The sequence below is a fragment of the Rossellomorea sp. LjRoot5 genome, from assembly GCF_964253455.1.
Lineage (GTDB): Bacteria > Bacillota > Bacilli > Bacillales > Bacillaceae_B > Rossellomorea.
Genome location: NZ_CAXUQN020000001.1, coordinates 630,515 through 745,857 on the forward strand (window position 1 = coordinate 630,515; position 115,343 = coordinate 745,857).

The following is a 115,343-nucleotide window of genomic DNA, read 5'->3' on the forward strand; positions in this document are numbered from 1 at the left end:
CTTCTGATGGAGAAAGAGCTTGACGTATTAGGAAAAGCCCTATCCAACCCTGAACGCCCATTCACAGCCATCGTCGGTGGAGCGAAAGTCAAAGACAAAATCGGTGTCATCGACAACCTGTTAGATAAAGTGGACAACCTGATCATCGGCGGAGGACTTGCTTACACATTCGTGAAAGCTCAAGGCCATGAAGTAGGGAAATCCCTTCTTGAAGAAGATAAAATTGATTTAGCGAAGCAATTCATGAAAAAAGCAGAAGAAAAAGGCGTTAAATTCCTTATGCCTGTTGATGTAGTCGTTGCTGATGACTTCTCAAATGATGCAAATACGAAAGAAGTGGACATCGATTCGATCCCTTCAGATTGGGAAGCGCTTGATATCGGACCTAAGACGAGAGCTCTATTCCAGGATACGATCAGAGATTCTAAGCTTGTGATCTGGAACGGACCGATGGGTGTATTCGAATTAGAAACATTTGCAAACGGAACGAAAGCCGTAGCGGAGGCGTTAGCCGATGCAACAGATACATATTCTGTTATCGGTGGCGGTGACTCTGCAGCAGCCGTTGAAAAGTTTGGCTATGCTGATAAGATGAGTCATATTTCCACAGGTGGTGGAGCATCACTCGAATTCATGGAAGGAAAAGAACTTCCTGGAGTAGTGGCTCTAAACGATAAATAATCGCTTCTCAAAGACCAACAATTTTGCTGAAACGATTTGAAAACCAGAAAGGATGAGGACATTGCGTAAACCAATTATTGCAGGTAACTGGAAAATGAACAAAACGCTTGGAGAAGCTAAATCCTTTACTGAAGAAGTAAAAGGATTAGTGCCTGATCAGGAAGTAGTAGATTCTGTCATTTGTTCACCAGCCCTATTTTTAGAAACCCTAGTGAACTTGACAAAGGATTCTAAAGTGGCTGTAGGTGCTCAAAACATGCACTTTGAAGAGAACGGAGCGTTCACAGGAGAAGTAAGTCCTGTAGCACTTTCTGACTTAGGTGTACAATATGTCATCCTTGGACACTCTGAACGTCGTGAAATGTTCAACGAAACAGATGAGTCAGTGAACAAGAAGACTCTTGCTGCCTTCAAACACGGTTTAACACCGATCGTTTGTGTAGGTGAAACACTAGAACAACGCGAAAACAATGAAACAAAGGAACTTGTCGGAACTCAAGTGAAAAAAGCACTTGCAGGTCTTTCTGAAGATCAAGTGAAACAAACGGTCATTGCTTATGAGCCAATCTGGGCAATCGGTACTGGTAAATCGTCTACTGCGGAAGATGCGAACGAAGTATGTTCCCACATCCGTCAAGTGGTTGCAGGAGAATTCTCTGAAACAGCGGCAGATGCCGTGCGCATCCAATACGGCGGTAGTGTAAAGCCTGCTAACATCAAAGAATACATGGCTCAATCTGATATCGATGGTGCCCTTGTAGGTGGAGCAAGCCTTGAACCACAAAGCTTCCTTCAATTGTTAGAAGGTGCTAGTAACAATGAGTAAGTCTCCAGTAGCATTAATCATCCTGGACGGCTTTGCCTTCCGTGATGTGAAAGAAGGAAATGCGGTCGCTCAGGCAAACAAGCCGAACTTTGACCGCCTGTGGAATCAATATCCTCATAATCAACTGACTGCCTGTGGCGAAGCTGTGGGACTCCCTGAAGGTCAAATGGGGAACTCCGAAGTGGGTCACTTGAATATCGGTGCAGGACGTATCGTGTACCAAAGCTTGACGCGTGTGAACCTGGCCATCCGTGAAGGGGAATTCGAACAGAATACCACATTCCTGGATGCCATCAATCATGCAAAAGAAAAAGGCACGAATCTTCATATCTTCGGACTGCTTTCGGATGGCGGAGTGCACAGTCATATCGAGCATCTTTATGCCCTTCTTGGTTTAGCGGCCAAAGAAGGAATGAAAGATGTGTATGTCCATGCCTTCCTTGACGGTCGAGACGTCGGCCCTCAAACAGCGAAGAAGTATATTGAAGACGCTGAAGCAAAAATGAAGGAAATCGGCGTCGGACAATTCGCGACGATTTCAGGTCGTTACTATTCAATGGACCGCGATAAGCGTTGGGAACGGGTGGAGAAATCCTACCGTGCCATGGTATATGGTGAAGGCCCAAGCTATCAGGATCCAATCGAACTGGTAAATGATTCGTATGAAAATGGAATCCATGATGAGTTCGTGATTCCATCTGTTATTACAAAAGAAAACGGAGAGCCGGTTGCAACGATTAAAGACGAAGATGCCGTCATTTTCTACAACTTCCGTCCGGACCGTGCCATCCAAATTTCGAATACATTTGCGAATGCAGATTTCCGTTCATTTGAACGTGGGGATAAATCACCGAAAGATCTTCACTTTGTATGCTTAACAAAGTTTAGTGAAACGGTTAATGGATTTGTTGCCTTCAAACCAACAAACCTTGATAACACCCTTGGCGAAGTCCTTTCTCAAAACGGACTGAAGCAATTGCGCATCGCCGAAACAGAGAAATATCCACACGTTACGTTCTTTATGAGCGGTGGACGTGAAGCGGAATTCCCTGGTGAGAAACGGATTCTGATCGATTCTCCTAAAGTGGCAACGTATGACTTGAAGCCTGAAATGAGTGCGTACGAAGTAACGGACGCACTACTTGAAGAGATTCGTGAAGATCGTCAGGATGCCATCATCCTGAACTTTGCCAACCCTGATATGGTTGGTCACTCAGGCATGCTTGAGCCAACGATCAAAGCAATTGAAACAGTGGATGAATGTCTAGGGAAGATCATCGACCTCATCACTGAAAAAGGCGGTACAGCCATCATTACAGCAGACCACGGGAATGCAGATGAAGTACTGACCGAAGAAGGCAAGCCAATGACGGCTCACACAACGAACCCTGTTCCTGTCATCGTGACAAAAGAAGGAATTGAGCTTCGTGACGGTGGAAAACTCGGCGACCTTGCCCCAACCATGTTAGATATATTGAATGTCGATCAACCAGACGAAATGACTGGAATATCATTAATTAAAAAATAAGGAGAGATTCTAAATGCCATTTATTACAGACGTATATGCACGTGAAGTATTGGATTCACGCGGTAACCCAACAATTGAAGTAGAAGTTTACACACAATCAGGTGCTTTCGGACGCGCACTTGTTCCATCTGGAGCGTCAACTGGTGAATATGAAGCAGTTGAACTTCGTGACGGAGATAAAGACCGCTACCTTGGTAAAGGGGTACAAAATGCAGTCGATAACGTAAACAACGAAATCGCTGAAGAAATCATCGGATACGACGTGACAGAACAAGTAGCGATCGACCAGGCGATGATTGCTCTTGACGGTACAGAAAACAAAGGTAAATTAGGTGCCAACGCAATCCTTGGTGTATCCATGGCGGTTGCACGCGCAGCTGCTGACTTCTTCGGAGTTGAATTATACCAATACCTTGGTGGTTTCAACGCGAAGCAGCTTCCAGTACCAATGATGAACATCGTTAATGGTGGAGAGCATGCTGATAACAACGTAGACATCCAGGAATTCATGGTAATGCCTGTAGGAGCTCCTACTTTCAAAGAAGGTCTTCGCATGGGTGCTGAAATTTTCCATAGCCTGAAATCAGTTCTTAAATCAAAAGGTTACAACACTGCAGTTGGTGACGAAGGTGGATTCGCTCCAAACCTTAAATCAAATGAAGAAGCTCTTTCAACCATCATCGAAGCAATCGAAAAAGCCGGTTACAAGCCTGGAGAAGAAGTTCTTCTTGCAATGGACGTAGCAGCTTCTGAAATCTACAACAAAGAAGACGGTAAGTATCATCTTTCTGGCGAAGGCGTCGTTCGTACGTCCGCAGAAATGGTTGATTGGTACGAAGAAATGTGCAACAAATACCCAATCATCTCCATCGAAGACGGTCTTGACGAAAACGACTGGGACGGTTTCAAACTACTGACTGACCGCATCGGTAACAAGGTTCAATTAGTGGGGGATGACCTATTCGTTACAAACACGACGAAGCTTTCTCAAGGTATCGAGCAAGGTATCGGTAACTCGATCCTGATCAAAGTGAACCAAATCGGTACACTGACTGAAACTTTCGACGCGATTGAAATGGCGAAACGCGCTGGTTACACAGCCGTCATCTCTCACCGTTCTGGTGAAACAGAAGACAGCACAATCGCTGACATCGCTGTAGCAACAAACGCTGGTCAAATCAAAACAGGTGCTCCATCACGTACAGACCGCGTAGCAAAATACAACCAACTACTTCGCATCGAAGATCAATTGGCTCACACAGCTCAATATCTTGGAGCGAAAACATTCTATAACGTTAATCGCTAATCGCGATTGAAGAGAGGCAGCCCCGTCTTTGGACGGGGCTGTTTTTTTTGGTTTTGGGGTGGTTTTTGAGGGGTGTCCTGTCGATTGGGGAGGGGTGCGGACGCTTTTGGATGGTATTTGATTTGGTTTTTAAGAATGATTGGAGATACATACTCTTTTCAGGGATGTCCGACTCTTCATTTGAATGGAATCCAGCCAGTTTTGATGATAATCCGGCCGTTTTTGAGTAGAATCCAGCGGTTTTAGGAGAGAATCCAGCCGAATCAATGGAGAATCCGGCCGAAAACGCAAGGAATCCAGCCGTTTAACAATTTAACCCATCACTCCGTCCGCCGATAACCACTGTTCCCGTACCAACTCTTTCCACAATTCAAATAATATTACCTTGTCCAGTCCCTCTTTCCTATGGTAAACTAGTAGTAATGTTATGTTCGTATCAGGAGGTGGGACTCATGCACACAATACTCGTCACTTTACTTATTATTGTATCCATTGCACTTATTGCTCTTGTATTACTTCAATCAGGTAAAAGTGCTGGACTTTCAGGGGCCATCTCTGGTGGTGCAGAACAACTTTTCGGGAAACAAAAAGCTCGTGGGATTGACTTAGTACTGCACAGAATCACAATCGTATTATCGGTACTATTCTTCGTACTAACCATCGCCATCGTAGCTATCTAATACGAACAAAAACCTGATCATTAAGGTCAGGTTTTTTTATTTATCAGACTGATTTTATAAGCGGAATATTGGATTGTCAGACCGATGTTTGCTAAAAATAGAGAGGAAGAGTGGACTAAACGATCGTTTAATAGAATGGAGCCTGTAACATCAAGTTTCTCAGCTACTAATCAAACGTTTGTTTAACAAAAAAATCCACAAACATCCGATTACATACGAAATCATCTAAACAACCGTTTAATAAGATGAAGCCTTTAAAATTAAGGTTTCTGGATACTAATCAAACGTTTGTTTAAATTAAGATTAAAGGAGTCATGTATGATGAAAACCGTATTACCTAAACCATTCACATTCGAAGCAGGTCCAAGAGCCGTCTTGTTGCTTCACGGATTCACGGGGAATTCAGCAGATGTCCGGATGCTTGGACGCTTCTTGGAAAAGAAGGGCTATTCCTCTCACGCACCCCACTATAAAGGACACGGCGTTCCACCGGAGGAGTTGGTCCATACAGGGCCTGAAGATTGGTGGAAGGATGTCATGGAAGGCTATGAGCATTTAAAGAGCAAGGGGTATGAAGAAATTGCGGTTGCAGGCCTTTCTCTAGGAGGGGTATTTTCTCTTAAATTAGGTTACACTGTACCTGTAAAGGGTATTGTCCCTATGTGTGCGCCAATGTATATAAAAAGTGAAGACGTGATGTATAATGGGGTTGTTGATTACGCCCGTGAATTTAAAAAGTTTGAAGGAAAACCGGAAGACCAAATTGAAAAAGAAATAGAAGAATTTAAGAAAACGCCTATGAATACATTGAAGTCCTTGCAGGAATTGATCGCAGATGTACGTGAAAACGTGGACATGATCTATTCACCGACGTTCGTCGTACAGGCAAGACATGATCATATGATCAATACGGATTCTGCGAATATCATTTACGACAACGTCGAGTCGGATGAGAAAGAGATCAAGTGGTACGAAGAGTCCGGTCATGTCATTACTTTGGATAAAGAAAAAGAACAGCTTCATGAAGACGTCTACGGTTTCTTGGAGAAATTGGATTGGACGGTTTGATGAATTCGATGATCAGGAGGGATTGTCATGGACGAAAATATTAAAGTGCATGTGGATAGGCTCCTTTCCTATATGAAGGAAGAAGCTTACAAGCCATTGACGGTACAGGAGCTAGAAGAAGCATTCGGAATTGAAGGGTCCACGAACTTCAAAGACTTTGTCAAAGCACTTGTCGTAATGGAAGAAAAAGGGCTCGTCGTACGTACAAGAAGCAATCGCTACGGCCTGCCTGAAAAAATGAATCTGGTAAGAGGGAAAGTATCCGCTCATGCAAAAGGATTTGCGTTTGTGATACCGGAAGAGTCCGGGATGGACGATATCTTCATCCCTCCTAATGAAACGAATAACGCCATGCATGGCGATATTGTATTAGTAAGAGTTTCAACCTCTTCTTCAGGTTCAAGAAGAGAGGGGACCGTCGTCCGGATCGTCGAACGCGGTGTCGATCAAATGGTTGGTACGTTCACGGAGAGCAAGCATTTCGGTTTTGTCATCCCCGATGATAAGAAGTTTGCCAGTGACGTCTTCATCCCGAAATCTGCCCAGATGGGAGCGGCAGAAGGTCATAAGGTCGTCGTAAAGTTGACGTCATATCCTGAGGGACGCAAGAGTGCTGAAGGGGAAGTCATCGAAATCCTCGGTCATAAAAATGATCCGGGAGTTGATATTCTTTCAATCATCCATAAGCACGGGATTGACGTTGAATTTCCTGAAGAGGTCATGGATCAGGCGAACAAGGTGCCAAGTGAAATCGACGAATCGGAAATTCCGAACCGGAAAGATCTTCGGGATCAGACCATCGTCACGATTGATGGTGCAGACGCCAAGGATCTGGATGATGCCGTAACGGTGACGAAATTGGACAACGGGAACTACAAGCTTGGAGTACATATTGCAGACGTCACCTACTATGTCAAAGAGAGCTCCCCGATTGATCAGGAAGCATTCGATAGGGGAACGTCGGTCTATCTCGTAGACCGGGTCATCCCGATGATTCCGCATCGTTTATCGAACGGGATTTGTTCCCTTAATCCAAAAGTTGATCGTTTAACCTTATCTTGTGACATGGAAATTTCACCTGAAGGCGATGTCGTGAAACATGAAATCTTCCAGAGTGTCATTAAAACGACCGAGCGAATGACCTATTCGGATGTAAACAAGATCCTTGTCGATAAAGACGAAGAGTTACGCACGAAATATGAGCCTTTGGTGCCGATGTTCGAGGAGATGGAGGACCTGGCTCAGGTTCTTCGTACAAAACGGATGAAGCGCGGGGCGATCGACTTTGATTTCAAAGAAGCGAAAGTGCTGGTGAATGACGAAGGGGAACCGACGGATGTCGTCCTTCGTGAACGTTCAGTGGCAGAGAAGCTGATCGAAGAATTCATGTTGGTGGCGAATGAGACGGTTGCCGAGCATTTCCACTGGATGGAAGTGCCATTCATCTACCGAATCCATGAAGATCCGAAGGAAGATAAGCTTCAACGCTTCTTCGAGTTCATCACCAATTTCGGTTTGATTGTAAAAGGAACCGCGAATTCCATCCATCCCCGTGCCCTTCAGGAAATAGTCGAAGACGTACAGGGAGAACCGGAAGAAATGGTCGTTTCGACGATGATGCTTCGTTCCATGCAACAGGCGAAATACGATCCTGAAAGCCTTGGGCACTTCGGACTCGCAACTGAGTTCTATACTCATTTCACATCACCGATCCGTCGTTATCCTGACTTGATCGTTCATCGTTTGATCAGAACGTACTTGATCGAGGGGAAAGTGGATCAGGCCACCCGTGAAAAATGGGGTGCTCAAATGGGGCATATCGCGGAACACACATCAAGCCGTGAGCGCCGTGCAGTGGACGCAGAGCGTGAAACCGATGAACTGAAAAAAGCAGAGTACATGGAAGACAAAGTGGGAGAGGAATACGACGGAATCATCAGCTCCGTTACGAATTTCGGACTGTTCGTCGAATTGCCGAACACCATTGAGGGTCTTGTCCATGTAAGCTATATGACGGACGATTACTACCGGTTTGATGAACGCCATCTTGCCATGATCGGTGAAAGGACTGCCAATGTATTCCGGATTGGTGATGAAATCACGGTTCGTGTCGTAAGCGTCAATAAAGATGAGCGTGCCATTGATTTCGAAATCGTCGGCATGAAAGGGAAGCGCAAAGAGCGCGAAGGCCGTGTCCGTTCGTTTTCGACAGATCAAGGAAAATCAAACCGAGGGAAATCGGATCGGTCTTCATCCAATAAAAAGGACGGAGAATGGTCGACCCGTAAACCAAGCAACAAGAAGAAAAAGACGAATAAGAAGCACTTTGAAAATGCACCTCGAAGCAAACGTAAAAAGAAGAAGTAACAGGTTCAGGAGCAATGGGACATCCTTTGCTCCTTTTCTTTTCAACGTGTAACGATACAATTTTTCTTGGAAATATGAGATAATAATGAGTAAACTGACGGAAATGACTAGGGGGGATTCCAATGCCAAAGGGAGAAGGCAAGCTTATTGCCCAAAATAAAAAAGCGAGGCATGACTATGCCGTAGAAGAAACTTACGAAGCGGGACTGGTGCTCCAGGGGACAGAGATCAAAGCGATCCGGGGAGGCCGTGTGAACTTGAAGGATTCCTTTGCCCGTGTTCAAAATGGAGAAATCTTCGTTCATAATATGCATATCAGTCCATATGAGCAGGGAAATCGTTTTAATCATGAGCCGCTTAGAACACGTAAGCTGCTGCTTCATAAGAGGCAAATCAACAAACTGATTGGTGATTCAAAGGAAGCCGGGTATTCAATCGTTCCACTGAAGCTATACATTAAAAACGGTGTGGCAAAGCTTCTGATCGGGCTGGCACGTGGTAAGAAGAAGTATGATAAACGCGAAGACTTGAAGCGTAAAGAAGCGAATCGTTCCATCCAAAGGGAACTGGCTCAGCGCCAAAAAGGAATGTAACACTACAGATTTCCGGAATTTGGCATTTGCAATTATCTCAGGATTTGTTATACTAGTATATGTCGCGAGGTAATCACGCGGCTGTAAGAACAATTGAATAAGTGACTTACACGCTGAACTTATTCTTTCCCGTTCTTCCCTTTCTATCATGGGGACGTTACGGATTCGACAGGGATAGTTCGAGCTTAGGTCGCGAGCCGTAGGGGTCGTCTACGTTAAAACGCCAAAGCCAATAATAACTGGCAAAACTAACAATAACCTAGCTTTAGCTGCGTAATAGCGCTTTAGCTGTTCCTCCCTCCATCGCCTATGTGGTAGGGTAAGGGACTCACTCTTAGTAGGCTACGCCGGAGTCCACCGTCTGAGGACAAAGGAAGAGACCAATCAGACTAGCTGCACGGACGCCCGTCGATAGGCAGAAGCTGTAGCGAACTTGCGAATATATCGACTACGCTCGTAGACGCTTAAGTGGCGATGTTTCTGGACGTGGGTTCGATTAGTTCATAGTCGCCTTATGTGGTAACACATAAGTGAAAATTTGGCTTTATCGGTGAAACCTAAGTCACACTCAGTGTGATAAGGCAATGCCGAGCGGTATGTGGAGTGATCCAACAGCCGTGTATCGACTTATAGGCTGCCGGATGTCGGTAGTACTAGGATGCGGAATCCTATCTCTCAGCAGATAAATTTATATTTCGCATAATACGCCAAAGGACCTGAAACTACAAGGTTCAAGATATAGTCAGTGCCATGTCGAAAGCATGGAAGTGCACGTCCCACCGTCTCCACCAAATACATATTTGGTGGTTTTTATTTTATCTAGCCATACGAGGGCCTTTGAATATTAACCTCTTAATTTTAAAAAAGTGAAACCATGTTATTGCTGTTTGGCATAAACATGGTTTTTTAGTTCAATTATTGTGGAAAAGGTTTCCTCAATAACATTTTATAATTTGAAAAACTCTTCTTCAAAAGTCACCTTTTGTTTTAAATTATCCGGATTATACTTTCCGTTTCTAACCGTAACTCGATCATAATGATCAAGAATCCAGGATGCTCTTTTCTTCTTTTTGTGAACCCTTAGGAATGGGAAAACTAATTTTAATATATTCAGAACTTGATTCTTAGCCTTGATAGAGAGTGTGTATGAATTAAGGTGACGATCTGGATGGTAGTTTTTCTTTTTAGTGATTTGACCGTTTGTTAGTATTTGAAGATATTCTAAAAGTTCATAATCAGTAGAGGCGATAGTAATGCAGGGGCGTCTATGCTCTTTGTCATGCATTCGTGTCAGTGTTATAGAACCTTCTCCATCAATAATTCCAGCTAAATAAGCTGCCTCCCAATCCTCCATGATAAACAACTCCTATAAATTAATTTATATACCTTTTGTACTATTCCTCTATTTACATAAATTCTAACCAACCTAAATTTCTTTTTTCGCCTATATCTGCACAAATAGCGGATACTTAAAATAGTTCAATCCCTTAAATTTTTTATTTACCCAATACTTTTGCAGAATTTATGCAGTTTGAACTATATCTGTCACAACCAATAAAAACATGGATTATCCGTTTAATGACATTTTAAGTGGATATAGTATAGGTGTAGAAACTAACTTATCTCAAGGAGGAAAATAACATGTCACATGAAAAGTATCAATCTGCCATCAAAGCACTACACGAGTGTATGGAAGCCTGTAACCACTGTTTCGATTCTTGTTTACAAGAAGAGGATATTAACATGATGAAAGAGTGTATCCGTTTGGATCGTGAATGTGCGGATATTTGTGCATACTTAGAACAATCCTTAGTAAGAGGGACGCCATTTGCGGCTGAACTCGCCCAAGTGTGTGCGAAGATTTGTGAAACATGCGGTGAAGAATGTAAGAAGCATGATCATGATCATTGTCAAAAATGTGCGGATGCCTGCTTCAATTGTGCAGAAGAATGTAAAAAAATCGCGTAATCAAAAAGAAGTGGAGACAATCCTATTGTCTCCACTTCTTTTTATGTAGGTTTATATTTTCCACTGGTACCCGATGCCCCAGATTGTTTTCAAATGGTTCTCGATTGGGAATCCGGCTTTTTTTAATTTATCCCTCAGATTCCTGATATGTGAATCGACGGTTCTGATGTCGGTTTTGGAATTGATATCCCATACCATCAGAAGGAGTTGTTCCCTGGTATATACGCGGTCAGTATTCTTCATCAAGGAATGCAGGATATTGTATTCCTTTAAGGTTAAGGAAAGAATTTGATTTTCATACTTTAGCGTATAGGTATGTCCATCCAATGTGAAACCGCCCCTGGTTAGTTGTTCCGAATCTTCTATTTGCTCATAACAGGTTTTTCTTCTGAAAAGGGCATTTACCCGTGCGACAAGTTCCTCTTCGTCAAAAGGCTTGGTAATGTAGTCATCCGCCCCTACATTTAACCCCTTCACGATGTCATCCTTCTCCCCCCTGGCAGTCAACATGATGATGGGAACAGTGGAAAACTTCCTTATTTTTTCACAGGTATGAAAGCCATTCAGTTCCGGCATCATAATGTCTAAAATGATTAGGTCTACGGGATGGTTTTTCATATATTGAATCGCATCATAGCCGTTATTCTTCTTTATACACGAATAATCGTGAGGAGTGAGATAAAGTTCCAATAGATTCAACATCTTTGTTTCGTCATCTATTAATAAAATGGTGTTCATAAGTTCAAACCTCCAGGCATTACATTATGATATTGATTGATGTCCCCTTATCCGGTTCACTTTCGATCGAGATGTTTCCGCCGTGAGCCTCCACGAGCTCCTTTACGATGGATAAACCGAGACCGGAACCTCCAAATTCCCTTGAGCGAGATTTTTCTACCCGGTGTAACCTGTTAAATACCTTGGGAAGCTCATCACTTGGGATCCCGATGCCTTGATCGTTGATTGTAAGGGCCAACCTGCCATTTCCATGTGGTCGGACGATGACCGTAGTCGTTGAACCCGGCTTTGAATATTTCAAGGAGTTATCCAATAGATTCATGATGATTTGTTCCAGACGGATCGGGTCCGCATGGAATGAAAAGGGGTCCTTAACAGAAAGGATTAAATCCATTTCCCGGCTTTTGAAAGCAGGAGTGATTTTTTTAATGATTTTTTGGAAGTGTGGCAATGATTGTATCTCTTCCTGGTGGATGGAAAAGTTATTCTCATCGATTTTGGCAAGTTCAAATAGGTTATCGATTAATGTGACAATGGTTTTTGATTCTTCCTGTATGATCGTTAAATACTCTTTTCTTTCAGTTTCCGGGATTTCGTCTCGAAGAGAGACATTCGTGTATCCAAGAACATAGGTCAACGGGGTTCTCAGCTCGTGAGAAATAGTGGCCAGAAATTCAGAACGGTTGTGTTGAATGGTCTCTAAATCATTGGCTAGAGTTTTGATTGATGCTGCCAGTTCCCCTAGTTCATCTTTTCCCAGATGAGGTAGCTTGACCTCGAAATTCCCTTTGCTCAATTCTTCAGTGGCTTGCTTCATTCTAATTAGTGGCCGTGTCAACATTTTGGATAGAAGAAAATGGATACCTGCTAATATGATGAGACTCATGATTCCTGCAAGAAGAAAGTGTCCATTTAGTTTACTGATTAAGTTCCGTAATGGAGATGCGCTTTTAAACATATAAACATAACCTTCGTTGCCATCCTTCTCAAAAGCTGTAACAGTGGCCAAATAATTCATATCCTTCCAATTTGCTTCAATCACCCTTCCTCCGCGGGGCAAAGATCGGGGGCTTTCATTAATGAGTTCTCTCATTCCTTTTGTTAATTTCTTCGAACTGATAATAACGTGATGATTTTTATCTGTAATCACCACTTCGGTTTCGGTTTTTGATTCCATAAGTGCAATATGATGCAAGGTAGTAGTTGAATAACGATCCTCTAATACATCCCGATGGCTGTTTCCCCGGGAAAGGATGGATTGAAATTCCTCCTCCACCCGTACATCAATAATATTGTCATGGAGGTATAACATTAATAAACCTTCCATGATGAATACGGCGATGGTAAAGTAAGCGGCTAACTTGATTGAAATCTTATTCATATCGGCAACCCCATTTATACATTTCTTTGTTTAGTTTAGGGGAAAAATATGAAAAAAGTATGCATATTATCCCTTCTACTTAAATTCGCTTAATTGAGTACTCAATACGATACCCTAAAAAAGCTGTCTTGAAAATGTTTGTTCTCCATATAATTTGCATATTTGCTGGGTAAAATTTTAAAAGAAATGACTCAAGGAGGTACTACCTATGAAACAACATAGAAGAAAATGGTTCCTATTTATCGTTACTGCTCTGTTTCTCATGTTGAGTGCTTGTTCAAATAATCAAGATGAGAATAAAGCAAATAATGATAATGAGACGGAGAAGTCCGAAGAAATGGATGGTATGGACCATGGTGATATGAATCACTCAGGTTCGGAAGAAGTACCAGAGGGATTGAAAGAAGCATCAAGCCCAAAATATGAAGTAGGAAGCAAAGCCATCATAAAGGCTGATCATATGAAAGGTATGAAGGATGCAGAAGCAACCATTACAGGGGCTTACGACACGGTTGTTTATACGGTTACCTATACACCAACCACTGGTGGAGAGAAAGTGGAGGACCATAAATGGGTCATTCATGAAGAACTGAAAGACTATGGTGATCAACCGTATAAACCTGGAGAAAAGGTGGTCTTGAATGCCGATCATATGAAGGGGATGAAAGGGGCAACGGCTACCATTGACTCTGCTGAGAAGATGACGGTTTATATGGTAGATTACACACCTACTACAGGTGGAGAAGAAGTAAAGAATCACAAATGGGTCACTGAGAGCGAATTATCACCAGTTGAATAATAGAAAAAAGAGATGACCGTATCTTTTACGAATCATCTCTTTTTTGACCAACGGCATATTTTCGTTTTAAAAAGGAAGGAGTTTATAGAATACCGCCAGTGGTACACAATATATACACAGGATAAGGACACAAGCCCATTTTTAATTAATTCCAACTTTATCTGTTGACTATAATCGATTACAGTTGTAAACTATAAATATAAATCGATTACAATTGTAAACGTAAAGGGGTGGTAAACTTGCCCAAAGAAGAAAAACCGGAAATCACGGATTCTGAGTGGGAAGTGATGAGAGTTGTCTGGACGCTCAAAGAAGTGACTAGCAAGGAAATAAGTGCCGTCCTGCAGGAAAAGAAAGAGTGGAAACCGGCAACGACGAAAACCTTTATTGGGCGCCTGGTCAAAAAAGGGATGCTGACAACCGAAAAAATCGGAAACCGGTTCATTTACAGGCCGGGAGTCAGCGAGGAAGAAAGCTTCAAAACACTGAAGTCAGGATTATTCACCCATATATGCAGCCGGGCGGTAGGGAAGACGATTGCCGATCTGATAGGAGAGGCAACGTTGAGTCATGATGATATCGCCCTTCTTGAACAAGTTTTACAAACTAAGAAAAAAGATGCTGTCGATAAGATCGCTTGCAATTGCGTACCAGGACAGTGTACCTGCAAAAAAGATCACGGCATGAACTGCCGTCATTAAAAATTAAAGGAGTGTTTTTGCAATGGAAAAAACATTATTAAACGTATCTGGAATGACATGTGGGAATTGTGTGAAAAAAGTAGAGACGGTCTTAAACGAACTGGACGGGGTAGAAAAAGCCAAAGTTGATCTCGAGAATGGTGCGGCTAAGGTGAAGTATGACGAATCGAAGCAATCACCAGACAGTTTAAGTAGAGCGGTGTCTGATGCGGGATATCAAACAGAACCTGCAAAATAAAAGGTGGCTAGCACAATGACGGAAAAAACATTGAACATCGAAGGAATGACATGTGCCTCTTGTTCACAGGCTGTTGAGAAAGCAACGAAGAAACTGGCTGGTGTTCAACAAGCAAACGTAAATCTTGCAACGGAGAAATTGAATATTACCTATGATGAACATGAGCTCTCACTTGAAGAAATCAAGCAGGCTGTGGATGACGCAGGTTATAGAGCAGTCACAGAAATGGAGAAAAAGACATTCAGCGTGACGGGCATGACGTGCGCATCCTGTGTGCAATCGGTCGAAAAGGCGACAAGAAAATTGGATGGCGTTAAGGATTCGACGGTCAATATGGCTACAGAGAAAATGGTCATTGAGTACGATCCCGCCGTGGTTACCGTGTCTGATATCAAAGGAGCGGTTTCCGACGCCGGATACGGGGCACAGGAGGAGATGGGCTCAGAGGATTCAGTAGATGAAGACAGGGATAAGAAAGAGCAGCACATCAGGACCATGTGGAAACGCTTCTGGGTTTCGGCCGTCTTCACCGTTCCCTTGCTCCTGGTTTCCATGGGGCATATGTTCGGCATGCCTCTGCCCGATGCGATCGATCCGATGGTGAACCCATCTGGATTTGCATTGATACAACTTGTGCTTACCATTCCTGTCGTAGCAATGGGGAAACCATTTTTCACCGTAGGGTTTAAGACGCTTTTCAAACGGCATCCCAATATGGATTCATTGGTGGCGCTCGGAACGGGGGCAGCGTTCTTCTATAGTTTGTTTGCAAGCATCATGATCATAGCAGGCAGTGAAAGCTATGCTCAGAATCTCTATTTTGAATCGGCAGCCGTCATCCTCACCCTCATTACATTAGGGAAGTATTTCGAGGCCCTTTCGAAAGGGAAAACATCTGAAGCGATCAAGAAACTGATGGGGCTTGCCCCTAAAACAGCCACTGCCGTAAGAGGTGGAGCAGAAGCCGAAATCTCGGTCGAAGAAGTGGAAGTCGGGGATATCATCATCGTAAAACCCGGTGAGAAGATACCGGTGGATGGAGTAGTGACAGAAGGAAAAACATCCGTCGATGAAGCAATGCTCACCGGGGAAAGTATCCCTGTTGAGAAAACGTCGGGTTCGAACGTCATCGGTGCGAGCATCAACAAAAATGGAACCATCCGATACGAGGCGACGAAAGTCGGAAAAGATACAGCATTATCCCAGATCATCAAGCTGGTGGAAGATGCTCAGGGCTCAAAGGCCCCCATTGCTAAAATGGCGGATGTGATTTCAGGTTATTTTGTGCCCATCGTCATCGTTCTTGCCATTCTATCCGGGCTCGCCTGGTATGTTTCAGGAGAGTCAGGCCTCTTTGCCTTTACGATTGCCATTTCGATTCTCGTCATCGCCTGTCCTTGTGCTCTTGGACTCGCGACACCTACAGCCATCATGGTCGGTACGGGAAAAGGCGCTGAAAATGGCGTCCTCATTAAAAGCGGTGGAGCCCTTGAAACGACCCACAAAATAGACACCATCGTGTTTGATAAGACCGGTACCATCACGGAAGGTAAGCCTGTCGTGACGGATATCGTGATGGCAGAAGGCTTTTTAGAGGAAGAACTCCTGATTCTTGCTGCTTCAGCTGAAAAGGGATCTGAGCATCCCCTTGGAGAAGCGATTGTCCGAGAAGCGGAAGAGAGAGGATTGACCCTGCGTAAGACTGACTTCTTTGACGCCATCACGGGACAGGGAATTGAAGTGACGGTCGAAGGAGACGATCTCCTCCTCGGAAACCGTAAGCTGATGGACGAAAATGATGTCGATGTCGGTAAATTGGCGGAAGTGTCGGACCGGTTGGCAGCAGAGGGGAAAACGCCGATGTACATCGCCGTCGAAGAAGAGATTGCGGGCATCATCGCCGTTGCCGATACGGTGAAAGAAACGAGTTTCAAAGCCATTGAAAAGCTTCACAGGATGGGGCTCCAAGTGGCCATGATCACGGGAGACAACAAGCGGACGGCGGAAGCGATCGCAAGAGAAGTAGGGATTGACCGCGTACTGAGTGAAGTACTGCCTGAAGACAAAGCAAATGAAGTCAAGAAGCTTCAGGAAGAAGGCAGGAAAGTGGCCATGGTCGGGGACGGGATCAATGACGCCCCGGCCCTTGCGCAGGCTGATATCGGGATCGCCATCGGCTCCGGTACGGACGTGGCCATGGAGTCGGCAGACATCGTCCTCATGAGAAGTGATCTAATGGACGTACCGACAGCCGTTGAACTGAGTAAAGCGACCATAAGGAACATCAAGCAGAATCTTTTCTGGGCATTTGGCTATAACATCCTCGGTATTCCCATTGCCATGGGGATCTTGTATCTGTTCGGCGGACCGTTACTAAACCCAATGATAGCAGGAGCGGCCATGAGCTTCAGCTCCGTATCCGTGTTGCTGAACGCCCTTCGCCTGAAAAGATTCAAACCATCAGAAACGTAGTTCTTGATGAAAGGAGCTTTAGAATACCATGAGTCATGACCTTGAATTAGAACTTTACACCAGACCCACCTGTTCCGACTGTCAAGCCGCTAAAGAATACCTGAATGCACAGAACATCAAGTATGTCCATAAGAACGTAGGAGAAGATGAAAGGTTCGAAAAGGAACTTAAGGAAATATCCGGATCCAGGATCGTTCCTTCATTTGCTTTCTATAAAAAAGGGATATTCGGTAAAAAAAGAGTCGTAAAGAATTTGATTGGGTTTGAGAATAATAAAGAAGAAATCAAGCAATTACTAAGGTTGAAATAGCTCTGACTCAGAGGGATCCTATAAACAAATCAGAAATGTCCAGTAGATGATCAGGGGCATTTCTGATTTTTTTTTTTAGTTGTTTTCTTCATTAAATTTGCACGTTTATGGGGAAGAAAGAATAAAGGAGTCTCCAAGATACTGCATGAGGTTTTTGTTATAAATAATACCATAATGGGTATAGGGGATAAAAAACAAAAAGGAGATGATTCTATGATGAATGGTGGAGGAATGGGCGGCGGATTTTTTGGAACCGGCTTTCTTTTTATCATATTGATCGTAGCGATTGTGGGGGTATTCATTTGGATGATGAGGTCGAAGACGCCGAAAGAGAACAACCCGACGGACAAGGCAAATCGTCATTCATTGAGTGTATTAAAGGACCGACTGGCAAAAGGGGAAATAACAGAAGAAGAATACGAACGACTTAAACGGAAAATCCAAGAGTAATAACCTTAGAGAAGCGATTCTACTTGAAAAATTGGTTGGTACGACAAACGGTTAGGAGAGGCAGCGATGAAAAGAAAAGTTATTGGAAGCATACTCATTACTTTATTAGTGGTAATCGGAGTGATAGTGTTTCTTCAATCACCCTGGTATAAAAGCGGAGAAATGACCTTGCCTAAGGGAGTGACGGACGGGGAGACAAGTATATTAGACGTTAGCGCACAAGAAAAAGGTGACCGCCATGTCAAAAAATTCGAATTAACGGCTCAGAATACGGAGTGGCAGATCAGTGAGGGTAAAAAAGTGGATGCTTGGACTTATAATGGGACGGTTCCTGGAAAATCCATTCGTGTTACGGAAGGAGATTTTGTACAAGTAAAGCTTAAGAACGAGCTTGATGTCCCGGTTACCATTCACTGGCACGGCGTCCTGTTGCCAAATAAAATGGATGGGATCCCAGGTTTGACTCAAGATGCTGTTCAGCCGGGGGAAAGCTTTACCTACGAATTTATTGCAAATGATGCGGGTACGTATTGGTATCATTCCCACCAACAAAGCTCCGTACAGGTCGACAAAGGATTATATGGATCGTTCATTGTGGAAGAAAAGGAAAAAGACTATAAGAAGGATGAAGTCTTCATCCTCGATGAGTGGGCAGTAGATCAAGAAAAAGAAGACATCACCAATATGGGAGGAATGATGAAGGGAGCCATGTCCGGGGACGGTGAAGCAGATACGAAACAAATGTACGATACCTTTACCGTGAACGGGAAATCAGGAAAGGCTATTGAACCCCTTGTGATGGAAGCGGGCGAAAAAGCAAGGTTGAGATTCGTGAATGCCGGATACCAGGTTCATCGGTTGGTCTTTCCGGAGGGATCGATGAAGGTGATTGCGAATGATGCAGAAAGAGTGGTCTCTGAAGATAATAAAACCAATGTTCTTGAAATTGCACCTGGTGAAAGAGTGGATGTGGAATTCACGAAGCCCGATCAAGATACGGTGTTCATTGGTCAGGAACAGAATACAGACCACGCAGAAGACATGATCCTGCCAGTTGTTTCGAATGAGGCTCATCCCGGTCAAGAAGCGTCACTTGCAAGGGAAGCAGGTACTGCGAAAGGAATTTCATATGGGAGTGAAGAACTAATTTTCGACAAAACCCCTGAGCCCGATGTTACCTATGACATGGATCTAAGCATGGGCATGTCAATGGGAGAAGGCATGTCCTTTCAAATCAACGATAAAACCTTTCCCGATACACCGCCTATCAAGGTGGAAGAAGGGGACATCGTAAAAGTCACATTAAGAAATAAAGGCAGGATGAATCATCCCATGCACCTTCATGGTCATCGTTTCCAGGTGGAATCCAAGAACGGAAAAGAATTTGAAAAGCCGATTGTCAAAGATTTGATTCATGTAAAACCAGGCGAGGAATATGTGATTTATTTTAAAGCCGATAATGTGGGAGAATGGTTATTCCATTGCCATGATAACAATCATGCTGCCAGGGGAATGGTGACGATCGTCGATTATGAAGGAGTATATTCCCCGTTTGAGTTAGGTGGGGAAGAGGAGAATCAGCCTAACTGAATTAATCATTAAGACTTACCAAAAGAGAGGAATAGAACATTCTTGAGGGCACAGATATATAAGAAATGAATGTTTTATTGGCATAATGGTAATCTGAAAAAAATTTAAAATCCGCTCACATTTTATAAGTGATGATTATTAATATTCTAAATAATCAACCTATAAACCGCTCTCAATGTTATTCTCAGATAACGTTGAGAGTTATTTTTTTGTCCATTGAGCAATTCTTTCCAACATTGTTACCGTTCTGTGAATAAATTGCGTCGAAATTTCGAAAATCTGTTTAAAAATGAAGTTATGAAGGGTACCTGATTAGAGAATTTGATAGTATAAGTCTACGAGAGTAAATTCTACATAAAGGAAGGTGATTTCTTTTGTTTAATAAATTTAAACCGTATTTAATTGTCTTAATAAGTTTAATTTCGTTATTTTTCATCATTATATTCAGTACGGATAGCGAATTGATCGTCCTGGATCCCAAAGGACCGGTTGGAGCCGTTCAAAAAGATCTGATTATGTTATCCATCTACTATATGATTGCCATTATGGTTGTTGTTCTTGGATTCTTTACAATCATATTATTCAAGTATCGAAGCAGTAAGAAGAATAGTGACTATAAACCGGATATGCACGGAAGTACATTCCTTGAGATCATTTGGACGTTGATTCCTGTTCTGATCGTCATCGCATTATCCATCCCGAATACAAAGGCCCTTTATGAATTGAGGAACGCACCGGAAGCGACCTCCCATAAAGACCCGATCGTGATCCATGCGACGGCTGTCGATTGGAAATGGATCTTCAGTTATCCTGAAGAAGGAATCGAAACTGTAAACTATGTCAATGTCCCTGAGGATCATCCGATTCTTTTCAAAGTAACCGCAGCTGATTCCATGGCTTCCTTCTGGGTACCGCAAATCGGCGGTCAGATCTATGGAATGCCTGGAATGGTCAATGACTTATATCTGCAGGCTGATGAGCCTGGGACGTATGATGGAAGAAATTCCAACTTCACTGGTGAGGGAATGACGCACCAAACATTTGATTTTGTTGCGATGAAACAAGACAAATATGAAGATTGGGTAGAAGATGCTCAAGACGAACCGAAATTGACGGAGGATACGTATGAAAAACTGATGCTTCCTGAAACGGTTGATAAGATGACCTTTTCATCTACTCACTTAGCATTCGTCAATCATGGTAAAAATTCCGAGTATGCCATGGCGATCCGCCAGAAGTACGGACTGGATACCACGGTAGGTGGAGCAGATAAAGATGCTGAATCCATTCATGGCAATATGGATATGGAAGGCCATGAAGGCATGGACCATGACGATAAGAAGAAAAAAGATGAAGATGACGACCATAAAGACGAAGGTAGTCATGAGCACTAAGAGAGGAGGACTTTAAATGTTTGATTTTATTAAGGATAATCTGATCCTTAACGATCCGTTGATTCTGGGAGCTAACATTTCAATCGTTTTCACCGTAATGGGAATCGTTGCAGTCCTCACTTATTTTAAAAAGTGGAAATGGCTGTGGAACGATTGGATCACAAGCGTTGATCATAAAAAAATCGGGATTATGTATATCCTGGCTGCACTTGTCATGCTCTTCCGCGGAGGAGTCGATGCACTCTTGATGAGGGCACAATTGACCGTGCCGAATAATTCATTTTTAACATCCGAGCACTACAATGAAATCTTTACGACTCATGGTACAATCATGATTCTGTTCATGGCGATGCCATTCTTACTTGGATTGATGAATGTGGTTGTTCCTTTGCAGATCGGTGCAAGGGACGTAGCCTTCCCATACTTGAATAACTTAAGTTTCTGGGCATTCATGTTCGGGGCAATCCTTTTCAATATGTCCTTCGTGTTCGGTGGATCACCGAATGCTGGCTGGACGAACTACGCACCACTTGCCATTGAAGGCAGTCCTGGACCGGGTATTAACTATTACCTGCTTGGCTTACAAATATCGGGAATCGGTACACTCTTGACGGGTATCAACTTTGTCGTCACCATCATCAAGATGCGTGCACCGGGCATGACGCTTCTTCGCATGCCAATGTTCACATGGACGACGTTGATCACGGCTTTCATCATCGTATTTGCTTTCCCGATTCTGACTGTCACGTTAGCATTGATGACATTTGACCGGATATTTGGTTCCCACTTCTTCACGCTGACAGATGGTGGTGACCCGATGCTGTGGGCAAACCTTTTCTGGCTATGGGGACACCCGGAAGTATATATCGTTATTTTGCCCGCTTTCGGTATTTTCTCAGAAATCATTGCTACATTTGCAAGAAAAACTTTATTTGGCTATAAGTCTATGATTATCTCACTTGTAGCGATTTCTGGCCTAAGCTTCCTTGTGTGGGTCCATCACTTCTTTACAATGGGTGGTAGCGCAGCAGTGAACAGTGTATTCTCGATTTCAACGATGGCGATTGCCATACCGACGGGAATCAAGATATTCAACTGGCTGGGTACGTTATTTAAGGGCAGGATCGAATTTACTGTCCCGATGTTATGGTCTGTTGCGTTTATTCCGACATTCCTGATCGGTGGGGTAACAGGGGTTATGCTTGGAATGGCTGCGGCCGACTTCCAATATCACAATAACTACTTCCTGGTAGCTCACTTCCATTACACACTGATCGCCGGTGTTGTATTTGCCTGCTTCGCGGGTCTCACATACTGGTATCCTAAGATGTTTGGACATAAAATGAATGAACGGATCGGCAGATGGACTTTCTGGTTCTTCTCCATCGGTTTCAATCTTTGTTTCTTGCCTCAATTCGTATTAGGTTTCGCGGGTATGCCGAGACGTGTGTACACATACGGACCTGAAGACGGCTGGACGGCATTGAATATGATCTCTTCTGTCGGAGCTTTCGGAATGGGAGTAGGATTCATGATTCTTGTGTACGGAATCTACTATAGCTTCCGTTTTGCCAAGAGAGAAACAACAGGTGACGCGTGGGATGGACGTACCCTAGAATGGGCGACCAGCTCAGCAATCCCCCCTCATTACAACTTTGCACATGTTCCTGAAGTGAAGGATCTTGATGCATTTCATAATATGAAGCAAGAAGGAAGAAAGATGGTTCCTGATAACTTTGAATACAAACCGATTCACATGCCAAGCAATGCTGGGACACCTTTCATCATGGCCGCATTATTCTTTGTCGCAGGATTTGGTTTAGTATTCGAACTGTTCTGGATGGCGATCATGGCGCTTGTCGGTATCTTCGGATGCATGGCATTCCGTTCACTGATGTCACACAAGCAGGATGAAGGTTATTATGTAAGTGTGGAAGAAATAGAAAAGACTGAAAATCCGTATAAGAGGGAGGCGTGAGCATGGCACATAGTACGAATATAGATCCAAACACGCCGCTTGAATATCAATCCGATATCGGTAAACTGAACATCTTCGGATTCTGGGTTTTCCTGGGCGCGGAAATTGCATTGTTTGCCACTATTTTTGCAACGTTCTTCGCTCTGAAAGCCGGAACGATGGGTGGCCCGCTTCCGAGTGAAGTGTTTGATATGAAGAATACGATCATCATGACGCTATTCTTATTAATCAGTAGTTTCACGTCTGGTCTATCAATCAATGAATTAAGAAAAAGAAATGTCAAATCCATGATGGTTTGGCTGATCATTACATTATTATTTGGACTTGGATTCCTTTACATGGAAATCACCGAGTTCATCCATTTGATCCATGAAGGAGCCGCCATGGGCACGAACGCGTTCTGGTCATCCTTTTACTTACTGACCGGGACGCATGGTCTCCACGTATCAGTGGGTATCCTTTGGATTCTTCTCGTCATGTTCCAAGTGAAGAAACGGGGATTGAATCCTGATACCGCTAAAAAACTATTTGTATCCAGCTTGTATTGGCACTTTCTGGACTTTGTCTGGATCTTCGTGTTCACAAGCGTGTACTTATTAGGGATGGTGGGATAATGTCACAACATACGAATCATAGTGGATTACCTTGGACTCAAATCATTGGATTTATCTTATCGATTGCGTTGACGTTCTTAGCCGTCTGGTTTGGACTGTATACGAATATGGCATATGAACTGATCGTAGCGATCGTGTTCGTCCTTGCCTTCATACAGGCTGCCATCCAGCTCTTCATGTTCATGCACGTAACGGAAGGTGAAGGCAGATGGCAGGTAGGTAAGATGATGTCTGCGGCATTCATCGCGATTGTCATCGTGGCCGGATCTGTCTGGGTATTGAGCAATATGCATTAAAATAGAAAAAGAAGCTGTTGGACATCTCAACAGCTTCTTTTTTTATATTCAAAAAACCCTACCCTGCCCACCGGGGAAAGGGGTTTTAAGAATATCATTAAGCTTTTAATTCTCTCAGGACTTTCTTCTGGTAATATATGAGATTTTAGTCCTATATAGAACAGGACCACATAGATAAAAGTCTAACAAACAAACAGAATCCGGTTCATAGATGTTATACTGAAAGAAAACGAGTTCATAACACTTAAAAAGTAAAGGGCAAGTTGAACTACGGTACGGTATGCCTTTAAATGAGCCTAATGTCATAGATCAAATGAAGGAGAGATGGAATGGAAACGAAAACTTCATTAACCGGGACGATTTTTTTAAGTAAGCTTATCACTCAATATGCTCGTATCCACCAGAAGACGGTAGGGAAAACAGCAGATGAATACATCCGTCAAATTGGACTGCGTACTGGGGAATGGATTGAAAGTCTGTATGGGAAGAAGGATGAAGAATGGACGATTGAGCGGTATGCTGAAGTCATAATTGATTTGAAGAACTCCATCGGGGGTCACTTCTATATTTCAGAAGTGCACCCGGATCATGTGGTGGTGAAGGCTAAAGGCTGTCCGTTCGGTGAAACCGTTAAAGACGCCCCCCATTTATGCAATATGACTTCAAGTGTGTTCGGCGGGATCGCGTCGCGTAAATTCGGCTATTCAAAAGTGGTTTTACGGAAAAGGATTGCTGTAGGGGATTCAGGCTGTGAGGTAGCTATATATTTCCGTGATACGCCAGCTGAAAAAGGGGATGTATATGAAGACCTCAGCTATACCCCGGATCATGGTAACCCGTTTCAATGGGAGGAAGAAACCATCCGATTGCTGAATGAGCAACTGAGACAGAGCGATGAGCTTGTAATGAAACTTGTAGGAGAGCTTGAAGAGTTAAGGGACCAGGTAAAACAGAGAAAATGAGTGGTACTTATGAATCAAGTTGAACTGGTGCGCCTCGAGAATTGATATGGGGTGTTTTTATTGCATGGAGACTTCAAACGCGGACAAATGAAAAAAATGGGTTTCTCTCAAAATCGTTGCCTACTGACCAGGGAATTGATAGAATCATCAATTGGAGAAGCTGTAAATTAAAAAATAGGGAGAAGAAAAATGATCAATGTCACTAGTGGATTTAGAATAGAGAAAGATTTTCTTGGAGAAAAAGAAGTACCCCAAGATGTGTATTATGGAATACAAACGTTACGGGCAGTGGAAAACTTTCCGATTACAGGATATAAAATTCATAAAGAGATGATCGATGCCCTGGCAGTCGTAAAGAAAGCGGCTGCACTTGCAAACATGGAAACGACACGCCTCTATGACGGAATCGGTCAAGCCATCGTGCAGGCCTCCGAAGAGATACTTGAAGGAAAGCTTCATGAATTCTTCATCGTGGATCCGATTCAAGGAGGGGCAGGCACATCCATCAATATGAATGCCAATGAGGTCATTGCCAACCGCGCACTTGAGCTCATGTCCCATCGTAAAGGGGAATATGGGAAAGTGAGCCCGAACAGCCACGTAAATATGTCACAGTCGACCAACGATGTATTTCCGACGGTCATCCATATTTCCACCCTGAAATTATTAGAGAAGCTCCTCGACACAATGGAGCATATGCTGAATGCCTTTAGACAGAAAGCCCAGGAGTTCGATCACGTCATTAAAATGGGACGTACCCATCTGCAGGATGCCGTACCGATCCGCCTTGGCCAGGAGTTTGAAGCGTACAGCAGAGTAGTGGAACGCGACATTAAACGTATCGGACGAACTCGCGATCATCTGTATGAAGTCAATATGGGGGCAACAGCAGTAGGGACCGGCTTGAACGCGGATCCTGTATATATAAATAGTGTTGTGAAGCACCTGGCTGATATCAGCGGTTTGCCACTGACAGGGGCTGAACACCTTGTCGATGCTACGCAAAATACGGATGCATACACAGAAGTGTCGGCTGCACTCAAGGTCTGCATGGTCAATATGTCCAAGATCGCCAATGACCTGCGTATGATGGCTTCTGGACCCCGTGCCGGACTTGGTGAAATTTCACTGCCAGCAAGACAGCCCGGCTCTTCCATCATGCCGGGTAAAGTGAATCCGGTCATGCCGGAACTGATCAATCAGGTAGCCTTCCAGGTGATGGGGAATGATCAGACTATTTCACTGGCCTCAGAAGCCGGCCAGCTTGAACTTAACGTAATGGAACCTGTTCTTGTATTCAATCTCCTTCAGTCCATCAGCATCATGAACAATGCGTTCAGAAGCTTTACGGACAACTGCCTCGTCGGGATCGAAGCGAATGAGACACGTATGAAGGAATATGTGGAAAACAGTGTAGGCATCATCACGGCGGTCAATCCTCACCTGGGATATGAAGTCGTTTCACGGATTGCCAGGGAAGCCATCCTAAAAGGGAAGTCTGTGAGAGAACTTTGTCTCGAATATGATGTTCTTACCGAAGAAGAGCTTGATCTGATCTTGAATCCTTTTGAAATGACGAATCCAGGAATTGCAGGGCGTGTACTTTTTGATCGGGAATAAGAGATATGAAAACGTTCCGTTAAGATAATGACGGAGCGTTTTTTTATAGCAGCTTGCGCAAGGAGAAGACCTCGCCATTGGCCAAACAAAGAAAAAGCTTGCTCCCTCATGGAAGGGAAGAAGCTTTTTACGTGTTTTCATTGGCTGACGGGTAGAATTTATTTTCTATTTTCTTATACTCCTCAAGGTTTTGAGTGAGCCGTGCCAGCTTATGGACTTCCTGCAGGAGAAAGGTCTTATCCAATTCATAAATGACTTCCCTCTCTATATGGTCAATGGTATTGCAGGCGAACTTCCAAATGGCTTCATGCTTGGCCGTTTGAATGGATTCAGCAATAAGGGCAAGTGCCCGCACAATGTCCGTGATGATCAAATGATTGTCTTTTGCATAGTGACGGATATAGCCAAATCCCCGATATAGGTAATAATCAAACGGTTCAGATTGAAGGACGACCCGGGTTCTTCCTTCCTCATCGATTAAGTAGGGGGTGAAGGATAAGTGATCCTCAATTGTCAGCATGAGGTCGGCCATCTGATCGATGGTATTAGACGCGGTTTTAGGGTCATCATTCCCGAGTGATTTGATTGCCACTTCGGCCAGCTTGTGAATCCCCATTTGCAAGTCTTGAATTTCAGTTTCTTTATGCCCCATTTCAATGAAGTCGAGGTAGAAATTTGTTGAAATATCCTTTGTGTCCGGTCCCCATATGCTCAAGATTTCATTTCCGGCCAAGACGTAGTCCCCGACTTTGTAATGAAGCTGAATGATAAGGTTCTCAGCCTTTGCCATTTGAATTATTCCTTGAAAATCGATTAATTGAATATAGCCTGAACCCCTAGCACTCACATGAAGGGTATTCTGTTTATACTGATCCATCGTATCGCCATGTTCTGTCGTACGATGGGTCTCCAAATCTTTTTTAAGCGTTTGGTTGATCATCACTTCAGAAACCTGCTTCATATTGTACGTAATATTATGGACCTGCATCCAAGTCGAGGCATGGTTGATGAAGAATATGAACGTAAGGGCTGTAAGGAACGCCAGTCCGATCGTCATGACCGGCGCAGCGACGAACATTTCGTCCTTTGAACTTCCGATAAAAAGGAAAAGGAAGAGCACGTAAACGAAACTGCCGTTGAAAATGCCGAGGGCGTGCTGCGTCTGTTTGTCCGAAATGAAATCCAACAGCATCCTGGGTGAAAACTGTCCGCTGAACATCGTCAGCACGACGAGCAGGGAATTGAGCGTAAAAGCACTGAGTGTCAGAATGCCACCTATGAGTGTGCTTACCAGTATGCGAGTGACAGATGCATCCATACTTAACATATCAAACGTATACTGTGACACTTCCAGATAGAGATCTAAATAAAGGGTAACGGCGACCATGAGAAAGGACAGGCATATGTATATAAAGGGCATATACCAAATGGTGAGCCTGATTTCATGCATGCGCTGCCGTTTTGACATGAGCAAATATTTTTGAATGGATAAAGGAAGGATCTTTTTTAACATGATCGAAACGTGTCCTTTCTAGTAAATGGATATGGGTTAGTTTTCCCTCTCTAACAGGGTTAAAACTCCCTTCAACCAAAAAGATTAATAGAAATAGGAGTATTCCAAACTAAACTTATTGGAAATGTCCCATCCGGCTTAAGTGAAAGAATTTTTAAAAAATAACAAAAATTCTATTGACGAAGGGGTGAATCCCCTATATAATCCAATTCATACTCAAATATCAAGTGAAAACATAACGTTATATCTCTTATCAAGAGCGGCGGAGGGATAGGCCCTATGAAGCCCGGCAACCTGCAGGATCAGTCTGTAAAGGTGCCAATTCCTACAGATTCCATGTGGATCTGGAAGATAAGGGGAGGAGCATGGTCAATCAGCCCTCTTCTTACAAGAAGAGGGCTTTTCTGCATACCCTCTTTCTTTCCACCACGCCTTCAGACAGGAATCGTACGTGCAGGTAAAACCGGAAAAAAGGAGGCTGAATGATGTCAGCGATAAATGTGGCGCTTCTGGGCTTTGGAACAGTTGGTCAAGGGGTCTATGAAGCCATTGATACTCATCAGGAAAGATTGAAAGAAGTACTCGGTAAAGAGGTGAAAATAAGGGCAATCCTCATTAAGGACCCCTCTAAGCAAAGGGAAATAGATCCGTCCATTTTGGTCACGACAGAATATAAAGACATTCTCGACATACCTGACCTTCATGTGATCTTTGAAGCGATAGTAGGAGAAGAACCGACTTATACGTATATTACTCAAGCCATCGAGAAGGGGATTCACGTCATAACGGCCAATAAAGCCATGTTTGCAAAATTCGGTCCCGATCTTTTGGAAAAGGCATTAAATCATGGGGTGTCCATTGGTTTCGAAGCGACCACGGCCGGAGGGATCCCGGTCATCGGCACCATCCGTCAGCTCCTGAAGGTAAATGAAATCAGAAGCATTCAAGGCATATTGAATGGGACATCCAACTTCATTCTATCCCAAATGAGGAAAAAGGGGCTTTCCTTTGAAACTGCTCTAAAGCAGGCGCAAGAGAAGGGATATGCCGAAGCGGATCCGACGAGCGACATTGAAGGATATGATGCCTTTTATAAGCTTCTGATCTTAAGTCAGACCGCCTTTGGCAAGCAGACTGACTGGAAGGATATCCGGCGGAAAGGGATCACACACTTGACGGCGGAATGGCTGCAGGCAGCCGAGTCCTTCCGTTTGCGATTCAAGCATGTTGGATCACTGGAACGTGACGGATTCAATCGCATCAAGGGAGGAGTGGAACCGACCCTTGTCCACGACACCCATCCTTTTTACGGGGTGGAGGATGTGGAAAACGCAATTTCACTGAAAGGGAGTCTGGTAGGGAGAGTCACACTACTCGGTCCCGGAGCGGGGAAATATCCGACTGGAAGTGCCATGGTGGAGGATTTCCTCTCCCTGATACAGGGGAAATACACCGTTTCTCCCGAAAAGACGGTGACGAGCGAAGATTCCCAAGAAGAAAGCATCAGCCAATGGGTCCTGCGGTTCAAGGAAAAAGAGGAATATCAAAGCTGGATTACACCGTTCACCTTAAAGGACCGCATTCAGCTTGGAGAATATCTTTACGTGTTTGTCGAAGGCAGAAAAGAAGATCTTGAATCTCTTCTTCAATCACATGACCACATTCAGGCTGTATCGATTTTACACGAAATTCCTCTTGAAAATGAAGTGAAGGAAGGAATCGGTGTTTTATGACGGCTGTAGGGAAAGCAGAAAATAGATCTGATAGAAAGTAGGGGGATCACTTGAGTATCATTGTTCAGAAATTTGGTGGAACCTCTGTAGGTTCTACGGATCGAATGAAGCGGGTGGCCGGTCAAATCGTGAAGGAAAAAGAAAAGGGGAATGACGTCGTGGTTGTCGTATCGGCGATGTCTAATACGACGGACATCCTTGTGAAACTGGCAGGGGAACTTTCTGATTATCCCGGTAAAAGAGAGATGGATATGCTCCTCGCGACAGGGGAACAGGTCACGATTTCCCTTCTGACGATGGCCCTTCAGCACAGAGGGATGAAGGCCATCTCCCTGACAGGTCGGCAGGCGGGGATTCGGACCGATGCAGTGTTCGGCAATGCAAAGATCACTTCCATTGATACGGGAAGGATAAAAGAAGAATTATCCGATGGACGAATCGTGGTGGTGGCCGGATTTCAAGGCGTCACCGAAGAGGGGGAGCTCACCACTTTAGGCAGGGGTGGATCCGATACGTCAGCTGCTGCATTGGCTTCAGCCCTGAATGCCGAGCGATGCGATATTTATACGGATGTGGACGGGGTGTATACCTCCGATCCGAGAGGGGTCGCCCGGGCTGCCAAAATCGACGGCCTATCTTATAATGACATGCTCCGGTTTGCCGTGATGGGAGCCAATGTCCTCCATCCGAGAGCGATTAAACACGCCAAGGAACATGGAGTACCTATGATCGTCCGTTCCAGTTTAAAAGAGGGGCGGGGAACCGTCATCAGCGGGAAAGTCCAAAGAAATGATGCCATCGTGGGGGTAGCCCTCCAGGAAGAAATCTCGGTCCTTACGATCCATGGATGCGATGGAGGGGAATCCTTGATCCTCTATGATCTTGATTCACACCATATTGAAACAGAAAGAATCAGGCATCCGCAAGGTCTGGCTCTGATCATTAAAGATCAGGATGTTCCCCTGGTGAAAAAAATCGTCAGGCAATATAACCAAGCCTACTCTCATTTTGACATAAGGGAAGATGTATCGAAGGTATGTGTGATTGGAAGCATCAAGTCTTCAGGGGAAGTAAAAGAAAAGGTCACGAATGTCTTCCATGATTACCACATAGGGAAGGTGTCCGTATGGGAATCGTCAGTGGGACTGAGCGCCATTGTCGATCGCACGGACGCTGAAAAGGCCGCAAGAATACTTCATATGCACTTCGGGTTGGACTATATAGAATCCAAAAGGGCGATTTTATAAAGGGAAAGAAGTGTATAGTCCGCCCTATACACTTCTTTCTTTATGGGGTGATGGATACGGGAGTCCCGATTGGTACGATGCCCGAGAGCTCTTCCACGTCTTTGTTATTCATACGTATACATCCTTTGGAGACTGCATTGCCTATGGAGGCGGGGTTATTCGTTCCGTGGATCCCATAGCTTTCTTTGGATAAACTCATCCACATCGTTCCAAAGGGCCCCCCGGGATTCGGTGCTTTATTGATGATGATGAATTCCCCGATGGGCGTTTCGAAAAGGATCCTTCCGACTGCAATGGGGTATTCTTTCACTTGAACACCATCTTTGAATAATCGGAGAGTCCGGTTGTTGACAGATACTTGAATTCTGTACGGATTCCCGGTGGTATCGGGGATTCCGGGGATGTTGATCGTCTGTCCAGGGTATAGTTGATCCGGGTCGATACCGGGATTGGCGTTCAGGATGTCAGGCAGGGGAGTCCTGAAATCCCTTGATATCTGATTAAGAGTTTCTCCTGTCTTGACGGTGTGAATCAATGGTACCAAACCTCCTATTTTCACCTTCTTATCATTCTATTCTATGTGTCAGGGGGAAAAGTGGTTCAATAGCTCATATTAAAAAAACCTGCATCCATGAAGGTGCAGGCTTTAAAGTATAGATCATTGGGGCAGGTTTTGCTGTGGGACAGTCGTATAGCTCTGCAGCATGAGGGCCATATCCTGTGCATTCAGTTGAGGAACCTGATAATACCCGTGTTTATTTTGGTAAAGGAATATTTCATAACTCATTTCAATGAAGTTCGGTACGCTGTCTGCCACAACTCGCCGCAGTACGGGATTTGTCATCTCGAGAGCCGTCATGGCAAGGAGTGTGGCCAGGGATTTCGTCTGGCCCAGCATATAAGCGGACAAGCCTTTATCCGAAAGCTCCTGGACGGAGTGATTCGGTTTTTTGGGTGCACCGGGTTTGATACCGTAAGTGGTCGTATGGTTTTGGGTCATTTGGTATTGTTGTGTCGGAATGATCGGGTCCTGTCCGGTCGAGAAACTTCCTACAATGGTATTGTACATAGTCGTCACGAAGTCTGTCTGGCGCTTGACGATATCTTTTAATTCCGGATCCTGAATGTGTTGATCATACATTTGATATTGATCCAGCATGCTGATGATCCCTGCGATGACTTCATGGGCATCAAATAGCTCATGCCCCCCATGGTCTTGACTTTGGGTGTTCATCATATTCGGTGGCATTTGAGAGCCGGGTTGTGGCATCCCATTGGGTTGACCTTGGTTATTCATATATATTCCTCCTTTATTGGCTTCGATGATTAGAATAACCCCGCAAAATAAAATTATGTATCACTCATTGTTGCCCTAATACTTCCCAGCCTGTCCGAATACAATAGGGAGAAGTCAATTTGAAGGTGGTACGGATATGAGTATATTTATTAGCTACATCGTTTTAGGGTTATCCCTGTCCGCGCCTATGGGACCGATCAATGCTGCCCAATTGGATAAGGGGATCCGCTTCGGTTTCTTCCACGCCTGGCTTGTTGGGATCGGTGGCATGGTGGCGGACGGGATCTTTATGCTCCTGATTTATTTTGGACTGGCTCAATTCATTGATACACCGATCATAAAATTATGTTTATGGATCTTTGGCTTTTTTATTTTGACCTATACGGGGATTGAAAGCATCCAGAAGTCGGGAACCCTCACATCCTCCTCATCTCAATCGAAGAATGAGTCGAAAGGGAGATCGTTTCGTACGGGTTTCTTTATGGCAATTTCGAATCCGTTAAGCATTTTATTCTGGCTTGGAATCTATGGATCGATCCTCGCCCAGACATCCAGATCATATGAATCCTCGCAGCTTTTCTTATATAGTTTGGGAATATTCCTGGGAATCACCCTTTGGGATGTGACAATGGCTTTTGTTGCGACGGGGGCAAGGAAGCTGGTGAGTCCCCTCATCCTGAGGATCATTTCCATCGTATCGGGTATCGTCCTGATGGGGTTTGGCATTTATTTCGGCGTAGAGGCCTGTCGGATATTGTTCGGTTAGACAGACACCCAATGGGCGCCCTCCTAATAGGATAGATGTGTAATCGTTAGGAGGGCTCGGCTACATGTTATATACAAAAAGTTGGATCGATCAACACTTGGAAGAACTTACTCCTTGGCAGCAATCTGCCTATCTCCACTTCTCGGAACTGATGTGTGATGAAGAGCACCCGTATCCGTGCGTACCGGGTAAGCAAGGCTTTCAAACAGATACATTGCGCTTCGGTTTTGCAGAAGATCCCAGAAAGGAGGAAGCGACGGATAAGCTGGTCTCATTATTAAAGCAATACGGAGGCATTTCAAGGGATACAGGGAAGTATGCATCTCTTGTTGTGTTTTTTCAATCAGAGGAAATCGGGGGTTCCGTTGAATCGTATCAACAGATTTTCTGGGACTTGTTAAATCGGGTACACAGGCTAGATGCTACACCTTGGCCGGATGAGATCGGAAAGGATCCCCATGATCACACGTGGGAGTTTTGCTTTGACGGGGAACCTTATTTTTCCTTCTGCGCGACTCCTGCTCACAACGTCCGAAAGAGTCGTCACTTTCCTTATTTTCTTCTCGCCTTTCAGCCCCGGTGGGTATTTGACGAAATCAATTCTTCTACGGCATTCGGTCAGAAATTAAAGAAGGTCATACGAAAGCGGCTCGTTGAATACGATGAGGTCGATCCTCATCCCAGCCTGAAATGGTACGGAAAGGAAGACAACTATGAGTGGAAGCAGTATTATCTCAGCGACGATGATTCTTCCATGAGCAAATGCCCCTTTTCCCATATGCATAAGAAGATCAAGAGTTAAGGCATCAAGCTTTAACTCTTTTTTCTTTTATGAAGGCAGCCACTGCAATCAAGAGGATGAATCCGAGACTGACAAAAAAACCGACTCGGCTCACTCCGTCAAGAAGAGTGCCGCTGATGGCAAACATAATGAGAAGCAGTGCAATGAGAGATCGAGTCAAATCCCAGGCTGTCCGGCTCATAAGTTTGTGAAAGGAAGCAAGAATGAAAAGCCACGTATAAAGAAGCATCAGCCCTGCAGCGGTTGTGATATATTCAAAGAGTTTATCCGGAAGCAGCATGGCGACGACAATGGATAGAGCAACGACGAGAGTAGTCAAGCCGAATGCGGGGAGCGGGACCTCCGTTTTTCCTTTTTTGGCGAAAATACGGGGGGCATCGCCTTCTTCGGCCAGAGCCACAAGCATCGTGGTGACGGCGTATAAAGAAGCGACCATGGTAGAAAACCCGGCAATGATCAACACGGCATTGAATAGGTGGGGGACCCACGGAATCCTGTACTGATCAAGGGCGGTCAAAAAGGGACTCTCATTAGGATTGATCCTGTTTAGCGGTACCAGCTTTAAGACGAGATAGAAGGAAAGTATATAAAGGACCGTCAAAATCAAAAGCATGATGTTCCCTGACTTCGGAGCATCTTTAGGATCCTTCAGTTCCCTGGCCATCAGACCCATCACTTCAATTCCCCCAAATCCATAGAAGGCAAAAAGAAGGGCGAGCCATAAGCCTTTCCCCTCATGAGGAAGAATTTCCTTTAAGGGGGAAGGAAGACCCTGCCCCGAAGACCCGTCCCCCAGCCAGCCAAACAAGGCGGCACCGGCAATGATAATGAACATGATGATGGCAGCGGCTTTCATCACTCCGAACACATTCTCCATTTGTTCCACTTTCCGGACTCCCATCAGAATGATGACCAACCCAAGGCAGGCAAATCCGGCTGTGAATATCCAAAGAGGAATTTGTGGGAACCAAAATTGAGCGAAGAGGGCGAGAGCGGTTAACTGGCTTCCCATGATCAACATTTCTGCGGACCAATACACCCATCCATTACTGAATCCTGCCCAGGAACCGTAAGCTTGTTTAGCATATGTCCGGAATGAACCTTTTTCCGGGTGATGTGCCGTCAGTTTAGCAAGTGCCTGGAACACCATCCAAGTTCCGATCCCGGCAACTAAATAGGCAATGAGCACAGAGGCTCCCGCTTTTTGAATCGGAATGGCAGAGCCCAGGAAATAACCGGTTCCGATGATGCAGCCCACCCCGATGAAAGAGAGCTGCCACCACGTGAGATTTGTCTGATTCGTACATTTGCTCATATCTTTTCACCTGACCTTTATCCTTCATAGTTTGACGTTGAACCTCCTGAAATATGTGAATGGGCACGGAATGATTTTTTATGAGAAAGGAGAAAGTAAGGGAGAATGAAGTGGAGGAGGCTCAGCTGATGGAAAAGATTCATCCGAATTGCTGGAACGAACATGGAGAATTGAAGACGGTGATGGTATGCTCGCCTTCATCAGTGGATGTACCAGATCAAAGGACGGCGGATTATGTCGGGTGGGAGAAGGCGGTAAACCAGGAGAAAGCGAAGGAAAACCACGAAGAGATGAAGAGAGCCATGGAGGACGCGGGTGTTAGGGTCATTGATTACTCCGATCACCTTACAGATGATGTCAGTGACTTGAATCAACAGCTCATCAACCGTGTTTATGTAAGGGATCTCGCCTGTGTGTACGGGAATACAGTGATCCCGGGGGATGCGGGCACTACCATGAGGGCTCCCGAGTATGTTCACAGTCATGAATTATTTCAAACCTGGTTTGATGAGAAGACCTTTTCCATTCAGGATAATAACCGATTGAAGGCATTGGAGAACGGTGATGTGTTTGTGTTGAACAGGGACACCGTTTTCATTAATACGGGCCTTAGATCCAGCATCGAAAGCATAGAAGCATTGAAGGGGAAGATCTTTCAGGCCGGGTTCTCGGAAATCGGGATCATTGACTTACCCCGGACGGGTGAAACGATGCATCTGGACATGAATTGCAATGTTGCCGGCGGAAATCTCCTCATTGCCAAAAGCTATATGAGGCTGTTCCCTGTCCAAATCGTCTCTGAAAAGGGTGGCCGGTACGTGATGATGGAGGAGTTTATCAAGCGTCAGGGCTTCGACGTATTATGGACGGATGACATAAAGCATACGGTCGCGGATATCAATTTTCTGAATTTGGACCCGGAAACCCTGTTGATCAGCACGAAGGCCAATAAGAGCATATTAAAGGATCATCCGTTATTAAAAGGAAAGAAATTGATTGAAGTGGATGTGAATGAGCTTGAAAAAGGCGGGGGCGGGATCAGGTGTATGACGCTGCCGTTTGAACGGCAAGAATAACTGGAAAATGGTTATCGTTTCCTCTGGGTTATTGACAGGATTCAACACCTTTTCCCAGGAAATGATGTTGAATTCTGTCGGTTATGATCATGGAATGGCTTGAACCATGTTGAAATCGCACACTTTATTCCGACCTGTACGTTTCGCCAGGTAGAGGGCTTTATCTGCTTGCTCAAAAATCTCTTCTCCCGCAAGTGAAACAGTATCCGGGAAAGTGGATACTCCGATGGAAATTGTAATGAGAATGGACTGATCTTCTGTAATCATAAAGGAGTGTCGTTCCACCGCTTCCCGAAGTCTTTCCGCAATCACCATCCCATGGCTGTGAGGACAGTCAATCAAAAGGATACTGAACTCTTCCCCTCCATTTCTGGAAACGATGTCAAAAGATCTTGAGTGGTACGTCAATACCTTTCCGAGTTCTTTTAGCACTTCATCACCTGCCGGGTGACCGAACGTATCATTCACATTTTTGAAGTGATCAATATCGATAAGGAGCAGGGACAGTTTTTCATGTCTTTCATGAGCATGCTTCAAAGCTTGATTATAACTTACGTCAAATTGTCGGACGTTGTTAAGGTTGGTGAGGAAGTCTTTCGTCGCATTCTGTTCCAGTTGGTGATATTGTTCATTTGAACGTTTGATCTGCTCGGCAATAAAATAAGCGATAAAGCCGACCAGGATAGAAGTAATCGTATGATAGGGAATGATTTTCAATGTATTCAAGAACCCTATGTTGTTTTGTAACGAAATGAAAATGATCATCAGGGCGGCCAGGTTCATAATCTGTATCTTCACTAGTCTCCGGTAAGGGAGAAAGCTTAATACGCTGCAGATGATTCCGATAACCAACATACCGATTGCAGCCACAATCGCTTCCTGCGTTACGCCGAACATGATCGTTCTGCCGACTGTGATGATGGAGGCTGAAAGAAGGGCAGGAATCCAGCCGACATAGACGGCAGCGGTCACGACCGCTAAATGTCTCAAGTCCACTATACTATTGTGATCCAAGGGTATGGCAAAATACATGAGAGCCAATCCAAGAACCCCGGAGAAAGATCCAATCAATGCATTCATTGGAATCGGTGATTTCCTTGGATTTCTCAACACAATCCCGGCAAAGTACAAAAAGGATATTAAGATACATATGTTGATGAATAAATGCTCTAACATGATCATCCCTCCTTCATAGTGGATCGACACTGTGACTTATTACCTATATTCATTATATCGGATTGCCGGGAAGGTTGGTGAAGTATTTTCGGAGATTCTTATAAAGACAAAAAAAGCCGTCCCGGTTAGGACGGCTTTTTGTCTATGACTAGATAGTGTCTTAATAAACCCCGACAGCATCCCATGCTGCTTTAACGGAATTGTAAGTGGAACTTCCACTTCCGTACAGGTCGGCTGCTGATTGAAGAAGGGCTGCACGTGCATAACTGAAATTACTTGTTGGTGTTAAGTAAACAGTCAGGGCACGATAGTAGATTTTTTCTGCTTTGGCTTTCCCGATGCTTGAGATCGTGTTGTAAGCCGCTTTATTCGGGATACCGGAGTTTGTATGAACACCACCGTTATCGGAAGAAGTGTTCACATAGTTATTCATATGTTCCGGTTGTCCGTATTTAGAAGGGTTTGAAAGACTGCGCAGAGCATCTCCTGAGATGCCAGGTGTGTAGACATCTTCACCCATTAAGTAATCGCCCGGATCTAAGAAGTATCCAAACACATCAGAGAATGATTCGTTCAGTGCTCCGGATTGGTATTGATATTGTAATCCGGCAGTACGCTCCGTCACGGCATGCGTCAGCTCATGGGCAACAACATCCAGTGCACCAGAAAGAGATGTGAAGGTCGATCCGTCTCCGTCACCATAGACCATTTGGGAACCATTCCAGAACGCATTATTGTAATTGTACCCATAATGGACAGTGGAACGGATGGACGCTCCGTTATTATCGAAACTATTGCGGTTATGTGTGTTTTTATAATAGTCATAGACTTTCCCGGCATACGCATGGGCATCGACATCAGCAGCCTGGGAATAAGCAGTCCAGGAGTTATTGCTATCAGTGGAATAGTACCCTGGAAGGCTTGATCCATTTTGAGCCGTATAGGTCTCGATGACACCGTTCATAGGTTTCGTCACATCAAATAGGTAATAAGTTCCGTTTGAAGAATAAGTATTAAGAGTTTTATAGTCATCTAAAACTCCATAACCGCTTCCGGTTGTCGCTGCATCTGTCACAGCATTGAAAGCTTCGACAATCGATCCGTCTTTGGCATCCACATAGATCTGCCAGTTCGCTCCATAAGGTTCGATGAACTGAAGTTGTACCTTATAAGCAAGAGTGAATTTTCCATCCTTCTCATGAATCACAAGATCATTTTTCTCAGTGGTGTTTTTAACTTTACTGTCTTTCTTCGCATCAATGGCGAACTCGTTTTGTGCACCTTTCAAGGTGTCGGCTTTTGATAGACCGATATGCTTCCAAGCGAGATCTGTTGCGGATTTTTGATTGATTTTTGATTTTGTCTTGGTCACTTTTTTAGAAGCTTCTTTGAAAAGCTGACCCGTCGTCGCCGTCACTTCATTGTTTTTATTTGTATGGACAATGAAGATGGCTCCTTCCACAGGAACACCGTCCACTGATTGAGTGAATCGATAGTGGGACATTCCAAGATCGTCTGTTGTTTTCTCAAGCAATGTCAGTTCAGAATGTGGATCGATGGCGAAAAGCTCTTTATTCTCTTTCATGAACTTTTTCACATCTTGATCGTTCTTTACAATACCTTTTGATAGTTTCCCAGATAAGAAGCTCGGCCCTTTTTTATCTATGTTCATGACCTTTTGATGAATGTCCATTTTAGAAGTAATTGAATCTGAAGACTGGGCGAATGCGGAAGCACCCGTAAAGGAGGCGCTGAATACAAGAGAAGTACCTAGTGCTAAACTGACTAATTTCTTTTTCGACATAATTACAATTTCCCCTTTTGATCATAGATTTTTTGGAAATAGCTATTTCTTTTGGCCCCGGCGGCTAATTAGTAGTCTAGTAAAAAAAAGGAAGATTGACAATGAAAAAAATGGTAATTATCAGTAAATTTGAAATATTTAGTGTTTGATAATGTCGATATAAAACAAATTTAAGGGGAATTTCTGCCATTATCTATACCAATCGGTGAAAAATATTTTTCTAGGAATATTCCACTATTTTTTGTGCATAGGTAGAGCAGGCAAAAAGAGGTTGAATTCGTTACAGAATTTGGTATAATTAATGTGAAATAATTCACAAACTTACACAGAGAAAAGGAGTGGATACTGTGGAAAAGAAAATCGTCATAGCAGGGGGAACAGGCTTCATCGGCCAATATCTTCAGAAGAAATTTCTCGAAAAGGGCTATAAAGTGATCATCATTTCCAGGCAGTCTCCCCACGTCCCATGGAATCGATCCGATGAAGTGATACAGGCATTGGAAGGGGCGGATATGCTCATCAATCTTGCTGGGAAGTCAGTCGACTGTCGGTACAATGAAAAGAATAAGGCGGACATTTTCAAATCCAGGACGGACACAACGAATATATTGGGGAAGGCACTTCTACAATGTCAGAATCCGCCTTCCTTATGGATCAATTCCAGTACCGCCACGATCTATCGTCATGCAGAGGACCGGCCGATGACAGAGGAAGGCGGCGATATCGGCACAGGCTTTTCCGTTGAAGTGGCCAAAGAATGGGAGAAAGCATTCTTCTCATTTTCATTACCGGGGACGCGACAGGCGGCTTTACGGATCGCCATCGTTCTGGGGCCGGATGGAGGTGTGATGACGCCGTACAAAAACCTGGTCACGTTTGGTCTCGGAGGGGTGCAGGGGCCGGGCACCCAGAAATTCAGCTGGATTCATGTAGAAGACCTGTACCGGATCATCCTTTTTTTGAATGAAAAGAAGGAGTTAAGTGGAGTGTTCAACTGTGCCTCGCCGGACCCGGTCACGAATCGTGAATTCATGGCTCACCTAAGGAACGTTATGAATAAGAAGATAGGGCTCCCGACTCCTAAATGGATGCTTGAAGCAGGTGCGATGTTCATTGGAACGGAAACCGAACTGGTCTTGAAAAGCAGATGGGTCATTCCGGAAAGGCTGGGGAACGCAGGATTCGTCTTTCAATATGATACGCTTGAGAAGGCACTGGGGCAGATCTTGGCGAAGTGACGATGAAAGGACTTGTCTGTGCGACAAGTCTTTTTCGCCTTACTGATCATTCTTCATGAAATCATACGTCGTCCAGCAGCGGTTCATCCCGATTTCTTTCTGCTCGGCATATTCATCTCCCCATTTACACATCTCAAATAGCGAGGCCTGGAGTTTCTTCCCCATCTCAGTCGTCGAATATTCGACTTTAGGCGGGACTACCTGATACACTGTCCGCTCGACCAGTCCATGTTCTTCCAGTTCCCTAAGCTGCTGGGTAAGCATCTTCTGGGTGATGTTCGGCAGGGAACGCTTCAATTCATTGAATCTCTTCACACCTTCGTTTAAATTCCACAATATCAGAACCTTCCATTTTCCTCCGATGACATCGATCACGAGGTCGATGGCGCATTGGTATTCGGGGTTGAGTTGTTTCATATGGGTACCTCCTTTGTTGTTGTTTGTGGATTTGTTGACTGTGCTGTTGTGTTCAGCAGCTGAACCGGGCCATCCCATTAACCCAGGCACCTCCCAGGTTTCCAAACGGTAACCAGGATACTAAATAGTGCCTACTTGTTTATCTCGTTTATAGTATATATTATATACCATGTAAGCAAAATAATCATAACGCTCTTTAAGGAGATGAATATAATGAAAGCTTTATTATTGAAAGATAAAGGTTTATGGAAAGACATGAGGGTGGAGGAAACCGAAACACCTTCACCGCAAAAAGGAGAACTTCTTGTGGAGGTCCATGCAGTCGGATTGAACCCTGTTGACTACAAGACAGCCACCAATGGGATGCCTGTCTGGTCCTATCCGCATATCCTCGGATTGGATGTGGCAGGAGTGGTCGCAAAAGCAGGGGAAGGGGTAACGGATTTTAAAGAAGGAGACCGTGTCGTTTACCACGGGGACTTCACGAAAAAAGGCGGTTATGCAGAATACGCAATCATCACAGCACACACGGCTTCACGCATCCCTGACAGTGTTTCCTTTGAGGATGCTGCAGCCCTTCCGACTGCGGGTTATACGGCTTACCAGGCCATTCATCGTAAACTGCCTCTCGACAACATCGATACGATTTTGATTCATGGCGGTGCCGGTGGAGTAGGCGGGTTCGGTGTACAGCTTGCGAAACTTGCAGGGAAGACTGTCATATCGACTGCGTCCCGTCACAATCACGAGTATGTAAAATCACTTGGAGCAGACTATTGCATCGACTACCGGGAAGAAGACGTCATCCGGAAGGTAATGGAAATCACGGATGGCCGTGGCGTTGACGCCGTCGTGGATGCGGTCAGCAGACAGAGTGCAACCGACTCCCTGGATGCATTGGCCTATATGGGCCACATGGTGTACATCGCCGGTGCGCCTGATTTCACGAAAATAAAATCATTCACGAAAGTCGTTTCTTATCATGAAATCGCTCTTGCAGCGGCGCATCAAACGGAAGACGTCAAAGCCCAAAAGGACTTTGCGGTTATCGGGGATGAGATGCTTGACCTGTTGGAACAAGGGAAGCTGGACGCCATGCTGAAAGAGACAGTGACACTTGAAGAAGTGCCGGAAGCCCTCAGCCGCTTATCCGAGCGCCATGTGAAAGGCAAGATTGTAGCGAAACTGAAATAATGTGAAAAAGGAGAGCCAATGTACCCGGCTCTCCTTTTTCTTATATTAAATTTGGTTATGCCGTAAGTATTCAAGACTTTTCCGAACGCTGTCGATGGGAGGGATCTTTGAGTCGTCCTGTTCGACAATCCACCAATCCACATCGCTGTGCATGCCGAATTCCAGGATGGATTCCAGGTCCACTCCACCTGATCCAAGTTCCGCGAAAAATCGTTCGCCGTCCGTTGTCATATCTTTTAAATGGACAAGGGGAGTCCGCCCCTGGTGACGCTTCAGCCACTCAACAGGATTTTCCCCTGCATAGGTCAGCCAATAGATATCAAATTCAGCTTTGACCATATGGGGATTCGTTTCAGTCATAATCGTCTCGAGAGCCGTTTTCCCGTTCGAAAGAGTCCTTAATTCGAAGTCATGGTGATGATAGCAGAGAGTGATACCCGCTTCAAAGCATTTTGCACCAATGGCGTTCAGGTCATCGATCAATCGGAAATAATCTTCCTCTGTTCGTTCATCAGGGGGCAAATATGGGCAAACGATGTAGGTACTGCCCAGCTCAAGCTGATCCTCGATCACCTGATCAACGTTGCTCCTTAGTTCGGATAAAGAAATATGACTGGATACGGCACGAAGATTCAGCTTGTCCAGTAATTCTTTCAGCTCCTTGACGGATAAGCCTCCGTAACCAGCAAGTTCTACACCTTCATAGCCTAAATCAGCCACTTTTTGAAGAGTACCGATATAATCCTTTTCTGCCTCGTTTCGCAATGTATACATCTGGAGGGCAACAGGAATATCTTTCATACGCTCACTCCTATCCTTTGGTCATGTTCGCGTTGATTTGAGAAAGAACGCTCTTATATACTTCTAATTCTTCTTCTGAAATCCCTTTAAGAATCGTATCTTCATAAAGATTTTCAATGAAAGGGGACAGCTCTTCCTTCGCTTTCATTCCTTTTTCTGTGATGGAAATAAGGAATGATCTTCTATCTTCGGAGTTCTTTTCTTTGTAAATCAGCTTTTTTCTTTCTAAAATATCCAGGATTCTTGTCAGTGTCGGCTGATCTTTTTCTGACCTCATGGCAAGCTCCTTTTGACTGATTCCATCTTGTTCTGCAAGTCTCTTCAGAACGGTCCACTGCTCAGGTGTCACATCGAATTCTTTTAGATGGAGAGTGAGGAATCGAATAATATTTTTGACTGTATGGCTTGTATATAAGCCAATGGATTCATCTCGGGACATTGTCACTGGTTTCACCTTCTACATGAGTTTCTTCTCTTTATCATACATGAAATCCGGAAGAATTTGAATTAATTGTTACAACAACTATATATACAAATATACATGTTAAAGATATAATTAGTATAACAATTAATTGTGCGAAGGAGAATGATAGTGGAGCACTCAACGAAACAAAACATCTGGACGCGGCCATTTTTTATGGCGCTACTGAATAATTTTTTTCTCTTTTTAGTTTTTTACTCATTGTTAACCATCCTGCCTCTATATGTGCTTGATGAGTTGCACGGAACAGAAGGTCAGGCAGGACTTGCTACAACGGTCTTCTTACTATCGGCGATCATTGTACGTCCCTTTTCGGGGAAAATCATTGAGCTGTTAGGGAAGAAAAAGACACTCATCCTCAGTGTGTTAATGTTCGGGATTTCCTCATTCATTTACTTTTGGGTAAATGATTTTTATTTTTTGATGGGGCTCCGTTTTTTCCATGGAATCTGGTTTAGTATCGGTTCAACGGTCATGGTGGCGATTGCCGCAGACATGATCCCCGCAAACAGGAAGGGGGAGGGACTTGGTTACTTTGCCATGTCGATGAACCTGGCAGTTGTAGTCGGACCATTTCTTTCCCTGGCCCTCCTACAGTGGATTCCGTACACGACATTGTTCATGGGGCTTGCATGGATCATTGTCATAGGCTTTCTTTGCTCATTTGGTATTCAGGTGACAGAGAACGATGTAATGGAACAGGTATTGAGCAGACGCCTGACCCTTAAGGATTTAATAGAAGTGAAAGCAATCCCGATTGCCTTGGTAGGGTTCCTGACATCATTTGCTTACTCCGGGATCATGTCGTTTATCTCCGTTTATGCGAAGTCTATCGGATTATTCGAATCCGTCAGTTTATTCTTCGTCGTATTTGCCGCTGCGATGCTTCTGTCGCGGCCATATACAGGGCGACTATTTGATCGGTCGGGACCCAACGCGGTCATCTACCCGTCCCTGGTCATCTTTGCCTTTGGACTGATTCTCTTAAGCTTCACTCATTCCGTCGTTTTCTTATTGATATCAGGAACGCTGATCGGACTCGGGTATGGTGCTTTACTTCCAAGTTTCCAGACCATGTCGATACAGGCTGCACCGAAGAGGAGAACGGGGCATGCGACGGCTACGTTCTTCATTTTTTATGACCTCGGGATTGCGGTCGGGTCGTTTGTGCTGGGGCTTGTTTCCTCGCAGTTCGGTTTTTCGGCTTTATATATCGTCTGCAGTGGGGTGGTACTGGTCACAGTCGCGGCATATAAAATCTTGACGAAACGAAGAACAATGGCTGTACATCAAGGGGAAGCGTTGGAGTTATAAAATGAACAGGGGCTTACCTTTCGGAGGTGAGTCCCTTTTTAATGATCAGGGGTCAATGTGAAGGTATGAACCTGAAACGAAACGTACACTCTAATGGTACAGGGGAGGTGTAAAACCATGGCACAAGACGTACTATGTGAAGTTAGCAACTGCAGGTACAACAGTGAAGGAAAGAAGTGTTCTGCAGACCAGATTTTTGTTGTCAGTCATAAAGGGAATAAAGCACACAACAGTGAAGAAACGGACTGCAAAACATTCGAACCGGGTATGTAAGAGGATAGAAGGCAACCATAGGCGTGGTTGTCTTCTTTTTTTATTAGTATTGATAATAATTCTCAATGTTATGCAAAAAAGCTCACAAAGAGTTGTGAGCTAACTTGCTTGTTCCGATAACGCAGTCGTTCGGAGCTGTCTGTATTTTGAATAGAAAAGTCCCGTCATCACAAGGGAGAGGCATCCGAATAATACCGTCATGATCTGCAGCCCGACAAGATCTAAGAGGAGTCCGGTTAAAAGCAGGACAACTTGGAAGATCAGGCGGTCGAGCATATTCCGGAACGAAAAGAAGCGTCCGTGAAATTCTTTCGGGATCCGTGTTTGAAAAATGGTGGCGGCTGTCGGAAAGAAGCACCCTACAGAGAAGCCGAACACGGTGAAGGCAAGCACCGACATAACGGGGCTTGTAGCAAAATAAAGAAGCATTTGCGCAATCCCGATAACAAAGCTGAAGGTGAATAGAATCTTATATGGAGATACGTTTTCACCGATTTTTTTCACTGCAAATGCACCCGTCATAAAAGCGATTCCTTCCGCTGTATAAATCCATCCTTTAATGGCGGAACTGTCCTGAAGCTCACTGATGTTGATGACCATCAAGTTGAATCCGCCGATAAATAAAAGCGGGATGAGTGTCATCACGAGGGTCATAAATACGATGGGAAGTCCTTTGATGACCGGGAATACTTCCTTGAAGCCTGCTGCTTTTGGCTTGCTGCCTTGCGTTTTGACGTGTGACTCCTCATTTTCGTCGATTGTCAGGAACCAGGTCATGACGAACAGGGCAAGATAAGCTACAAGAGAAAGAACATACAGCATCGATAACGAAATGATGACCAGCAGGATTCCCGCTAATGCCGTCCCGAGGATCCTTGAAAGGGTCGCCACATTCATATGCACCCCGTTCATCTGCAGCAGTTCACTCTCTTTCACCACCATCGGAATGGCAGCCTGAAGGGCAGGGAAATAAAAAGCGGCTGAGATTTGAATGCTGACTAAGAAGACGACCATCCATAGTACCGAGCCCGTATATATAGCGATGAGCATGAAAACGACACTGAGTGCCCGTGTGAATCCGGAGACGAGCATCACGGTTTTTTTATTTGCCTGATCCGTTATTTTGCCGGCTAGCGGACCGACAGCAAGGCCGGCCAGGAGACCAGAAGCTAACAGGACAGACTTCAGGAAGTCAGAAGGCACCTTCTCCTGCATAAACTCCAGATTTCCGATGATTCCGAGCCATAATCCAAGCCCGGCAATGAATTCCCCGATCAATAATATCCACACATTCTTATTTTTCCACATAGTAGGTCCGTCCCTCGCAGTCGATTTATTTCGTTACTCTAAATATACTATGCTGGGGGTGGGATGGGAATGGTTTTTTGTTGGGGGAGGAGTGTGTTTTATGGAGCAAATGCATTTCGCTGATAAAAGTGAGATATCGCTGATAAAACGTCAATTTCGCTGATATATCGGAAATTGCGCTGATAAAACTTATATTCCGCTGATAAAACCGGGGTTCACCAACTCAAGAAGGATTTTCTATGTTCCATGAAGAATACAAGTAGTATAAAATCGGACTGGAGTGATTAAATGATCGAAAAAGAACGAATCATCCCTCGAAATATCCTCGTTTTGCAAGCATTAATCCGCAGATTACCACTCAATCATCCAAAACTATACCTCATAACCGATGAACTCGGTAAAAGAATGGCAGGGTTCAAAGGAGAGAAGGCTTTGGATTACACATTAAGCTTATTAGACAACAAAAAATACTACATTCTCAACGATCTTAGGATCCCCTATAAAGAAGGCTTTTTTCAAATAGACACTCTGCTTATCACGACCAAAGTAATCATAAATATTGAAGTCAAATACCTTGCAGGTACTGCTTACTTCGATCCAATCTTCAATCAGCTTATTCAAATAAAAGATGGTAATGAATCAGCGTTACCAGACCCTACAATTCAAGTTAAAAGACAGGAAAGCAAGCTGCTAGATTGGCTAAAGAAGAATGGCTTCTCCAATATCCCCATATATTCCTGCGTAGTCATGAGTAACGAGCGTACAATTATAAAGACCTCTCCAGATAACAAAATCCTTAATAAAATCGTCATTCACCGCCAATCCTTATTCGATAAGGTTAAATATATTGAGGAATCTGCTAGAAACGAATCGGCATCTATGAAGGACATAAAAAAATTGATCCGCACTTTAAAAAGGCATCATTCAGAACCTGTTTCCACTGTTTTAGAACGATATGGAATTACAGAAATGGGATTGTTAAAGGGAGTCATATGTGAAGTTTGCAATCACCGGCCGTTAAAAAGGAAACATGGTAAATGGTTTTGTATGGAATGTAATAATGAAAATACTCATGCGCACATTCAAGCTCTTAAAGATTATGAACTTCTTATTAGGCCCACAATAAATAATGCTGAGTTAAGAACATTTTTAAATGTAGATTCCTCCCATGTTGCCAAACGACTCCTCCAATCCCTCAACCTACCCACCACAGGCATCAAAAAAGGAACCACATATATCCTCTCGTTCAACGAAAATCAATCAACAAATTCCCACCAAAAAACCCAGAGCCCATGACTCCGGATTTGTATGGTTATATAAATCGATTTAAATATTTTCCAAATATTTTGTTCATCACTTTGGGTGTGTTTTCTATATAAACATTGATCTGGTCAATATTTGATTCGAATGTATCAGAGTTACTTTCAACTGTTGGGAAATCAGATATTCCTTTAATAATAATACATTCAACATCATTCTTCTTACAGATATACGCAATGGCACCTGCTTCTGTATCGGCTATTGTGATTTCGTTTTCTTTAAGTTCTAAATAGTCCTTCCACATAACGACTGCTTTATCAGCGGTCCCGATTGTCCCGGTATAAAAATCATTTCCATATTTTGATAGATCGATATCGACAATAAAGGATTGCTTAATAAAAGGCTCGATTTCTTTTACTGTGCAATCATATTGAACGGCTTTGTCGGGTACAAAAATATCCAAAGGGCTGAACCTGTCATCTATTCCTGCACAGGTTCCAGCCACGATTACTTTCGGTAGATTATATTTAGAAATCATATACTGATTACCACCGACACCATTTACCTTCCTTACACCGGTACTATAAAAAATAAGTTCGGTATCATTCAGTGTTTTTATGAAATATTCGCCAAAAGGATAACCGAAACGTTCATGGTCTTTTATGCCGAAATATTCAATTGTCGCTTCATATTCCCACTTTGTTGCTATACTGATTCCTATCATCGACACATCACCCTGCTAAGATAGCTGTTTTTATGTTTCTTTACTAAACGAAACCCTTTAATAAAAGAAGAACTCTCAATCCTATTCAATCCACTCCTGGGACCACTTCTCTATATTCTTCATTAAAGGCTCTAAAGAATATCCTTTCTTTGTTAACGAATATTCAATCCGCACCGGTGTTTCGGGATAGACGGTCCGTGTAACGATTCCTTCTTGTTCAAGATCCTTTAATCGCTCGGAAAGAAGTCTGCCGCTGATGCCTATTGCGTCCTTGATGGTGCAGTTCCGTTGAGGACCGGAAAGCAGTTGATAAATGATGAGTCCCGTCCATCGCTGACTTAAGATACCAATCGCTTTTTCAAATCTTGGACATATTTCAGATTGGTTCATCCTCAATGCCTCCTTTGATCGTGGGAATTCTAATTAGTAGTATATCATATAACGGGTAATTAGGTAATTTAATTACTTGACGGAAATTAGTTATTAAATTAAAATAAGTTACATAAAGTAACTTAATGACAAACATCTAAAATAAATCGGAGGAATTATAATGACCTTTCATAAAGCACCCCATACATTTGTTGGAGAAGTGAACCTGATCGTACAAGATTTGAAGCGATCTCTATCTTTTTACAAGGAAGTGATCGGGTTTAAAGTGCTGGAGCAATCAGATAAACAGGCCACTTTAACGGTAGACGGTGTTCATAGTCTGTTATCCCTGGAAGAGCTTGAAGAAGCTTTACCTAAGGAGCCGCGGACGACCGGGTTGTATCATTTTGCTCTGTTGCTGCCAAGTAGAGAGGAGCTTGGTAAGATACTGGCCCATATGATCAAGCTGAATATACAGCTTGGTTCTTCTGATCATCTTGTCAGTGAAGCATTATATTTATCCGACCCTGATGGTAACGGAATCGAGATCTACAGGGATCGTCCAGCATCCGATTGGACATGGAATGGTGACCAAGTCGAGATGACCGTTGATCCCATCGATGCACGGGGGATATTAGCCGAGGCAGAAGGGGATGCGTGGAATGGACTCCCTGCCGCTACAGTGATGGGGCACATCCATCTCCACGTATCTGATTTGTTGTTGGCTGAAGAATTCTACGGGAATGGTCTTGGCTTTAACGTGGTGAGCCGATTCGGGAATCAGGCACTCTTCATTTCAACAGGAGGGTACCATCACCACATAGGATTGAATACGTGGAATGGTGTAGGCGCACCGGCTCCTGCCGAAAACAGTGTGGGCCTCAACTGGTTCACCCTTCACTTCCCAAATGAAGAAAAGCGCAGCGGCATCATTCATAGTCTCAAATCCATTGGGGCCACAATCAAGGAACATGACGGTAAAATCCTCACAGTGGACCCATCCGGCAACCACATCTATTTAAGCTTGTAAAGGGGAGGGACGGACCTCGGAAAATGAGGTCCGTCCCTCTAAGCAGTTTTTTATGAACCCGAAGTTTTTAGTGGGATAATGGTATGTACATACTAAAGGAAATTCGGTTAGCAGGGGGAGTGAGATGGATGAAGTTGAGTGTATTGGATCAGTCTGTGATTGTGAGGGGTGGGGACGCAGGTACTGCGTTTCGGAATACAGTCAGGCTTGCACAGTTTACAGAGGAGTTAGGGTACACACGATTCTGGGTGGCGGAGCATCATAATACGAATGGTCTTGCGGGCTCTGCTCCCCAGGTACTGATTTCACATATTGCGTCCATGACGCGTGCGATCCGGGTCGGATCTGGGGGTGTCCTCCTTCCACAATACAGCCCGTACAAAATTGCGGAGGACTTCAAAGTGTTGGAAACCCTATTTCCCAATCGCATTGATCTTGGAATCGGGCGTTCCCCCGGGGGATCATATGAAACACGGATGGCTCTTACGGATGGGTTGAATAAGAGTATGAATGAGTTCCCTGGACAGCTCGAGGCACTTCAGAATTACTTGCATCTCTCACCTGAACAATCAGTGAAGGCTTATCCTGACGCAGTGTCTCCTCCACTTCCATGGATATTGGGCATCACCCACCGTGGGGCCCGGGTGGCAGCTGAAAAAGGCACGGCTTTTACCTTTGGTCACTTCATCAATCCGGTCAATGGGAAACGGGCGTTGGATTATTATCAAACCCGATTTCAGCCTTCACCCTCATTAGCCCGACCTTTGAGCAATGTGTGTATCTTTGTCGTTTGCGCTCCAACCGAGGAGGAAGCAGAAGAAATGGCTATCACACAAGACTTGTGGTTATTAGCTGTAGAGAAGGGGATTGATACTGAAATTCCTTCCGTTGAAGAAGCAAAGGCAAGAGTACTGACACCGGAAGAAAAAGAAAAAATAAAGGAAAACAGAAAAAGAGCGATAGTAGGAACTCCTCAAAAGGTGAAAGAAGAACTTCAGATGCTAAGTGAAGTATATCAAACCGATGAATTTATGATCATCACCAACGTGTCGCAATTCGAAGAAAAAATAAGGTCGTATGAGTTGATCGCTAAGGCGGTTCTCTAATTCAAGCTGATACCATGGAACCCTCTGAAAATAAGAAAGGGAACCTATGGCGCTTTCACGACAAGGTTCCCTTTCAATATATATGAAATTAATAATATGGATATGGTGAATAACCATAATAAGGCGGCGGATAGCCATACCCGTAACCATACCCATAACCTGGACTCAATAATGCTGCTCCTAATAATCCACCGGCAAGTCCTCCCACAAACGGACTGAAGCCGAATCCAAATCCTGGTCTTCCGAATCCGCCATAGCCGAACCCTGGTCTCCCGAACCCTCCAAATCCCGGCCTTCCGAAGCCTACCCGTCCGATTGGTCGGCGGTAATCATTATAGTCTACAAACGTTTCGTTGCCTGCTTGAAAATCATTCATAGCATAAAACCTCCTCTCTATCTAGGTTATGAGTATTCGTTTTGAGTTGGATTGGTATAGGCATTTACCCAGATAGAGAGATTTTATGAAAAAGTACCCAGGGGGAAATCAGGAGAAGATTTGAATATCTAATAGGATATGGATTGGGTTCGATTGTTTGTTCATTCCCACCATTTCGAAGATGGGAATGAATCTCCCTCTACAAGAAACGTTTCCCCGATTTTAGGCGTTACAATGGGGACATTCCGTTCTTTTCCGCATTTCGTGACGCGTTCAATCGGATCGGTCCATTCATGGAAAGATAATGTGAAAGCACCCCAATGTATGGGCAGGAGCCATTTCCCTTTTACATCAAGATGGGCTTGGACCGTCTCTTCCGGAAGCATGTGGATCGGTGCCCATCTGGGGTCATACTGTCCGCATTCCATCATGGTCAAATCGAAAGGACCGTACTTTTCACCAATCTCTTTGAAATGCGGACCATACCCACTATCCCCACTAAAAAAGATGTTGGACGATATCCCCCTGATACACCACGAACCCCATAAGGAAGCGTTCCGGTCATTCAGGCTTCTACCGGAGAAGTGTCGGGCAGGAGTACAGGCTATTGTTAGACCGGCCCATTCCACTTCATCCCACCAATCAAGCTCCACTATGTGATCGGGATGGATTCCCCAACGCTCCAAATGACTACCTACCCCAAGGGGAACGAAGAATTGCGTCACTTTGTTGCGGAGCTTTCGAATCGTTCCGTAATCAAGATGATCATAGTGATCATGGGAAAAAACCACAGCATCGATGGAAGGCAGTTCATCGAGTTGAAAGGGGAGTTCCCTGCTGTACCTTTTCCCCCCTATCCATGGGAACGGGGAGGGAGCACTGCCAAACATGGGGTCAAGCAGCAGTCTCTTCCCGTCCATTTCAAGTATGGCTGCAGAATGTCCGAACCACGTAACATTTGTCACAGGATGGGGGTGGGAAAAAGATGGGAAAGCGACTCTTGGAAGATCGACATCAGGTTTACGATTAGCGTTTCGTTTTACGAGATCGCGAATCATTGAAACGGATGAAGAAAAGCTCGTGTCCATAGAAGTCGGCGTCGAGTTTTAAAAGGATCCTTGTGAGTACTGAGGAGAGGTATGAACCCGTTCACCTGCAGGTTTTTTACCAAATGCGGGGTAGTATTTTACAATCAGAAAGGCGGTCAATAGGAAAGCGAATAGTATTATGAGAATAGTGGTCATGAATATTCTCCTTTTAGCTATTACTATCGCAGATTCATACGTTCCTGTCCAAAGACAGGGTTCTCATCGTTCAAAGGAGAAAACCGATTCATCTTCGCAAGACGAAAAGACAAACGGTACAATGAAGGTAAGAGAAAAATGGTGGGGAGGAGAAACGATGAAAAAGATATTGATTGGAATCGGTCTTATATTCATAGTGGCTCTTGGGGCATTTTTCGGACCGAAACTGTATGCAAGCATTACCCAGAAATCGTTGGGGAGTGAAGCGGTGAAATCGGAGACGATCGATGAAGATCATGCACTTGCGACCTTTGCGGGTGGTTGCTTCTGGTGTATGGAACCGCCCTTTGAAAAACTGGACGGCGTATACTCTGTCATTTCGGGATATACAAGCGGTGAAGAAAAAAATCCGACCTATGATGAAGTGTCCTCCGAACAGACGGGACATGTTGAAGCGGTTCAAATTGAATACGATCCTGACGTGATCACCTATGAGCAATTATTGAAAGTCTTCTGGAGGCAAATCGATCCGACGGATGCCGGTGGTCAATTCGTCGATCGTGGACCCCAGTACGTGAGCGGGATTTTCTATCATAGTGAAGCACAGATGAAGACCGCTCAGAAATCAAAAAAGGAATTGGAAGCTTCAGGGCGTTTTGATGGAGAAGTGGTAACGGAGATCCAGCCGGCCAAAACGTTTTACAAAGCCGAAGAGTACCATCAGGATTACTATAAGAAAAATAAACTCAGCTATAAATTTTATAGAAGCAATTCAGGCAGGGATGATTTTCTGGAGAAAGCGTGGGGCGATGAACGCCATATAGAACTCCAGACCAATTCTCTTTATCCCTCTTTTACAGATGATGAATTAAAAGAAAAATTGACGGATATCCAATACAAAGTCACCCGGGAAGATGCCACGGAGGAAGCGTTCAAGAATGAATATTGGGACAACGAGGAAGAAGGCATCTATGTGGATGTCGTCTCCGGTGAACCTCTATTCAGTTCGAAGGATAAATACAAAAGTGGAACAGGGTGGCCGAGTTTCACAAAGCCCCTCGTGGAAGATAATATTGTGGAAATGGAGGACCGCACATGGTTCACCGTGCGGACGGAAGTCAGGAGTAAACACGCGGATTCCCACCTGGGTCATGTATTCGATGATGGCCCGAAACCAACAGGATTAAGATATTGCATGAATTCAGCAGCTCTTCGATTTGTGCCGAAGAATGAATTGGAGGAGCAGGGGTACGGTGAATTCTTGTCTCAATTCTAAATAGAAGTGAGGGACGGACCTTTATTGAAGGTCCGTCCCTATCATTCATCTGTCCAATTTGACGATCTTTGCATCCGGGTTGGGACGGTCGAGGATGAGGTCCCGCAGGATGTTGGCTCCTAGCATGCTGTATACGGTACCGTTTCCGCCATAACCGAGCAGATAATAAATCCTGTCTTTGTCGGGATGTTTTCCGATATAGGGAAGGTTGTCCAGGGACTCCCCGAAGCTCGCCCCCCATGCATAGTCCATCTTGATCTTCAGGTCGGGAAACAGTTTCTGAACTTCTTTTTCGATCCGCTTTCCGCGTTTTTCAATTTTCTTCTCACTTTGAGGCGCCTCTGCAGGGTCTTCGTCTAATCCGCCGGCAATAATCCGGTTATCTACCGTAGTGCGCATGTATAAATAAGGCCGCTTTGTCTCCCAGATTAGCGCTCTGTCATCCCATTGAGATAAGTCTTCAATCGGTTCTGTCGCAATGGCGTAGGATCTGTTGATATCTGAGCCGATGTTTTTATTTAAAGGTGGTGTTTCATAGCCCGTTGCATGAATCAAATGCGTTGCTTGAATAATCCCATCAGGAGTATGGATATTTACACCTGTAGAATGTTCTTCTATACTTGTTGCTTCGAGATTTTCAAAAATCGTTGTTTGCTTTCCTTCTTTTAAATAGTCAAATATCCCATTCACGAATTTGTATGGATTCACTTCTGCATCCCCATGTGTGATCAACGCGCCGGGCTTTGAAAAAGGCAAGCGGTCTTTCATCTCTTTACGAGACCAATATTCCACAGGGAAGCAGTGCTCATTCAAGGTTTTATATTCTCTCTTTAACTTTGAAACATGTCGGGATGTGCTTGCATAATAAATGCTTTTCCTGCGGATGAAATCAGGAGAAACCGGTAAATTCATCGCTACCTGCTCCAGATTCTCCACTGCTTCCAAACATAAGGAATAAAAGCGAACTGCTTTGTCCTCTCCGATCTGATCCATCAAATCATGGAGCATCACGTCATTGGAAAATTGAAGCAGCCCTGTATTCGCGGATGAACTCCCTGCAGCCAGCGTCCGCTTTTCAATGATGGCGACATTCAAGCCTTCCTGTACGAGTGAATAGGCGCATAATGCCCCGGACATACCACCTCCAACGATGACTGCATCATACTTTTTATCAAAATCTTCTTTTCTATTTTTTAATGTCGTTGGCCAATACAATTGACCGTTGTGTAATTTCATCCTGGTGCCCCCATTGAGTAATGAATTTATTTATATTCCATTCCCTTGAAGAGTGAAGATTAAAACATGAATTTTTTGGGGATGTTCTCGTTTAAAAAAAGGATGGGCATGCGCCCATCCTGATCCGTTAAAATAATTCAGTATTCAATTCTACATCGATGTTTCCATCTGTCGCTTTTGAATACGGGCAAACACCATGTGCTTTTTCCACAAGTTGTTTAGCTTCATCCAGTTCTACACCATTCACGGCGACTGAGAGGACAACGCCTAACTTAAATCCGCCATCTGTATCTTTACCGATCGAAACTTCGGCCGTTACATTAGATTGGATTTTTTTCTTTTCCTGACGGGCCACTAAGTTAAGAGCGCTGTCGAAACAAGCCGCATATCCAGCTGCAAATAGTTGTTCAGGATTTGTTTCCCCGTCTGCCCCGGAACCACCAAGAGCTTTTGGCATGCCCAACGCAACATCCAATACTCCGTCACTGCTTGTTACTTTTCCGTCACGGCCACCTTTAGCCGTTGCTTTTGCTGTGTATAATGCATTCATTTCTTTCACTCCTCTTTTTTAGTTGTGTACAATTTAACTTTGCAAGAATAACTATAAAGGATTTCATTTTAATTGTCAACGATTTAGTTGTGTGCAATTCAATTTGATAATTGATCATCTTTTTTGTATGATAATCACAATTAGTATGTTCAAGAAAGGAATCGACATGTATGAAGGATCCACTTTTATTGGAAAATCAAATCTGTTTTAAAATATATACAGCTGAGAGAGAAATCACAAAACTTTACCGAAGTTTATTGGAGGAAATCGGCGTCACCTATCCTCAATACTTGGCTTTGCTCGTGTTATGGGAAGAAGAAACGATTTCGGTAAAGGAACTCGGGAGGAAGTTATTCCTGGATTCGGGAACGTTGACCCCTATGTTGAAGAGGATGGAAGCAAACGGACTTGTCGAACGGAAACGATCGAAAGAGGATGAGCGGAGTGTCGTCATCAGTCTTACCGATAGAGGGAGAGATCTGAAGAAGAAAGCAGAATGCGTCCCGACCCGTTTATTGGAGAGGCTTGAGATGGATGGTGACGAGCTTTTGAAGTTGGACCAGACGCTGACGACGATATTGGGGAAACTGCAGGGGTAAAATAATAATTGTCATTTCTGGACAGTAATTGTTATAATTTGGATATTGGCTGGAATTTTAGCCGTTTTGGCTGGGTTTTGTCTCATAACGGCCGGATTCTCCTTGTTTCTGGCTGATTTTCTCCCATAACGGCTGGATTTCCATCACAAGCGGCTGGATTTTTCCCGTCTGGACCGAACTCTCAACAAAAAATGATGAAAATCATCCCCTGAGACCATCCCAACACCCTACTTATCTTAAAGGAGTGATCTTATTGATTGTAAAAAAGCATGAACCCCCTGGTATCATCGTAAACCTTGAGGTGTTATTACGGCGCTTACCCAAATCCTTCAGCGGAAGAAATGAGATTGAGCATCAGTTGGGAAATTTCAAGGCAGGATACCACGGGGTTATATTGATACAACCTATAACCAAATGATTCGGAACCTGAATGGTAAAATAGAGGTATTTCAGGATCCCATCCTCCAGTCTCACAGACAAAAAAAGGACCTTGAAAGGTGGCTGGTGGAAAGAAATTACCCGTCCATACCTGTCGAGAACATTGTAGTCTTTACCAACCCACATTCCCATATAAAAAATTCTTCGCAAGATCATTCCGTTTATCAAAGGGTGATAAGAAGTGCAAAACTCCTTTTCCAAATTGAAAGCTATTTCCAATCCCATCAAAATCCATCATTATCTCCTCAACAAGTAACCAAATTGACGAAAGCATTTTTGAAGCATCACATACCACAATCCTATGACCTCTTAAAACAGTTCAATATCTCACAATCGTTTATTCTTCATGGAGTTTACTGTGTTCAATGTCAGTCCGGATCTATGGAGAGAATAAGTGGTACATGGAGATGCGAGCGCTGTTTATTCGTTCAAAAGGATGCCCATACTCATGCATTGAGAGATTATGCGTTTCTGATAAATACCTTTATTACGAACAAGCAAGCGAGGGAATTCTTAAAATTGGAGTCCACTTCAACTGCGCGCAAACTCCTGCAAAAATTGGGTATTCCGTTGACGGGATCCACAAGGGACCGAGCATACAACTTGTCACCACTCATCGAGACTCCTCCTTCTCCCCCCGAAACGCCAGCACCGAAGTCTTCAAAGAAGCGTAATTCCCAATCGCCCCATAACCGTAAAACAAACCCATGAATATGCCAGTGACGAGATACCCCCTGTGGCTGATGAAAATCGAAATGAAGAGCCCGAGTATGACGGCAATATTCGGTACTAGAAAAGCCCTTGGTTTAAAGAAGACTTTTATTAGCTGGGTTAACAGGATAATGACGGGAATGGCGATGACAGCATCCCAGAAATTTGTGTGAATGGTAGGGAAATCCATATTAAAGCCTCCAATAAAGGTTTTGTTCATACTATTTCCTTATTGTGTGTGGTTTAACAAAAAAAGATGACCCCTTAAGAGGGATCATCCATTTTAAATCGTGCGTTCCAGCGCTCTGCCTTCTCCAGTGCAGCCGTGTCGTTCACGATCTCACCAGGCTTGACGCCGGCACCGATCAGATAATCTGTGAATTCCATATGGACAAATTCAAAAATGTAATTGAATTGCTGAACAAGGGGAAGTCCTTTTATGTTGGCGGAGCTTCCTCCCGTAATCACGACGTACGCCTTTTTCTTCGTAAGCTCTTCTTTCAGGTTGAAGCGCTCGTCGCGCAAATACTGACTCCAGCGGTCGAAGAAGTTCTTCATCGGGCCGCTCATACCATACCAGTAAAGGGGGGTGGCGAATAATAATATGTCATGATCTTCCATTAACCGGACGAGCTGTTCGTAATCATCCTCGACAGGGAGGAATCCACCTTCAGCGTGACGCAAGTCTTCAATCGGTTCAATATGCAGATCGGCAAGGGAAATAATGGTATGGTCGGTGCCTTCGACGATTTTTTTCGCAAGATATTCGGAGTTCCCGTTTTTTCGTGTGCTTCCTAATAGGGCCAGTACTTTCATTAATGAACACTCCTTTATACATTTCAATATATTTAGCTTTAACAGTCTTTAATGCCAACTTCATGGAATGAGGTTTTTAATGGTTATGAGTATACCATTGATGGGGAGATTAAAGTAGCAACCTGAACCAGGTGACGGATTATAATAAAGTGATTGGCGTTGCGATTTCTGGGAATAAAAGTAAAATGGCTGGTTTCTTATCGGAATCGGCTGGATTCTGGGGCATTCCGGCCGGATTTTCATCAAAAACGGCCGGATTAATCCGCTTTTCGGCTGGATGTTCTCGAAAATCGGCTGGATTCTTTCCCACTCTGGCCTCACCCGGACCGGATGCCCCTGCACCATGACCGGATCCCCCCAAAACCCACGCTGCCCGAAGACAAAAAAGGACGAATCGACACCCCGATTCGTCCTTTTCTCATTCTTCTTGCCACCCAGGATATTACCGTCTCCGGAATCCTTCTTCACGTAGATACAGCGCTGCTTCATCATACCCGCCAAAGCTGTCCTCGAGATTATCGCCGGCGTAAATATTCCAGCGGTCATCTTCTTCAATCAGCATAAGGGAATGACCCTCCGCATCTTTCCATAACTGTTCCACGGGAGGTGCCACTTCTTCTTCCGTTGCCAAGTGATCAATCGACGCACGAATGATTCCGCGCAGTTCATCCGCCGAAAAATCACGGATATTCACAAGACCTTTTGGATTCGCTTCATATCCGGGGAGATTGCCTGTATAAACAAATCCGTTCCCGTTCGGGTGCAGGTGATAGACGACAGTCGTTTTTTCATAGAGACTGTCTTCAAAGTGGAAGTTCACCCGGTTCAGTGAAACGTCCTTTCGTGTAAGCTCGGGAAACTCTTCTATGAGAGCTAATTTATTTTCAAATGTCAGCAATGTGATTCCTCATTTCATTTTACGATTTTCCCATTATAACACAGCGCCCTATTTTCTATAGAGGATTACGGGTATAATGAGTATTAAAGAGGTGACCCCATTGAATGATTTTACTTCCTTAGGAATTCAACCTAAGTACGTTAATGCTTTAAAAGAACAATCCATAACAGAACCGACGCCGATTCAAACTGAAACCATCCCTGTACTCTTAAATGGAGAAGACGTGATTGGACAGGCGCAGACAGGTACAGGAAAAACGATGGCATTTCTATTGCCTATGCTTGCGAAAATCGATCCGGAAAAAGATGAGATCCAGTCTCTTATCGTGACTCCGACGAGGGAGCTTGCGATTCAGGTAACCGCTGAATTGAATCAAATCCTTTCTTCTGTGGAAGATAACATACATGTATTAGCCGTGTACGGTGGCCAGGATGTGGAGAAACAGATTAAGCGACTGAAGAATAAGGCGATTCATATCGTGATCGGTACACCGGGACGACTCCTTGATCATGTGCGCCGGGAGACGGTCGATTTTTCGAATGTTTCGTTCCTTGTATTGGATGAAGCGGATCAGATGCTTCATATCGGCTTCTTTGATGAAGTTGAATCGATCATCCGCGAGACGCCGTTCACCCGCCAGACCGCCCTGTTTTCAGCGACGATGTCCAAGGAGATCCGTAAGATCGGGAAGCGCTATATGAATCAACCTCATAATGTGCAGATACGTGAAAAAGAAAAAATTGTGCAGGAAATCCAGCAGGAAATCGTGGAAACGACGGACCGTCAGAAGCTGGATGCCCTCAGTCAGACGATCCACGACGTCCAGCCGTTCCTCGGTATCATTTTCTGCCGGACGAAGCGGAGGGTCAGTAAGCTGCTTGGAGATCTTAAAGCGAGAGGCTTTTTAGTCGATGAACTCCATGGTGACTTGTCTCAGGCGAAACGGGAAAACGTGATGAAGAAGTTCAGGGACGCGAAGCTCCAACTTCTTATCGCAACGGATGTGGCCGCCAGGGGTCTTGATGTCGAAGGAGTGACCCATGTATTCAACTATGATATCCCTCAAGATGTGGAAAGCTACATTCATAGAATCGGGCGCACCGGCCGTGCTGGGAAAGACGGGCTTGCCATCACCTTTGTTGCCCTGAAGGATAAGCAGGACCTGGAAATGATCGAAAAAGGCATCGGACGTTTATTGCCCCGCCGAGTGGTGGAGGTCGTTGCTACTAAAGAAACTCCCAATAGCTCTAAAGAGACAAACGAAAGTGCAAAGGATCGCCGCGAAAAGAATATACAAGCGAGTAAGGAGAGAAAATCAAGGTCTCCACGGGGTGGCAGATCCAGGACCGGTGACACGAATGGTCCGTCCCGCAGCCGAAGGTCCAAGAGTGAAGACACAAATCCCCGCCGCGGTGGTGGTGAATCATCAGGTAACACCCGCGGTAAGCGAAGCGGGTCAACAGGAAGAAACAACAGTGGTAATCAACGAAATAGTGGCAGCAGATCCACTTCGAATCGAAGAGGACGCTAATTTCTTAGGCATGGTGACGAGAAAGTCATCATGCTTTTTTAGATGGTATTGATATCTGAATATTCCCATAAATAGTCCGAATCTGTTAATATAGTCCATATATGATCTATAAATAGAGGGGATGATGTACATATGCACGTGCCATTGGTGTTAACGGATTTTCTGGATCGGGCAGTGGAGTTATACGGGGATAAGGTAGCGATCATCGATGATGAAAAGCGTTTGACGTATAAGCAGCTCGGTGACCGGGTGAATCAGCTGGGAAGGGGACTGAAGGAATTCGGGATAGAAAAAGGGGATAAGGTGGCGTATCTTGCTCCAAATACAACCGAGATGCTGGAAGGATTTTATGGCGTCTACTCTGTCGGAGGAGTCATGACGCCTTTGAATACCAGATTAAAGCCTGCCGATTATCAATTTATCCTCACCCACAGTGAGAGTAAGGCCTTGTTTGTCGATGAGGAGCTCTATCCGTTAGTCAAGCCAATTCTATCAGAGGTCCCTCACTTGAAGCATGTGATCATTCACGGTAAAACGATGGACGGCCATCGGGGCTATGAAGAGTGGCGTGGCTCCTTCAGTCGCGAGACTTTCACCCGTGTAGAACTGGAAGAGTCGGATATTGCGTCCCTTCTTTATACGAGTGGGACGACGGGGGATCCGAAGGGAGTGCTCCTCACACACAGGTCCAATTATTTGCATGCCCTATCGTCCATGCACCATTTGCGGGTGACGGATCAGGATACGCTTCTTCACGTCCTGCCGATGTTCCATGTGAACGGTTGGGGGTCACCATTTTATTATACGGCCAATGGCGCGACCCAGGTGATGCTTAGAAAAGTGGATCCTGAAGTGATACTCGATAAAGTGGAGAAGCATGATGTGACCGTTATGCATATGGCACCGACCGTCCTTAACATGCTCCTCGAGTCCTATCCGGACAGGGAGCGTTCCATCGGACAAAATGTAAGGGTTGTCATTGCCGGCTCTGCCCCTCCTCCGGCATTCGTCCGGAAAGTGGAGGAAAATCTAAAGTGGGAATTCATTCAGGTCTACGGGATGACGGAAATTTCACCCCTTATCACGACTTCTATATTAAGATCTTCGGAACAGGCCCGGCCTAAGGAAGAAACATACCGCCTGAAGGCGAAAGCGGGATACAGCATGATTGGGAGTAAGGTGAAGGTGGTCAATGAACTGGGGGAAGAGGTGCCTCATGATGGAAAAACGATTGGCGAAATCGTGACGAGGACCAATACGGTGATGGAAGGATATTATAAAAATCCGGAAGCCACCAATCAAACGATCAGGGAAGGCTGGCTGCATACGGGAGATATGGCGACGGTCGATGAAGATGGCTACATCGAAATCGTCGACCGGATGAAAGACGTCATCATAAGCGGCGGAGAAAACATCTCTTCCATCGAGGTGGAGGGAGCCCTTTACGAGCATGAAGGTGTCCTCGAAGCAGCGGTCGTGGCCATTCCACATGAACGATGGGGGGAAGTTCCCCATGCAGTGGTGGTTCTAAGAGACGGTCACACATTGACAGAGCAGGACCTGATCGACTTCACGAGAGAAAAGCTTGCCCATTTCAAGGCACCAAAGAGCATTACTTTTGCGAAAGAATTACCTAAAACCGCATCAGGAAAGATCCAAAAAGTGGTGATCCGAAAAGAGTTTTGGAAGGACCATGATCGGATGGTTCATTAATGGGAAAAGGCGTGCAGCTGCACGCCTTTTCTATTTTATGTGGACAAATGCCCTTATTTCATCCATCGGTGCTGCTTGTCGTCTCTGTTAAGGCTTAGGCAGCATAAGTTATAAAAAGGACGTTTTATCTTCATAATAACAGGGAAAAGCAGTTTCTAAGAGTAGATAATTGGAGGGCGTAAAGATGAGTTTAAATTCCCCGTTGGTTCCAAAATCAAAAACGCATTGTACCAATGAGTATGGAAAGTTAAAGAAAGTAGTCGTGGTTTCACCTGAAAATATGCAAATCAATGAAATCATAAATGAGACTCAAAAGCATTTTTTGAAAGAAAATATTGATATAGATAAAGCTGTTTCCCAACATAATACATTTGTTGAAGCGTTGGAGGAAAATGGATCTGAGGTGATCCATCTTCAACCATCGCCTGAATTCAATGAACAAGTCTTCACGAGAGACATCGGTTTCACGATTCATGATCAGTTTTTCGTCGCATCGATGAATACGGATGTCAGGCGGGGGGAAGTGAAAACCCTCAAGCATTGGCTGGAAGAAAATGAGGTGCCTTATAACGAACTTCTCCATTCCATTGAAGGTGGGGATGTCCTCGTTGATGAGGAAAATATCTGGATCGGCGTGAGCGGACGGACAAATCAGCTGGCGATCCAATCCCTGAGGAATCAGCTCACACCCTATACCGTTCATGAGCTTCCATTAAGGGAAGACATCCTCCATTTGGATTGTGTGTTCACCATCATTTCCAGTGACTGGGCACTTGTGTATCCGCCGGCATTCACCAAAGAGGATCTCGAGACCATCAAGAAGCACTACAACATCATCACAGTGACTGATGAAGAACAATTTCAAATGGGACCGAATGTATTGGCAATCGGAAATCAGAAAATCATCAGTCTCACCCAAAACCAAGCCTTAAATGAGCGGATCAGAGCGGAAGGATTTGACGTGATCGAACTTGATTTGTCTGAAATCATCAAGTCAGGCGGGTCATTCCGTTGCTGTACGCTCCCCCTTATAAGAGAATGATAATGAAAAAAACAGGTGACTTTTTGCCTGTTTTTTTTCAATTTACATAAGCTTTACTCTCCTGTATTCGTTTCGTAAATGGTTCTTCATATTTACCCTTTATTCTTCTACATGTACCACGAATTATAGGAGGTAGGGAAAATGAAGAAATCAATGAAGAAGATCCTTCCGTTGGCGGTCGTATCCACATTAGCTCTTGGAAGCGTCATAGGAATGAATCAGGACGACACAGAAGCAAGCGTGAAGGAATCTAAAAACGGCAAAGCCAAGAACGTCATCTTTATGATCGGTGATGGAATGGGTGTACCTTACACTACCGGCCTTCGTTATATGAATGACAATCCTGATACGATGGAGATGGAGAAGACGGCATTTGATCCTTACCTTGTCGGACTACAAACGACGTATCCTGAAGATGAAAAAGAGAACGTAACCGACTCTGCGGCTGCCGCAACAGCGATGAGCGGTGGAGTGAAAACATATAATAACGCGATAGCAGTAGATAATGATAAATCAGATGTAAAAACGGTTCTGGAGCAGGCGAAGGAAAATAACATGTCTACAGGAATCGTCTCTACGTCAGAAATCACCCATGCAACCCCTGCATCTTACGGAGCACATGAAGAGTCACGCAAGAGTGAAGATGCGATTGCCAACGATTATTATGATGAAATGATCAATGGCAAGCATAAGATTGATGTCATGCTTGGTGGCGGTACCGATTTCTTCGAACGTGATGACCGCAATGTGGCACAACAGTTCAAAAAAGACGGTTACAGCTATGTAAAATCAGCTGATGAGCTTAAAAAAGATAAGAATGATCAAATTCTTGGTCTGTTCGCTGAATCCGGAATGGACAAGATGATCGACCGTGATGAGAAGCAGCCAAGCTTAGCTGACATGACAACATCTGCCCTGGACCGTTTGAAAGGCGATAAAGATGGTTTCTTCCTGATGGTGGAAGGCAGTCAGATCGACTGGGCCGGTCATGATAATGATGTAGTCGGTGCCATGAGCGAAATGAGAGATTTTGAACAAGCATTTGAAAAAGTAAGGGATTTTGCGAAAGAAAATGGTGAAACATTGGTCATCGTGACGGCTGACCATTCAACGGGTGGTATCTCGATTGGTTCTGACGGTGAATACAACTGGGATCCAGCTCCAATCCAGGCTGCAAAGCATACCCCTGACTATATGGCACAACAGATAGTAAATGGTGCATCGGTTGAAGAAACGTTAGCGAACAATATCGACCTTGAATTGACTCAGGAAGAAATCGATTCAGTGAAATCAGCTGCTGAAAAAGGCGATCAAACGGAAATCGATAATGCGATCGAGAAGATTTTTGATGAACGTTCAGGTACCGGTTGGACAACGGACGGACATACTGGTGACGACGTACCTGTATATGCATTCGGTCCTCAGAAGGAGAAATTTGCAGGCTTGATTGACAACACAGATCAAGCAAATATGATTTTTGAATTGTTGAAGAATAAAGGCAAAATCAAAGATAAGAAATAATTCGACTGAAAAAGACCATGTTGGGGGTCCCCGACGTGGTCTTTTCTTTTATTATACTTCTTCTAAATCTGAAATGCTGACTTCTGAACGTTCTTCCAGTGGTCCGCGAAGGTGCACAACGGCTGTTTTTCCATCTTCTTTGACAGAGTCGATCCAGACGGAAGCATCCTTGTATTTGACCTGGATGTCAGCTGAAGAAGATAAAATTTGTTTGACTCGATTCTGATCCATATTCAATCCTCCTCTCGTCTCATTTCAAGACAAATTACCTGCAGTTTATTTCTTTGTTTTATTTTTCTGATCTTTATTATGCTTATTCCCCTTGCTGTTATCACCACTTGTGATTTCATTTGCGAACTCTGTCGTGCCGCGTTTAGGCGAGTTTTGGTTTGCACTGCCCTTGTTGTTTTTCTTTGTCAAAGGAATCCCTCCAAATTAGTCTGATGATTATTAGTTTTCGATAATGACATAGGGACTATTCAATCATTTTTTTGAACATATGTCTTTCTTCCTGTATTTAACAATCATGATGAAAATTCATCCCTACTAAACGATAATGAAGAAAACGTCTATTTAAAGGGAGGCAAGGCAGATGCATGAGAAGGTTGAAGGAATCCAGAGGGAAACAGTAATACCCGGCAGATGGTTTATGGATGAAGAGGCAGTGAATACAAGTGGATATCCCATCTTATTTGTTCATGGGATCAATACTTCTTCAGATACGTGGATCCAGGATAATGATATGCTTTCGATCACCCGTGGGGCCGGTTACCAATCGGTCTTCATCGATTTACATCCGGATGAAGATATGTGGAGGAACGGTGAAATATTAGCTGGGAAACTCCTGGAGATGTATGAGTTTTTTAATGAAAAGATGGTGGTCGTCACTCATAGCAAAGGAGGGATCGATGTCCAATCCGCACTGGTCCATTATGGTGCTTCTCCGTATGTTGCAAGGGTCATCACACTTTCGACCCCCCATCATGGGTCAGAGCTTGCAGACCTTGCCTTCAGTAAATGGGCAGGATGGCTGACCGATGCGTTGAAAAGTAAGACAAATGCCGTCTTTTCATTGCAAACCGCGTATATGAAAGGATTCCGGGCTGAGACGGACGGATCTGATCTGACGCAGAAAATCCCAATCTATACATTTGGGGGCACAGGTTGGGGCGGTGCCTATTCTGAATTATTTTGGGGAGGTTTGTATTTAAGCAGGTTCGGTCAAAGTGACGGGGCTGTGCTGGTGAAAAGCTCCAGGCTCTCATATGCGAAGGAAGTGGCGGTGGGGGACTGGACTCATACAACGATTAAACGAGGCAGTGAGGTTTTCCCGTATTTGAAGGATCTTTATAAAGAAGACGTGACGGATGTGGTGTATGGAGAGCTGAGCGAATTGGCACTGGAAGGGGAAACGTCGGCCCTTCACAGGGGTGGGGAATTTGAAGGGAACGGGTTAGAACGATTCTCCGTAGAAGAAGGAGTGGAAAGCATCACGGTAGACTGGATCAGTGATCAAAAAAGTACAGTTTATAAGCTTATCGGCCCCGATGGCAAGGAATATAAGAACTGGAATGTCGCTTTAGATGCCACAGGCTATTTCCCCGGGGCGCATCATCATTCCATCCTTCTGACAAAACCCGTTCCAGGGAGTTGGGAAGTGAAGGCTGTATCCCGTCAAAAAGAACATTATATGCTGAGCATTCTATTTCATAAAAAGAGTGGGGGGGCTTCTCTCGTGAACGCACTGAATGGGGGTCCCCCTTCAGTTAAGAAGACCTATACCATCCACCATTTACCGATGAAAAGTGGAAAGAAACCTTCGACACTCATCACTTCAGAAGATCTGTCATCTTTGCCCCTGGCGGACTTTGAAGAAGGTATCCACAACATCACCACAGACCTGGAAGGGAAAACGGAGCAGGGAAGCGACTTCCAACGAACGATGGTTCAGACAGTGTATGTAGATGGAAAGGGAAATATCTATTAAACGATAACAAAGGTCCGTCCCTATGCATAAAGAGGGACGGACCTTTAACATTATAAGGTGTTCAGGAATTCTGTCACTTGTTCTGGTGATTTGGCGTTGGCGCTGTGCAGGTGGCCGATTTTTTCGCCATTTTTGTAGACGAGCAGGCTTGGGATTCCCATGACGTCGTATTTCTCGGCGATTTCCGGGAATTCGTCCTTATTGATGTCATACCATTTATATTGATTGAATTCTTCCATGATTTCATCAATGAACATATCCATACGACGGCAGTCAGGGCACCAGTCTGCATGGAATTTTACGATGACAGGTTCTGTTGATGTAATAAGATCGTCAAAGGTTTCTTTATTTTTGATTGATTGCATGATGATAACCTCCCTTTCCCACTTATTTTATACAAAACAGAGACTGATTGTAAAACGAATCATTTTTCGACTGATCTTGTACATGATAATATGAGAATACATTTTGAAAGAAAAAGGTGACATTATGCAACCCATTAAAGTCGGTTTAGCAGGATACGGTTTTTCAGGACAAAGCTTTCATCGTCCTTTACTCTCTCATTTAGAGGAATTTCATATAGAAGCGGTCATGTCTTCCAATGAAGAAAAAGTAGTAAACGATCTTGAGGGGACGATCGTCGTGCCTTCCCTTGAAGACCTGCTTCAGGAAGACATCGAATTAGTGGTCATCACCACTCCCAATCACCTTCATTACAGTATGATCAAGCAATCATTATTAGCCGGTAAGCATGTGATCGTAGAGAAGCCATTTGTAACGAATAGCCGGGACGGGAAGGAGTTATTGGCCCTGGCGAAAGAAAAAGGGCTGCACCTCTCTGTTTTCCATAACCGGCGCTGGGATGCCGACTTCTTAACGATTCAGCAATTGCTGAAAGAAGAAACACTTGGACAGATTTTTACATACGAAGCGCACTTTGACCGGTTCCGTCCGACCATCAAGGACAGGTGGAAAGAGAATAAGATCGAAGGGGGAGGCGTCCTTTATGATCTTGGGTCTCATCTGTTGGATCAGGCCCTCACCCTGTTCGGTGCACCGGAATGGGTGCAGGCTGATGTGTTCCCGCAACGAAATCCGGATAAAGCGGAAGATTACTTCCTCATCACACTTGGATACGATGTATTGAGGGTGCAACTCTATTCACGTTCGATCGTACTTGATCCGGGCCCCCGCTATCAGGTTCATGGACTGAAAGGCAGCTTTGTGAAGCATGGTATGGACCGTCAGGAGGATGATCTCAAGGCAGGAAAGAATCCTGTTTCTGAACAGTGGGGAGTCGAAGACGAAGAAAACTGGGGTGTCCTTACGACCATCTCCGGTGAAGAGGTGACATCTGAAGTCATTCCATCTGAGAAAGGGGACTACACTCAATTTTACCTGGGTGTGTACGGGGCGGTAAGAGAGAATTCGTCTCTACCCGTCGACCCTGAAGATGCTTTACAAGTCATCACCATAATCGAAGCCTGCAAAGAAAGTGCAGCAACTGGACGCGTCATCAATATGAACTGAAAAACAGGGCTCCCTGACGTACAGGGAGCCTTTTCCATATCCTATTCCACCGTCCCTGCTTCCAAAATCTGAACATTGGGTTCAATATTGAATTTCACACGCGGATATATACTGTCTTTCCATTCCTTGAAATCAAATCCCCGTACGCCGTGCTTTTGGATTTGACCGATGCCGACAGGATCAATTCCTAGGTCCTGAAATTCTTTCAGCATTCTCATTCCATTTTCTTCAATATCCTTTTTCATTTGTTTCTCCACTTCAATGACTTTATCAGGAGTCAATCTTTTACCGGTATACTCACGGATGATCCCTCGAATTTTGATGCGAATCGTCACTTCTACAGGATCGGCATCATGCTTGACGATAATTTTGTTCTTGGAGATGAGGCTGGTTACAGAGGCTTCGATGGACTTTTCCGCGTGACCGCTGCTCTTTTCTTCTCCCAACTTAATGACATGACTTCCTTCAGCATACTTATCCACCAGCAGTTTGAAGAAAAACATATCTTTAGCAGGGATTTTCGAAACCATCTTATCTTTATTAAATAAAGCTATGCCTGTAATAGCCACACTTTCATTGGAAAGCTGCTTCAAAATCGGCAGATAAGGTGTCTGGCCTTCCTGGAAATAATCATATATGAACATATGAAGGTTGGTTGCAGGCAATTCCCTCCGTGAGATATTATGTTGAATCAAATTGGATAGGTATGTCCCATTTCCTCTCAATCCATAGTTCCCTTTAATGAGCTCTCCGGCCTCCCCTTCAGTCACAGTCAGAAAGAGCCTAGCCCCGACACTCGCATCCCTTTGAAGGGAGTCACCGATATCGATGATTCCCTTTTTGGCAAGATCCTCCCCTATTAAAACAACGTCCAGGCTTCCGCGGACCAGGGGCTGCTGTGATCTTCTTTCCAATTTTTCGAGCACTTCCCTCGTAGAGGAGGCTTCTGCTGACAGCGTCCCGTTTTGAATCGATTTATCGGATAAGTAAATCGGGAAGAGGGCGGTGCCCCTGATTCTATCCTCCCCTACATAGTCGTAGGCTTTCCCTGTTTCGATATATAAATCGTCCAGGATTTCCTTTTCCACACACCCTGTCAGAAATAAGAAACAAATGAGAATAGCTGTGAGAAAATATGTACGTTTCATTGTTTACTCCTCACTTTCTTCATGATGATCACAAGCAACAGAAGAGCAGGAATGTAAAAATAGTTGATATAAAATCCAATCTGCCCTGATACTGTATTCAGGAAGTTCACTTGCTTCCGGTCAGCGAAAAAGGTGAGGGCGGATAAGCATAGCAGGCAGACGATCAATAATGTATGCCTGTGTTTCAGTGGAGTCATCCGTTTTAAGATTCTGCTGGCACACCAAATCGCAATACATACGTTTGGAAGGATGATCAAGCACCAATTGGCAATGCCGATATACTCAAATCGTTCCACAAACGGCATTTCGACGATCTTCCACATGGACAGAGTGGCCCATACGGTCTTTTCCAACTGTTTCTGACTGAAAAACGCAAAAGAAATAATGGCTAATATCGTATAAAGGGTAGTGGTCGTAAAGAGCGCCCAGTGGACATACTTTTGAGATTTCTTAGCCTCTTTCACAAAAGGATAAAGAAGTAAAATGGATTCATAGCCTAAATACGTCAGGGACATGTTCTTAGTGGAAATTAATAGATCTTTCACCGTATGATCGAAGACTGGCAGGATATTTCCAAAGTCTGCATATTTAAAGGTGAAGGCAAACGTTAATATGAGATAACTGGGAAGAAAGATTCCAAAAAAGGCCGTTCCGGTCACGGTACGTACCCCGCCGTTGACAATATAATAAACAAGCACGAGAAAGAGCAACGAAAAGAAGAACGTACTCAATCTCGGATACATCCACACCTGTAATACCTCAATATACGTACGCATAATGGTGATCACCAGCAAGCTGAAATAGATGACGAAGAAGAGACTGAATACTTTCCCGAGCCATTTTCCAAATGCCAGAGTGTGGGCAGTTACGAGATCTCCTTCCACTCTATTTAAAATTTGATACATCATAAACATGATAACGTGAGTGAAAACACCTGCAAGAATGACAGAAATCCATCCATCGTAGCCCGCATTTTTTGAAATGATACGTTGGAATCCAAGGACTCCGGCTCCTACTTGAATGGCATGAATGAGAAAGAAAACCATGAACGGCGATATTTTTCTTCTATCTGGAATCGGCTGCATTTGATCACCTCCAACCATTATTCATCAATATCAAGCTTTTTCTTCCCTTCGGACGGAGGGAACCTGAACGGTTTCTTCGTGCGTAAATATTCCGGACGGCCGCCTTGCCTGCTGAAGGGAAGGCGAATGAGTGCATCTTTCAAGTCTTTTACCCGAGGTGGGAAAATAGGTTCTAAAAACGGTCTGCCCAGAGACGTCAATTGCAGGAGATGTCCCATTAGAAGGCAGAAACAATAAACGATCCCCAACAATCCCCAAAGTTGCGCGAATAAGAGGAAGGGAAAACGAAGTAGACGGATTGTATTACTCATCCGGTAAACGGGAGTGGTAAAAGAAGCAAGGGCAGCAAGTGCAACCAATATGAGCAGAACGTTACTCGTGATCCCCGCTTCAACGGACGCCGTCCCGATAACGATACCTCCAACGATACCGATTGTCTGACCGACCTTGGTCGGAAGGCGTGCCCCTGCTTCCCGCAGCAGTTCGATCGTCAATTCAAGAAACAATGCTTCGAGAATAGGGGGCAGCGGGATTTCTTGTCTTGAAGTGATGAGTGTAGCCATTAAATCTTTCGGTATGAGCTCATAATGATAGGTTAGGGCCGCAACATAAATGGGTGTGATCAAAATGGAGAATGCCACTGCAAATACACGAACCAGGCGCAAGAAAGAAGAAATGAAGAAATTTAAGAAATAATCTTCATATGCGTTAAAAAATTCTACGAGCGTGGTCGGGCCGATCAGAGCATGCGGAGATCCATCCACCATGATGGCAATCTTGCCTTCCGCAAGTACGGACGCTACCCGGTCTGGGCGTTCCGAGTCCAATAGTTGCGGGAAGGGTGACTTACCATTATCGGCAATCAGCTGTTCAACGAATGAACTGTCCATGATTTGATCAAAATCAATATCTCGTAATCGCTGCCGGACCGTATTGACGTTTGCTTCATCTGCCAATCCATCAATATAGAGCAACACAACCCGGGTATGGGTGAGTGTTCCCAGATTGAATTCTTCCACTAACATTTCCTTGATGGGAAGTCGCTTTCTAAGCAGGTTCAGATTATCACTGAGAGACTCTACAAATGCTTCCTTTGGTCCGACGACACTGAACTCTACTTCCGGCTGAGAGACTTTCCTGCCCATTTCGTTCTTCGTCGCGATGAAGGCGAATTTTCTGTTGGAGGCATCCATTGTCAGGAGGGTATATCCGTTATACAATTTCTGTTCGATTTGGGTTTCATCTGTGGAAATTTGAATATCCAATACAGGGACCAGTGTTTTTAGATCATCGAAAGAGTGAAAATCCTTTGAAAGTAATGAAGGAAGGACATCCTCCTGCAGGATCTTTCCATCAATCAACGTCGTGACGAAGTGAAGACTGAACTTCAGCCCTGTATGTGGATTCTGGTAAAAGGCCTGTTTATAATCGGCAGATTTCTCCGCTTCCTTTTTCAGACTCTCATATGATTGTTTCTTACTGTCCTTATCACTGCTTTTCTGGTTCTTAAAGAATGAAAACATACTAATCCCTCATGTCCGATGTGTGGTCTATCCTGTAGTGTTACCGAAAAAAGGAGAATTATGAAAATGAAAGGGGGAGTGAAAAAAACGTAAAGCATTCCCTGAAAATCAGCATACAAAAAAAGCCGGAAAGGGATATGCCCTTTTCGGCTTTTTACAAGAGTCGTTTATTCCTGTTCTAAAAAGTACTTTTCGATATCATCGAGCATGGCATTTGCTGCCAGCACACCGCCTGCTGTGTTCCAAATCGCATCACTTACTTCATAAACCTTGTCTTGTTTTGCTACTTCAAGATTTTTGAACAACGGATCGTTCAGCCACTCTTCAGCAAGTTTGTTCGCTTCGCCATCGCCGGTTTCATATGTGAAGTAGAATAGGACATCTCCGTCCATTGCCGGGATGCGTTCTTTTGTTACACCTTTTTCAGCAAAGTCATCTACATCCTGACCTTCAGGACGTGCGAATCCTAACTGATCCAGGATCACGCCTGAGAATGAATCTTTATGGTAGATTCTTACGTCCCCTGCTAAGAAGCGGACCATGGAAACTTTCTGATTCAATTTGTCTCCGAGCTTACCTTTAAGATCTTCAATTCGCTGATCATACTCCGCTAAGACTTCCTGGCCTTTTTCTTCTTTATTGAGGGCTTTAGCATATAACTCGAAATTCTCTTTCCAGTTACCGCGTAACGTCTCAGCCATGACGGTTGGAGCGATGTCTTTCAACTGATTGTATTGTTCCTCTTGTCGCATTTTGTTCCCGATAATCAGGTCGGGTTGAAGCTTTGCGATGGCTTCCATGTTTAATTCGCTTTCTGTTCCGACGACTTCAACATTTTTCATCTTGTCAGCGATGTGGTCATACCAAGGGTCACCCGTCCATGATTGAACGGCACCGACAGGAGTGACACCCATGGATAGGAGGGCTTCTGTTCCTTCATTTGTAAGGATGACGACTTTCTTAGGCGGTCCTTTGATTTCCGTCGTACCCATTGCATGTTTCACTGTATATGTTTCTTCATTTGTATCGTTACCTGCAGACTCATCTTTTTCTTCTTTATTTCCGCAGGCAGCAAGAAAGAGAAGTGTAGAAATCAGCAGTAATGTTAGTAAGCTCTTTAATTTCATATGTAGATCCTCCTGATATTTTTATCGGTGATAATGATTATCATTTACACTCATAATAGTAGTTGAGAAGGTTTTCATTGTCAATACCTAAATGATAATGATTTTCAAAGTCATTGACGCTCCTTTCATTCTTCTTTAAAATAGAAAGGGAAGAGCAGTACGTGATTGTTTAATTGATTTCCTTTCCTTTAAGGAATAGAAAGGTTAACACATAATGAGAATTCAAAAAAAGATTCTTTTATTTATAGGAACACTTCTTTTTCTTATCCTGTGTATCGGGATCAGTATTGTATACGGATACACGGATACAAGTTGGCAAACAGCTATTGAGGCTTTTTCCAACCCTACTGGATCGACTGAGCATATCGTGCTTCAGACCATCCGGTTACCAAGGGCGCTGATTGCTGCGACTGTCGGTGCATCCCTTGCGATTTCAGGGGTTTTGATGCAGACATTGACCAATAACCCCCTCGCTTCTCCAGGAATTTTCGGAATCAACGCAGGTGGAGCTTTTATGGTGGTCGTAGCGGTTACGCTCTTTGGCATAACCAATCTTCAATCCTTTACATGGATCGCGTTTCTAGGTGCAGCCATTGCAGCGGTCGGCGTATTCGTCATCAGTTCTGCAGGGAATAAAGGCTTGACCCCGATGAAGCTGACCCTTGCTGGAGCGGCGATCACCGCTATGTTTTCCTCCTTTACACAAGGATTGCTTGTCTTGAATGAAGCGGCACTTGAGCAGGTTTTATTCTGGCTCGCGGGATCAGTCCAGGGAAGAAGTTTGGATATATTAAGCGGGGTCTTTCCATATATAGTGGCCGGATGGATTCTTGCTCTCTTCATTGCCGGCAAGATGAACATCCTCGCTATGGGGGAAGATGTGGCGAAAGGGCTCGGCCTGAAAACGAACTTGATTAAATTTCTTGCTTTGGCGGTTGTCGTCCTCTTGGCGGGTGGTTCCGTCGCCGTTGCCGGTCCCATCGGTTTTATCGGGATTGTCATCCCGCATTTAGCAAGGAAGATCATCGGGGTTGACCACAGGTGGCTCATTCCTTTCGCAGGACTTCTCGGAGCGATCTTATTACTGGCCGCTGACGTTTGTGCCCGTTATATCATCATGCCCCAGGAAGTGCCCGTCGGCGTCATGACCGCCATAATAGGAGCACCATTCTTCGTGTATGTGGCAAGGAAGGGGTTTTAACCGATGGATCGATTTATAGGGAAACGATGGCTAGAGGACCGCGTTTCCATGCTCGTTGATTTATCAGCGCTAAAAAAAATAACCATCCTGGGTTTAATTACCTTTCTGGTTCTTATTATGAGTACAGGAATAGGGGACTTGAAGATTGCCCCGTGGAAGGTGATCAGTGTTTTCTTTGGTGGGGGGACAAGTTTGGAGCAGCTCGTGGTGACGTCCTTCCGCCTGCCGCGGATACTCATTGCACTGCTTGCCGGGATGGCGTTAGCCGTAGCAGGGGGAATCCTTCAGGGGATGATACGCAACCCTCTTGCTTCACCGGATATCATCGGTATCACAGGAGGAGCGGGAGCGGCTGTCGTCGCCTTTCTGACCCTTTTCAGCAATGATGATAATACGTTGATGGTCAGCATTAAATGGCTGCCTGTTGCTGCATTCATCGGCGCGACAGTCATTGCCTTTCTGGTTTACTTTTTAGCCTGGCGAAAAGGGGTTTCACCTGTCAGGCTCGTTCTGATTGGTATTGGTATTTCGGCTTTGACTCAAGCAATGACCACATTACTTATGATACTCGGCCCGATTTACAGGGCCAGTCAGGCAAATATCTGGATCACGGGGACGGTGAACGGTTCTGACTGGCAGGATGTGTGGATCCTGCTTCCTTGGAGCCTGGTCTTTATCCTGTTAAGCTTCTTTATTACCCGTCAGCTGAATATACAGGAACTAGGCGAAGAAATCGCCACAAGTGTAGGAGGGAATGTTCAGCGTCAGCGGTTCTTTCTCCTCCTTATGTCAACGGCGTTAGTGGGGGGAGCAGTCGCATTTGCCGGTGGAATCGGCTTTGTAGGCTTGATGGCTCCCCATATGGCAAGGCGGATGGTCGGTTCTTCTTTCGGGGCCCTGCTTCCGACTGCAGCCCTGATCGGCGGGATTCTCGTCATGGTGGCAGATTTGATCGGCAGGACCCTGTTCCTGCCCCTCGAAGTCCCTGCCGGTGTCTTTACGGCAGCGATTGGCGCACCGTATTTTATCTATTTATTATTTAAAACAAGAAATTCTTAAAGGAGTTGGCCATAGATGAGTGACGCATTACAAACGAAGGATTTGACTCTATCTTACGGGGAACGGACGATCATCGATGAATTGAATATTGACATTCCACAAGGGGAGATTTCGGTCTTCATCGGCGGGAACGGCTGCGGGAAATCCACGCTTCTCCGTTCCATCGCCCGTCTGCTTAAGCCGAAGCAGGGATCGGTCTTGTTGGATGGGGAGGCAATCTCACGTTTATCAACGAAAGAAGTCGCTCGTAAAATGGCCATCCTTCCTCAATCCCCAACGGCTCCAGAGGGACTGACCGTCCTCCAGCTCGTCAAGCAGGGGCGCTACCCTCATCAAACCTGGCTCAAGCAATGGTCACAAAAAGATGAAGAAATCGTCCAGGACGCGTTGAAAGCAACGAAGATGGAGGAGCTGAAGAACCGGAAAGTGGATGAACTATCTGGAGGGCAGAGGCAGCGTGCGTGGATCGCTCTGACACTTGCCCAGGATACAGACATCATCCTGTTGGATGAGCCAACCACATATCTTGATATGACCCACCAGATTGAGATCCTGGACTTATTATTCGAACTGAATGAAAAAGAGCAGCGCACCATCGTCATGGTTCTTCATGACCTGAACCTTGCCTGCAGATACGCCCATAATATCGTGGCGATCCGGGATAAACAGATTTATGCTCAAGGAAAACCTGAAGAAGTGATCAGTTGTGAACTCGTGAAAAACGTGTTCGATATGGACTGTCAGGTATCCCGGGACCCATTATTCGGTACGCCCTTATGCATCCCATTCGGTAAAGGACGCTGCATTTTGAAAGACGCAGTGGAGACAGGATGAACACACTGACCGGGCAGCAGTGGGAAATCTTGACGAAATACCGCTTCCATGCGTCCACCCCGGCTTTACAAGGGGAAGGGGCAACCTCATTCCTGGATGGTGGAAAGATGAAGGCCTATTTATCTTATCAATGCTCCCAGATCGGGACGGACGACCTTAAAGTGGCAGCATCCTTATTCATGAAGCGCTATGCGTTTGTAGCGGCCATTGGGTTAATGACCATGACATACTGGAATAAGAAATTGAATCTCAATCCTGAAAATCTGATCATGGTGGATGGGGACAGAAATGGATTATGGATGCCTCAATTTCACTTGAAGGATGCATCGGTGACGGAGTTTACATCCCTTGAGGAAAAGAACGCCTTCATTCAATCCATTTTCCGGGATCATCTTGATCAAGTGATTCAGTCGCTAAAGAATGCCACAAAGCTTTCGAATCTGATCCTTTGGGAAAACATCGCAGTATACGTATTCTGGGTATTTGAGAATGAGGACTTCCTTTTGAACGAAGGAATGAGGAGCGATCGTGATGACCAATTCCGGATGCTTCTTTCAGATGAAAATAGTCAATGGTTCGGCAGCTATCACAGCAATCCACTGGCCAGATATTATAGCAGAAAAGTAAATATAGAGGGTATGGCGGAAAAAATGCGTGTAAGAAAAACATGCTGCTTCTCCTACAGACTGGAGAACGGGGAGCAATATCGCTGTAAAACTTGTCCGCAGACCTGTCTGATGAAAAAGACCTAATTCATCATTCGCAAGGAGGCTAACGCAATGAAGGAATTCCCTGAACAATTTAATGCTTTGCTTGAAAAGTACACGGAACTGTTGGTGGGTGAAACCGACGCCGCCAAGAAAGAAATGGTGACACAATATGCTCTTTACTCATTTATCGCTAAAAACATGCCAGCACTGGTGAAACATTGGAATTCTCTCTATCCTGAAGGCAAGGATGAAATGAAACGGATCGTCGGGGAGATCAAAGAGATGAATGAAGCACACCGCGCGGAAATGAGCAGGAAGCAAAATGATGAATAACGATACGGATTGAAAAAGTACCCTTTTGATGTGAAGAGGGTACTTTTTTATTGGATTCTACTTCAACAAAAAAAAGGCAGACCCGAGTCTGCCTTTCAATTATTGAACCTGACCGCCGTATCCATATGGAAATTGAGAAGAATACTGCTGATGTTGCTGATAGGACTGCTGGATTTTTTGACTGTCCGCAGCCTCCAGCTTGTACCAGCCTTTACGGAACATTTCATTGTATAATTCGCGTTGGGCGTTTTGCGTTTCATTGAAAATCGTCAGGAGGTCCTGATATAAAGCTTGATGGCTTGCTTCATTCAAAGCCGTACAGTAGGAAGCCGTCATATACTTCTCATGGGACAGGACATCCGTAATGAAGTCGCGATCATTCATTTGTGGCGTTTCCGGCACTTGTGTTTGAGGGTTTTGGATTTTTTGCTGATTCTGTTGATTCATGGTTTGTGGACTCCTTTCTACATCATATTTTGATTGGTTGTGTTCAGATGGGTAAGCAGCTGCTGGTAATGGCGCTGATGCATCTGGCCGCATTTATCGAGCTCCGCTTTAATCTCAGTATCCTGACAGTGAGCTGCCGCAAAGTGACATTTCTTCATGGCATTCAGATTCCAGGCAAGCATATCGTTCAAATAAAGAGAATCCTTCGTAGTGAGCATTTGCGGCGGCTGAGTGTACGCCTGCTGTTGGCTCCCTTGTTGAGGTTGTTGTTGCATGTCCCATTCCTCCGTTTCCTTTTTTAGTCTTCGATACCCTTTCTTAGTTTTTTTCGGATAGGTAATAATACCCTGTATACGACGAGATAAGAAAGCGGTATCATTTGAAGGCAAAGGTTATTTTTCCTACTATCCGACAGACTTATTCACGTATTTACACATTTCGATAATATTCTACTAAGAAAGTATTGAAAGTATATTCAAAACGTTTAAAAGGTGATAAAATGTTGGTAAATATACTAATAGTGTGAACCTTCTCTTTTTTAGCAATAAAGAAAACGGTTTCATAGTAGGGTATATATGTTTTTTCAGGGGGCAAGCAACATGGAGCAAGCAATGCGTAATTTCTTTTTATTCCTTTCAAAAAATAAGCCGATGACGAAACTTGCTAAGAAGTATGGCCTGCGCTTTGGTGCCGGTCGATTCGTTGCAGGGTCTTCCATCCTGCAGGCAGTTGAGGTTATTCGCGAGCTGAATAGTCAGAATCTTGTTGTAACGATCGACTATTTGGGAGAGTTTGTGGACAATGAGCGTGAAGCAAACGAAATGGCCCTTGAATGTGTAGAGGCTATTCGTGCGATCGGGAGAGAGAACCTTAAATCTCAGCTATCCCTTAAAATGACTTCAATGGGACTGGATATTTCTGAAGATGTGGTCATGAAGAATATGAAATTGATTCTTGATGAAGCAACCAAGCAGAACGTATTCGTGACCATTGACATGGAAGACTACTCCCGTTGTGGAAAGACCATTGATATTTTCAAACGTCTAAAGTCGGAATATGATAACATCGGCACGGTCATCCAAGCCTATTTATATAGAACAGAAAAGGATATCGATGATTTGAATGCGTATTCCCCCAATCTGCGTCTTGTAAAAGGGGCTTATAAAGAATCATCTGAAGTTGCGTTCCCTGAAAAGAAGGACGTAGACGAGAATTTCAAAAAAATCATAAAATCTCATCTGCTGAATGGGAATTATACGGCAATCGCCACCCATGATGATGAGATGATCGAATATACGAAAAGACTCGTGGAGGAATATAAGATCCCGCGTGATCAATTCGAGTTTCAAATGCTTTTCGGAATCCGTGTGGAACGTCAGCACGAACTGGTCAAAGAAGGCTACAAAATGCGCGTCTATGTCCCATATGGCACTGACTGGTATGGATACTTCATGAGAAGACTGGCTGAAAGACCAGCCAACGTCGCCTTTGTTCTAAAAGGGGTCATGAAGAAATAGTAGTAAGTAAGATGAAGACTCTATGGATACTCATAGGGTCTTATTTATTGACGGGAGGCAGGGAGAATGAAGATCGTTCCTTTTCGGGTGGAAGGAAAGTATTTCAAGAAAATGATTACGTTATATTGCCGCCTATTTCAAGTGGACCCAAAAGGTATGGAGGACCAATTCAAACGGCATTCCACGTATCCCCTATTTGAAGGATACCTCGCCATTATCGATGAACAAGTGGCAGGATATATTTATGGTTATTCTTCAAGAAAGGGTCAATACTATCATGAATTGCTGGCACGTCATTTACATTCCGAGCGTGAATGGATGAAAAATTGTATGGAACTGGTGGAACTGGGTGTCGACCCGGCATACAGAGGCAGGGGAATCGGGAAGCTACTCGTTGAGCAATTACTGCAAAAGCGAAAAGAAAAACGGGTCCTCCTCACGACTCGAAAAGATAATCACACGGCCATCGCCTTTTATCATGCCGGGGGATTTAGGATCATCCGGGAAGGATTTTATCCGAACGTCCCACATGAATATATCATTATGGGTAAACATTTATAAGAGCTGGTGAGTAAGGCATAATGATTGTTACGTAATTCACAATGTTATATAATAAAAGGGATAATCTTCATGAGATTTGAGGCGATACTATGGAAATGACCATTGATAATTTGACCCTGCTCCTTGGCCTCCTGCTACTGGTCGGTGTGATCACCGCTAAATTCTCCACACGATTAGGCGTCCCCTCGTTGATTCTGTTCATCATCGTGGGAATGGTCTTAAATACATACTTTTTCTTCGATAATGCCCCTATGACTCAATTTATCGGTACGCTTGCACTCATCATCATATTGTTCGAGGGTGGACTTCAAACGAAATGGGGGAATGTGAGAAAGGTGTATAAGCCCGCCCTAACACTTGCAACCATCGGGGTTGTGGCAACCACCGTATCCATCGGGGTGGCAGCCAAGTATATACTTGGCGTGAGCTGGCTTGAAGGGATGTTATTTGGGGCGATCGTTGGTTCAACTGACGCTGCAGCGGTGTTCTCCGTACTAGGTAACAAAAACATCAAACCGAAGATATCTTCCACACTGGAAGCAGAGTCCGGCAGTAATGACCCCATGGCTATTTTCTTGACTGTAGCATTCTTACAATTGATTCAATTTCCGGGATTGAATCCTGCTTCCCTGATCCTGAGCTTCTTTTGGCAGATGGGAATGGGCTTGGTACTTGGATTGGTTCTGGGTCTGGCATCTGTGTGGATCATCAATCGAATCAATCTGGATTCGTCCGGATTGTATCCGGTCCTGTCCATCTCCCTTGCCATCTTCACTTATGCCTTTACAAGCATCCTGGAGGCAAGTGGTCTCCTGGCCGTGTATATCATGGCAATCGTCGTCGGAAATAAGGAACTCACCTACCGCCATTCCATTGTCCGCTTCAATGAAGGCTTTGCGTGGATGATGCAGATCGTCATGTTCATCCTCCTGGGATTGCTGGTCTTCCCTCAGCACCTGCCGAGGATTGCATGGCAGGGAATCATACTAGCGATTCTGTTGATTGTTGTAGCGAGACCACTCGGAGTCTATTTGAGCTTAGCGCTGGCAAAGAACTTCACCATTAAAGAAAAATTCTTCATTTCCTGGGCAGGCTTAAAGGGAGCGGTCCCGATCGTATTGGCAACGTATCCGATGGTAGCGGGCATTGAAAACAGCGAAGTCATCTTCAACGTCGTGTTTTTCGTCGTGCTGCTCTCTGCTCTCATCCAGGGAACGACAATCTCCCCTCTGGCCAACTATTTTAAGCTTGCAGGAGAAGAAAAACCGCCGATCGCCCATAGCATCGAGCTCGTTTCCATCGGAAAAACTAATAATGAAATGCTTGAAATACTCATTAATGACGATGCCTCTATTACGAACAGGGCGATCAAAGACATCGAACTCCCTGAAAAAACGTTGATTTCTGCGGTCATTCGACACAATGAATTGATCACTCCCACAGGCGACACCATGATTAAAGCTGGCGATACACTTTATGTAATGGCCGATAAAAGTCAAAGAAAGCATGTCAATAAACTGTTGAATGAAAAAGGCAGAGTAAGTCTCTTATGAGAAAATGATCCATCATGAAAGAAAAAAAGCAATCTTCCCTTTTGGAAAGATTGCTTTTTTTGGTTAAGGTCAGTCAGCAGAAACGGCTGCTTTTCCCATTGTTTTCTTCTCGAAGAGCTGTTCGAATATCGGGAAGCTGTATTGAACGACGAACCCTAATGTGAGGGTGACAATGATTGTCCCGATTCCGATGTCCCCTTTAAAGAGGAATGCCAGTGAAAGGGCAAATCCTTCACTGATGATCCGGGAGTTTCGAAGGTTTAACCCGAAACGTGTATGGATGGCAACCATAAGAGTATCCATGGGACTGGCTGGAAACTTCGCCTGAAGGTAAATCGCAATTCCAAGCCCCATCGTCAAAATCCCGGAAGCTAGGGCAACCAGCTGATTCAAAAGCATCTCAGGGGCATAATTGTTAAAGACAACGAGCAGCCAAAAATCAATTAACAGGCCAATGACAAGAATCGATCCTGCCGCGAGGACATCAGGTTTCTTTTTCATAATGATGGCATTGAGACCGATCAACACAATCCCATTGATAAATACGGCCGTCCCTACGGTGAATCCGAACATATTCGACTCCCCAACCGCGAGGGCATCCCAGGCAGAGGCTCCGAGGCCCGACTTAATGATCAGGGCAACCCCCATCGTTAAAATGAAAAGTCCAATCGTAAAAAACAAAAATCTGCGCTTCATTCACATAGTCTCCTTATCTGTAAACGTTATCATTCATGTGCTTAAAAAAACAGACGTGCTACTTTGATTAAGATGTTGTTAAAGTAGGAGGTCTGACGTCTTTGAATTGATAGTAATAGTTTACTTTAAAAGGGACGGGAAGGCAAAGTTAATTTTTGTATGGGACGTGGGGGTGGGAAATGGGTGCGACGGCGGCGGAGGTGAGGTAAAAAAAAGCACCCGATCTAATCAGGTGCCATCTCCGCTTCCTATGGTTGCTTCTTAAATTGATTGTTTTGACTGTTTCTCTTGCCGCCGTCCCTCTCAACCGTCGGACCGGCATCACCCTTCACACTCGCTGCACTAACCCCAGCCTTAGAAGGATCCTTCTTCTGCTTCGCCATTTCGAACACCTCCACTCCTAACATTCCCGGATCCCGAAAAAAATATGAGGGACGGACCTCATATTTTCAGTGGAAACGAAGAGGAGCGCGGCTGAAAACCCCTATATAACAAGCTTGTAATGAAAAATGGGAGCAGAAATGGTCGTCTACCCAAGGTCCGTCCCTCCAAAATTTCATATATATAATAGGAGAGAATATGTTGGCGCTTATGTATAGGCACGTGGACTTGGGTTGTTGAATAGGTTGGTTTAGACGTTTGCCTATGTATGGGTGAGAGACAATAGAGAATTTTTTGTAAATTTAACTCTTTAAATATTGCGATATTTTAGAAAATCCGATATATTAGATGTAACAGGAACTCATTCGAGTCTTTTTTTTGAGATAAAAATGAATGAGTATTCATTCAAAGTGTTGATAAGGGGGAAATACCATTGGTTCGTAGAATTCAGAAAGCCGCAGTGTTAGGATCAGGAGTCATGGGTTCAGGAATAGCCGCGCATCTTGCAAATATCGGCATCCCGACAATGTTATTAGATATCGTACCAAGAGAATTGACCGACGAACATAAGGCGAAGGGTCTTACAGAAGAGAGCAAGGCGTTTCGTAATCAATTTAGTGAAAAAGCTTTAAAAAAGCTATTTAAACAAAAACCGGCACCACTGACGTCAAAACAAAATGCTTCACTAATTACAGCAGGCAACTTTGAGGATGATCTTGCAAATATCGGCGATTGTGACTGGGTCATCGAAGTAGTCGTTGAGAACTTAGATATTAAGAAGAAGGTACTCGAGCAAGTGGAACGCTACCGCAAACCGGGAAGCATCATCAGTTCCAATACGTCAGGGATTTCAATCGAGGCGATGTCAGAAGGACGGTCAGAAGACTTCCAGAAGAATTTCCTCGGCACGCATTTCTTCAATCCACCACGTTATTTGAAACTTCTTGAAGTGATCCCTACGAAGAAGACGGATCCGGAAGTAGTGAGTTTCATGAAAACATTTGGTGAAGACGTCCTCGGTAAGGGTGTCGTCATGGCAAAGGATACGCCAAACTTCATTGCGAACCGTATCGGAACGTATGGCTTATTGATCACCGTTCAGGAAATGCTGAAAGGCGGCTACTCTGTAGGGGAAGTCGATTCGATCACAGGACCTGTGATTGGAAGACCGAAAAGCGCCACTTTCCGTACACTCGATGTAGTAGGACTTGATACATTCGCACATGTTGCAAAGAATGTGTATGACCAGGTGGAAGGCGAAGAACAGAAGGTGTTCGAAGTACCGGCGTTCATGCAGAAAATGCTTGAAAACGGCTGGCTTGGAAGTAAGAGCGGGCAAGGCTTCTTCCTTAAAAAAGGGAAGGAAATCCTGGAGCTTAATCCTGAAACGATGGACTATCAGCCCCGCCAAAAGCTGAAAACGGCTTCACTTGAAATGGCGAAAAATGAAAAGGGCTTAAAAAATAAAATCAAATCACTTGTCTATGCAAAAGATCAGGCAGGGTCACTTCTGTGGAATATCGTGTCTCCGGTCTTAACGTATTCAGCCGAGCTTCATGGTGAAATTGCAGATGATATCGTGGGCATCGACCAAGCCATGAAATGGGGCTTCGGTTGGGAAATGGGACCATTTGAAACATGGGATGCAATCGGAGTTGAAAAATCAATAACCCGTATGAAGGAAGAAGGACTCCCGGTCCCACAGTGGGTGGAAACGATGCTTTCAGAAGGCAACTCGACTTTCTATAAAGAGGAAAATGGAGAACGTTATTTCTATCACAATGGTGACTACCAACTTGTAGAGCGCAATCCGAAGGCGATCGACTTAAAGGCGCTGAAGAATTCAGGAAAGCTGATCAAAAAGAATTCCGGGGCTAGCCTGATTGACATCGGGGACGGAATCGCACTTCTTGAATTCCATTCGCCTAATAACGCCATTGGAATGGATATTACACAAATGATCAATTTTGCCGTTGAAGAAGTTGAAAAGAACTTCAAAGGGCTGGTCATTGGTAACCAGGGCAAGAACTTCTGTGTTGGAGCGAACCTGGCAATGATCCTTATGGAAGCACAGGACGACAATGTGTTTGAAATCGATATGGTTGTACGCCACTTCCAGCAGGCGATGATGAAGATCAAATATTCATCTAAACCGGTTGTTGCGGCACCATTCGGAATGACTTTAGGCGGAGGAAGCGAAGTCTGCTTACCGGCTGCCCACATCCAGGCATCCATGGAAACCTACATGGGCTTAGTCGAAGTCGGTGTTGGATTGATCCCTGGAGGGGGCGGAAACAAAGAGCTTTATATGAAGCACTTAGCCAACCTTCCAAACGGAGTGGAGTTCGATCTTCAAAAAGTGGCCAATAAAGTATTCGAAACGATTGCCATGGCGAAGGTTTCCACATCCGGGGATGAAGCAAGGGATAATAACTTCTTGAATAAAGCTGATGGAGTCAGCGTGAACAATGATCATTTACTATATGATGCCAAACAGGCTGCTCTAAGCCTATATGAAGCCGGTTACTCGGCACCGATCCGTAAAAAGGTTCCGGTTGTAGGTGAACCGGGATATGCAACTCTTCTTCTTGGAGCTCAATCCATGTTCCAGTCAGGCTTTATTTCAGACCACGACCTGATGATTGCGAAGAAGCTTGCATATGTGATTGCAGGCGGAAAAGTACCATACGGAACAGAAGTCGACGAACAATATCTGTTGGATCTTGAAAGAGAAGCGTTCCTTAGCCTTGTTGCACAGCCTAAGTCTCAGCAAAGAATGCAGCACATGCTTGTAAAAGGAAAACCATTACGCAACTAATCAGCGTTTCAATCATATGAGAAAGCGGGGGAATATCATGCGCGAAGCAGTCATTGTCGCTGGTGCGAGAACACCAGTCGGAAAATCTCGAAAAGGATCACTGGCTCAGGTAAGACCAGATGATCTTGGAGCACTTGTAGTGAAAGAAACCCTTAAGCGTGCAGGGAATTATGAAGGTAACATCGATGACTTGATCATCGGATGTGCGATGCCGGAAGCAGAGCAAGGGTTGAATATGGCACGGAATATCGGAGGACTTGCAGGTCTTCCTGATTCCGTACCGGCAATCACCATCAACCGTTACTGTTCATCAGGGTTACAATCCATTGCCTATGCGGCAGAAAAAATCATGCTCGGTCACTCTGATACGGCAATCGCCGGTGGAGCGGAATCCATGAGTCTTGTCCCGATGATGGGCCATGTGGTCCGTCCGAACTCGAAGCTTGCTGAAAACGCCCCTCAGTATTACATGAGCATGGGGCATACAGCAGAGCAGGTGGCAACGAAGTTCGGCGTATCCCGTGAAGATCAGGATGCCTTTGCCGTAAGAAGCCATCAAAAAGCGGCCAAGGCGATTTCTGAAGGGAAGTTTGACGATGAGATCGTACCTGTTGATGTACTCCATCGTTCAGTGAACGGTGAAAATAAACTCATCGAGAAATCCTTCCAATTTACAAAGGATGAAGGCGTACGTGCCGGAACAAGCTCGGAAGTACTGGCTAAATTACGACCGGCTTTCAATGTACGGGGCTCAGTAACCGCAGGGAACTCATCACAAACGAGTGACGGAGCAGCGGCCGTCATGGTGATGGACCGTGAAAAGGCAGGATCATTAGGACTTCAGCCGATGGCGAAATTCAGAAGCTTCGCAGTAGCCGGGGTACCGCCTGAAATCATGGGGATCGGCCCTGTGGAAGCAATCCCGCGGGCACTTAAGATGGCAGGACTTGAGCTAACGGATATCGGATTGTTTGAACTGAATGAAGCATTTGCTTCCCAATCGATCCAGGTCATCCGTCAGCTGGGACTGGATGAAGAACGAGTGAACGTGAATGGTGGAGCCATCGCTCTCGGTCATCCACTAGGCTGTACCGGCGCGAAGCTGACCCTCTCACTGGTACATGAAATGAAACGCAGAAACCAGCAATTCGGTATCGTCACCATGTGTATCGGCGGCGGAATGGGAGCAGCCGGCGTATTTGAATTAATCGGTTAATTGGAGGGACGGACCTCGAATCTCGAGGCCCTCTCCTCTTTCAAAATATCATTTTAGGGGGATTCGAAATGGCGAATCAAACAGACAAGCTAATCAAGGGTGGAAGTTTTTTAATTGAAGATGTAAGCTTTGAGCAAGTTTTCACACCAGAGGATTATTCCGACGAGCAAAAAATGATTGCGAAAACGACAGAGGACTATGTACTGAATGAAGTCGTACCTGTCATTGATAATCTGGAAAATCATGAGTTCGATCATTCTGTGCGTCTTTTAAAAGAAGCAGGGGATCTTGGTCTTCTGGGAGCGGATGTACCTGAAGAGTACGGCGGATTAGGGTTGGATAAAGTAAGCTCGGCTTTGATTGCTGAAAAGATGTCCCGTGCCGGCGGATTCTCCATCTCTCACGGAGCACATGTCGGTATCGGATCCCTTCCGATCGTACTATTTGGTAACGAAGATCAGAAGCAACAGTATCTTCCTGCACTTTCTACGGGTGAAAAGTTAGCGGCTTACGCTTTGACTGAGCCAGGTTCCGGATCTGATGCACTTGGTGCGAAAACGACAGCTAAATTGAACGCAGAAGGTACTCATTACATTTTAAACGGGGAAAAACAATGGATCACCAACTCTGCATTTGCTGATGTGTTCGTTGTTTATGCAAAAATTGATGGGGAGCATTTCTCAGCATTCATCGTAGAAAAAGAATTCCCTGGCGTTTCAACAGGTCCTGAAGAAAAGAAAATGGGGATCAAGAGCTCTTCCACTCGTACGTTGATTCTTGAAGATGCTGAAATCCCGGTTGAAAATCTTCTTGGGGATGCAGGTAAAGGCCATATCATCGCCTTCAATATCTTGAACATCGGTCGTTACAAGTTAGGAGTAGGTGCAGTCGGAGCCAGTAAGCGGGCGCTTGAAGTAACGGTTCAATACACCAATCAGCGTCAGCAATTCAAAACACCGATCTCAAGCTTCAACTTAACGAAAGAAAAGCTTGCGACCATGGCGTCTAAATTGTACGCAGCGGAATCTTCCGTTTACCGTACAGTAGGATTATTCGAGGATCGCATGAGCAAACTGACGGATGAAGAAGTAAAGAATGGGACAGAGGTTGCAAAATCCATTGCTGAATATGCAATCGAGTGTTCCTTAAACAAATTCTTCGCAACAGAAGTGCTTGATTATATTGTAGATGAAGGTGTTCAGCTTCATGGTGGATACGGCTTCATGCAGGAATATGAAATTGAAAGAATGTACCGTGATTCCCGTATCAACCGTATCTTCGAAGGAACGAATGAAATCAACCGACTTCTTGTTCCAGGCACATACCTTCGTAAAGCCATGAAGGGTGAACTGCCATTACTTCAAAAAGCGCAGGCTCTTCAAGAAGAATTGATGATGCTTATGCCTGAAGAAGTGGGCGATGAGCCATTGGCACAAGAGAAGTACCTTGTGAAAAATGCAAAGAAAATCGGCTTAATGCTGGCAGGATTGGCTGCACAGAAATATGGTAAAGCCCTTGAAAAAGAACAGGAAATCCTTGTTAACATTGCGGATATCGTTTCTCAAGCTTACGCAATGGAATCCGTTGTCCTTAGAACGGAAAAAGCGATTGAAAAAGGTGGAGTGGAGAAAGCGAAACAAAAACTTCTTTACACACAAATCTTCTGTCAAGAAGCTTTCAACGAAATTGAACAGCATGCAAAAGAAACGCTTGTGGCAACCGAAACTGGTGACACACTGCGCATGATGCTGTCAGCTCTTCGTAAGTTCACACGCCACACACCGATCAACGTGATCGCAGTGAAGCGTGAAGCATCAGAAAAGCTGATCGATGTAGAAAAATATGCACTGTAAGTAAAGCAGGGACGGACCTCCGATTCGGAGGTCCGTCCCTTTATTTCGATTTGCAACTTGACATCAATCGTACTGTGGATTATTATATGTTTAAATGTTTAATCGTTTAAACATATAAGGAAAGGTGGTAAGGATAGATGAATAAGACTGTTTTAATAACTGGTGCTTCAAGTGGTATCGGCCTGAATTTCTGCCATAAGTTTGCTGGCTCTGGACATGATGTGATTTTAGTAGCCAGAAGTGAGGAAAAGCTGCTGGCTTTATCACAAGAAATCATGAATAAATACGGGGTGGAAGCGCACGTGTTTATTTCTGATCTTTCGAAACCACAAGCCTCAAAGAAGCTTTACGGTGAAATCAAAGCACAAGGAATCAGAGTCGATATTCTCATCAATAATGCCGGGTTCGGTTTATTCGGGGAGTTTGAGGAAACGGAACTTTCCAAAGAGCTGGATATGATCCAAGTGAATATCACGGCCCTGACAGAGCTGAGCAAGTATATTGGGAAGGAAATGGTGAGCAGGAAGAATGGCCGTATATTAAATGTTGCCTCAACAGCAGCATTTCAACCCGGACCATTGATGGCCGTTTACTATGCAACAAAAGCGTATGTCCTGTCTTTCTCGGAAGCTTTGGCCAATGAGTGGGCCAAACATGGGGTCAAAGTGACGGCTCTTTGCCCCGGTGCCACCAAAACAGGATTCAGTGATGCGGCTGAACTTCAGTCCTCTAAGCTCTTCCAGTCGGGTGTGATGAGTGTGGAAGATGTCGTGGAAGAAGGATATAAACAAATGATGACAAAGGACAAAGTAGTGATCGTCCCAGGTATGAAAAACCGGATACTGACTCAGGCGATTCGATTCATGCCGCGTAAAATGGTCACGAATATTGTTCGGAAGGTACAGGAACGGGTATAATTGAATGTGAATGAGTGGAAGGGAGAAGGCTATGGGTCAAAAAGCAATCGATACATTCCGTGCTTGTATTCCATTATTTCAAGCGCTGAGTGATCCTTATCGTCAGGACATAATTTTACTTCTTGCCGAACAAGAACCTCTTACGGTCAATCAGATAACTGAAAATCTGACATTATCCAGACCTGCTGTTTCCCATCACCTAAAGATCCTGAGAGATCAGCAGCTAGTATCACTGGAGCAAAAAGGAACACAGCGTTTCTATTCTCTTGAGCTGGACAACGCAACCGTCCTCCTCAAAGAATTGGTTAAAACCGTTGAAAAACAATGTGAGTAATGTTCCGGAAAAGAAGGATACTAACGGATATTGTCGAATGTAAGAAATAGATTCACGGTGACCGGATGGGAAACATACCCTATCCGGTACCTACCAGGAAAGGTGGTGCAATGATGTCATTGACTTTTTATTCTTATCCAAATTGCGGTACATGCAAGAAAGCAAAAAAGTGGCTGGAGGACCATGGTCTTTCCATAGATGAAATACATATTGTAGAAAATCCCCCGTCAAAAATGGAGCTTGAAAATCTGTATGAAAAGAGCGGATACCCTCTAAAGAAGTTTTTCAATACAAGTGGCAAAAAGTATCGCGAACTTGGCTTGAAAAATAAAGTGAATTCAGCTTCTGATGATGAATTATTAGAAATCCTTTCCTCAGACGGGATGCTGATCAAACGTCCGATCACAACGGATGGAAGCAAGGTGACCGTAGGTTTTAAAGAAGAAACGTTCGAGGAAACCTGGAAGTAAAAATGGGTAAGTGATTTCCGATGAAAAAGTTTCATCATTCACACTGAGTTTTCTTGCTTTTTCGATGAAAAGTGTGTCAATATTAGGTTGTATAACTAGCATTTGGAGGGATAGAGAATGAGTACACCGAAAGAACTTCGTTATTCAGAAGAACACGAGTGGGTCAAAGTTGAAGGGGAAAATGTACGCGTAGGAATCACATCATTTGCACAATCTGAGCTGGGCGATATCGTATTCGTCGAGTTACCTGAAGTTGGAGATGAAATCAAAGCGGACGAGCCTTTCGGCAGTGTTGAATCGGTAAAGACCGTTTCTGAGCTATACGCACCTGTTTCCGGTAAGGTTGTCGAAGTGAATGAAGAGCTGTCCGACAGCCCTGAATTCGTGAACGAATCACCTTATGAAAAAGCATGGATGGTCGTTGTGGAACCAACAGATGCTGGAGAAGTAGACAAGCTGATGACAGCTGAAGAGTATGATAAAATGATTAATGAAGGATAATTTCCACCCGGACACCTTGAGGATTTCTCAAGGTGTTTTGTTTTTCTTTTTGGGCATTATATGTGTATGCGTAAAAAGAAAGGATGAATACGTATGGTACTTGAACCAAAGAAATTAGATGTCACAAGCAGGGTGACAGGCAGAATTAAAAATGGTGAAGTCGAATTATTTCTCGATGATCAGTCAATCGGCAAAATGTCCCTGCCCCTTGATGGACTGACAATGGAACCGAACTTCGAAGCAAAAGAAAATAAAATTTATCAGAACTATACTTCCACCGAAGGCCATGATGCAAGGTACACGGATTGTGACGAAGGTGGATGGTGTTAAGGATGACCGCGGTGCCGGATTCGTGTATGGATCTGGCACCATTTCTATAAGCAATGAAACAAACCACTTGCACTATTTTTTGTAAACATGAGAAAATATAAGTAGAAAGTGGACATCATCTCTTGTTATCTGAATATACTATCCTAATCTTATTTCTGAAAGATAAGGTGATGATCATGATGGAACTTGACGAAAAAGTAATCATTGTCGAAGGTACTACCGACAAGCGGAAAGTAAGAGATATAATCAAAGAACCGATTCAAATTATTTGCACGAATGGAACGATCAGTATTACAAAAATGGACGAACTCATCGATGAGCTGTTTGAAAGGGATGTGTACATCCTCGTCGATGCGGATGATGCGGGGGAAAAATTACGTAAACAGTTTAAGCGTGAATTCCCTGAAGCGGGACACCTTTATATCGACCGGATGTATAAGGAAGTGGCCGCAGCCCCGGAATATCATCTTGCATCCATTCTCATAGGTGCGAATATCGATGTGCATAAAGAATATCTAGGAAAAAGGATGATTTAGTTTTGTTGGAGGTAAGCCAGACAGAAGAATTAAACCAATCGATCGAATACCATACGTTTGTAGCCGTTTATCTATATACACCGATGTGTGGTACATGTCAGGTCGCGGGTAAAATGTTGGAAGTGGTCGAGAAACTCCCCCAGTCATTTCATTTTGTGAAGGCGAACCTGAACTATCTGCCCCAATTCGCCGAAGAACAATCCATAGAAAGCGTCCCCTGCCTTCTCTTATTTAAAGATGGACAGGAAATGGAGAGAATCTATGCCTTTCAATCCGTACCATTCCTATACGAAACCATCAACAAAATCCAAAACAGCTAGTGGGGATAAGAGACCTTTTTAGATAAGGTCTTTTTATTTTTTGTGGATTTTCTTTCTACAAACGAGGACATATTTCTTGGGAAATGTTTCGAATCCGCTCACTTTTTGACTGGTCATCACCCAAATTCTTACTGTTCGACAAATAAGATACACTCATTCAAAACATGTCGAGAATGTCTAAAAGGGAAAAATACCTAAAAGTGGAATTGATACTATATAGAAGTTTCACTGGGAGGGTGTATTCATGCGAATATATTTAGAGGAATTAGTAGATCAGTGTCATTCTAGGTATCACTTAAGACTCTTGTTTCCAGACAGCCCATTTATTCTTCAATTTCATTGTGAAAAGGACCTATACGGGATATCCATTTCAAGCGGAGGTTGTGCTGTATTGACTGATGGTAGTGGGGAATCCCATTTTGTCATTGAGGGAAAAGAGAAGGACATGCTATCCCTACTTTCAGGAGAAGAACGATTGTCTCAACTGATCGAAAACGACATCCTGAAAGTCAGAGGAGGATACCGTCAGCTGTTATTTGTCGAGTCTGTCCTGTGGCTGACGAGGTCCAGGGTCAAGGAACCGGTTCAAGTATGAAAAAAAGAGAAAAAAGAATTGACACACTTCTATTTTCGATGATAGAATCTTCCATGTAGCAAATTTTCAGAGTCTTTAACAATTCAAAAAATTAAATAAATTGATACTTTACTCTTATTTAGAGAGGTGGAGGGACGTGCCCTATGAAGCCCGGCAACCGTCAATGAAAATTGAAATGGTGCCAATTCACTCAAAGCTTTTGCTTTGAAAGATGAGAGAAAGGATAGTCCTATATATGATTATGCCTTTCTGCTTATCGCAGGAAGGCATTTTTTATTGTTTGCGTAAAGGCTGTGTGAATGGCAAGCGTAATTTTAATTCTAATTAAAAATGTCGTTTTACTCGGAAAGAAGGTGGAGACAGCATGATTACCATTTCAAATGTGAAAAAAATCTTTCAATCAAAATCAGGACCTATTTCAGCCGTTGATGGCGTCAACATCGACATTGCCCAAGGAGAAATTTTTGGAGTGATTGGCTATAGTGGGGCAGGTAAGAGTACGTTGATCCGGATGCTCAATGGACTTGAAGTTCCCACAAATGGAACCGTGAATGTGAATGGGCAGATCGTTTCCCAAGTGAAAGGAAAACATCTTCGGCAGGCGAGGCAGTCAATAGGGATGATTTTTCAGCATTTCAATCTCCTGTGGTCACGCACGGTACTTGAAAATATCCAGTTTCCTTTAGAAATCGCTGGAGTTTCCAAGAAAGAGAGAATGAGAAGAGCCAACGAATTATTGGAACTGGTTGGATTAGATGGAAGAGGGGACGCATATCCGTCCCAGTTGAGCGGTGGACAGAAGCAGAGGGTCGGTATTGCGAGGTCCCTTGCAAATAATCCCAACGTCCTGCTTTGTGACGAAGCCACCTCTGCTTTAGATCCGCAAACAACCGATTCCATCCTTGATTTATTGGTGGATATTAATAAACGTTTAGGCCTGACCATCGTCCTGATCACCCATGAAATGCATGTGATCAAAAAAATCTGTTATCGTGTGGCGGTCATGGAACAAGGGAAGGTGGTAGAGCTTGGGGATGTTCTTGAGGTGTTCAGAAATCCCAAAGAGCAGGTGACGAAGCGATTTGTGAGAGAAGTATCTCAAGTGGAAGAAACAGGGGAAACGATCGATCACCTCTTAGCTCAGTATCCTAAAGGAAAAGTACTGAAATTCACCTTCGTTGGTGAATCGACTGAGCAACCGCTCATTACCAGCTTGATCCGAAGATTCGACCTGGATGTCAATATCCTTCAAGGACAGATTTCCCAAACGCAAAAAGGGGCTTATGGTACGCTATTCGTCCACCTTGATGGAAACGAAGAGACGATTCAGGCAGCCGTTGCCTTCGCTGAGAAACAGATGGTCAAAGTGGAGGTGATCCGAGGATGATAGAAAATTTATTTCCGAATGTGGACTGGGAGAAGATGTGGGAAGCGACTGTTGAAACCCTTTATATGACGGGGATGTCAGTCCTGATTACCTTCGTAGTAGGACTGATTCTTGGAATCCTGTTATTTCTTACATCCAAGGAAAATTTATGGGAAAACAAGCTTACTTATACCGTGACCAGTGCAGTGGTCAATGTATTCCGTTCGATTCCGTTCATTATCCTGATTGTATTACTGATTCCATTTACAAAATTCTTATTGGATACCATCCGTGGGGCGAACGCGGCCCTTCCCGCCCTGATCATCGGAGCAGCACCGTTTTACGCACGCATGGTTGAAATCGCATTAAGAGAAGTGAACAAAGGCGTCATCGAAGCGGCGAAAGCGATGGGAGCGAAGACAAGCACAATCATATGGAAAGTGCTTATTCCCGAATCTCTTCCGGCTTTGGTTTCAGGTATCACGGTAACAGCCATCGCCCTGGTAGGGTACACGGCAATGGCAGGTGTCATCGGTGCCGGGGGATTGGGAAACCTCGCTTACCTCGATGGTTTTCAACGGAGCAGGGAGGATGTAACCCTTGCCGCGACAATTATGATTTTAATCGTTGTATTCGCAATTCAAATCATTGGAGACTACTTCACAAATAAATTAGACAAACGATAAGAGGAGAGAAAAAAGATGAAAAAATGGTTAGCAGGAATGGTAGCAGCAACAAGTATCTTTGGATTGGCAGCATGCGGGAGTGATTCCGGATCCGGAAGCGGAGACGAGAAGGAGTTAGTGGTAGGAGCTTCAAATGTTCCCCATGCAGAAATCCTAGAAAAAGTGAAACCGATTCTGGAAGATAAGGGAATCGACTTGCAAATTGAAACGTATCAAGACTATATCCTTCCGAATAAAGACTTGGATAATGGTGATTTGGATGCGAACTATTTCCAAACCGTCCCTTACATGGACTTGCAGATGAAAGAGAATGAATATGATTTCGTCAATGCAGGCGGAATTCATATTGAGCCGATCGGCGTGTATTCCAAAAAGTATAAATCTCTTGAGGACCTTCCTGAAGGTGCCACGATCTTGATGAGTAATTCCGTATCCGATCATGGCCGCATCCTTACATTATTAGAGAAAAAGGGTCTGATTACGTTAAAGGACGGCGTTGAAAATACACAGGCTCAGCTGGAAGATATCAAAGAAAATCCAAAAAAACTGAAATTCGATTATGAGTACGAAGCGGCCCTCCTTCCGCAAATGTATGAAAACGAAGAAGGGGACGCAGTTGTGATCAACTCCAACTATGCCATAGATGCAGGCTTGAAACCCCTTGAAGACTCTATCGCCATCGAAGACAGCAACTCCCCGTATGTGAACGTAATAGCTGTGAATAAAGGCGACGAAAACAAAAAAGAAATAAAAGAACTGGTCAAAGCCCTGCGCTCAAAAGAAATCCAGGACTTCATCAAAGAAGAATGGGATGGAGCCGTTGTACCCGTAACCGAATAACAATAGGAAAGAGGCTGGGACATATTCTAATCCATTTCCTCTAAAGACGAACATAGTGGGGACTACTTGTTACACCGCTATTGATTTCCGTGCAAGACTTCGCTTTCCTCGGGCGGAAGGCGAGCCTCCTCACAGCTTTCGCTGAGGCCACTGAAAAAGTCTAATTTCAGTCAGACAATCTTCATGAAAATGAGGATTGTCTGACTGTTTTATTTTATAATTAAAGTATTAGTGAATAGGTGGTGTTCTCAATGTTATCAAAACAAGAAGAATTAGTTTTAAGTCCATATTACGAGTTGTACAACCTCGTAGTTCCAAAAGATAACCTACTGCGACAAACGAAAGAACTCGTTGACTTCTCCTTTATACTGGATGAACTTAAAAAAAATTATAGTATTGATAATGGTAGAAACGCCATTCCACCTATTCGAATGTTTAAATACCTCTTACTGAAAGTGTTTTATGACTTATCAGATGTCGATGTTGTCGAACGCTCTCGATACGATTTGTCATTTAAATACTTTCTAGATCTCGCTCCTGAGGAGCCTGTAATTGACCCAAGTTCTCTTACTAAATTTCGAAGACTGCGTATTAAGGATATGAAATTACTTGATTTACTAATCGGAAAGACGGTAGAAATAGCCCTTGAGCACAATCTTTTATTAGGAAAATCCATTATCCTAGACGCCACTCATACTAGTTCTCGATATAACTCAAAATCAGCTACACAATACTTACAAGAATTGTCCAAAAAGCTTCGTAAGACGATTTACCAATATGATGAGAAAATGAAAGAAAGTTTCCCTAGTAAACCAGTTGACGGGGGCTACCAAGAAGAACTTACATACACCGAACAGTTAGTGTCTGTGGTTGAACGATCTCCACAAATTGCAAAAGTCCCATCCGTGAAGGAAAAGCTTAACGTTTTAAAGGAAGCCGTTGAAGATAGTAAGTATAATACCCATTTTTCAACGGATCCTGATGCGAGAGTCGGACACAAATCTGAAGACCATTCTTTTCATGGATATAAGACCCATCTTGCCCTTTCGGATGAAAGAATCATCACAGCGGCTATTATTACTTCCGGAGAAAAATCGGATGGTAACTATCTTCCTGACTTAATTGATAAAACGAAAAAAAATGGAGTTGAAATAGAGGCAGTCATTGGTGACAAAGCTTACTCTCGAAAAGAAAATCTCATTTATGCCAATAAAGAAAAACTTAAGCTCGTTTCTAAGCTGCATCCCCTTATTACAAATGGCAGAAGAAAAGATGACAGTTTCGTTTATAACAAAGATGCAGGTCGCTATATGTGTCCCGCGGGACACTTGTCTAAAAACAGTGGACACATAAAAAAAAGAGACAAGAATCGTAACACACGAATAAAATTCTATTGGGACATTGAGGAATGTAAAGAGTGTCCGATTCGAGAAGGATGTTACACAGAAGGGGCGAAGACAAAGAGCTACTCTCTGACCATTAAATCAAAGGAACATTCGGAGCACGAGACATTCCAACATTCCGAAGAGTTCAAAGAACTCTCACGTTCTCGATATAAAATTGAGGCTAAGAATAGTGAACTCAAAAACAGACACGGGTACGATAAAGCCAACGCCGCGGGTCTATTAGGTATGCATATCCAAGGAGCCACCTCCATCTTCGCGGTGAATATCAAGCGAATAATAAAACTAATGAACGAAAAAAAGTAAGAAAGAAATAAAAATGAGAGTGTATTATGGGAGGAAAACCCAAAAATACACTCTTTTTGTGTTCTTTAAAACCCACTTTTGTTTTACAAATCAAATAATCGGTATATTATCAGTGGCCTCGCTTTCGCTCCTGCGGGGTCTCACCTATTCCGCTTTTCCCGTAGGAGTCTTCGTCTTGCACTCCAATCAATAGCTAGATCCTGCTGTAAACACGGAATATGCATTAGCAATAATAATAAAAGGGTGATTCACCAAGGTTGTTGTTATTCATACACAGACAATAGTTTTCGAATGTTTGATTATTAGGGCTGTGCCGGTGCAAAATGAATCATTTACATCAAGTAAGAAACGGTATTTGTATATTTAACGGTAATGGCTCACAGCAACTCATAGAAAAAGAATTGGTGTATCTAATGGTGAAGCAAACTCGACATTACAATGTTATAGTGAAACACTTACGCTGGGAAAGTTGATTCTCGCTGCAGGTGCTCGACTCCTGCGGGAAACGCTGGACAGGTGAGACCCCACAGGGCTTTAGCCCGAGGAGGCTCACCGCCAGCCCCGCGGAAAGCGAGCACCTGGAGCGGAAATCAACCACTACTCACTACATTCAAAAGTATTTATATTTACGTATACAGCTAAATAATAAATCCGAACGACTTCGATTTAAAAAAGAATTTCGAAAGATCGTTCGGATTTTCTTTTAACAAAACACTCTTGTCCCAGTCGCTTTCTTTCATCAAGTGGTATCGGTAACTTTTTAACATATTCATTTCCAAATTGGCTCATACTATTTCCGATGAATCTATTTTCGAAATGGAGTTGGAATGATATGCAGATGGAACCTAGAAATACTACCGAAGCTGCCCTTCATGATTATAAAATGGGACTTGGAATCTTCACTGAGAAAATGCCTGAACTTGCTGAGCAATATAATACGTTCACAGAGCACTGCTTCAGGGAAGGGATCCTTTCCAAAAAAGAAAAACAGTTGATAGCACTGGGAATCAGTCTCTATTCCCAGGATGAATATTGTATCATCTATCATACAAAAGGATGCCTCGATCAAGGATGTTCTGAAGAAGAGATCCTTGAAACCATCGGTGTAACAGCTGCATTCGGTGGAGGCGCAGTCATGAGTCAGGCCGTAACATTAGTACAACAGTCGATTCAGGATTTGAATCAATTAAAGCAATGAGTGCATCGAGAGGGAGAGATCCTTCTCTTTTTTTATGGATACGTTTACGAAAATCATAAATATGCGGACCTCCAACAGTAATAAATATACATCCAAACTAATAATATTTCACCGGTGGACTATTATTTGGAAGTATAACGGCGGAATTTTGTGAAAACTTAAGGGTAGCCCCCGGGAATCAGGCTGACGGATGAATTTCAGAAAAAATGATGAAATACCGGTTTTGTCTTGTGAACGAGGGGGTAGTATAGTTGTAAAGTAATAAAAAACCTGAAAGGAATGATTCATTATCGACTCTCTTGAGAGTATCTCGTACACAAGTGAAATGGAGAAGGCAATGCATGGAGCCCATGGAATAGGTTATGAGGTGTACAAACGAAAGCATGATGTCAGAATGCAAGTAGAGAAGAAAAGAGAGCAGGATTACAAAGAAAGCCGGAGAATGATTGCGGCCCTTGATCGCAGGGTGCACGCTAATATATAATAAGGAAGAAAAAAGGAAACCAGTGTAGACGATGCACTGGTTTTTTATTTATTAGAAATTAAATTTATGGCCATTGTAGGAAGCACAGGCTTTGAAAATTGATTGGAGCGGAAGGTGCTCGACTCCTGCGGGAAAAGCGGGAAAGTTGAGACCCCGCAGGGCTTTGCCCGAGGAGGCTCAACTCACGCTCCGAGGAAAGCGAGCACCTGCAGCGGAAATCAAATCACTCGCTATATGAAAAGCAAAATTTCTCACATAGTCTGCCTTAGGAAAACAGGTCATAGACACCCTACATTTTCCCACACATTTTGGCGAACAATAGAAAGGGTTTCTATCGTTCGGTTAACATGAACTGACAACTTGAAAAAGTTGATAATAGCTTTTATTTGTTATAAGATTGTAATGAGAATAAATTGAGAATGATTAAAGAATTATATTCTTAAATTCATTATAAAGTCACGGAGGTAAATATACATGGCAGGTTCTACTTTAACAATTAAAGATCTTCATGTTGAGATTGAAGGAAAGGAAATCCTGAAAGGGGTTAACCTTGAAATTAAAGGTGGAGAAATCCACGCAGTAATGGGACCGAATGGTACGGGTAAGTCAACTTTATCTTCTGCTATCATGGGTCATCCAAAGTATGAAGTGACAAAAGGAAGCATCACGTTCGACGGAGAAGATGTCCTTGATATGGAAGTGGATGAGCGCGCTCGCGTAGGTCTATTCCTTGCAATGCAGTACCCAAGTGAAATCAATGGAGTAACGAACGCTGACTTCTTACGTTCAGCGATCAACAGCCGTCGTGAAGAAGGAGAAGAAATTTCTCTTATGAAATTCATCCGCAAGATGGATTCTGAAATGGAATACTTGGAAATGGATCCGGATATGGCTCAACGTTACCTGAACGAAGGATTCTCAGGCGGAGAGAAGAAACGTAACGAAATCCTTCAACTAATGATGATCCAACCTAAGATCGCTATCCTTGATGAGATCGATTCAGGTCTTGATATCGATGCGCTTAAAGTTGTTTCAAAAGGAATCAACAAAATGCGTGGGGAAGATTTCGGCTGCTTGATCATTACTCACTATCAGCGCCTTCTTAACTACATCACACCTGATCACGTTCACGTTATGATGCAGGGACGCATTGTGAAATCAGGCGGCGAAGAATTAGCACAGCGCCTTGAAGCAGAAGGATATGACTGGATTAAAGAAGAGCTGGGAATCAAAGACGAAACTGTCGGCCAAGAAGCGTAAGTGTTAGGGGGATGAAAATGACTGTAGAAACGAAACTACCAGTAGATCAAGACTATGTCAGCTCCTACTCAAAACAACTTGGAGAGCCGGATTGGTTAACAACCCTTCGTACAGATGCCTTTGGTAAAGTAAAGGATCTAAGCCTTCCAGTTGCTGATAAAACGAAAATCACAAATTGGAATTTTACTCAATTCCAAAAGCACACAGTGAATAGTGATACGTTTTCATCTTTGAGTGAGCTGCCAGATGAAGTGAAAGCATTAGTTGATTTAGAAAGCAAGGATCAAAGCCTTTATATTCAACGAAATAATACGCCAGCTTTTCTTTCTCTTTCAAACGAATTAAAAGACAACGGTGTTATTTTTACGGATATTTTTACAGCTGTAAAAGAGCACAGTGAGCTGGTACAGAAGTATTTCATGACTGAGGGCGTGAAAACGGATGAGCATAAGCTTACAGCCCTTCATGCTGCATTGATGAACGGCGGGGTCTTCCTGTATATTCCGAAGAACGTTGAACTTTCTCAACCGATTCAAGCGGTATACGTCCACGACAATGCTGAAGTTGCTATGTTCAACCATGTATTGGTGGTAGCTGAGGATAACAGTTCTGTGACATATGTTGAAAACTATATTTCCACCACAGATGTGGAAGATGGTGTCTATAACATCGTAACGGAAGTGTTGGCGAAGGATAATGCGAAAGTGGCATACGGTGCAGTGGATAACCTCTCAAGCGGAATCACGACTTACGTAAACCGTCGTGGAATAGCTGCAAGAGATGCACGCATCGAGTGGGCACTGGGATTGATGAACGATGGGGACACCGTTTCTGAAAACGTCACGAACCTTATGGGCGATGGCTCTTATGGCGATACGAAAACCGTAGTCGTTGGACGCGGGAAACAGAAACAGAACTTTACGACAAAGGTTGTTCACTACGGTAAAAATTCTGAAGGATACATCCTTAAGCATGGCGTCATGAAGGACGAATCATCTTCTATCTTCAACGGTATCGGTAAGATTGAACATGGTGCTTCCAAATCAAACGCCGAGCAGGAATCACGCGTATTGATGCTTAGCGAAAAAGCACGAGGGGATGCAAACCCGATCCTTCTCATTGATGAAGATGACGTAACGGCAGGACACGCTGCTTCAGTAGGGCGAGTGGATCCACTTCAACTTTACTATTTGATGAGCCGCGGGATTCCTCAGCATGAAGCTGAACGTCTTGTGATTCACGGCTTCCTGGCTCCAGTGGTAAAACAATTGCCGATCGAAGGAGTCAAGAAACAGCTGGTTGAGGTAATTGAAAGGAAAGTAAACTAATGGATGTAAAAGAGATTCGCAAACAATTTCCGATTCTCGACCAGGAAGTAAATGGCCATCCACTCGTTTATCTTGATAGTGCCGCAACCTCTCAAAAGCCTGTTTCCGTCATAGAAGCAGTGAACGATTATTATCGTGGATATAATTCAAATGTTCACCGGGGAGTCCACACCCTTGGGACGAGAGCGACAGATGGTTATGAAGGTGCCCGTGAAAAGGTCCGCAATTTCATCAACGCTTCCTCGACTCAAGAAGTAATTTTTACCCGTGGTACGACAACCGCAATCAATACCGTTGCAGCAAGCTACGGTCGCGCCAACCTAACCGAGGGGGATGAAATTGTGATCACTCACATGGAGCATCACAGCAATATCATTCCTTGGCAGCAGTTAGCCAAAGAAACCGGAGCTGCATTAAAATATGTTCCTCTTCAGGAAGATGGCACGATTACGATTGAAGATGTACGAGCGACTGTGACATCACAAACGAAAATTGTTTCCATCATGATGGTTTCAAACGTGCTTGGTACAATGAATCCAATTAAAGAAATCACCAGGGTTGCTCATGAAAATGGAGCAGTCATGGTCGTTGACGGAGCACAGGCTGCTCCACATATGAAAGTCGACGTGCAAGATCTTGACTGTGATTTCTTTGCCTTTTCAGGTCATAAGATGGTAGGTCCTACAGGGATCGGAGTCCTTTACGGTAAGAAAAAACACCTGAACAAAATGGAACCGGTAGAATTTGGTGGAGAAATGATCGACTTTGTCGGACTTCAGGAATCCACTTGGAAAGAGCTACCGTGGAAGTTTGAAGGTGGTACACCGATCATTGCAGGTGCCATTGGACTTGGAGCTGCGATTGATTTCCTTGAAGAAGTAGGACTTCATAACATTGAAGAACATGAACATAAGCTTGCGGCTTATGCATTGGAGAAAATGAATGAAGTCGAAGGCATGAAAATTTTCGGACCAAGTGATCCCGGAAAACGGGCAGGTCTTGTTACGTTTAACATTGATGATGTTCATCCGCATGATGTGGCAACCGTACTTGATGCTGAAGGGATTGCCGTTCGCGCTGGTCATCACTGTGCACAACCGTTGATGAAGTGGTTGAACGTATCCGCAACGGCACGTGCCAGCTTTTATCTTTACAACACAGAAGAAGATATTGATAAACTTGTTGCCGGCCTGGTGAAGACAAAGGAGTTTTTCAGCGATGTCTTTTAATAATTTAGATCAGTTATATCGACAAGTCATCATGGATCATTATAAAAATCCACGTAATAAAGGTTCTTTAGAGGATGGAAGCTTTACCATCGATATGAATAACCCTACATGTGGAGACCGTATTCACCTTACGTTAAAGGTTGAAGATGGTGTCGTTCAGGATGCGAAGTTCGACGGAGAAGGTTGTTCCATCTCCATGGCTTCTGCGTCCATGATGACACAGGCGGTCAAGGGAAAAGAGATCGAGAAGGCACTCAAGCTCTCCAAAATCTTCTCTGATATGATGCAGGGCAATGATTATGACGACGATGTGGATTTAGGAGATATAGAAGCATTACAAGGAGTCGCGAAATTTCCGGCACGTATCAAATGTGCGACACTAGCCTGGAAAGCGATGGAAAAAGGAGTGCAGGAAGAAGAGCAGGAATAAGCTCTTCTCCGACTCTATCTAAGAATGGAGGAATCAACATGGCAAAGAAGATGCCTGAGATCGGAGACTATAAATATGGCTTTAGCGATAAAGACGTATCGATTTTCCGTTCTAAACGTGGTTTGACGCGAGAAATCGTTGAAGAAATTTCTCGTATGAAAGATGAGCCTAAGTGGATGCTTGATTTCCGTTTGAAGTCACTTGAGCATTTTTATAATATGTCTATGCCTCAATGGGGCGGAGACATGCAGGAACTGAACTTCGATGAGATCACTTACTATGTGAAACCTTCTGAAAAGTCAGAGCGCAGCTGGGATGAAGTACCTGAAGAAATCAAGCAAACGTTTGATAAATTAGGTATTCCGGAAGCTGAGCAAAAGTATCTTGCAGGGGTTTCTGCTCAGTATGAGTCAGAAGTTGTCTATCACAACATGCAATCGGATCTTGAAGACATGGGGATCGTTTTTAAAGATACAGATTCTGCCCTTAAAGAGAATGAAGAGCTTTTCCGCGAGCACTGGGCGAAGGTTATTCCTCCAACGGATAACAAGTTCGCTGCCCTTAACTCAGCGGTATGGTCCGGTGGATCTTTTATCTATGTTCCTAAAGGAATCAAGGTGGATACACCACTTCAAGCGTATTTCCGTATTAACTCAGAGAACATGGGTCAATTCGAGCGTACACTGATCATCGTCGACGAAGGTGCAAGTGTGCACTATGTCGAAGGGTGTACAGCACCGGTTTACACAACGAACTCACTTCACTCTGCAGTCGTTGAAATCATCATCAAGAAAGATGCGTACTGCCGTTATACAACGATTCAAAACTGGGCGAACAACGTGTTCAACCTGGTAACGAAACGTGCTGTATGTGAAGCGAACGCAACAATGGAATGGGTAGATGGAAACATCGGTTCTAAATTAACGATGAAATACCCAGCGGTTATCCTTAAAGGTGAAGGCGCTCGTGGTATGACACTATCCATCGCACTCGCGGGTAAAGGCCAGCATCAGGATGCCGGAGCGAAAATGATTCACCTGGCACCAAATACATCTTCTACAATCGTTTCTAAATCCATCTCCAAGCATGGTGGGAAAGTAACGTACCGTGGAATTGTACACTTTGGCCGTAAAGCAGAAGGCGCACGTTCAAACATTGAGTGTGATACGCTGATCATGGATAACCAATCAACTTCCGATACGATCCCTTACAACGAAATCCTTAACGATAACATCTCGTTAGAACACGAAGCGAAGGTATCAAAAGTATCCGAAGAACAATTATTCTATCTTATGAGCCGTGGTATTTCAGAGGAAGAAGCAACAGAAATGATCGTAATGGGCTTCATCGAGCCATTCACGAAAGAACTTCCAATGGAATACGCAGTTGAAATGAACCGCCTGATCAAGTTCGAAATGGAAGGTTCAATCGGATAAAAGCCAAAACCCCTTTTAATTCTAGGGTTTCTGGATGAAAAAAAAGTAAAGATAAGGAGTCGTGCCGATGTCGTGCCGACTCCTTATCTTTTTGTGTATTCGGCAAACTTTTTTAATTCATCTTCTTCAATTTTTTCAGTAATATCTAAATAATCATCTGCTGTTACTTTAATAGAAGCATGGCCTAACCTTTTGGACACATATTTGATTGATGCTCCTGCTTCTAATAAGAGTACAGCGTGTGTATGTCTAAATACATGCGTGGCTTTATATTCCACTCCAGCTTTGAGGCAATATTCTTGTATTGAATCTCTAACTGTGGAGGGTGTCAAATAGTTACCCAAAAAGTTTTGAAAGATAATTCCTTCAGTATTCTTTTTAAATGTCTTGTATTTTAAAATAACCTGATATTGATCTTTCTTGAATTCGTTTAAAGCGGTGACTAGCACTTCATCTATTTGAATCGTTCTATAAGATGACGTGTTCTTTAGGGAGGTTAAGGTTAAGTTGTTGTTATCATCTCTACTTGTTTGTCGTTCTATCCTTATTTTGTTTCCTGTTATGTCTGTCCATCTAAGAGCAAGCGCCTCGCTAATTCTTAATCCTGTTTTACTTAAAAGGAGTATTAACATGTAATACAACTGATATTCTTTAAAGCGTCGGTGATTATAATTCTCCATGAAGGCTAGGAGCTTATTTAATTCATTTAAACTGTAGTATTTAATGTCTTTATTGATATTGATTTTATCTTTTACTGGGATTTTCAATTTTTGAGTAGGGTCTTTTTCCAGAATCTCTAACTCATGAGTAGCATAATGGAAAATCCCCTTTAAAACTGATAGATATCTTAGCCTTGAACCATAAGCATATTTATCATCCCCTTTTTTGTTCTTCTCTTCAGCATATTTGTTTAACCAACGTTTAATTTCTGGGCGTTTTATACCCATTATTTTTCTAGTGCCGAAATAAGGTAGGATATGCAGGCGAACCACCACCTCTATTTGCTTAAAGGTTGACTCTTTTAAGGTGAGTCTTTTGTGCTCTTGCAACCATTCATTTGCTACCTCATCAAACAGCATCTCTCTGTCAGATAATGTGTGTCCATAATAAATTCGTTCCTCCACTCTAGCTGCTGCTATTTCTGCCTCTTTTTTACTGCGAAACGTACCAACACTAAATTCCTTTCCCTCCTTTGATACTCTTGCTTGCCAGTTACCGCTTTTAAGTTTACGATATGTTGCCATCTAAATCTCCTCCTTAGAAGGGAGTGCTCTATTTGAATAGCCCTTAATAAAATTGTATGTGTTGGGTGTGCTTTAAACAAAAAATGAATAACTGTTTTTTATCGGCTCTTTTAGGTGTAGCAGCTTTATTTTTTTAAGTGCTTTAGTCTATAATCCTCGCCAAACATTTTTACTGGTTGAACATCTTCTAATAGTCTTGAAAAAATTCTTCCACCAAGTTTTTGTTGAAGATCCTTAGGAGAAAGGTTACTTGAGTAAATTGTGTGTTTCCCAATTCTGTTATCTATGATTTCAAAAAGCTTTTCTTCAACCCAATCAGTTGAATTCTCACTACCTATATCATCTATAATAAGCAATGTTACATTTGATAATTGATGGATGATACTTGCTTCCGTTTCATAACTTTTGTTTCCAAATGTAGATTTTATTTTTGTTAGCAGTGTTGGAACAGGTATGAAAATAGTATCTACGGGGATTTCTAAGACGCTTCGTGCAATTGAAGCAGCAAGATGACTTTTGCCAGTACCGTAATTACCGTAAAATAATAAACCAACTGGGTTTTTAAGCTGAAAATTTGTAGCATAACGCTTGGCAATATTAAGCGCTCTCTCTTGATCATTACTTTTAGGATTGAAGTTATCAAATGATGCCTCAATTAACTTATTGTTAAGTTGGGATTCGCTATAATAATTTTTGGTACATTCCTCGACTTCTAATACCCTAATTGCTTCTAATCGTTCTTTTTCTTCACATTCAGGGCAAATATCTTTTATATAACCTCTAGCATCAATACCATCGAGGATTCTAAGCAGGTAAGCTGAATTGAACTCTTTCCCGCAATTGCATTTATCAGTTTCGTACACTAAGTATTGAAACTGACCCTTAGAAACCCAAGGAGCATTCTCTGTCGAAATTGTATTCTGCATCGAGTTCGTCTGCTCGTTCTCCATTTGGAACTACACCTTTCTTTTCTTTATTTTTATCTTTGAAATTGTTAATAGGATCAGATTCATCAAGAAACTTACTAATGGATTTTTCTCTCATTAAATCACCTAATGGATATTTATGGTCAAAATAATGAAGGTTACTAAAGAATACTAGAGAATAGTTATCTATTGCTTTAATTAATTCATCAACACTGTAATCCTTTAACCTTGCCCTTACTTCATTTTTAATTTCATTCGTTAGCTTTTTATGATTGATTACGTTTTTGGAGAGGTAATGGTTGTAAATTTTATTTATTTTGTTGCTTTCTAAATCTACTTCACTATCCTCTACTTCACTATCCTCTAATTTACTTTCTTCTACTTTACTTTGGAGATAGATGGTGTCATTATCAAAGTTTAGGTTTACAATAACTATGTTATCGCATTCATTAATTTCTTTTTTGCTTAAAAGACAATATTCTTTATAGACTTCTACTTCTTTTCTCCTTTTAACAGCCTCCAAATATCTAATTTGAATGCCATGGGAAGTAAGGATATTATACTTTTCAAACATATTTCTATCGAAGAATCCCCACTTTAGACAAGTATTAATTACTTCGTTTACTTGATTTATGTCAACACCAGTATTATCTGGAAACCTTAACTGTTCACGCTCTTCCCATTTATAGAAGTATGACTTCTTATATATTTTTATAAGGAGTCTTACTACAATTCCTATCCCCAATATTCCATGAGTTGCTACCACTAACCCAAACTTGTCATCATGCTCAATGTCTACGTCTAATGGAAAGTACTCTAATCCTACTTTTGTTGGTCTAGCCATTTTATTCACCCATTCTTTCTTTTTTTTTTGACCTATAAAACAACATTATTTATGTCTTCTGCCTTTTACATAATCCCCAAAATTTCTTTCTGAATTTCTCACAAACTCCTATCACGTAACCAATGAAGTAAAAACATTTTTGTATCCTGAGCATCAAAATACCATTTTCCTCCTAGCTTGAACTTTGGGAATTCAGGATGGAAGAAAAATTCTTTCTGAATAGTATTCCAACTCATGCAGGTCCTGCGCATTAATTCTTTACTATCCCAATACACTAACTCCCCATCAATTTCATTCATTTTTTCTTCAATCTTTTTCATATAATGTTCTCGAACTTCTTCTTGATCGATTGTGATATTAATCAATTTATTTCCCCCTCTTTAGTGAGTAATTTATTCTATCTGTAGTAATCTTTGTCTCATTGGACCTTATTGGTGATAATTATAAAAAAGTTTTTGAAGGATGGATATTATAGGCGATAAAAATGTTGAAATAGAATTTAAAACATGGAGCGATGAGAGTTTTCTCTCTTCATGATGGAGTTATTATATAAAACAGTATTTAGGATGGATACTATAGGTGAAAAATTTTACGGTTCTTTTTTAATTTTATCTTTAGAAATTTATAAATTGCAGGTGTGCTTGAAAATTGGTTTTAGTGAAAGAAATCATTTCTAACCTGAATTATGTAAAAATGTAATATTTTTTTATATTGCTAATATCATAGTATTGTAGAGAAAAAGACATAAGGTATGTCATAAGGAGAAACCGGACGGGAGAACCATCCCAAAACTGAAAGGAATGGTTCAAATGTTCGAAGAAGTACAGTTTCCAGGAGACAAATATAATGATGTTTGGGTACCAAAACCAAGCTTCACACAGTTGGAATTGTATACCCAGTTATACAAACTCGGCTTTGGTGAGAATAGGTTTGACGGTCCCTTTCCAGAAGTCAGTGTTTCTCGTTCTTCACTGGATATCGGTTTCATTAGCTTGCATGGTCAAAACAAGATAGCATATGAGATTGATGGTCCAGATCATGTTGAGGAGTATGATAAGCGCCGAGATTCATTCTTACTGATGCAACGAGGGTGGAAAGTATTTAGGGTGGACTGTCACGATATCGATTCAATTGGTTTTGAAGCGATTGCCCGAATGATTTATTGCCACGCGTTGTACCAGTTTGGATTAATCAAAACGAAGCATTGGTTTCCTGGTGTTATTACAAGTTACAGTGTGGTTCATTAAAAGAGCAGAGCGCCTATTAGGTGCTCTGTTTTTATTAGTTACCTTTGTTCTGATAATGAAGGTTTATAAATGTACTAGGAGTATATGTTCCGTAAATCCATCCAAATAACATATTATAAAGATTGTTCCTTCGGAACAATGAAAATAGACGGCTCTTCGCACCAGTTTCTACAAAACCAAAATCCACGTGGATTTACTTTCATTCAATTCCAAAAAGTTGCTATAATATCGGTATAAGCCATTGCATATTGTATGCACGGTACTAGTAGTCGCCCCCCGCAGAACCGATGAGCATTTTCGCAATGCGAAAATGCTCACTATATAGGCGTTTGTTGCTCTTCTTCCATTACGGGAGTGTGACACCTAAAAAGCAGGGTTCCTTCGCTAGCTACGGAAGAAACAAACTTCGTCACTCGGCTTCGCCATTGTTCCTTATTTGTTTCTTCCTAGCCGACTTCGGATTCCAAGACTTTGCTCGTTCCTCGCTTGTCTTGGAACTCGCCTCCACGAGAAACTTCGCTTCGCTTGTTTCTCGTGGAGGCTCACCGGCTGGTGCCGGTCCGAGTCTCAAAGCGAAGGAACCCTGCTGGGAGCCACCTGCCAGTGGGGCTTGGGGTCATCGCCCCCAAACGGCGAGGGAGATGCTGTCGCATCTCAAAAACTAGCCTTGTAAGGGGGGAATCAGCTTTTACCGCCTAGTCAGTTAAGCATATTTATAATCAATATCAATAAGAGTGGGAGCACCACATGGGTTTAAAGCCTATGTGGTGTTTTTGTATTTTAAGGAGGTTAAGATAAAATGGCACCAAGACGCTATGTAAGTAAGTTGAGACCAAGCGAGACAAATAGTTTGAAAGGATTATGGAGAGTCGGAGTTTTAACAAAAGAACAGATGAAAGAACACTTTAAAATTAACGATGCTCGATTGAAACAAATGGAGAATACACGCTTAATAAAAATCTATGAAGAAAAAATATATATAGATAAGAAAGGGATAAAAGAATGCGAGAAATTAGGAATGGGACATAGATACAGTAGCAATTTTAAAAACTTTCAACACGATCATAAACTTTCACAGGTGTATCTATCGTTTTCTGATAAAGGTAAGGAGAAGTGGATCACGGAGAAAGAATTACTGGAAGTTGCATCTCAAAGGCCGGAATATGAAGATTTTAAGGATAGAATGATTAACGCTCACGATAAAGGTAAGTTCCAGGCAACGCCAGATGCAGCCTACCTAACGGAAAGAGGAGTTATAGCTATCGAGATTACTACCAAAAATTACAGTGATCAAGATATCGAGCAAAAGGTAGAGTTCAGCCGAGAGTTTTTAGATGGTATTCATGTTTATTAACATTAACGAAAGGCTCTGTCTCATTTGACAAGGCCCTTATAGAAGAGGGAGGAAAAACTTTATGTATGAACCTAAAAAGGTGACAATACGAGATGTGCGACATAATAAAAATGTGCCAGCTGTTACTATGAATGCAGACATTATTAATATGAGTATTAAACCAAATCTTTACTTTTTCATTATGAAAGATTATCACAATTTCGTTTATCTGATCACGCATCACTTAAATTGTATGGTGAAAGCGCAATTTCGCCAGATTTTTGATTTAAGTGAAAGTCAAGCTCGTTATCGTTTGGATACACTTGTAAAAATGGATGAAGAAGAAAATATAAAAAAGAAAAAGCATGAAGTAGCTAAAAATAAAGAGTATTATTTTCTTGCCAAAAAGTTTTATAAGGGTAGTCATTGTATTTTCCCTATCTCTAGAGCGTTCAGCTACTCTGAGATCAACTTCTTAGATGAGAAAAAAGTGCGATTAGACTATAACCCCAAAGAGCAGAATATGCTTCGAGGTGTTATGAAAACAGAGTATTGGTTGAAATACAAGACCCTTCTGGTTAATGAGTTTGATTTTATTCCTAAGTTTCTTCCGAAAGAATTCGAACGAGCAACTCCGTTTGACTATCATATCAACTGTTTTTTTTGGATGATTAAAGAGCTACAGGAAGGGACTAAAAACAAGAGAAAGTATGCTGGGTTTAGGAGGAAAGTTAAAGCTAGCCAATCAATAATCGAGAAAGATGTTCCTTTAATTGATGGCAGTTTTGAAGAAAAGTTTAAGAGTGCTAGCATCGAGGCGAAAAAAAAGTATGTATCAAAAATAACCAGAGCAGCATTTGAGACATTAGAGAAAAGTGACGTATATGTAACTAAGGTAGTTCCGACAGAAAAAGGTAAAGGTTATTTTCAACCTGATTATGAGTTCCACATCGCAATATTCCACTTCCCAAACACATCTGCATCTCGCTACAACCACATTATAACTGCTTTACAACGAATCATTTGTTTTCAATGGATCTCAGTAAAACTAAAAATTCAAGTTCTTGCTTACTCTGATAAAACCAGAAATGAAGCATGTTATGCTTGGACTCAAGCTGTCAAAAGAAGAGAAGAAAGAACTGACAGGGTAAATTTAGAAAAGCGAGCAAGGAAATACTTTAATTACAAAGAAAAGCAACTCAAAAATGTAACAATGAATATAACAGAAAAGACTTTTCAATCATACTATAAAACATCTAACTTATATTGCAAGGAAGGTGAGATTGAATTTGTTGATTTAAAGGTAGACAGGTATTTTACCCATCATATAAATAGTGTGGGTGAGGGATTTGACCCTGGAGACATAGAATCTGAAGAATACGCTCTCTTACGAACTCACTAAGGTTGCAGAACGAGCTGTTCTGAAAATGCTCCTTAGGTACATTTATGGTAACGGTCCGTGTAGTATATCTGTTGGTATGGCGTAACCCGATAGTGTTCATCAGGCATTTAAAATACTGATTCACAATAATAAAAAGAATTTCGTAGTAGAGCGAGTAGATCTACTTTTCTTTTTATTTATTGTTAACGAGCCATTTGATCATAAAAAATAACATCGCTCTAAATGAACCATGTTTGAATAATCGCTTGATTATTAATTTTTGTTGAAATTCCTCTCCAGAGGACTTCACATTGCAAAAACAACCTCTCGGTCGTTAACAAAATAATCAATTAAAACTAATATAGTTATATTATATCATGTCTTTAATAAAAGAAAAAACCTGAATAGCACCTTAATAACTTCTTATCGACATCCTTTGTCAAGAAGTTATTAAGGTGCTATCGCTATGCTAATTTATTGTTATTACATTATAAAATGTTAGTAAACTAACGAAAACACCTCTGCGATTTACAGTGCTAAAAAGTGCTGATTTATATACAATGAAGCGACTGAACTAACTTTAAATTACCCTTTTCCATTTTAATTAATTCTGTTTTTGCTAGAGAGTAATCGTATCCAGTATTCATTTTCTTTTTGAACTGGAAATGTAATGTTTCTAGCTACACAAGGTCGTTTATTGGGGTTACGTGGTATAGGTAATTTACCTGGCATTTTCCTCACCTCCTTAAGACACATCATCACGCTTATTATTTTCTCCATATCTTCAGCTTGGGTTATCGCGAATTCCTTTATAATCTCATAATCAATTATTCCTGTTCCTCCTCACCTTTAGTTACTTTTTGTTGAAGGTATCTTTCAATTAATTCAATAGGAATAACGTCTAAGCTCTTTTTAACACCGATATTAAAAGTCAGCAATATTATTACCTTTTGAATGTCTTCATCAGAATATAAAAGTCGTCCATCATTACGGATAATTTCCCACTTTTCAGGAAGGTATTCTTGCATCATCTTATGATCGACTGATTGAGGTTCTAGTTTTAACTTTAACTTTTTTATTGTTCTCTCCTCTGTACATAAATATTCTGGATCATTCAGCACAATTTGTTCAATAAATTTATAAAGTTCCTGATCGGAGGCACTAGCTTTTAATAGAGCAGTTAATTCTTCCGCTTTTTTTTTGAATTCATCGCTACACATACTTTCACTTCCTAATCTTTTGTATTGTGAACTGTAATCAATTTGAAAATTGACCAATGAATTCTCGGAGGAATACCGAGGTAAGCGAGAGTCAACAGTTCAGTGGAGGCGGATACTATTTAATTGTACAAAATCATCAGGGTGAATTTAAAGCTTTTGTAATAAGATAATTCTTGTTGAATGCTATGGGTAGGTTAAAACAATTCTAATAAAAGGTTTATATCGACACGAAATTAGACAACTACTTTTAGGATTATATGAAATTTACTGTACTTTTTAAAAAATACAATAGAATTTGTTGACCGGTTACTATTAAATTGGTATGATTTATATGTACTTTAAAAAAAATACTTTTGAAGAGGGCGGGATATGAAACTTGAAGATATTGTAACAGTTAAAATTGGTAGAAACCTTTCCAGGGGAAACGATAAAAACGATCTATCATTAGTTGCTTATACATACGAGGATCTAATAAACGATTTAGAGGGCTTATTTCTAGACTCAAAAGAGACTTTTAATAATAATTCTAATCACATAGGCGGTTATTTGAGTAATGTTGGAGAGCTTGTTTTTAGCTTTGTAAGTTCTAAAGCTGGGATAGTGAGTGACATAAACCAAGGGAAAATCCTTAACCAAAATTTTGCGAAACTTATTATCGAACATGATGAATTGGAGAGTAGCTACTTATGTTATGTGTTGAATGAATCGTATGCAATGAAAAAGCAAATGGCCATTTCGATGCAAGGAAGCACTGTACCAAAATTAACACCGGCGATATTAAAAGAGTTGGAAATCAAGTTACCACCCCTTGAGAAGCAACGAACCATTGGAAAAGCTTATTTCTTCTTGAGAAAGCAGCAAGCGTTGGTAAAGCAACAAGCAAAGCTTGAAGAACAGCTGTATTTAGAAATGTTGAGAAAACTAGATCATTAGACTAATAAAAAGAAGTGGGGAATACAACATGGCAACGTTAAACCAAAAATTATTCAGTGCCGCAGACAACTTGCGAAGCAAGATGGATGCCTCCGAATACAAAAACTACTTATTGGGATTGATTTTTTACAAGTACTTATCGGATAGATTACTGGAAAAAGTGGTGGTCATAGCCGATGAGTCACTTGAGGAATACAATACCCAGGAAAAACAAACTCAATTATACAGGGGCTTGTATGAAGACGAAGAAATCAAAGGTGACCTGAACGAAACGTTGGTTGATACACTCGGTTATGATATTGTGCCAGGACACTTATTTAATGTATTAGCCGATCAGGCGAAACAAAACACGTTTCAATTAACGGACTTACATAAAGCATTTATGGATCTGGCAACCAAATACGATCAGTTTAATGGATTGTTTGATGATGTCGATCTGAAATCGAAAAAATTAGGATCGGATGATCAGCAGCGAAACATTACCATTACTGAGGTTCTGAAAAAGCTCAATCATGTGGACTTAATGGGGCATGGCGGTGATGTCATCGGGGATGCCTATGAATTCCTGATCAGTCAATTTGCATCAGAAGCTGGAAAGAAAGCAGGAGAATTCTACACGCCTCATGAAGTATCGGATATGATGGCACGTATTGCGGCGATGGGCCAGGAAGACAAAAAGTTGTTCAGCGTATTTGACCCCACCATGGGATCGGGTTCGTTGATGTTAAATATCAGGAACTACATCAACTACCCGGACAGCGTGAAGTATCACGGACAGGAATTGAATACCACCACCTTTAACCTGGCAAAAATGAACTTGATTTTGCATGGGGTGAATAAAGAAGATATGCGTGTACGTAATGGAGATACACTGAACAAGGACTGGCCAACAGATGAACCATATACGTTTGATTCTGTTTTAATGAATCCTCCGTATTCGGCAAAATGGTCAGCAGATGATACGTTTTTAGATGATTCTCGCTTTAACCGTTACGGAAAGCTAGCGCCAAAATCAAAAGCAGACTTTGCCTTCCTGTTACACGGGTTCTATCACTTGAAGGATTCCGGAACGATGGCCATCGTCTTGCCACATGGGGTCCTGTTCCGTGGGGCTGCAGAAGGTGTCATTCGGAAGAAGCTGTTGGAAGATGGAAGTATTGACGCGGTGATTGGCATGCCAGGAAACCTATTTTTTGGAACATCCATTCCAACAACCGTGATTATCCTGAAGAAAAATCGTGAAACGCGCGATGTTCTCTTTATCGATGCGAGTAAAGAGTTTGTTAAAGGAAAGAACCAAAACAAACTTTCTCATGAAAATCTGGATAAGATTGTCGATACGTACAGAAATCGAGAAAATGTAGAGAAGTATGCCCACGTTGCGAGCTTTGATGAGATTAAAGAGAATGAATTTAACTTAAACATACCTCGATACGTCGATACGTTTGAGGAAGAAGAAGAAGTGGATATGGCTGCGATTGGAGCAAGTATTAAAGGCATCCGAAAAGAAAAAAAAGAACTGGAATCTAGTCTATATGACATGATTTCATCATTACAATATGATGAAGAAAACGCTGAATGGATTAAAGGTGCATTAGAGGTGTTTAATCGTGGAAAGTAAGAAAAAACCTGAAATTCGTTTTTCAGAATTTAAAACAGATTGGATAGAGCGTAAGCTAGGGGATGTTTTAAAGGAACACAATGAATTGACAAAAGGAGATGTGTACCCAATTGCTACTTCATCAAGAAAAGGATTATTTCTCCAAACGGAGTATTTCAATGGAGAAAGAAGTGGAATAGATAGCACATTGGATTTTCATCTCGTTCCAGAAAACTATATTACGTACCGTCATATGTCTGATGACTCAACTTTCCATTTCAATAAAAATGATATGGGAACCCCTATTCTGGT

Annotated in this window: 119 protein-coding genes, 1 other RNA gene and 2 riboswitches (2 of these 122 running past the window's edge); of the genes, 80 read left to right on the top strand and 40 right to left on the bottom strand. The window is 43.3% G+C overall.

All coding sequences use genetic code 11. The features are described 5' to 3' along the window. From ACSQ2E_RS03070 to ssrA, 9 genes are all read left to right on the top strand, one after another. Positions 1-681, top strand: partial view of a phosphoglycerate kinase gene (locus ACSQ2E_RS03070; RefSeq protein ID WP_435989294.1) — the 3' portion only. The gene continues 504 nt to the left of window position 1, outside the view; only the last 681 of its 1,185 coding nucleotides appear in the window; its start codon lies off the left edge, out of view; its stop codon occupies positions 679-681. Between the two features lie 61 nt (positions 682-742). Continuing rightward, positions 743-1,507, top strand: coding sequence for a triose-phosphate isomerase (tpiA, locus tag ACSQ2E_RS03075; protein WP_435989295.1), 765 nt, complete (start codon positions 743-745; stop codon positions 1,505-1,507). Then, complete coding sequence (gene gpmI / locus ACSQ2E_RS03080) at positions 1,500-3,035, top strand: 2,3-bisphosphoglycerate-independent phosphoglycerate mutase (RefSeq protein ID WP_435989296.1); 1,536 nt, start codon at positions 1,500-1,502, stop codon at positions 3,033-3,035. Before tpiA ends, gpmI begins: the two co-directional genes overlap by 8 nt. A 13-nt stretch (positions 3,036-3,048) precedes the next feature. Then, positions 3,049-4,341, top strand: a complete 1,293-nt coding sequence (gene eno / locus ACSQ2E_RS03085; protein WP_060672587.1) for a phosphopyruvate hydratase — start codon at positions 3,049-3,051, stop codon at positions 4,339-4,341. 452 nt (positions 4,342-4,793) lie between these two features. Next, positions 4,794-5,021 (top strand): preprotein translocase subunit SecG, encoded by a 228-nt coding sequence (secG, locus tag ACSQ2E_RS03090; RefSeq protein ID WP_060672588.1) that lies wholly within the window; start codon positions 4,794-4,796, stop codon positions 5,019-5,021. A gap of 321 nt (positions 5,022-5,342) precedes the next feature. Then, entirely contained in the window at positions 5,343-6,089 is a 747-nt protein-coding gene (locus ACSQ2E_RS03095; protein ID WP_435994370.1) for an alpha/beta hydrolase, read from the top strand. Between the two features lie 27 nt (positions 6,090-6,116). Further along, positions 6,117-8,456 carry a ribonuclease R gene (gene rnr / locus ACSQ2E_RS03100; protein WP_435989297.1) on the top strand — a complete coding sequence of 780 codons (2,340 nt, stop codon included), beginning with the start codon at positions 6,117-6,119 and terminating at the stop codon, positions 8,454-8,456. Positions 8,457-8,578: 122 nt separating this feature from the next. Then, complete coding sequence (gene smpB, locus ACSQ2E_RS03105) at positions 8,579-9,049, top strand: SsrA-binding protein SmpB (RefSeq protein ID WP_435989298.1); 471 nt, start codon at positions 8,579-8,581, stop codon at positions 9,047-9,049. Positions 9,050-9,207: 158 nt separating this feature from the next. Continuing rightward, positions 9,208-9,548: a transfer-messenger RNA gene (gene ssrA / locus ACSQ2E_RS03110) on the top strand. 447 nt (positions 9,549-9,995) lie between these two features. Here the strand turns inward: ssrA and ACSQ2E_RS03115 are convergent. After that, complete coding sequence (locus ACSQ2E_RS03115) at positions 9,996-10,403, bottom strand: LAGLIDADG family homing endonuclease (RefSeq protein WP_435989299.1); 408 nt, start codon at positions 10,401-10,403, stop codon at positions 9,996-9,998. A 287-nt stretch (positions 10,404-10,690) separates the two neighbouring features. Between ACSQ2E_RS03115 and ACSQ2E_RS03120 the strand changes: the two genes are divergently transcribed. Next, positions 10,691-11,017, top strand: coding sequence for a four-helix bundle copper-binding protein (locus tag ACSQ2E_RS03120; protein ID WP_060672600.1), 327 nt, complete (start codon positions 10,691-10,693; stop codon positions 11,015-11,017). A 51-nt stretch (positions 11,018-11,068) separates the two neighbouring features. Here ACSQ2E_RS03120 and ACSQ2E_RS03125 read toward each other — a convergent pair whose 3' ends face one another. Both ACSQ2E_RS03125 and ACSQ2E_RS03130 read right to left on the bottom strand, forming a co-directional pair. Continuing rightward, positions 11,069-11,755 (bottom strand): response regulator transcription factor, encoded by a 687-nt coding sequence (locus tag ACSQ2E_RS03125; RefSeq protein WP_435989300.1) that lies wholly within the window; start codon positions 11,753-11,755, stop codon positions 11,069-11,071. Between the two features lie 19 nt (positions 11,756-11,774). Then, positions 11,775-13,136 carry a sensor histidine kinase gene (locus tag ACSQ2E_RS03130; protein ID WP_435989301.1) on the bottom strand — a complete coding sequence of 454 codons (1,362 nt, stop codon included), beginning with the start codon at positions 13,134-13,136 and terminating at the stop codon, positions 11,775-11,777. A gap of 208 nt (positions 13,137-13,344) precedes the next feature. Between ACSQ2E_RS03130 and ACSQ2E_RS03135 the strand changes: the two genes are divergently transcribed. From ACSQ2E_RS03135 to aspA, 13 genes are all read left to right on the top strand, one after another. Then, positions 13,345-13,935 (top strand): DUF1541 domain-containing protein, encoded by a 591-nt coding sequence (locus ACSQ2E_RS03135; RefSeq protein ID WP_435989302.1) that lies wholly within the window; start codon positions 13,345-13,347, stop codon positions 13,933-13,935. 239 nt (positions 13,936-14,174) lie between these two features. Next, positions 14,175-14,636 (top strand): CopY/TcrY family copper transport repressor, encoded by a 462-nt coding sequence (locus ACSQ2E_RS03140; RefSeq protein ID WP_435989303.1) that lies wholly within the window; start codon positions 14,175-14,177, stop codon positions 14,634-14,636. A gap of 22 nt (positions 14,637-14,658) precedes the next feature. Continuing rightward, positions 14,659-14,874, top strand: coding sequence for a heavy-metal-associated domain-containing protein (locus ACSQ2E_RS03145; RefSeq protein WP_435989304.1), 216 nt, complete (start codon positions 14,659-14,661; stop codon positions 14,872-14,874). 15 nt (positions 14,875-14,889) lie between these two features. Next, the gene (locus tag ACSQ2E_RS03150) at positions 14,890-17,346 is read left to right on the top strand and encodes a heavy metal translocating P-type ATPase (protein ID WP_435989305.1); all 2,457 of its coding nucleotides are present in this window, start codon (positions 14,890-14,892) and stop codon (positions 17,344-17,346) included. A 28-nt stretch (positions 17,347-17,374) separates the two neighbouring features. Further along, the gene (locus ACSQ2E_RS03155; protein WP_435989306.1) at positions 17,375-17,656 is read left to right on the top strand and encodes a glutaredoxin family protein; all 282 of its coding nucleotides are present in this window, start codon (positions 17,375-17,377) and stop codon (positions 17,654-17,656) included. A gap of 213 nt (positions 17,657-17,869) precedes the next feature. After that, positions 17,870-18,106, top strand: coding sequence for an SHOCT domain-containing protein (locus tag ACSQ2E_RS03160; RefSeq protein ID WP_435989307.1), 237 nt, complete (start codon positions 17,870-17,872; stop codon positions 18,104-18,106). Between the two features lie 66 nt (positions 18,107-18,172). Further along, positions 18,173-19,696, top strand: coding sequence for a multicopper oxidase family protein (locus tag ACSQ2E_RS03165; RefSeq protein WP_435989308.1), 1,524 nt, complete (start codon positions 18,173-18,175; stop codon positions 19,694-19,696). A 374-nt stretch (positions 19,697-20,070) separates the two neighbouring features. Beyond that, entirely contained in the window at positions 20,071-21,090 is a 1,020-nt protein-coding gene (qoxA, locus tag ACSQ2E_RS03170; RefSeq protein WP_435989309.1) for a cytochrome aa3 quinol oxidase subunit II, read from the top strand. Between the two features lie 16 nt (positions 21,091-21,106). After that, a complete protein-coding gene (qoxB, locus tag ACSQ2E_RS03175; RefSeq protein WP_435989310.1) occupies positions 21,107-23,068 on the top strand; it encodes a cytochrome aa3 quinol oxidase subunit I in 1,962 nt (653 codons plus the stop codon). 2 nt (positions 23,069-23,070) lie between these two features. After that, complete coding sequence (gene qoxC, locus ACSQ2E_RS03180; RefSeq protein ID WP_435989311.1) at positions 23,071-23,682, top strand: cytochrome aa3 quinol oxidase subunit III; 612 nt, start codon at positions 23,071-23,073, stop codon at positions 23,680-23,682. Continuing rightward, positions 23,682-23,978: a cytochrome aa3 quinol oxidase subunit IV gene (gene qoxD, locus ACSQ2E_RS03185; RefSeq protein WP_435989312.1), complete on the top strand. Its 297-nt coding sequence runs from the start codon at positions 23,682-23,684 to the stop codon at positions 23,976-23,978. Before qoxC ends, qoxD begins: the two co-directional genes overlap by 1 nt. Before the next feature lie 329 nt (positions 23,979-24,307). Continuing rightward, positions 24,308-24,940 (top strand): methanogen output domain 1-containing protein, encoded by a 633-nt coding sequence (locus ACSQ2E_RS03190; protein ID WP_435989313.1) that lies wholly within the window; start codon positions 24,308-24,310, stop codon positions 24,938-24,940. 189 nt (positions 24,941-25,129) lie between these two features. Next, positions 25,130-26,560: an aspartate ammonia-lyase gene (aspA, locus tag ACSQ2E_RS03195; RefSeq protein WP_435989314.1), complete on the top strand. Its 1,431-nt coding sequence runs from the start codon at positions 25,130-25,132 to the stop codon at positions 26,558-26,560. Positions 26,561-26,687: 127 nt separating this feature from the next. Here the strand turns inward: aspA and ACSQ2E_RS03200 are convergent, their stop codons facing one another. Then, positions 26,688-28,073: a DUF2254 domain-containing protein gene (locus ACSQ2E_RS03200; protein WP_435989315.1), complete on the bottom strand. Its 1,386-nt coding sequence runs from the start codon at positions 28,071-28,073 to the stop codon at positions 26,688-26,690. A gap of 247 nt (positions 28,074-28,320) precedes the next feature. Continuing rightward, positions 28,321-28,431, top strand: a riboswitch (SAM riboswitch). A gap of 124 nt (positions 28,432-28,555) precedes the next feature. Between ACSQ2E_RS03200 and ACSQ2E_RS03205 the strand changes: the two genes are divergently transcribed. Both ACSQ2E_RS03205 and ACSQ2E_RS03210 read left to right on the top strand, forming a co-directional pair. Continuing rightward, positions 28,556-29,806, top strand: coding sequence for a homoserine dehydrogenase (locus tag ACSQ2E_RS03205; protein ID WP_435989316.1), 1,251 nt, complete (start codon positions 28,556-28,558; stop codon positions 29,804-29,806). A gap of 50 nt (positions 29,807-29,856) precedes the next feature. Further along, complete coding sequence (locus ACSQ2E_RS03210; RefSeq protein WP_435989317.1) at positions 29,857-31,053, top strand: aspartate kinase; 1,197 nt, start codon at positions 29,857-29,859, stop codon at positions 31,051-31,053. Positions 31,054-31,093: 40 nt separating this feature from the next. On the opposite strand, the gene ACSQ2E_RS03215 is transcribed toward ACSQ2E_RS03210, so the two are convergent. After that, positions 31,094-31,588, bottom strand: a complete 495-nt coding sequence (locus tag ACSQ2E_RS03215) for a L,D-transpeptidase family protein (protein ID WP_435989318.1) — start codon at positions 31,586-31,588, stop codon at positions 31,094-31,096. A gap of 123 nt (positions 31,589-31,711) precedes the next feature. Next, on the bottom strand, positions 31,712-32,350 hold the full coding sequence (locus tag ACSQ2E_RS03220) for a spore coat protein (protein ID WP_435989319.1): 639 nt from the start codon (positions 32,348-32,350) through the stop codon (positions 31,712-31,714). A gap of 136 nt (positions 32,351-32,486) precedes the next feature. Between ACSQ2E_RS03220 and ACSQ2E_RS03225 the strand changes: the two genes are divergently transcribed. Together ACSQ2E_RS03225 and ACSQ2E_RS03230 are read left to right on the top strand one after the other, a co-directional pair. Continuing rightward, the gene (locus tag ACSQ2E_RS03225; RefSeq protein WP_435989320.1) at positions 32,487-33,116 is read left to right on the top strand and encodes a LysE family transporter; all 630 of its coding nucleotides are present in this window, start codon (positions 32,487-32,489) and stop codon (positions 33,114-33,116) included. Positions 33,117-33,180: 64 nt separating this feature from the next. Continuing rightward, the gene (locus ACSQ2E_RS03230; protein WP_435989321.1) at positions 33,181-33,918 is read left to right on the top strand and encodes a YqcI/YcgG family protein; all 738 of its coding nucleotides are present in this window, start codon (positions 33,181-33,183) and stop codon (positions 33,916-33,918) included. Positions 33,919-33,922: 4 nt separating this feature from the next. Here the strand turns inward: ACSQ2E_RS03230 and ACSQ2E_RS03235 are convergent, their stop codons facing one another. Beyond that, the gene (locus ACSQ2E_RS03235) at positions 33,923-35,233 is read right to left on the bottom strand and encodes an amino acid permease (protein WP_435989322.1); all 1,311 of its coding nucleotides are present in this window, start codon (positions 35,231-35,233) and stop codon (positions 33,923-33,925) included. A 128-nt stretch (positions 35,234-35,361) separates the two neighbouring features. On the opposite strand from ACSQ2E_RS03235, the gene ACSQ2E_RS03240 reads away from it, so the two are divergent. Next, positions 35,362-36,309 carry an arginine deiminase family protein gene (locus ACSQ2E_RS03240; protein WP_435989323.1) on the top strand — a complete coding sequence of 316 codons (948 nt, stop codon included), beginning with the start codon at positions 35,362-35,364 and terminating at the stop codon, positions 36,307-36,309. Between the two features lie 87 nt (positions 36,310-36,396). On the opposite strand, the gene ACSQ2E_RS03245 is transcribed toward ACSQ2E_RS03240, so the two are convergent. Both ACSQ2E_RS03245 and ACSQ2E_RS03250 read right to left on the bottom strand, forming a co-directional pair. Continuing rightward, positions 36,397-37,485, bottom strand: a complete 1,089-nt coding sequence (locus ACSQ2E_RS03245) for a GGDEF domain-containing protein (protein WP_435989324.1) — start codon at positions 37,483-37,485, stop codon at positions 36,397-36,399. Between the two features lie 160 nt (positions 37,486-37,645). Continuing rightward, a complete protein-coding gene (locus ACSQ2E_RS03250) occupies positions 37,646-39,289 on the bottom strand; it encodes a M4 family metallopeptidase (RefSeq protein WP_435989325.1) in 1,644 nt (547 codons plus the stop codon). A 347-nt stretch (positions 39,290-39,636) separates the two neighbouring features. On the opposite strand from ACSQ2E_RS03250, the gene ACSQ2E_RS03255 reads away from it, so the two are divergent. Further along, on the top strand, positions 39,637-40,527 hold the full coding sequence (locus ACSQ2E_RS03255; protein WP_435989326.1) for a TIGR01777 family oxidoreductase: 891 nt from the start codon (positions 39,637-39,639) through the stop codon (positions 40,525-40,527). A gap of 39 nt (positions 40,528-40,566) precedes the next feature. Here the strand turns inward: ACSQ2E_RS03255 and ACSQ2E_RS03260 are convergent, their stop codons facing one another. Further along, complete coding sequence (locus ACSQ2E_RS03260) at positions 40,567-40,944, bottom strand: winged helix-turn-helix transcriptional regulator (protein ID WP_435989327.1); 378 nt, start codon at positions 40,942-40,944, stop codon at positions 40,567-40,569. A 213-nt stretch (positions 40,945-41,157) separates the two neighbouring features. On the opposite strand from ACSQ2E_RS03260, the gene ACSQ2E_RS03265 reads away from it, so the two are divergent. After that, positions 41,158-42,138, top strand: a complete 981-nt coding sequence (locus tag ACSQ2E_RS03265; protein ID WP_435989328.1) for a zinc-binding dehydrogenase — start codon at positions 41,158-41,160, stop codon at positions 42,136-42,138. Between the two features lie 45 nt (positions 42,139-42,183). On the opposite strand, the gene ACSQ2E_RS03270 is transcribed toward ACSQ2E_RS03265, so the two are convergent. Then, a complete protein-coding gene (locus ACSQ2E_RS03270) occupies positions 42,184-42,939 on the bottom strand; it encodes a sugar phosphate isomerase/epimerase family protein (protein WP_435989329.1) in 756 nt (251 codons plus the stop codon). Positions 42,940-42,949: 10 nt separating this feature from the next. Beyond that, positions 42,950-43,378: a MarR family winged helix-turn-helix transcriptional regulator gene (locus tag ACSQ2E_RS03275; RefSeq protein WP_435994372.1), complete on the bottom strand. Its 429-nt coding sequence runs from the start codon at positions 43,376-43,378 to the stop codon at positions 42,950-42,952. Positions 43,379-43,525: 147 nt separating this feature from the next. Here ACSQ2E_RS03275 and ACSQ2E_RS03280 point away from each other — a divergent pair, with 147 nt between their 5' ends. Then, the gene (locus ACSQ2E_RS03280) at positions 43,526-44,734 is read left to right on the top strand and encodes an MFS transporter (RefSeq protein ID WP_435989330.1); all 1,209 of its coding nucleotides are present in this window, start codon (positions 43,526-43,528) and stop codon (positions 44,732-44,734) included. 117 nt (positions 44,735-44,851) lie between these two features. Further along, positions 44,852-45,007 carry a DUF1540 domain-containing protein gene (locus tag ACSQ2E_RS03285; RefSeq protein ID WP_079532121.1) on the top strand — a complete coding sequence of 52 codons (156 nt, stop codon included), beginning with the start codon at positions 44,852-44,854 and terminating at the stop codon, positions 45,005-45,007. Positions 45,008-45,106: 99 nt separating this feature from the next. Here the strand turns inward: ACSQ2E_RS03285 and ACSQ2E_RS03290 are convergent, their stop codons facing one another. Further along, positions 45,107-46,315, bottom strand: coding sequence for an MFS transporter (locus ACSQ2E_RS03290; protein WP_435989331.1), 1,209 nt, complete (start codon positions 46,313-46,315; stop codon positions 45,107-45,109). A gap of 288 nt (positions 46,316-46,603) precedes the next feature. Between ACSQ2E_RS03290 and ACSQ2E_RS03295 the strand changes: the two genes are divergently transcribed. Continuing rightward, entirely contained in the window at positions 46,604-47,611 is a 1,008-nt protein-coding gene (locus ACSQ2E_RS03295) for a nuclease-related domain-containing protein (RefSeq protein WP_435989332.1), read from the top strand. Positions 47,612-47,627: 16 nt separating this feature from the next. On the opposite strand, the gene ACSQ2E_RS03300 is transcribed toward ACSQ2E_RS03295, so the two are convergent. Continuing rightward, complete coding sequence (locus tag ACSQ2E_RS03300; protein ID WP_435989333.1) at positions 47,628-48,299, bottom strand: phosphorylase family protein; 672 nt, start codon at positions 48,297-48,299, stop codon at positions 47,628-47,630. Between the two features lie 81 nt (positions 48,300-48,380). Continuing rightward, positions 48,381-48,689: a winged helix-turn-helix transcriptional regulator gene (locus ACSQ2E_RS03305; RefSeq protein ID WP_435989334.1), complete on the bottom strand. Its 309-nt coding sequence runs from the start codon at positions 48,687-48,689 to the stop codon at positions 48,381-48,383. Between the two features lie 160 nt (positions 48,690-48,849). Between ACSQ2E_RS03305 and ACSQ2E_RS03310 the strand changes: the two genes are divergently transcribed. Then, complete coding sequence (locus ACSQ2E_RS03310) at positions 48,850-49,698, top strand: VOC family protein (protein WP_435989335.1); 849 nt, start codon at positions 48,850-48,852, stop codon at positions 49,696-49,698. A gap of 128 nt (positions 49,699-49,826) precedes the next feature. Beyond that, entirely contained in the window at positions 49,827-50,804 is a 978-nt protein-coding gene (locus ACSQ2E_RS03315) for an LLM class flavin-dependent oxidoreductase (RefSeq protein WP_435989336.1), read from the top strand. Between the two features lie 88 nt (positions 50,805-50,892). Here the strand turns inward: ACSQ2E_RS03315 and ACSQ2E_RS03320 are convergent, their stop codons facing one another. Continuing rightward, positions 50,893-51,180 (bottom strand): spore coat protein, encoded by a 288-nt coding sequence (locus tag ACSQ2E_RS03320; protein ID WP_435989337.1) that lies wholly within the window; start codon positions 51,178-51,180, stop codon positions 50,893-50,895. 161 nt (positions 51,181-51,341) lie between these two features. Beyond that, a complete protein-coding gene (locus ACSQ2E_RS03325; RefSeq protein ID WP_435989338.1) occupies positions 51,342-52,268 on the bottom strand; it encodes an MBL fold metallo-hydrolase in 927 nt (308 codons plus the stop codon). A gap of 313 nt (positions 52,269-52,581) precedes the next feature. On the opposite strand from ACSQ2E_RS03325, the gene msrA reads away from it, so the two are divergent. Next, positions 52,582-53,700, top strand: coding sequence for a peptide-methionine (S)-S-oxide reductase MsrA (msrA, locus tag ACSQ2E_RS03330; protein WP_435989339.1), 1,119 nt, complete (start codon positions 52,582-52,584; stop codon positions 53,698-53,700). 45 nt (positions 53,701-53,745) lie between these two features. Here the strand turns inward: msrA and ACSQ2E_RS03335 are convergent, their stop codons facing one another. Then, on the bottom strand, positions 53,746-54,936 hold the full coding sequence (locus ACSQ2E_RS03335) for an NAD(P)/FAD-dependent oxidoreductase (protein ID WP_435989340.1): 1,191 nt from the start codon (positions 54,934-54,936) through the stop codon (positions 53,746-53,748). A 127-nt stretch (positions 54,937-55,063) separates the two neighbouring features. Then, the gene (locus ACSQ2E_RS03340; protein ID WP_435989341.1) at positions 55,064-55,486 is read right to left on the bottom strand and encodes an organic hydroperoxide resistance protein; all 423 of its coding nucleotides are present in this window, start codon (positions 55,484-55,486) and stop codon (positions 55,064-55,066) included. A 170-nt stretch (positions 55,487-55,656) separates the two neighbouring features. On the opposite strand from ACSQ2E_RS03340, the gene ACSQ2E_RS03345 reads away from it, so the two are divergent. After that, positions 55,657-56,085 (top strand): MarR family winged helix-turn-helix transcriptional regulator, encoded by a 429-nt coding sequence (locus ACSQ2E_RS03345; protein ID WP_435989342.1) that lies wholly within the window; start codon positions 55,657-55,659, stop codon positions 56,083-56,085. Between the two features lie 414 nt (positions 56,086-56,499). After that, positions 56,500-57,234 (top strand): nuclease-related domain-containing protein, encoded by a 735-nt coding sequence (locus ACSQ2E_RS03350; RefSeq protein ID WP_435989343.1) that lies wholly within the window; start codon positions 56,500-56,502, stop codon positions 57,232-57,234. Here the strand turns inward: ACSQ2E_RS03350 and ACSQ2E_RS03355 are convergent. The 4 genes from ACSQ2E_RS03355 to ACSQ2E_RS03370 all read right to left on the bottom strand — a co-directional run bounded on the left by ACSQ2E_RS03355 (position 57,137) and on the right by ACSQ2E_RS03370 (position 58,948). Further along, positions 57,137-57,424 carry a hypothetical protein gene (locus ACSQ2E_RS03355; RefSeq protein ID WP_435989344.1) on the bottom strand — a complete coding sequence of 96 codons (288 nt, stop codon included), beginning with the start codon at positions 57,422-57,424 and terminating at the stop codon, positions 57,137-57,139. The genes ACSQ2E_RS03350 and ACSQ2E_RS03355 overlap by 98 nt on opposite strands. A gap of 74 nt (positions 57,425-57,498) precedes the next feature. Continuing rightward, positions 57,499-58,050, bottom strand: a complete 552-nt coding sequence (locus tag ACSQ2E_RS03360; RefSeq protein ID WP_435989345.1) for a flavodoxin family protein — start codon at positions 58,048-58,050, stop codon at positions 57,499-57,501. A gap of 60 nt (positions 58,051-58,110) precedes the next feature. Next, on the bottom strand, positions 58,111-58,518 hold the full coding sequence (locus ACSQ2E_RS03365) for a hypothetical protein (protein WP_435989346.1): 408 nt from the start codon (positions 58,516-58,518) through the stop codon (positions 58,111-58,113). Beyond that, entirely contained in the window at positions 58,493-58,948 is a 456-nt protein-coding gene (locus ACSQ2E_RS03370; protein ID WP_435989347.1) for a hypothetical protein, read from the bottom strand. The genes ACSQ2E_RS03365 and ACSQ2E_RS03370 overlap by 26 nt, the downstream gene beginning before the upstream one ends. 91 nt (positions 58,949-59,039) lie before the next feature. On the opposite strand from ACSQ2E_RS03370, the gene ACSQ2E_RS03375 reads away from it, so the two are divergent. From ACSQ2E_RS03375 to ACSQ2E_RS03390, 4 genes are all read left to right on the top strand, one after another. Continuing rightward, the gene (locus tag ACSQ2E_RS03375) at positions 59,040-60,479 is read left to right on the top strand and encodes a DEAD/DEAH box helicase (RefSeq protein ID WP_435994374.1); all 1,440 of its coding nucleotides are present in this window, start codon (positions 59,040-59,042) and stop codon (positions 60,477-60,479) included. A gap of 132 nt (positions 60,480-60,611) precedes the next feature. Continuing rightward, complete coding sequence (locus ACSQ2E_RS03380; protein WP_435989348.1) at positions 60,612-62,192, top strand: long-chain-fatty-acid--CoA ligase; 1,581 nt, start codon at positions 60,612-60,614, stop codon at positions 62,190-62,192. A 184-nt stretch (positions 62,193-62,376) separates the two neighbouring features. Next, complete coding sequence (locus tag ACSQ2E_RS03385; protein WP_435989349.1) at positions 62,377-63,234, top strand: dimethylarginine dimethylaminohydrolase family protein; 858 nt, start codon at positions 62,377-62,379, stop codon at positions 63,232-63,234. 141 nt (positions 63,235-63,375) lie between these two features. Beyond that, a complete protein-coding gene (locus tag ACSQ2E_RS03390; RefSeq protein ID WP_435989350.1) occupies positions 63,376-64,755 on the top strand; it encodes an alkaline phosphatase in 1,380 nt (459 codons plus the stop codon). Between the two features lie 51 nt (positions 64,756-64,806). Here the strand turns inward: ACSQ2E_RS03390 and ACSQ2E_RS03395 are convergent, their stop codons facing one another. Together ACSQ2E_RS03395 and ACSQ2E_RS03400 are read right to left on the bottom strand one after the other, a co-directional pair. After that, on the bottom strand, positions 64,807-64,986 hold the full coding sequence (locus ACSQ2E_RS03395) for an H-type small acid-soluble spore protein (protein ID WP_435989351.1): 180 nt from the start codon (positions 64,984-64,986) through the stop codon (positions 64,807-64,809). 45 nt (positions 64,987-65,031) lie between these two features. Then, complete coding sequence (locus ACSQ2E_RS03400; protein WP_435989352.1) at positions 65,032-65,175, bottom strand: hypothetical protein; 144 nt, start codon at positions 65,173-65,175, stop codon at positions 65,032-65,034. Between the two features lie 172 nt (positions 65,176-65,347). Between ACSQ2E_RS03400 and ACSQ2E_RS03405 the strand changes: the two genes are divergently transcribed. Further along, on the top strand, positions 65,348-66,742 hold the full coding sequence (locus tag ACSQ2E_RS03405; RefSeq protein WP_435989353.1) for an esterase/lipase family protein: 1,395 nt from the start codon (positions 65,348-65,350) through the stop codon (positions 66,740-66,742). Between the two features lie 50 nt (positions 66,743-66,792). On the opposite strand, the gene ACSQ2E_RS03410 is transcribed toward ACSQ2E_RS03405, so the two are convergent. Continuing rightward, entirely contained in the window at positions 66,793-67,107 is a 315-nt protein-coding gene (locus ACSQ2E_RS03410; RefSeq protein WP_435989354.1) for a thioredoxin family protein, read from the bottom strand. A 124-nt stretch (positions 67,108-67,231) separates the two neighbouring features. Between ACSQ2E_RS03410 and ACSQ2E_RS03415 the strand changes: the two genes are divergently transcribed. Beyond that, complete coding sequence (locus ACSQ2E_RS03415) at positions 67,232-68,272, top strand: oxidoreductase (RefSeq protein WP_435989355.1); 1,041 nt, start codon at positions 67,232-67,234, stop codon at positions 68,270-68,272. Between the two features lie 41 nt (positions 68,273-68,313). On the opposite strand, the gene ACSQ2E_RS03420 is transcribed toward ACSQ2E_RS03415, so the two are convergent. The 4 genes from ACSQ2E_RS03420 to ACSQ2E_RS03435 form a co-directional block, all read right to left on the bottom strand. Next, on the bottom strand, positions 68,314-69,420 hold the full coding sequence (locus ACSQ2E_RS03420; RefSeq protein WP_435989356.1) for a Ger(x)C family spore germination protein: 1,107 nt from the start codon (positions 69,418-69,420) through the stop codon (positions 68,314-68,316). Further along, positions 69,417-70,505, bottom strand: a complete 1,089-nt coding sequence (locus tag ACSQ2E_RS03425) for a GerAB/ArcD/ProY family transporter (RefSeq protein ID WP_435989357.1) — start codon at positions 70,503-70,505, stop codon at positions 69,417-69,419. The genes ACSQ2E_RS03420 and ACSQ2E_RS03425 overlap by 4 nt, the downstream gene beginning before the upstream one ends. Before the next feature lie 17 nt (positions 70,506-70,522). Next, positions 70,523-72,028: a spore germination protein gene (locus tag ACSQ2E_RS03430; RefSeq protein WP_435989358.1), complete on the bottom strand. Its 1,506-nt coding sequence runs from the start codon at positions 72,026-72,028 to the stop codon at positions 70,523-70,525. A gap of 167 nt (positions 72,029-72,195) precedes the next feature. Further along, a complete protein-coding gene (locus tag ACSQ2E_RS03435) occupies positions 72,196-73,155 on the bottom strand; it encodes an ABC transporter substrate-binding protein (RefSeq protein WP_435989359.1) in 960 nt (319 codons plus the stop codon). A 214-nt stretch (positions 73,156-73,369) separates the two neighbouring features. Here ACSQ2E_RS03435 and ACSQ2E_RS03440 point away from each other — a divergent pair, with 214 nt between their 5' ends. From ACSQ2E_RS03440 to ACSQ2E_RS03460, 5 genes are read left to right on the top strand one after another with little or no spacing between them, the layout of a single operon-like run. Next, positions 73,370-74,356, top strand: a complete 987-nt coding sequence (locus ACSQ2E_RS03440; protein ID WP_435989360.1) for a FecCD family ABC transporter permease — start codon at positions 73,370-73,372, stop codon at positions 74,354-74,356. A gap of 3 nt (positions 74,357-74,359) precedes the next feature. Further along, positions 74,360-75,415, top strand: a complete 1,056-nt coding sequence (locus ACSQ2E_RS03445; RefSeq protein WP_435989361.1) for a FecCD family ABC transporter permease — start codon at positions 74,360-74,362, stop codon at positions 75,413-75,415. Between the two features lie 15 nt (positions 75,416-75,430). After that, positions 75,431-76,249, top strand: a complete 819-nt coding sequence (locus tag ACSQ2E_RS03450; RefSeq protein ID WP_435989362.1) for an ABC transporter ATP-binding protein — start codon at positions 75,431-75,433, stop codon at positions 76,247-76,249. Then, a complete protein-coding gene (gene fhuF / locus ACSQ2E_RS03455) occupies positions 76,246-77,001 on the top strand; it encodes a siderophore-iron reductase FhuF (RefSeq protein ID WP_435989363.1) in 756 nt (251 codons plus the stop codon). Before ACSQ2E_RS03450 ends, fhuF begins: the two co-directional genes overlap by 4 nt. Positions 77,002-77,028: 27 nt before the next feature. Further along, positions 77,029-77,292, top strand: coding sequence for a DUF2573 family protein (locus ACSQ2E_RS03460; protein WP_435989364.1), 264 nt, complete (start codon positions 77,029-77,031; stop codon positions 77,290-77,292). Between the two features lie 99 nt (positions 77,293-77,391). Here the strand turns inward: ACSQ2E_RS03460 and ACSQ2E_RS03465 are convergent, their stop codons facing one another. Together ACSQ2E_RS03465 and ACSQ2E_RS03470 are read right to left on the bottom strand one after the other, a co-directional pair. Next, positions 77,392-77,739 carry a spore coat protein gene (locus tag ACSQ2E_RS03465; protein WP_148970081.1) on the bottom strand — a complete coding sequence of 116 codons (348 nt, stop codon included), beginning with the start codon at positions 77,737-77,739 and terminating at the stop codon, positions 77,392-77,394. Positions 77,740-77,756: 17 nt separating this feature from the next. Further along, positions 77,757-78,014 carry a hypothetical protein gene (locus tag ACSQ2E_RS03470; protein WP_435989365.1) on the bottom strand — a complete coding sequence of 86 codons (258 nt, stop codon included), beginning with the start codon at positions 78,012-78,014 and terminating at the stop codon, positions 77,757-77,759. A gap of 324 nt (positions 78,015-78,338) precedes the next feature. On the opposite strand from ACSQ2E_RS03470, the gene ACSQ2E_RS03475 reads away from it, so the two are divergent. The 3 genes from ACSQ2E_RS03475 to ACSQ2E_RS03485 all read left to right on the top strand — a co-directional run bounded on the left by ACSQ2E_RS03475 (position 78,339) and on the right by ACSQ2E_RS03485 (position 81,370). Next, entirely contained in the window at positions 78,339-79,256 is a 918-nt protein-coding gene (locus tag ACSQ2E_RS03475) for a proline dehydrogenase family protein (protein WP_435989366.1), read from the top strand. A 66-nt stretch (positions 79,257-79,322) separates the two neighbouring features. Continuing rightward, positions 79,323-79,817, top strand: a complete 495-nt coding sequence (locus tag ACSQ2E_RS03480; RefSeq protein ID WP_435989367.1) for an N-acetyltransferase family protein — start codon at positions 79,323-79,325, stop codon at positions 79,815-79,817. An 89-nt stretch (positions 79,818-79,906) separates the two neighbouring features. Next, positions 79,907-81,370, top strand: coding sequence for a potassium/proton antiporter (locus ACSQ2E_RS03485; protein ID WP_435989368.1), 1,464 nt, complete (start codon positions 79,907-79,909; stop codon positions 81,368-81,370). A gap of 69 nt (positions 81,371-81,439) precedes the next feature. On the opposite strand, the gene ACSQ2E_RS03490 is transcribed toward ACSQ2E_RS03485, so the two are convergent. Continuing rightward, complete coding sequence (locus tag ACSQ2E_RS03490; protein ID WP_435989369.1) at positions 81,440-82,066, bottom strand: YczE/YyaS/YitT family protein; 627 nt, start codon at positions 82,064-82,066, stop codon at positions 81,440-81,442. A gap of 248 nt (positions 82,067-82,314) precedes the next feature. Continuing rightward, positions 82,315-82,449: a YuzL family protein gene (locus tag ACSQ2E_RS03495; RefSeq protein ID WP_435989370.1), complete on the bottom strand. Its 135-nt coding sequence runs from the start codon at positions 82,447-82,449 to the stop codon at positions 82,315-82,317. 431 nt (positions 82,450-82,880) lie between these two features. On the opposite strand from ACSQ2E_RS03495, the gene ACSQ2E_RS03500 reads away from it, so the two are divergent. The 22 genes from ACSQ2E_RS03500 to sufB all read left to right on the top strand — a co-directional run bounded on the left by ACSQ2E_RS03500 (position 82,881) and on the right by sufB (position 104,303). Continuing rightward, the gene (locus ACSQ2E_RS03500) at positions 82,881-85,265 is read left to right on the top strand and encodes a 3-hydroxyacyl-CoA dehydrogenase NAD-binding domain-containing protein (RefSeq protein WP_435989371.1); all 2,385 of its coding nucleotides are present in this window, start codon (positions 82,881-82,883) and stop codon (positions 85,263-85,265) included. 37 nt (positions 85,266-85,302) lie between these two features. Further along, entirely contained in the window at positions 85,303-86,481 is a 1,179-nt protein-coding gene (locus ACSQ2E_RS03505) for an acetyl-CoA C-acetyltransferase (RefSeq protein ID WP_435989372.1), read from the top strand. A 68-nt stretch (positions 86,482-86,549) separates the two neighbouring features. Further along, entirely contained in the window at positions 86,550-88,334 is a 1,785-nt protein-coding gene (locus tag ACSQ2E_RS03510; RefSeq protein ID WP_435989373.1) for an acyl-CoA dehydrogenase family protein, read from the top strand. Between the two features lie 137 nt (positions 88,335-88,471). Further along, positions 88,472-89,251 carry an SDR family NAD(P)-dependent oxidoreductase gene (locus ACSQ2E_RS03515; protein WP_435989374.1) on the top strand — a complete coding sequence of 260 codons (780 nt, stop codon included), beginning with the start codon at positions 88,472-88,474 and terminating at the stop codon, positions 89,249-89,251. A 31-nt stretch (positions 89,252-89,282) separates the two neighbouring features. Then, the gene (locus ACSQ2E_RS03520) at positions 89,283-89,585 is read left to right on the top strand and encodes an ArsR/SmtB family transcription factor (RefSeq protein WP_435989375.1); all 303 of its coding nucleotides are present in this window, start codon (positions 89,283-89,285) and stop codon (positions 89,583-89,585) included. Between the two features lie 113 nt (positions 89,586-89,698). Beyond that, complete coding sequence (locus tag ACSQ2E_RS03525; protein WP_435994376.1) at positions 89,699-90,055, top strand: arsenate reductase family protein; 357 nt, start codon at positions 89,699-89,701, stop codon at positions 90,053-90,055. Positions 90,056-90,172: 117 nt separating this feature from the next. Beyond that, the gene (gene gcvH / locus ACSQ2E_RS03530; protein WP_034764028.1) at positions 90,173-90,556 is read left to right on the top strand and encodes a glycine cleavage system protein GcvH; all 384 of its coding nucleotides are present in this window, start codon (positions 90,173-90,175) and stop codon (positions 90,554-90,556) included. 93 nt (positions 90,557-90,649) lie between these two features. Further along, positions 90,650-90,886: a YusG family protein gene (locus ACSQ2E_RS03535; protein ID WP_435989376.1), complete on the top strand. Its 237-nt coding sequence runs from the start codon at positions 90,650-90,652 to the stop codon at positions 90,884-90,886. Positions 90,887-91,062: 176 nt separating this feature from the next. Next, a complete protein-coding gene (locus tag ACSQ2E_RS03540; protein WP_435989377.1) occupies positions 91,063-91,422 on the top strand; it encodes a toprim domain-containing protein in 360 nt (119 codons plus the stop codon). A 5-nt stretch (positions 91,423-91,427) separates the two neighbouring features. After that, on the top strand, positions 91,428-91,742 hold the full coding sequence (locus ACSQ2E_RS03545; protein ID WP_435994378.1) for a thioredoxin family protein: 315 nt from the start codon (positions 91,428-91,430) through the stop codon (positions 91,740-91,742). Positions 91,743-91,986: 244 nt separating this feature from the next. Beyond that, on the top strand, positions 91,987-92,337 hold the full coding sequence (locus ACSQ2E_RS03550) for an SCP2 sterol-binding domain-containing protein (protein ID WP_435989378.1): 351 nt from the start codon (positions 91,987-91,989) through the stop codon (positions 92,335-92,337). A gap of 111 nt (positions 92,338-92,448) precedes the next feature. Next, a riboswitch (SAM riboswitch) is annotated at positions 92,449-92,555 on the top strand. 146 nt (positions 92,556-92,701) lie between these two features. Beyond that, positions 92,702-93,724, top strand: a complete 1,023-nt coding sequence (locus ACSQ2E_RS03555) for a methionine ABC transporter ATP-binding protein (protein ID WP_435989379.1) — start codon at positions 92,702-92,704, stop codon at positions 93,722-93,724. Continuing rightward, positions 93,721-94,389: a methionine ABC transporter permease gene (locus ACSQ2E_RS03560; protein ID WP_435989380.1), complete on the top strand. Its 669-nt coding sequence runs from the start codon at positions 93,721-93,723 to the stop codon at positions 94,387-94,389. The genes ACSQ2E_RS03555 and ACSQ2E_RS03560 overlap by 4 nt, the downstream gene beginning before the upstream one ends. Positions 94,390-94,404: 15 nt before the next feature. Further along, on the top strand, positions 94,405-95,229 hold the full coding sequence (locus ACSQ2E_RS03565; RefSeq protein ID WP_435989381.1) for a MetQ/NlpA family ABC transporter substrate-binding protein: 825 nt from the start codon (positions 94,405-94,407) through the stop codon (positions 95,227-95,229). 251 nt (positions 95,230-95,480) lie between these two features. Beyond that, complete coding sequence (locus ACSQ2E_RS03570) at positions 95,481-96,938, top strand: IS1182 family transposase (RefSeq protein ID WP_435989382.1); 1,458 nt, start codon at positions 95,481-95,483, stop codon at positions 96,936-96,938. Positions 96,939-97,770: 832 nt separating this feature from the next. Next, positions 97,771-98,136 (top strand): carboxymuconolactone decarboxylase family protein, encoded by a 366-nt coding sequence (locus tag ACSQ2E_RS03575; protein WP_435989383.1) that lies wholly within the window; start codon positions 97,771-97,773, stop codon positions 98,134-98,136. A gap of 337 nt (positions 98,137-98,473) precedes the next feature. Beyond that, the gene (locus ACSQ2E_RS03580) at positions 98,474-98,620 is read left to right on the top strand and encodes a hypothetical protein (protein WP_435989384.1); all 147 of its coding nucleotides are present in this window, start codon (positions 98,474-98,476) and stop codon (positions 98,618-98,620) included. A 474-nt stretch (positions 98,621-99,094) separates the two neighbouring features. After that, a complete protein-coding gene (gene sufC, locus ACSQ2E_RS03585) occupies positions 99,095-99,880 on the top strand; it encodes a Fe-S cluster assembly ATPase SufC (protein ID WP_435989385.1) in 786 nt (261 codons plus the stop codon). A 17-nt stretch (positions 99,881-99,897) separates the two neighbouring features. Beyond that, positions 99,898-101,208: a Fe-S cluster assembly protein SufD gene (gene sufD / locus ACSQ2E_RS03590; RefSeq protein ID WP_435989386.1), complete on the top strand. Its 1,311-nt coding sequence runs from the start codon at positions 99,898-99,900 to the stop codon at positions 101,206-101,208. Next, positions 101,208-102,437, top strand: coding sequence for a cysteine desulfurase (locus tag ACSQ2E_RS03595; RefSeq protein WP_435989387.1), 1,230 nt, complete (start codon positions 101,208-101,210; stop codon positions 102,435-102,437). The genes sufD and ACSQ2E_RS03595 overlap by 1 nt, the downstream gene beginning before the upstream one ends. After that, complete coding sequence (gene sufU / locus ACSQ2E_RS03600) at positions 102,427-102,867, top strand: Fe-S cluster assembly sulfur transfer protein SufU (RefSeq protein WP_034763670.1); 441 nt, start codon at positions 102,427-102,429, stop codon at positions 102,865-102,867. Before ACSQ2E_RS03595 ends, sufU begins: the two co-directional genes overlap by 11 nt. A 38-nt stretch (positions 102,868-102,905) precedes the next feature. Further along, positions 102,906-104,303: a Fe-S cluster assembly protein SufB gene (gene sufB, locus ACSQ2E_RS03605; protein ID WP_113969016.1), complete on the top strand. Its 1,398-nt coding sequence runs from the start codon at positions 102,906-102,908 to the stop codon at positions 104,301-104,303. An 83-nt stretch (positions 104,304-104,386) separates the two neighbouring features. Here the strand turns inward: sufB and ACSQ2E_RS03610 are convergent, their stop codons facing one another. From ACSQ2E_RS03610 to ACSQ2E_RS03625, 4 genes are all read right to left on the bottom strand, one after another. After that, positions 104,387-105,547, bottom strand: coding sequence for a tyrosine-type recombinase/integrase (locus tag ACSQ2E_RS03610; protein WP_435989388.1), 1,161 nt, complete (start codon positions 105,545-105,547; stop codon positions 104,387-104,389). Positions 105,548-105,672: 125 nt separating this feature from the next. After that, positions 105,673-106,473, bottom strand: coding sequence for an ATP-binding protein (locus ACSQ2E_RS03615; protein ID WP_435989389.1), 801 nt, complete (start codon positions 106,471-106,473; stop codon positions 105,673-105,675). Beyond that, positions 106,430-107,317 (bottom strand): DUF4373 domain-containing protein, encoded by an 888-nt coding sequence (locus ACSQ2E_RS03620; protein WP_435989390.1) that lies wholly within the window; start codon positions 107,315-107,317, stop codon positions 106,430-106,432. The genes ACSQ2E_RS03615 and ACSQ2E_RS03620 overlap by 44 nt, the downstream gene beginning before the upstream one ends. Positions 107,318-107,415: 98 nt before the next feature. Further along, entirely contained in the window at positions 107,416-107,682 is a 267-nt protein-coding gene (locus ACSQ2E_RS03625) for a group-specific protein (protein WP_435989391.1), read from the bottom strand. 444 nt (positions 107,683-108,126) lie between these two features. Between ACSQ2E_RS03625 and ACSQ2E_RS03630 the strand changes: the two genes are divergently transcribed. The 3 genes from ACSQ2E_RS03630 to ACSQ2E_RS03640 all read left to right on the top strand — a co-directional run bounded on the left by ACSQ2E_RS03630 (position 108,127) and on the right by ACSQ2E_RS03640 (position 111,299). Further along, positions 108,127-108,564 carry a DUF559 domain-containing protein gene (locus ACSQ2E_RS03630; protein WP_435989392.1) on the top strand — a complete coding sequence of 146 codons (438 nt, stop codon included), beginning with the start codon at positions 108,127-108,129 and terminating at the stop codon, positions 108,562-108,564. Between the two features lie 799 nt (positions 108,565-109,363). Further along, on the top strand, positions 109,364-109,918 hold the full coding sequence (locus ACSQ2E_RS03635) for a hypothetical protein (RefSeq protein ID WP_435989393.1): 555 nt from the start codon (positions 109,364-109,366) through the stop codon (positions 109,916-109,918). A 61-nt stretch (positions 109,919-109,979) separates the two neighbouring features. Beyond that, positions 109,980-111,299, top strand: coding sequence for a hypothetical protein (locus ACSQ2E_RS03640; protein ID WP_435989394.1), 1,320 nt, complete (start codon positions 109,980-109,982; stop codon positions 111,297-111,299). A 579-nt stretch (positions 111,300-111,878) separates the two neighbouring features. Here the strand turns inward: ACSQ2E_RS03640 and ACSQ2E_RS03645 are convergent. Both ACSQ2E_RS03645 and ACSQ2E_RS03650 read right to left on the bottom strand, forming a co-directional pair. Further along, positions 111,879-112,010: a hypothetical protein gene (locus tag ACSQ2E_RS03645; RefSeq protein WP_435989395.1), complete on the bottom strand. Its 132-nt coding sequence runs from the start codon at positions 112,008-112,010 to the stop codon at positions 111,879-111,881. 95 nt (positions 112,011-112,105) lie between these two features. Beyond that, the gene (locus tag ACSQ2E_RS03650; protein ID WP_435989396.1) at positions 112,106-112,498 is read right to left on the bottom strand and encodes a hypothetical protein; all 393 of its coding nucleotides are present in this window, start codon (positions 112,496-112,498) and stop codon (positions 112,106-112,108) included. Positions 112,499-112,867: 369 nt separating this feature from the next. Here ACSQ2E_RS03650 and ACSQ2E_RS03655 point away from each other — a divergent pair, with 369 nt between their 5' ends. The 3 genes in view from ACSQ2E_RS03655 to ACSQ2E_RS03665 are tightly spaced (at most 28 nt apart) and all read left to right on the top strand, a layout consistent with a single transcriptional unit that may run on beyond the window. Continuing rightward, positions 112,868-113,431 carry a restriction endonuclease subunit S gene (locus ACSQ2E_RS03655; protein WP_435989397.1) on the top strand — a complete coding sequence of 188 codons (564 nt, stop codon included), beginning with the start codon at positions 112,868-112,870 and terminating at the stop codon, positions 113,429-113,431. Positions 113,432-113,459: 28 nt separating this feature from the next. Continuing rightward, positions 113,460-115,052: a type I restriction-modification system subunit M gene (locus ACSQ2E_RS03660; protein WP_435989398.1), complete on the top strand. Its 1,593-nt coding sequence runs from the start codon at positions 113,460-113,462 to the stop codon at positions 115,050-115,052. Beyond that, positions 115,042-115,343, top strand: the 5' end (the start) of a protein-coding gene (locus ACSQ2E_RS03665; protein WP_435989399.1) for a restriction endonuclease subunit S. Its footprint extends 928 nt past the window's final position; 302 of the gene's 1,230 nt are visible here — the first part of the coding sequence; its start codon is at positions 115,042-115,044; its stop codon lies off the right edge, out of view. The genes ACSQ2E_RS03660 and ACSQ2E_RS03665 overlap by 11 nt, the downstream gene beginning before the upstream one ends.

Bases quoted from the DNA above. Each gene is read 5' to 3' on its own strand.
- gpmI (WP_435989296.1), top strand. From the start codon at position 1,500: ATGAGTAAGTCTCCAGTAGCATTAATCATCCTGGACGGCTTTGCCTTC.
- eno (WP_060672587.1), top strand. From the start codon at position 3,049: ATGCCATTTATTACAGACGTATATGCACGTGAAGTATTGGATTCACGC.
- secG (WP_060672588.1), top strand. From the start codon at position 4,794: ATGCACACAATACTCGTCACTTTACTTATTATTGTATCCATTGCACTT.
- ACSQ2E_RS03095 (WP_435994370.1), top strand. From the start codon at position 5,343: ATGAAAACCGTATTACCTAAACCATTCACATTCGAAGCAGGTCCAAGA.
- rnr (WP_435989297.1), top strand. From the start codon at position 6,117: ATGGACGAAAATATTAAAGTGCATGTGGATAGGCTCCTTTCCTATATG.
- smpB (WP_435989298.1), top strand. From the start codon at position 8,579: ATGCCAAAGGGAGAAGGCAAGCTTATTGCCCAAAATAAAAAAGCGAGG.
- ACSQ2E_RS03115 (WP_435989299.1), bottom strand. From the start codon at position 10,403: ATGGAGGATTGGGAGGCAGCTTATTTAGCTGGAATTATTGATGGAGAA.
- ACSQ2E_RS03120 (WP_060672600.1), top strand. From the start codon at position 10,691: ATGTCACATGAAAAGTATCAATCTGCCATCAAAGCACTACACGAGTGT.
- ACSQ2E_RS03125 (WP_435989300.1), bottom strand. From the start codon at position 11,755: ATGAACACCATTTTATTAATAGATGACGAAACAAAGATGTTGAATCTA.
- ACSQ2E_RS03130 (WP_435989301.1), bottom strand. From the start codon at position 13,136: ATGAATAAGATTTCAATCAAGTTAGCCGCTTACTTTACCATCGCCGTA.
- ACSQ2E_RS03135 (WP_435989302.1), top strand. From the start codon at position 13,345: ATGAAACAACATAGAAGAAAATGGTTCCTATTTATCGTTACTGCTCTG.
- ACSQ2E_RS03145 (WP_435989304.1), top strand. From the start codon at position 14,659: ATGGAAAAAACATTATTAAACGTATCTGGAATGACATGTGGGAATTGT.
- ACSQ2E_RS03150 (WP_435989305.1), top strand. From the start codon at position 14,890: ATGACGGAAAAAACATTGAACATCGAAGGAATGACATGTGCCTCTTGT.
- ACSQ2E_RS03155 (WP_435989306.1), top strand. From the start codon at position 17,375: ATGAGTCATGACCTTGAATTAGAACTTTACACCAGACCCACCTGTTCC.
- ACSQ2E_RS03160 (WP_435989307.1), top strand. From the start codon at position 17,870: ATGATGAATGGTGGAGGAATGGGCGGCGGATTTTTTGGAACCGGCTTT.
- ACSQ2E_RS03165 (WP_435989308.1), top strand. From the start codon at position 18,173: ATGAAAAGAAAAGTTATTGGAAGCATACTCATTACTTTATTAGTGGTA.
- qoxB (WP_435989310.1), top strand. From the start codon at position 21,107: ATGTTTGATTTTATTAAGGATAATCTGATCCTTAACGATCCGTTGATT.
- qoxC (WP_435989311.1), top strand. From the start codon at position 23,071: ATGGCACATAGTACGAATATAGATCCAAACACGCCGCTTGAATATCAA.
- qoxD (WP_435989312.1), top strand. From the start codon at position 23,682: ATGTCACAACATACGAATCATAGTGGATTACCTTGGACTCAAATCATT.
- ACSQ2E_RS03190 (WP_435989313.1), top strand. From the start codon at position 24,308: ATGGAAACGAAAACTTCATTAACCGGGACGATTTTTTTAAGTAAGCTT.
- aspA (WP_435989314.1), top strand. From the start codon at position 25,130: ATGATCAATGTCACTAGTGGATTTAGAATAGAGAAAGATTTTCTTGGA.
- ACSQ2E_RS03200 (WP_435989315.1), bottom strand. From the start codon at position 28,073: ATGTTAAAAAAGATCCTTCCTTTATCCATTCAAAAATATTTGCTCATG.
- ACSQ2E_RS03205 (WP_435989316.1), top strand. From the start codon at position 28,556: ATGATGTCAGCGATAAATGTGGCGCTTCTGGGCTTTGGAACAGTTGGT.
- ACSQ2E_RS03220 (WP_435989319.1), bottom strand. From the start codon at position 32,350: ATGAATAACCAAGGTCAACCCAATGGGATGCCACAACCCGGCTCTCAA.
- ACSQ2E_RS03225 (WP_435989320.1), top strand. From the start codon at position 32,487: ATGAGTATATTTATTAGCTACATCGTTTTAGGGTTATCCCTGTCCGCG.
- ACSQ2E_RS03230 (WP_435989321.1), top strand. From the start codon at position 33,181: ATGTTATATACAAAAAGTTGGATCGATCAACACTTGGAAGAACTTACT.
- ACSQ2E_RS03235 (WP_435989322.1), bottom strand. From the start codon at position 35,233: ATGAGCAAATGTACGAATCAGACAAATCTCACGTGGTGGCAGCTCTCT.
- ACSQ2E_RS03240 (WP_435989323.1), top strand. From the start codon at position 35,362: ATGGAAAAGATTCATCCGAATTGCTGGAACGAACATGGAGAATTGAAG.
- ACSQ2E_RS03245 (WP_435989324.1), bottom strand. From the start codon at position 37,485: ATGTTAGAGCATTTATTCATCAACATATGTATCTTAATATCCTTTTTG.
- ACSQ2E_RS03250 (WP_435989325.1), bottom strand. From the start codon at position 39,289: ATGTCGAAAAAGAAATTAGTCAGTTTAGCACTAGGTACTTCTCTTGTA.
- ACSQ2E_RS03260 (WP_435989327.1), bottom strand. From the start codon at position 40,944: ATGAAACAACTCAACCCCGAATACCAATGCGCCATCGACCTCGTGATC.
- ACSQ2E_RS03265 (WP_435989328.1), top strand. From the start codon at position 41,158: ATGAAAGCTTTATTATTGAAAGATAAAGGTTTATGGAAAGACATGAGG.
- ACSQ2E_RS03270 (WP_435989329.1), bottom strand. From the start codon at position 42,939: ATGAAAGATATTCCTGTTGCCCTCCAGATGTATACATTGCGAAACGAG.
- ACSQ2E_RS03275 (WP_435994372.1), bottom strand. From the start codon at position 43,378: ATGTCCCGAGATGAATCCATTGGCTTATATACAAGCCATACAGTCAAA.
- ACSQ2E_RS03280 (WP_435989330.1), top strand. From the start codon at position 43,526: ATGATAGTGGAGCACTCAACGAAACAAAACATCTGGACGCGGCCATTT.
- ACSQ2E_RS03285 (WP_079532121.1), top strand. From the start codon at position 44,852: ATGGCACAAGACGTACTATGTGAAGTTAGCAACTGCAGGTACAACAGT.
- ACSQ2E_RS03290 (WP_435989331.1), bottom strand. From the start codon at position 46,315: ATGTGGAAAAATAAGAATGTGTGGATATTATTGATCGGGGAATTCATT.
- ACSQ2E_RS03295 (WP_435989332.1), top strand. From the start codon at position 46,604: ATGATCGAAAAAGAACGAATCATCCCTCGAAATATCCTCGTTTTGCAA.
- ACSQ2E_RS03300 (WP_435989333.1), bottom strand. From the start codon at position 48,299: ATGATAGGAATCAGTATAGCAACAAAGTGGGAATATGAAGCGACAATT.
- ACSQ2E_RS03305 (WP_435989334.1), bottom strand. From the start codon at position 48,689: ATGAACCAATCTGAAATATGTCCAAGATTTGAAAAAGCGATTGGTATC.
- ACSQ2E_RS03310 (WP_435989335.1), top strand. From the start codon at position 48,850: ATGACCTTTCATAAAGCACCCCATACATTTGTTGGAGAAGTGAACCTG.
- ACSQ2E_RS03315 (WP_435989336.1), top strand. From the start codon at position 49,827: ATGAAGTTGAGTGTATTGGATCAGTCTGTGATTGTGAGGGGTGGGGAC.
- ACSQ2E_RS03320 (WP_435989337.1), bottom strand. From the start codon at position 51,180: ATGAATGATTTTCAAGCAGGCAACGAAACGTTTGTAGACTATAATGAT.
- ACSQ2E_RS03325 (WP_435989338.1), bottom strand. From the start codon at position 52,268: ATGGACACGAGCTTTTCTTCATCCGTTTCAATGATTCGCGATCTCGTA.
- msrA (WP_435989339.1), top strand. From the start codon at position 52,582: ATGAAAAAGATATTGATTGGAATCGGTCTTATATTCATAGTGGCTCTT.
- ACSQ2E_RS03335 (WP_435989340.1), bottom strand. From the start codon at position 54,936: ATGAAATTACACAACGGTCAATTGTATTGGCCAACGACATTAAAAAAT.
- ACSQ2E_RS03340 (WP_435989341.1), bottom strand. From the start codon at position 55,486: ATGAATGCATTATACACAGCAAAAGCAACGGCTAAAGGTGGCCGTGAC.
- ACSQ2E_RS03345 (WP_435989342.1), top strand. From the start codon at position 55,657: ATGAAGGATCCACTTTTATTGGAAAATCAAATCTGTTTTAAAATATAT.
- ACSQ2E_RS03350 (WP_435989343.1), top strand. From the start codon at position 56,500: ATGATTCGGAACCTGAATGGTAAAATAGAGGTATTTCAGGATCCCATC.
- ACSQ2E_RS03355 (WP_435989344.1), bottom strand. From the start codon at position 57,424: ATGGATTTCCCTACCATTCACACAAATTTCTGGGATGCTGTCATCGCC.
- ACSQ2E_RS03360 (WP_435989345.1), bottom strand. From the start codon at position 58,050: ATGAAAGTACTGGCCCTATTAGGAAGCACACGAAAAAACGGGAACTCC.
- ACSQ2E_RS03380 (WP_435989348.1), top strand. From the start codon at position 60,612: ATGCACGTGCCATTGGTGTTAACGGATTTTCTGGATCGGGCAGTGGAG.
- ACSQ2E_RS03385 (WP_435989349.1), top strand. From the start codon at position 62,377: ATGAGTTTAAATTCCCCGTTGGTTCCAAAATCAAAAACGCATTGTACC.
- ACSQ2E_RS03390 (WP_435989350.1), top strand. From the start codon at position 63,376: ATGAAGAAATCAATGAAGAAGATCCTTCCGTTGGCGGTCGTATCCACA.
- ACSQ2E_RS03395 (WP_435989351.1), bottom strand. From the start codon at position 64,986: ATGGATCAGAATCGAGTCAAACAAATTTTATCTTCTTCAGCTGACATC.
- ACSQ2E_RS03405 (WP_435989353.1), top strand. From the start codon at position 65,348: ATGCATGAGAAGGTTGAAGGAATCCAGAGGGAAACAGTAATACCCGGC.
- ACSQ2E_RS03410 (WP_435989354.1), bottom strand. From the start codon at position 67,107: ATGCAATCAATCAAAAATAAAGAAACCTTTGACGATCTTATTACATCA.
- ACSQ2E_RS03415 (WP_435989355.1), top strand. From the start codon at position 67,232: ATGCAACCCATTAAAGTCGGTTTAGCAGGATACGGTTTTTCAGGACAA.
- ACSQ2E_RS03420 (WP_435989356.1), bottom strand. From the start codon at position 69,420: ATGAAACGTACATATTTTCTCACAGCTATTCTCATTTGTTTCTTATTT.
- ACSQ2E_RS03425 (WP_435989357.1), bottom strand. From the start codon at position 70,505: ATGCAGCCGATTCCAGATAGAAGAAAAATATCGCCGTTCATGGTTTTC.
- ACSQ2E_RS03430 (WP_435989358.1), bottom strand. From the start codon at position 72,028: ATGTTTTCATTCTTTAAGAACCAGAAAAGCAGTGATAAGGACAGTAAG.
- ACSQ2E_RS03435 (WP_435989359.1), bottom strand. From the start codon at position 73,155: ATGAAATTAAAGAGCTTACTAACATTACTGCTGATTTCTACACTTCTC.
- ACSQ2E_RS03440 (WP_435989360.1), top strand. From the start codon at position 73,370: ATGAGAATTCAAAAAAAGATTCTTTTATTTATAGGAACACTTCTTTTT.
- ACSQ2E_RS03445 (WP_435989361.1), top strand. From the start codon at position 74,360: ATGGATCGATTTATAGGGAAACGATGGCTAGAGGACCGCGTTTCCATG.
- ACSQ2E_RS03450 (WP_435989362.1), top strand. From the start codon at position 75,431: ATGAGTGACGCATTACAAACGAAGGATTTGACTCTATCTTACGGGGAA.
- fhuF (WP_435989363.1), top strand. From the start codon at position 76,246: ATGAACACACTGACCGGGCAGCAGTGGGAAATCTTGACGAAATACCGC.
- ACSQ2E_RS03460 (WP_435989364.1), top strand. From the start codon at position 77,029: ATGAAGGAATTCCCTGAACAATTTAATGCTTTGCTTGAAAAGTACACG.
- ACSQ2E_RS03465 (WP_148970081.1), bottom strand. From the start codon at position 77,739: ATGAATCAACAGAATCAGCAAAAAATCCAAAACCCTCAAACACAAGTG.
- ACSQ2E_RS03470 (WP_435989365.1), bottom strand. From the start codon at position 78,014: ATGCAACAACAACCTCAACAAGGGAGCCAACAGCAGGCGTACACTCAG.
- ACSQ2E_RS03475 (WP_435989366.1), top strand. From the start codon at position 78,339: ATGGAGCAAGCAATGCGTAATTTCTTTTTATTCCTTTCAAAAAATAAG.
- ACSQ2E_RS03480 (WP_435989367.1), top strand. From the start codon at position 79,323: ATGAAGATCGTTCCTTTTCGGGTGGAAGGAAAGTATTTCAAGAAAATG.
- ACSQ2E_RS03485 (WP_435989368.1), top strand. From the start codon at position 79,907: ATGGAAATGACCATTGATAATTTGACCCTGCTCCTTGGCCTCCTGCTA.
- ACSQ2E_RS03490 (WP_435989369.1), bottom strand. From the start codon at position 82,066: ATGAAGCGCAGATTTTTGTTTTTTACGATTGGACTTTTCATTTTAACG.
- ACSQ2E_RS03495 (WP_435989370.1), bottom strand. From the start codon at position 82,449: ATGGCGAAGCAGAAGAAGGATCCTTCTAAGGCTGGGGTTAGTGCAGCG.
- ACSQ2E_RS03505 (WP_435989372.1), top strand. From the start codon at position 85,303: ATGCGCGAAGCAGTCATTGTCGCTGGTGCGAGAACACCAGTCGGAAAA.
- ACSQ2E_RS03510 (WP_435989373.1), top strand. From the start codon at position 86,550: ATGGCGAATCAAACAGACAAGCTAATCAAGGGTGGAAGTTTTTTAATT.
- ACSQ2E_RS03515 (WP_435989374.1), top strand. From the start codon at position 88,472: ATGAATAAGACTGTTTTAATAACTGGTGCTTCAAGTGGTATCGGCCTG.
- ACSQ2E_RS03520 (WP_435989375.1), top strand. From the start codon at position 89,283: ATGGGTCAAAAAGCAATCGATACATTCCGTGCTTGTATTCCATTATTT.
- ACSQ2E_RS03525 (WP_435994376.1), top strand. From the start codon at position 89,699: ATGTCATTGACTTTTTATTCTTATCCAAATTGCGGTACATGCAAGAAA.
- gcvH (WP_034764028.1), top strand. From the start codon at position 90,173: ATGAGTACACCGAAAGAACTTCGTTATTCAGAAGAACACGAGTGGGTC.
- ACSQ2E_RS03535 (WP_435989376.1), top strand. From the start codon at position 90,650: ATGGTACTTGAACCAAAGAAATTAGATGTCACAAGCAGGGTGACAGGC.
- ACSQ2E_RS03540 (WP_435989377.1), top strand. From the start codon at position 91,063: ATGATGGAACTTGACGAAAAAGTAATCATTGTCGAAGGTACTACCGAC.
- ACSQ2E_RS03550 (WP_435989378.1), top strand. From the start codon at position 91,987: ATGCGAATATATTTAGAGGAATTAGTAGATCAGTGTCATTCTAGGTAT.
- ACSQ2E_RS03555 (WP_435989379.1), top strand. From the start codon at position 92,702: ATGATTACCATTTCAAATGTGAAAAAAATCTTTCAATCAAAATCAGGA.
- ACSQ2E_RS03560 (WP_435989380.1), top strand. From the start codon at position 93,721: ATGATAGAAAATTTATTTCCGAATGTGGACTGGGAGAAGATGTGGGAA.
- ACSQ2E_RS03565 (WP_435989381.1), top strand. From the start codon at position 94,405: ATGAAAAAATGGTTAGCAGGAATGGTAGCAGCAACAAGTATCTTTGGA.
- ACSQ2E_RS03570 (WP_435989382.1), top strand. From the start codon at position 95,481: ATGTTATCAAAACAAGAAGAATTAGTTTTAAGTCCATATTACGAGTTG.
- ACSQ2E_RS03575 (WP_435989383.1), top strand. From the start codon at position 97,771: ATGCAGATGGAACCTAGAAATACTACCGAAGCTGCCCTTCATGATTAT.
- ACSQ2E_RS03580 (WP_435989384.1), top strand. From the start codon at position 98,474: ATGCATGGAGCCCATGGAATAGGTTATGAGGTGTACAAACGAAAGCAT.
- sufC (WP_435989385.1), top strand. From the start codon at position 99,095: ATGGCAGGTTCTACTTTAACAATTAAAGATCTTCATGTTGAGATTGAA.
- sufD (WP_435989386.1), top strand. From the start codon at position 99,898: ATGACTGTAGAAACGAAACTACCAGTAGATCAAGACTATGTCAGCTCC.
- ACSQ2E_RS03595 (WP_435989387.1), top strand. From the start codon at position 101,208: ATGGATGTAAAAGAGATTCGCAAACAATTTCCGATTCTCGACCAGGAA.
- sufU (WP_034763670.1), top strand. From the start codon at position 102,427: ATGTCTTTTAATAATTTAGATCAGTTATATCGACAAGTCATCATGGAT.
- sufB (WP_113969016.1), top strand. From the start codon at position 102,906: ATGGCAAAGAAGATGCCTGAGATCGGAGACTATAAATATGGCTTTAGC.
- ACSQ2E_RS03610 (WP_435989388.1), bottom strand. From the start codon at position 105,547: ATGGCAACATATCGTAAACTTAAAAGCGGTAACTGGCAAGCAAGAGTA.
- ACSQ2E_RS03615 (WP_435989389.1), bottom strand. From the start codon at position 106,473: ATGCAGAATACAATTTCGACAGAGAATGCTCCTTGGGTTTCTAAGGGT.
- ACSQ2E_RS03620 (WP_435989390.1), bottom strand. From the start codon at position 107,317: ATGGCTAGACCAACAAAAGTAGGATTAGAGTACTTTCCATTAGACGTA.
- ACSQ2E_RS03630 (WP_435989392.1), top strand. From the start codon at position 108,127: ATGTTCGAAGAAGTACAGTTTCCAGGAGACAAATATAATGATGTTTGG.
- ACSQ2E_RS03635 (WP_435989393.1), top strand. From the start codon at position 109,364: ATGGCACCAAGACGCTATGTAAGTAAGTTGAGACCAAGCGAGACAAAT.
- ACSQ2E_RS03640 (WP_435989394.1), top strand. From the start codon at position 109,980: ATGTATGAACCTAAAAAGGTGACAATACGAGATGTGCGACATAATAAA.
- ACSQ2E_RS03645 (WP_435989395.1), bottom strand. From the start codon at position 112,010: ATGCCAGGTAAATTACCTATACCACGTAACCCCAATAAACGACCTTGT.
- ACSQ2E_RS03650 (WP_435989396.1), bottom strand. From the start codon at position 112,498: ATGTGTAGCGATGAATTCAAAAAAAAAGCGGAAGAATTAACTGCTCTA.
- ACSQ2E_RS03655 (WP_435989397.1), top strand. From the start codon at position 112,868: ATGAAACTTGAAGATATTGTAACAGTTAAAATTGGTAGAAACCTTTCC.
- ACSQ2E_RS03660 (WP_435989398.1), top strand. From the start codon at position 113,460: ATGGCAACGTTAAACCAAAAATTATTCAGTGCCGCAGACAACTTGCGA.